The sequence below is a fragment of the Pikeienuella piscinae genome, from assembly GCF_011044155.1.
Lineage (GTDB): Bacteria > Pseudomonadota > Alphaproteobacteria > Rhodobacterales > Rhodobacteraceae > Pikeienuella > Pikeienuella piscinae.
Map to the genome: position 1 here is coordinate 1743501 of NZ_CP049056.1, position 113626 is coordinate 1857126.

At 65.4% G+C, this 113626-nt stretch carries 102 protein-coding genes, 3 tRNA genes and 2 pseudogenes (2 of these 107 only partly in view); 54 read left to right on the top strand and 53 right to left on the bottom strand.

Annotation, left to right across the window (positions count from 1 at the left end; genetic code table 11):
- Positions 1 to 300: the start of a 2-hydroxychromene-2-carboxylate isomerase gene (locus G5B40_RS08435; RefSeq protein WP_165097456.1), read on the bottom strand. It extends 306 nt beyond the left edge of the window; the window shows 300 of its 606 coding nt (coding positions 1-300); the start codon lies at positions 298 to 300; its stop codon lies beyond the left edge, outside the window.
- A 114-nt stretch (positions 301 to 414) separates the two neighbouring features.
- Here G5B40_RS08435 and G5B40_RS08440 point away from each other — a divergent pair, with 114 nt between their 5' ends.
- Both G5B40_RS08440 and G5B40_RS08445 read left to right on the top strand, forming a co-directional pair.
- Positions 415 to 1431 carry a ribose-phosphate pyrophosphokinase gene (locus G5B40_RS08440; protein WP_165097459.1) on the top strand — a complete coding sequence of 339 codons (1017 nt, stop codon included), beginning with the start codon at positions 415 to 417 and terminating at the stop codon, positions 1429 to 1431.
- Positions 1432 to 1559: 128 nt separating this feature from the next.
- A complete protein-coding gene (locus tag G5B40_RS08445; protein WP_165097461.1) occupies positions 1560 to 1757 on the top strand; it encodes a CsbD family protein in 198 nt (65 codons plus the stop codon).
- A gap of 112 nt (positions 1758 to 1869) precedes the next feature.
- Here the strand turns inward: G5B40_RS08445 and G5B40_RS08450 are convergent, their stop codons facing one another.
- The 3 genes from G5B40_RS08450 to G5B40_RS08460 all read right to left on the bottom strand — a co-directional run bounded on the left by G5B40_RS08450 (position 1870) and on the right by G5B40_RS08460 (position 3974).
- Positions 1870 to 2337 carry an SRPBCC family protein gene (locus G5B40_RS08450; protein ID WP_165097463.1) on the bottom strand — a complete coding sequence of 156 codons (468 nt, stop codon included), beginning with the start codon at positions 2335 to 2337 and terminating at the stop codon, positions 1870 to 1872.
- The gene (locus G5B40_RS08455) at positions 2330 to 2947 is read right to left on the bottom strand and encodes a TetR/AcrR family transcriptional regulator (RefSeq protein ID WP_165097465.1); all 618 of its coding nucleotides are present in this window, start codon (positions 2945 to 2947) and stop codon (positions 2330 to 2332) included. Before G5B40_RS08455 ends, G5B40_RS08450 begins: the two co-directional genes overlap by 8 nt.
- An 88-nt stretch (positions 2948 to 3035) precedes the next feature.
- A complete protein-coding gene (locus G5B40_RS08460) occupies positions 3036 to 3974 on the bottom strand; it encodes a serine/threonine dehydratase (RefSeq protein ID WP_165097467.1) in 939 nt (312 codons plus the stop codon).
- 153 nt (positions 3975 to 4127) lie between these two features.
- On the opposite strand from G5B40_RS08460, the gene rpmE reads away from it, so the two are divergent.
- The 3 genes from rpmE (at position 4128) to G5B40_RS08475 (ending at position 6582) form a co-directional block, all read left to right on the top strand.
- A complete protein-coding gene (gene rpmE, locus G5B40_RS08465) occupies positions 4128 to 4349 on the top strand; it encodes a 50S ribosomal protein L31 (RefSeq protein WP_165097469.1) in 222 nt (73 codons plus the stop codon).
- A 71-nt stretch (positions 4350 to 4420) separates the two neighbouring features.
- Positions 4421 to 5227 carry a division plane positioning ATPase MipZ gene (locus G5B40_RS08470; protein ID WP_165097471.1) on the top strand — a complete coding sequence of 269 codons (807 nt, stop codon included), beginning with the start codon at positions 4421 to 4423 and terminating at the stop codon, positions 5225 to 5227.
- A 29-nt stretch (positions 5228 to 5256) separates the two neighbouring features.
- The gene (locus G5B40_RS08475) at positions 5257 to 6582 is read left to right on the top strand and encodes a UDP-glucose dehydrogenase family protein (protein WP_165097473.1); all 1326 of its coding nucleotides are present in this window, start codon (positions 5257 to 5259) and stop codon (positions 6580 to 6582) included.
- A gap of 87 nt (positions 6583 to 6669) precedes the next feature.
- Here the strand turns inward: G5B40_RS08475 and G5B40_RS08480 are convergent, their stop codons facing one another.
- Entirely contained in the window at positions 6670 to 8052 is a 1383-nt protein-coding gene (locus G5B40_RS08480) for a D-alanyl-D-alanine carboxypeptidase family protein (protein WP_165097475.1), read from the bottom strand.
- 280 nt (positions 8053 to 8332) lie between these two features.
- Between G5B40_RS08480 and G5B40_RS08485 the strand changes: the two genes are divergently transcribed.
- The 4 genes from G5B40_RS08485 to G5B40_RS08500 all read left to right on the top strand — a co-directional run bounded on the left by G5B40_RS08485 (position 8333) and on the right by G5B40_RS08500 (position 12998).
- The gene (locus tag G5B40_RS08485) at positions 8333 to 8770 is read left to right on the top strand and encodes a phasin family protein (protein ID WP_165097477.1); all 438 of its coding nucleotides are present in this window, start codon (positions 8333 to 8335) and stop codon (positions 8768 to 8770) included.
- Between the two features lie 245 nt (positions 8771 to 9015).
- On the top strand, positions 9016 to 9297 hold the full coding sequence (clpS, locus tag G5B40_RS08490) for an ATP-dependent Clp protease adapter ClpS (RefSeq protein ID WP_343040888.1): 282 nt from the start codon (positions 9016 to 9018) through the stop codon (positions 9295 to 9297).
- Positions 9298 to 9458: 161 nt separating this feature from the next.
- A complete protein-coding gene (gene clpA / locus G5B40_RS08495; protein ID WP_165097481.1) occupies positions 9459 to 11783 on the top strand; it encodes an ATP-dependent Clp protease ATP-binding subunit ClpA in 2325 nt (774 codons plus the stop codon).
- Between the two features lie 60 nt (positions 11784 to 11843).
- Positions 11844 to 12998, top strand: coding sequence for a DUF3095 domain-containing protein (locus G5B40_RS08500; RefSeq protein WP_165097483.1), 1155 nt, complete (start codon positions 11844 to 11846; stop codon positions 12996 to 12998).
- Between the two features lie 7 nt (positions 12999 to 13005).
- Here G5B40_RS08500 and G5B40_RS08505 read toward each other — a convergent pair whose 3' ends face one another.
- The 7 genes from G5B40_RS08505 to efp form a co-directional block, all read right to left on the bottom strand.
- A complete protein-coding gene (locus tag G5B40_RS08505) occupies positions 13006 to 14811 on the bottom strand; it encodes a peptidoglycan -binding protein (protein ID WP_165097485.1) in 1806 nt (601 codons plus the stop codon).
- 3 nt (positions 14812 to 14814) lie between these two features.
- Positions 14815 to 15942, bottom strand: coding sequence for a biopolymer transporter ExbB (locus tag G5B40_RS08510; protein WP_165097487.1), 1128 nt, complete (start codon positions 15940 to 15942; stop codon positions 14815 to 14817).
- A 79-nt stretch (positions 15943 to 16021) separates the two neighbouring features.
- On the bottom strand, positions 16022 to 16654 hold the full coding sequence (locus G5B40_RS08515; RefSeq protein ID WP_165097489.1) for a GNAT family N-acetyltransferase: 633 nt from the start codon (positions 16652 to 16654) through the stop codon (positions 16022 to 16024).
- Between the two features lies 1 nt (position 16655).
- On the bottom strand, positions 16656 to 17012 hold the full coding sequence (locus G5B40_RS08520) for an RSP_7527 family protein (protein ID WP_165097492.1): 357 nt from the start codon (positions 17010 to 17012) through the stop codon (positions 16656 to 16658).
- Positions 17013 to 17178: 166 nt separating this feature from the next.
- Positions 17179 to 17940 (bottom strand): inositol monophosphatase family protein, encoded by a 762-nt coding sequence (locus tag G5B40_RS08525; RefSeq protein ID WP_165103420.1) that lies wholly within the window; start codon positions 17938 to 17940, stop codon positions 17179 to 17181.
- A gap of 26 nt (positions 17941 to 17966) precedes the next feature.
- Positions 17967 to 18272 (bottom strand): cupin domain-containing protein, encoded by a 306-nt coding sequence (locus G5B40_RS08530; RefSeq protein WP_165097495.1) that lies wholly within the window; start codon positions 18270 to 18272, stop codon positions 17967 to 17969.
- Positions 18256 to 18816, bottom strand: a complete 561-nt coding sequence (gene efp / locus G5B40_RS08535; protein ID WP_165097498.1) for an elongation factor P — start codon at positions 18814 to 18816, stop codon at positions 18256 to 18258. The genes G5B40_RS08530 and efp overlap by 17 nt, the downstream gene beginning before the upstream one ends.
- 158 nt (positions 18817 to 18974) lie before the next feature.
- Here efp and G5B40_RS08540 point away from each other — a divergent pair, with 158 nt between their 5' ends.
- Together G5B40_RS08540 and G5B40_RS08545 are read left to right on the top strand one after the other, a co-directional pair.
- Positions 18975 to 20450 (top strand): carboxypeptidase M32, encoded by a 1476-nt coding sequence (locus G5B40_RS08540; RefSeq protein ID WP_165097500.1) that lies wholly within the window; start codon positions 18975 to 18977, stop codon positions 20448 to 20450.
- Positions 20440 to 20646: a SlyX family protein gene (locus tag G5B40_RS08545; protein ID WP_165097502.1), complete on the top strand. Its 207-nt coding sequence runs from the start codon at positions 20440 to 20442 to the stop codon at positions 20644 to 20646. The genes G5B40_RS08540 and G5B40_RS08545 overlap by 11 nt, the downstream gene beginning before the upstream one ends.
- Here G5B40_RS08545 and G5B40_RS08550 read toward each other — a convergent pair.
- Complete coding sequence (locus tag G5B40_RS08550) at positions 20640 to 21515, bottom strand: LysR family transcriptional regulator (protein WP_165097505.1); 876 nt, start codon at positions 21513 to 21515, stop codon at positions 20640 to 20642. The two genes, G5B40_RS08545 and G5B40_RS08550, sit on opposite strands and share 7 nt — an antisense overlap.
- 133 nt (positions 21516 to 21648) lie before the next feature.
- Between G5B40_RS08550 and G5B40_RS08555 the strand changes: the two genes are divergently transcribed.
- From G5B40_RS08555 to G5B40_RS08580, 6 genes are all read left to right on the top strand, one after another.
- Entirely contained in the window at positions 21649 to 22119 is a 471-nt protein-coding gene (locus G5B40_RS08555; protein ID WP_165097508.1) for a c-type cytochrome, read from the top strand.
- 7 nt (positions 22120 to 22126) lie between these two features.
- Positions 22127 to 23029, top strand: coding sequence for a c-type cytochrome (locus G5B40_RS08560; RefSeq protein WP_165097511.1), 903 nt, complete (start codon positions 22127 to 22129; stop codon positions 23027 to 23029).
- Between the two features lie 66 nt (positions 23030 to 23095).
- Positions 23096 to 23989, top strand: a complete 894-nt coding sequence (locus G5B40_RS08565) for a DMT family transporter (protein ID WP_165097514.1) — start codon at positions 23096 to 23098, stop codon at positions 23987 to 23989.
- Between the two features lie 74 nt (positions 23990 to 24063).
- Complete coding sequence (locus tag G5B40_RS20985) at positions 24064 to 24348, top strand: YggT family protein (protein ID WP_165097516.1); 285 nt, start codon at positions 24064 to 24066, stop codon at positions 24346 to 24348.
- On the top strand, positions 24345 to 24674 hold the full coding sequence (locus G5B40_RS20990; RefSeq protein ID WP_165097518.1) for a DUF167 family protein: 330 nt from the start codon (positions 24345 to 24347) through the stop codon (positions 24672 to 24674). Before G5B40_RS20985 ends, G5B40_RS20990 begins: the two co-directional genes overlap by 4 nt.
- A gap of 73 nt (positions 24675 to 24747) precedes the next feature.
- Positions 24748 to 25281 carry a peroxiredoxin-like family protein gene (locus G5B40_RS08580; protein WP_165097520.1) on the top strand — a complete coding sequence of 178 codons (534 nt, stop codon included), beginning with the start codon at positions 24748 to 24750 and terminating at the stop codon, positions 25279 to 25281.
- A 9-nt stretch (positions 25282 to 25290) separates the two neighbouring features.
- On the opposite strand, the gene G5B40_RS08585 is transcribed toward G5B40_RS08580, so the two are convergent.
- The 3 genes from G5B40_RS08585 to G5B40_RS08595 all read right to left on the bottom strand — a co-directional run bounded on the left by G5B40_RS08585 (position 25291) and on the right by G5B40_RS08595 (position 27371).
- Positions 25291 to 25905 (bottom strand): hypothetical protein, encoded by a 615-nt coding sequence (locus G5B40_RS08585; protein ID WP_165097522.1) that lies wholly within the window; start codon positions 25903 to 25905, stop codon positions 25291 to 25293.
- Positions 25906 to 25977: 72 nt separating this feature from the next.
- Positions 25978 to 26133: a hypothetical protein gene (locus G5B40_RS08590; protein WP_165097525.1), complete on the bottom strand. Its 156-nt coding sequence runs from the start codon at positions 26131 to 26133 to the stop codon at positions 25978 to 25980.
- Entirely contained in the window at positions 26133 to 27371 is a 1239-nt protein-coding gene (locus G5B40_RS08595) for an argininosuccinate synthase (protein WP_165097527.1), read from the bottom strand. Before G5B40_RS08595 ends, G5B40_RS08590 begins: the two co-directional genes overlap by 1 nt.
- Before the next feature lie 183 nt (positions 27372 to 27554).
- Between G5B40_RS08595 and G5B40_RS08600 the strand changes: the two genes are divergently transcribed.
- From G5B40_RS08600 to G5B40_RS08610, 3 genes are all read left to right on the top strand, one after another.
- Complete coding sequence (locus G5B40_RS08600) at positions 27555 to 28283, top strand: SDR family NAD(P)-dependent oxidoreductase (protein WP_165097529.1); 729 nt, start codon at positions 27555 to 27557, stop codon at positions 28281 to 28283.
- Positions 28284 to 28348: 65 nt separating this feature from the next.
- Positions 28349 to 29485, top strand: coding sequence for an amidohydrolase/deacetylase family metallohydrolase (locus G5B40_RS08605; protein WP_165097531.1), 1137 nt, complete (start codon positions 28349 to 28351; stop codon positions 29483 to 29485).
- Positions 29482 to 29832: an MmcQ/YjbR family DNA-binding protein gene (locus G5B40_RS08610; protein WP_165097533.1), complete on the top strand. Its 351-nt coding sequence runs from the start codon at positions 29482 to 29484 to the stop codon at positions 29830 to 29832. The genes G5B40_RS08605 and G5B40_RS08610 overlap by 4 nt, the downstream gene beginning before the upstream one ends.
- A gap of 200 nt (positions 29833 to 30032) precedes the next feature.
- Here G5B40_RS08610 and G5B40_RS08615 read toward each other — a convergent pair whose 3' ends face one another.
- Entirely contained in the window at positions 30033 to 31088 is a 1056-nt protein-coding gene (locus G5B40_RS08615; RefSeq protein WP_165097535.1) for an NAD(P)H-dependent flavin oxidoreductase, read from the bottom strand.
- A complete protein-coding gene (locus tag G5B40_RS08620; protein ID WP_165097538.1) occupies positions 31088 to 31486 on the bottom strand; it encodes a hypothetical protein in 399 nt (132 codons plus the stop codon). The genes G5B40_RS08615 and G5B40_RS08620 overlap by 1 nt, the downstream gene beginning before the upstream one ends.
- Before the next feature lie 142 nt (positions 31487 to 31628).
- On the opposite strand from G5B40_RS08620, the gene G5B40_RS08625 reads away from it, so the two are divergent.
- The 4 genes from G5B40_RS08625 (at position 31629) to G5B40_RS08640 (ending at position 34820) form a co-directional block, all read left to right on the top strand.
- Complete coding sequence (locus tag G5B40_RS08625) at positions 31629 to 33236, top strand: AMP-binding protein (RefSeq protein WP_165097540.1); 1608 nt, start codon at positions 31629 to 31631, stop codon at positions 33234 to 33236.
- A 16-nt stretch (positions 33237 to 33252) separates the two neighbouring features.
- Positions 33253 to 34158: an aminotransferase class IV gene (locus tag G5B40_RS08630; RefSeq protein WP_165097542.1), complete on the top strand. Its 906-nt coding sequence runs from the start codon at positions 33253 to 33255 to the stop codon at positions 34156 to 34158.
- An 86-nt stretch (positions 34159 to 34244) separates the two neighbouring features.
- On the top strand, positions 34245 to 34652 hold the full coding sequence (locus G5B40_RS08635; protein ID WP_165097544.1) for an STAS domain-containing protein: 408 nt from the start codon (positions 34245 to 34247) through the stop codon (positions 34650 to 34652).
- An 82-nt stretch (positions 34653 to 34734) separates the two neighbouring features.
- Positions 34735 to 34820: transfer RNA gene (locus G5B40_RS08640), tRNA-Tyr, on the top strand.
- 341 nt (positions 34821 to 35161) lie between these two features.
- On the opposite strand, the gene G5B40_RS08645 is transcribed toward G5B40_RS08640, so the two are convergent.
- The gene (locus tag G5B40_RS08645; protein ID WP_165097547.1) at positions 35162 to 35815 is read right to left on the bottom strand and encodes a Crp/Fnr family transcriptional regulator; all 654 of its coding nucleotides are present in this window, start codon (positions 35813 to 35815) and stop codon (positions 35162 to 35164) included.
- Between the two features lie 149 nt (positions 35816 to 35964).
- Here G5B40_RS08645 and G5B40_RS08650 point away from each other — a divergent pair, with 149 nt between their 5' ends.
- From G5B40_RS08650 to G5B40_RS08665, 3 genes are all read left to right on the top strand, one after another.
- Positions 35965 to 36105, top strand: coding sequence for a hypothetical protein (locus tag G5B40_RS08650; protein WP_165097549.1), 141 nt, complete (start codon positions 35965 to 35967; stop codon positions 36103 to 36105).
- A 250-nt stretch (positions 36106 to 36355) separates the two neighbouring features.
- Entirely contained in the window at positions 36356 to 38131 is a 1776-nt protein-coding gene (locus G5B40_RS08655) for an adenylate/guanylate cyclase domain-containing protein (RefSeq protein WP_165097552.1), read from the top strand.
- A 263-nt stretch (positions 38132 to 38394) separates the two neighbouring features.
- Entirely contained in the window at positions 38395 to 39660 is a 1266-nt protein-coding gene (locus tag G5B40_RS08665) for a phosphatase PAP2 family protein (protein WP_165097554.1), read from the top strand.
- Between the two features lie 45 nt (positions 39661 to 39705).
- Here the strand turns inward: G5B40_RS08665 and G5B40_RS08670 are convergent, their stop codons facing one another.
- The 4 genes from G5B40_RS08670 to G5B40_RS08685 all read right to left on the bottom strand — a co-directional run bounded on the left by G5B40_RS08670 (position 39706) and on the right by G5B40_RS08685 (position 46867).
- Entirely contained in the window at positions 39706 to 42372 is a 2667-nt protein-coding gene (locus G5B40_RS08670) for a hypothetical protein (RefSeq protein ID WP_165097556.1), read from the bottom strand.
- 640 nt (positions 42373 to 43012) lie between these two features.
- Positions 43013 to 44191 (bottom strand): mandelate racemase/muconate lactonizing enzyme family protein, encoded by a 1179-nt coding sequence (locus tag G5B40_RS08675; RefSeq protein ID WP_165097558.1) that lies wholly within the window; start codon positions 44189 to 44191, stop codon positions 43013 to 43015.
- Between the two features lie 27 nt (positions 44192 to 44218).
- Positions 44219 to 45718, bottom strand: coding sequence for a M81 family metallopeptidase (locus tag G5B40_RS08680; protein ID WP_165097560.1), 1500 nt, complete (start codon positions 45716 to 45718; stop codon positions 44219 to 44221).
- A gap of 42 nt (positions 45719 to 45760) precedes the next feature.
- Positions 45761 to 46867, bottom strand: a complete 1107-nt coding sequence (locus tag G5B40_RS08685; protein WP_246209768.1) for a succinylglutamate desuccinylase/aspartoacylase family protein — start codon at positions 46865 to 46867, stop codon at positions 45761 to 45763.
- A 16-nt stretch (positions 46868 to 46883) separates the two neighbouring features.
- On the opposite strand from G5B40_RS08685, the gene G5B40_RS08690 reads away from it, so the two are divergent.
- Positions 46884 to 48062 carry a mandelate racemase/muconate lactonizing enzyme family protein gene (locus G5B40_RS08690; RefSeq protein ID WP_165097562.1) on the top strand — a complete coding sequence of 393 codons (1179 nt, stop codon included), beginning with the start codon at positions 46884 to 46886 and terminating at the stop codon, positions 48060 to 48062.
- 27 nt (positions 48063 to 48089) lie between these two features.
- Here G5B40_RS08690 and G5B40_RS08695 read toward each other — a convergent pair whose 3' ends face one another.
- Together G5B40_RS08695 and G5B40_RS08700 are read right to left on the bottom strand one after the other, a co-directional pair.
- Positions 48090 to 48830, bottom strand: coding sequence for a GntR family transcriptional regulator (locus tag G5B40_RS08695; RefSeq protein ID WP_246209769.1), 741 nt, complete (start codon positions 48828 to 48830; stop codon positions 48090 to 48092).
- 136 nt (positions 48831 to 48966) lie between these two features.
- The gene (locus tag G5B40_RS08700; protein WP_165097564.1) at positions 48967 to 49905 is read right to left on the bottom strand and encodes a 2-hydroxyacid dehydrogenase; all 939 of its coding nucleotides are present in this window, start codon (positions 49903 to 49905) and stop codon (positions 48967 to 48969) included.
- A gap of 166 nt (positions 49906 to 50071) precedes the next feature.
- On the opposite strand from G5B40_RS08700, the gene G5B40_RS08705 reads away from it, so the two are divergent.
- The 5 genes from G5B40_RS08705 to G5B40_RS08725 are packed head-to-tail and all read left to right on the top strand — an operon-like array spanning position 50072 to position 55460.
- Positions 50072 to 51649 carry an ABC transporter substrate-binding protein gene (locus tag G5B40_RS08705; RefSeq protein WP_165103426.1) on the top strand — a complete coding sequence of 526 codons (1578 nt, stop codon included), beginning with the start codon at positions 50072 to 50074 and terminating at the stop codon, positions 51647 to 51649.
- Positions 51650 to 51671: 22 nt separating this feature from the next.
- A complete protein-coding gene (locus G5B40_RS08710) occupies positions 51672 to 52616 on the top strand; it encodes an ABC transporter permease (RefSeq protein ID WP_165097566.1) in 945 nt (314 codons plus the stop codon).
- Positions 52609 to 53487 carry an ABC transporter permease gene (locus tag G5B40_RS08715; RefSeq protein WP_165097568.1) on the top strand — a complete coding sequence of 293 codons (879 nt, stop codon included), beginning with the start codon at positions 52609 to 52611 and terminating at the stop codon, positions 53485 to 53487. Before G5B40_RS08710 ends, G5B40_RS08715 begins: the two co-directional genes overlap by 8 nt.
- A 9-nt stretch (positions 53488 to 53496) precedes the next feature.
- On the top strand, positions 53497 to 54486 hold the full coding sequence (locus G5B40_RS08720; RefSeq protein ID WP_165097570.1) for an ABC transporter ATP-binding protein: 990 nt from the start codon (positions 53497 to 53499) through the stop codon (positions 54484 to 54486).
- Complete coding sequence (locus G5B40_RS08725; RefSeq protein WP_165097572.1) at positions 54483 to 55460, top strand: ABC transporter ATP-binding protein; 978 nt, start codon at positions 54483 to 54485, stop codon at positions 55458 to 55460. Before G5B40_RS08720 ends, G5B40_RS08725 begins: the two co-directional genes overlap by 4 nt.
- A gap of 421 nt (positions 55461 to 55881) precedes the next feature.
- Here G5B40_RS08725 and G5B40_RS08730 read toward each other — a convergent pair.
- The 3 genes from G5B40_RS08730 to G5B40_RS08740 form a co-directional block, all read right to left on the bottom strand.
- Positions 55882 to 55968, bottom strand: a tRNA-Leu gene (locus G5B40_RS08730).
- Between the two features lie 19 nt (positions 55969 to 55987).
- Positions 55988 to 56602, bottom strand: coding sequence for a hypothetical protein (locus G5B40_RS08735; RefSeq protein ID WP_165097587.1), 615 nt, complete (start codon positions 56600 to 56602; stop codon positions 55988 to 55990).
- Positions 56599 to 57279 (bottom strand): RraA family protein, encoded by a 681-nt coding sequence (locus tag G5B40_RS08740; RefSeq protein WP_165097589.1) that lies wholly within the window; start codon positions 57277 to 57279, stop codon positions 56599 to 56601. The genes G5B40_RS08735 and G5B40_RS08740 overlap by 4 nt, the downstream gene beginning before the upstream one ends.
- A gap of 141 nt (positions 57280 to 57420) precedes the next feature.
- Between G5B40_RS08740 and G5B40_RS08745 the strand changes: the two genes are divergently transcribed.
- The gene (locus G5B40_RS08745) at positions 57421 to 58407 is read left to right on the top strand and encodes a complex I NDUFA9 subunit family protein (RefSeq protein ID WP_165097591.1); all 987 of its coding nucleotides are present in this window, start codon (positions 57421 to 57423) and stop codon (positions 58405 to 58407) included.
- Between the two features lie 38 nt (positions 58408 to 58445).
- On the opposite strand, the gene G5B40_RS08750 is transcribed toward G5B40_RS08745, so the two are convergent.
- The gene (locus tag G5B40_RS08750) at positions 58446 to 59705 is read right to left on the bottom strand and encodes an alpha/beta hydrolase family protein (RefSeq protein WP_246209835.1); all 1260 of its coding nucleotides are present in this window, start codon (positions 59703 to 59705) and stop codon (positions 58446 to 58448) included.
- Between the two features lie 135 nt (positions 59706 to 59840).
- Positions 59841 to 60644 (bottom strand): undecaprenyl-diphosphate phosphatase, encoded by an 804-nt coding sequence (locus G5B40_RS08755; RefSeq protein ID WP_165097595.1) that lies wholly within the window; start codon positions 60642 to 60644, stop codon positions 59841 to 59843.
- Between the two features lie 290 nt (positions 60645 to 60934).
- Here G5B40_RS08755 and G5B40_RS08760 point away from each other — a divergent pair, with 290 nt between their 5' ends.
- The 4 genes from G5B40_RS08760 (at position 60935) to gltB (ending at position 67856) form a co-directional block, all read left to right on the top strand.
- Positions 60935 to 62368: an NAD(P)-dependent oxidoreductase gene (locus G5B40_RS08760; protein WP_165097598.1), complete on the top strand. Its 1434-nt coding sequence runs from the start codon at positions 60935 to 60937 to the stop codon at positions 62366 to 62368.
- 91 nt (positions 62369 to 62459) lie between these two features.
- Positions 62460 to 62888, top strand: a complete 429-nt coding sequence (locus G5B40_RS08765) for a GFA family protein (protein ID WP_165097601.1) — start codon at positions 62460 to 62462, stop codon at positions 62886 to 62888.
- A gap of 4 nt (positions 62889 to 62892) precedes the next feature.
- The gene (locus G5B40_RS08770) at positions 62893 to 63327 is read left to right on the top strand and encodes a GFA family protein (RefSeq protein WP_165097604.1); all 435 of its coding nucleotides are present in this window, start codon (positions 62893 to 62895) and stop codon (positions 63325 to 63327) included.
- Entirely contained in the window at positions 63324 to 67856 is a 4533-nt protein-coding gene (gene gltB, locus G5B40_RS08775) for a glutamate synthase large subunit (protein WP_165097606.1), read from the top strand. Before G5B40_RS08770 ends, gltB begins: the two co-directional genes overlap by 4 nt.
- 23 nt (positions 67857 to 67879) lie before the next feature.
- On the opposite strand, the gene G5B40_RS08780 is transcribed toward gltB, so the two are convergent.
- Complete coding sequence (locus G5B40_RS08780) at positions 67880 to 68527, bottom strand: class I SAM-dependent DNA methyltransferase (RefSeq protein WP_165097609.1); 648 nt, start codon at positions 68525 to 68527, stop codon at positions 67880 to 67882.
- Between the two features lie 180 nt (positions 68528 to 68707).
- Here G5B40_RS08780 and mtgA point away from each other — a divergent pair, with 180 nt between their 5' ends.
- The 3 genes from mtgA to queG all read left to right on the top strand — a co-directional run bounded on the left by mtgA (position 68708) and on the right by queG (position 71258).
- The gene (gene mtgA / locus G5B40_RS08785) at positions 68708 to 69397 is read left to right on the top strand and encodes a monofunctional biosynthetic peptidoglycan transglycosylase (RefSeq protein WP_165097611.1); all 690 of its coding nucleotides are present in this window, start codon (positions 68708 to 68710) and stop codon (positions 69395 to 69397) included.
- An 80-nt stretch (positions 69398 to 69477) separates the two neighbouring features.
- Entirely contained in the window at positions 69478 to 70146 is a 669-nt protein-coding gene (fzlA, locus tag G5B40_RS08790; protein WP_165097613.1) for an FtsZ-binding protein FzlA, read from the top strand.
- Positions 70146 to 71258, top strand: a complete 1113-nt coding sequence (gene queG / locus G5B40_RS08795) for a tRNA epoxyqueuosine(34) reductase QueG (protein ID WP_425500089.1) — start codon at positions 70146 to 70148, stop codon at positions 71256 to 71258. Before fzlA ends, queG begins: the two co-directional genes overlap by 1 nt.
- Before the next feature lie 187 nt (positions 71259 to 71445).
- Here queG and G5B40_RS08800 read toward each other — a convergent pair whose 3' ends face one another.
- The 4 genes from G5B40_RS08800 to soxR all read right to left on the bottom strand — a co-directional run bounded on the left by G5B40_RS08800 (position 71446) and on the right by soxR (position 75025).
- Positions 71446 to 72084, bottom strand: coding sequence for a response regulator transcription factor (locus G5B40_RS08800; RefSeq protein WP_165097619.1), 639 nt, complete (start codon positions 72082 to 72084; stop codon positions 71446 to 71448).
- A gap of 51 nt (positions 72085 to 72135) precedes the next feature.
- A complete protein-coding gene (locus G5B40_RS08805) occupies positions 72136 to 72708 on the bottom strand; it encodes a DUF2244 domain-containing protein (RefSeq protein ID WP_165097622.1) in 573 nt (190 codons plus the stop codon).
- A gap of 17 nt (positions 72709 to 72725) precedes the next feature.
- Positions 72726 to 74378, bottom strand: coding sequence for a cytochrome c oxidase subunit I (gene ctaD / locus G5B40_RS08810; protein WP_165097624.1), 1653 nt, complete (start codon positions 74376 to 74378; stop codon positions 72726 to 72728).
- A 164-nt stretch (positions 74379 to 74542) separates the two neighbouring features.
- Positions 74543 to 75025, bottom strand: coding sequence for a redox-sensitive transcriptional activator SoxR (soxR, locus tag G5B40_RS08815; protein ID WP_165097627.1), 483 nt, complete (start codon positions 75023 to 75025; stop codon positions 74543 to 74545).
- Between the two features lie 80 nt (positions 75026 to 75105).
- Between soxR and G5B40_RS08820 the strand changes: the two genes are divergently transcribed.
- On the top strand, positions 75106 to 75504 hold the full coding sequence (locus G5B40_RS08820; RefSeq protein ID WP_165097629.1) for a VOC family protein: 399 nt from the start codon (positions 75106 to 75108) through the stop codon (positions 75502 to 75504).
- Here G5B40_RS08820 and lipB read toward each other — a convergent pair.
- The gene (gene lipB, locus G5B40_RS08825; protein ID WP_165097631.1) at positions 75495 to 76169 is read right to left on the bottom strand and encodes a lipoyl(octanoyl) transferase LipB; all 675 of its coding nucleotides are present in this window, start codon (positions 76167 to 76169) and stop codon (positions 75495 to 75497) included. The genes G5B40_RS08820 and lipB overlap by 10 nt on opposite strands.
- A 105-nt stretch (positions 76170 to 76274) precedes the next feature.
- Between lipB and G5B40_RS08830 the strand changes: the two genes are divergently transcribed.
- A tRNA-Leu gene (locus tag G5B40_RS08830) sits at positions 76275 to 76361 on the top strand.
- Between the two features lie 343 nt (positions 76362 to 76704).
- Here the strand turns inward: G5B40_RS08830 and G5B40_RS08835 are convergent.
- The 7 genes and pseudogenes from G5B40_RS08835 to G5B40_RS08865 form a co-directional block, all read right to left on the bottom strand.
- Positions 76705 to 77985, bottom strand: a complete 1281-nt coding sequence (locus G5B40_RS08835) for a BatD family protein (RefSeq protein ID WP_165097634.1) — start codon at positions 77983 to 77985, stop codon at positions 76705 to 76707.
- A 492-nt stretch (positions 77986 to 78477) separates the two neighbouring features.
- Positions 78478 to 79578, bottom strand: coding sequence for a VWA domain-containing protein (locus G5B40_RS08840; protein ID WP_165097636.1), 1101 nt, complete (start codon positions 79576 to 79578; stop codon positions 78478 to 78480).
- On the bottom strand, positions 79575 to 80048 hold the full coding sequence (locus G5B40_RS08845; RefSeq protein ID WP_165097638.1) for a DUF4381 domain-containing protein: 474 nt from the start codon (positions 80046 to 80048) through the stop codon (positions 79575 to 79577). Before G5B40_RS08845 ends, G5B40_RS08840 begins: the two co-directional genes overlap by 4 nt.
- On the bottom strand, positions 80045 to 81031 hold the full coding sequence (locus G5B40_RS08850; protein ID WP_246209770.1) for a DUF58 domain-containing protein: 987 nt from the start codon (positions 81029 to 81031) through the stop codon (positions 80045 to 80047). The genes G5B40_RS08845 and G5B40_RS08850 overlap by 4 nt, the downstream gene beginning before the upstream one ends.
- Before the next feature lie 10 nt (positions 81032 to 81041).
- Positions 81042 to 82031 (bottom strand): annotated as a pseudogene (locus G5B40_RS08855) (AAA family ATPase).
- Positions 82028 to 83002, bottom strand: a complete 975-nt coding sequence (locus G5B40_RS08860; protein ID WP_165097640.1) for an HAD family hydrolase — start codon at positions 83000 to 83002, stop codon at positions 82028 to 82030. Before G5B40_RS08860 ends, G5B40_RS08855 begins: the two are co-directional and overlap by 4 nt.
- Positions 83003 to 83086: 84 nt before the next feature.
- Complete coding sequence (locus G5B40_RS08865; RefSeq protein WP_165097642.1) at positions 83087 to 84640, bottom strand: arylsulfatase; 1554 nt, start codon at positions 84638 to 84640, stop codon at positions 83087 to 83089.
- A gap of 480 nt (positions 84641 to 85120) precedes the next feature.
- Between G5B40_RS08865 and G5B40_RS08870 the strand changes: the two are divergent.
- The 6 genes and pseudogenes from G5B40_RS08870 (at position 85121) to G5B40_RS08895 (ending at position 91280) form a co-directional block, all read left to right on the top strand.
- A pseudogene (locus G5B40_RS08870) lies at positions 85121 to 86517 on the top strand (ABC transporter substrate-binding protein).
- Between the two features lie 59 nt (positions 86518 to 86576).
- The gene (locus tag G5B40_RS08875) at positions 86577 to 87626 is read left to right on the top strand and encodes an ABC transporter permease (RefSeq protein ID WP_165097644.1); all 1050 of its coding nucleotides are present in this window, start codon (positions 86577 to 86579) and stop codon (positions 87624 to 87626) included.
- Positions 87623 to 88564 (top strand): nickel transporter permease, encoded by a 942-nt coding sequence (gene nikC, locus G5B40_RS08880; protein ID WP_165097646.1) that lies wholly within the window; start codon positions 87623 to 87625, stop codon positions 88562 to 88564. The genes G5B40_RS08875 and nikC overlap by 4 nt, the downstream gene beginning before the upstream one ends.
- Positions 88561 to 89397 (top strand): ABC transporter ATP-binding protein, encoded by an 837-nt coding sequence (locus G5B40_RS08885; RefSeq protein ID WP_165097648.1) that lies wholly within the window; start codon positions 88561 to 88563, stop codon positions 89395 to 89397. Before nikC ends, G5B40_RS08885 begins: the two co-directional genes overlap by 4 nt.
- 7 nt (positions 89398 to 89404) lie before the next feature.
- The gene (locus tag G5B40_RS08890) at positions 89405 to 90181 is read left to right on the top strand and encodes an ABC transporter ATP-binding protein (protein ID WP_211907434.1); all 777 of its coding nucleotides are present in this window, start codon (positions 89405 to 89407) and stop codon (positions 90179 to 90181) included.
- A gap of 148 nt (positions 90182 to 90329) precedes the next feature.
- The gene (locus tag G5B40_RS08895; RefSeq protein WP_165097653.1) at positions 90330 to 91280 is read left to right on the top strand and encodes a DMT family transporter; all 951 of its coding nucleotides are present in this window, start codon (positions 90330 to 90332) and stop codon (positions 91278 to 91280) included.
- A 6-nt stretch (positions 91281 to 91286) separates the two neighbouring features.
- Here G5B40_RS08895 and G5B40_RS08900 read toward each other — a convergent pair whose 3' ends face one another.
- Positions 91287 to 91700, bottom strand: coding sequence for a tellurite resistance TerB family protein (locus G5B40_RS08900; RefSeq protein WP_165097655.1), 414 nt, complete (start codon positions 91698 to 91700; stop codon positions 91287 to 91289).
- Positions 91701 to 91811: 111 nt separating this feature from the next.
- Here G5B40_RS08900 and G5B40_RS08905 point away from each other — a divergent pair, with 111 nt between their 5' ends.
- A complete protein-coding gene (locus tag G5B40_RS08905) occupies positions 91812 to 93425 on the top strand; it encodes a lysine--tRNA ligase (RefSeq protein ID WP_165097657.1) in 1614 nt (537 codons plus the stop codon).
- On the opposite strand, the gene G5B40_RS08910 is transcribed toward G5B40_RS08905, so the two are convergent.
- Positions 93389 to 94171 (bottom strand): hypothetical protein, encoded by a 783-nt coding sequence (locus G5B40_RS08910; protein WP_165097659.1) that lies wholly within the window; start codon positions 94169 to 94171, stop codon positions 93389 to 93391. The genes G5B40_RS08905 and G5B40_RS08910 overlap by 37 nt on opposite strands.
- A gap of 137 nt (positions 94172 to 94308) precedes the next feature.
- On the opposite strand from G5B40_RS08910, the gene G5B40_RS08915 reads away from it, so the two are divergent.
- Entirely contained in the window at positions 94309 to 94758 is a 450-nt protein-coding gene (locus G5B40_RS08915) for a DUF4864 domain-containing protein (RefSeq protein ID WP_246209771.1), read from the top strand.
- A gap of 7 nt (positions 94759 to 94765) precedes the next feature.
- Here the strand turns inward: G5B40_RS08915 and uvrB are convergent, their stop codons facing one another.
- Positions 94766 to 96934: an excinuclease ABC subunit UvrB gene (gene uvrB / locus G5B40_RS08920; RefSeq protein ID WP_165097661.1), complete on the bottom strand. Its 2169-nt coding sequence runs from the start codon at positions 96932 to 96934 to the stop codon at positions 94766 to 94768.
- A 356-nt stretch (positions 96935 to 97290) separates the two neighbouring features.
- Here uvrB and G5B40_RS21370 point away from each other — a divergent pair, with 356 nt between their 5' ends.
- The 3 genes from G5B40_RS21370 to G5B40_RS08935 all read left to right on the top strand — a co-directional run bounded on the left by G5B40_RS21370 (position 97291) and on the right by G5B40_RS08935 (position 103584).
- Entirely contained in the window at positions 97291 to 100020 is a 2730-nt protein-coding gene (locus G5B40_RS21370; protein WP_165097663.1) for a right-handed parallel beta-helix repeat-containing protein, read from the top strand.
- Between the two features lie 307 nt (positions 100021 to 100327).
- A complete protein-coding gene (locus G5B40_RS08930) occupies positions 100328 to 101479 on the top strand; it encodes a glycosyltransferase (protein ID WP_165097665.1) in 1152 nt (383 codons plus the stop codon).
- A complete protein-coding gene (locus tag G5B40_RS08935; protein WP_165097668.1) occupies positions 101476 to 103584 on the top strand; it encodes a hypothetical protein in 2109 nt (702 codons plus the stop codon). Before G5B40_RS08930 ends, G5B40_RS08935 begins: the two co-directional genes overlap by 4 nt.
- Positions 103585 to 103586: 2 nt before the next feature.
- Here G5B40_RS08935 and G5B40_RS08940 read toward each other — a convergent pair whose 3' ends face one another.
- The 7 genes from G5B40_RS08940 to G5B40_RS08970 form a co-directional block, all read right to left on the bottom strand.
- On the bottom strand, positions 103587 to 104579 hold the full coding sequence (locus G5B40_RS08940; protein ID WP_179961611.1) for a C45 family autoproteolytic acyltransferase/hydrolase: 993 nt from the start codon (positions 104577 to 104579) through the stop codon (positions 103587 to 103589).
- Between the two features lie 3 nt (positions 104580 to 104582).
- Positions 104583 to 106034, bottom strand: a complete 1452-nt coding sequence (locus G5B40_RS08945) for a biotin carboxylase (RefSeq protein ID WP_165097670.1) — start codon at positions 106032 to 106034, stop codon at positions 104583 to 104585.
- A gap of 23 nt (positions 106035 to 106057) precedes the next feature.
- On the bottom strand, positions 106058 to 108811 hold the full coding sequence (locus G5B40_RS08950) for an aminotransferase class I/II-fold pyridoxal phosphate-dependent enzyme (protein WP_165097673.1): 2754 nt from the start codon (positions 108809 to 108811) through the stop codon (positions 106058 to 106060).
- A gap of 46 nt (positions 108812 to 108857) precedes the next feature.
- Entirely contained in the window at positions 108858 to 109820 is a 963-nt protein-coding gene (locus tag G5B40_RS08955; protein ID WP_165097676.1) for a carbon-nitrogen hydrolase family protein, read from the bottom strand.
- 79 nt (positions 109821 to 109899) lie between these two features.
- Complete coding sequence (locus G5B40_RS08960; protein WP_165097679.1) at positions 109900 to 110319, bottom strand: universal stress protein; 420 nt, start codon at positions 110317 to 110319, stop codon at positions 109900 to 109902.
- A 13-nt stretch (positions 110320 to 110332) separates the two neighbouring features.
- Positions 110333 to 113095: a TRAP transporter permease gene (locus tag G5B40_RS08965; RefSeq protein WP_165097682.1), complete on the bottom strand. Its 2763-nt coding sequence runs from the start codon at positions 113093 to 113095 to the stop codon at positions 110333 to 110335.
- Positions 113096 to 113209: 114 nt separating this feature from the next.
- A protein-coding gene (locus tag G5B40_RS08970; RefSeq protein WP_165097687.1) for a TAXI family TRAP transporter solute-binding subunit crosses the window boundary here: on the bottom strand, positions 113210 to 113626 show its end. 543 nt of this gene lie beyond the right edge of the window; 417 of the gene's 960 nt are visible here — the last part of the coding sequence; its start codon lies beyond the right edge, outside the window — the gene reads right to left on this strand; its stop codon occupies positions 113210 to 113212.

Sequence of the window (113626 nt, forward strand, 5' to 3'; positions counted from 1 at the left end):
CTCAGCCGCCAGAATCGCGGCGCAAGCCGGCGTCCCGTCAGTTGGCCAGTGCGCAGGATGGAGGGTGAGCGACAGCCCCGCGCGCTTCGCGATTCGCGGCAGTTCCTGCAACCGGTATTCCTGCCGCGCGGGAGGGCGCTGCGCCACCGGAAGCCCGCCGGCCGCCGCGATCGCTCGTCCGAAATCGATCGGTTTGTAGGCGATCGTCGCGCCGTGCTTCGCCGCGATCCGCTCCAATCCGTCGCCGGCGAGATAGGCGAAGGGCGACAGCGGGGTGAAATAATAGTCGATATGCGCCATCGCGCCGTCCCTCTTGATTGTCGTCGGAGTCGCCGCACCTTGCCGCGCATGGCGGACTTTGCAAGCCCGCGTCGGACTGCTAGAGGAACGGCGCGCGCATCAGGGGAGCCGCCGATGAAGCCTGAAATTTCCATCCGCATGATCGCCGGCAACTCCAATCGCAAATTCGCAGAAGCGATGGCGCGAAGGATTTCCGTCTACAGGGGCGAGCCGGTGCGGCTCGCGGATGTCCGGGTCGAACAATTCAACGATGGCGAGATCTTTGTCGAGATCTACGACAATGTCCGGAACGAGGAGGTTTTCGTCATCCAGTCGACGTCGAAACCGGCGAACGACAATCTCATGGAGATCCTGATCCTCACCGATGCGCTCCGCCGCGCCTCGGCCAAGCGCATCACCGCCGTCATGCCCTATTTCGGCTATGCGCGGCAGGACCGTAAGACCGCCGCCCGGACGCCGATCAGCGCGAAGCTGGTCGCCAATCTGCTCACTGAGGCCGGCGTCGACCGGGTCCTGACGATGGACCTTCACGCCGGACAGATTCAGGGGTTCTTCGACACGCCGGTGGATAATCTTTACGCCGCGCCGGTATTCGCGCTGGATGTGAAACATCATTTCAAGGATCTCGACGACGTCATCGTCGTATCCCCCGATGTCGGCGGCGTCGCGCGGGCGCGGGAGTTGGCGAAGCGCATCGGAGTCGGCCTCGCCATCGTCGACAAGCGCCGCGGCGCGCCGGGCGAGGTCGAATCGATGACCGTGATCGGCGACGTCTCCGGGCGGCGCTGCATCATCGTCGACGATATCTGCGACACCGCCGGGACGCTCTGCAAGGCGGGCGACCTTCTGTTGGGCCAGGGCGCGACCGAAGTTCACTCCTACATCACCCACGGCGTGCTTTCCGGCCCTGCGGTGGAGCGGATCACCTCGTCCTCGATGAAGTCGCTCGTCATCACCGACTCGATCCAGGCGACGCCGGATGTGAAGGCGGCGAAGAATATCCGTGTGGTCTCCGTCGCTCCGCTGTTCGCGCAGGCGATGCTGAACGTCGCCGCCGGCAACTCCGTCTCCTCGCTCTTTGACGAGGCGATGCTCGGCCCGATCTACGAAGCGTTCTACAGATTCGACTGAAGGGCCTCCGGCGCGCCGAATTGTTAAGATCGGCGGAACGATCACAGTGATCGAACGTTTCTCCTTCAACCACGCACCGTGTGGCTCATCCCTGCGTGGTCAGTCATACGCAAAAAAGGAGAATCGCGATGAATTCCGATCAGATTGAAGGCAAGTGGGAACAGCTCAAGGGCGGCGTCCAGAAGCAGTGGGGCGAACTCACGAGTGACGATATCGACGTCATTCAAGGCAATCGCAAGCAGCTCGTCGGCAAAATCCAGGAGCGCTACGGCAAGGCGCAAGCCGACGCCGAACGCGAAGTCGATAACTGGCTCGCCAATCAGTAACGTGATTCGAGCGACAGGGGCCGGCCCGCCGGGTCGGCCCCTGCCTTTGACTCGCGCGCCTGGCGCACGACGCCAAGCCACTCGATTCGCCGTTCGCCGCCGGTCGCCGCGATCATAAACTCTGGGCAAGCGTCTCCAGTTGCGACGCGGCGATCCCCCAACCCTCGTGAAACCCCATCTCCTCGTGGCGTTCACGGTCGGCGTCGGACCAGTGCCGAGCGCGGGCGATGTAGCGCGTGCCGCCCGCCTCGTCCATCAGATCGATCGAACCGACCATGAACGGCGCTTCGGACGGTCTCCAGCCGGGTGCGAAAGCGTCGGTGAAGACCAGCCTCTCCTCCGGAACAATTTCGAGATAGACGCCACTCGCCGGCATTTCATTTCCGACCGGTCCCCGCATCACCACAACGCTGCCGCCGCCAACCCGCAAGTCGATTTCAGCGTGCGCGACGACGACGGGCGGCGGGCAGAACCAGCGCTTCAGAAGTTCGGGCTCCGTCCAGCAGCGCCAGATCGCGGCGCGGGGGGCGTCGAGCACCCGGTCGAGCGTGAGCACGCGGCTGTCGCTCTCTTCAGTCATCGGATTTCTCCTTCGTGTCGGTCGAAAACAGCAGTTCCACGTAGCGGCGCAGATGATCGACGCTCTCGACGGCGATCGCCGGCCCGCCCTTCGCCTTGGCGAGGATGAAAGCGCCCTGAATGACGCATTGCGTGTGCAGAGCGAGGCTTCTCGCGCAGAAACCCGTCACCCCGCGCGCCTTCATCGCGGCTTCGATATCGGATTCGAGCGTCCTGGCATGGCCCCAGATCGAACGCTCGCATGCGGCGCGGATCGCGGGGCTGCATACATGGACCTCCTGCGCCATCACGCCGACGAGACAGGTGAACTCCGGCGTCCTTCCCTTCAGCAGTTCGCGACGGAAATCGAGATAACCGAAGACACGGTCCAGCGGATCGGGAAGAGCGTGATAGGGCGCGGCGGCGAAAAGCTCGCCCGTCGTCTCCGACCAATGTCCGGCTGCGGCGACCGCCAGCGCCTCCTTGGACGGGAAGTGATGGAAGAACGCGCCTTTGGTCACTCCCGCGGCCGCACAGAGCTCATCGACGCTGGTCGCGGCGTAGCCTTTGCTCCGAATGACGCGCAGCGCCGCATTCAGAATCTTCTCCCGCGCCGTTCCACGCTTCACCATACGATTCGCCCGCTTTTCGGATTTTACATACCAACCAGTTGGTTTTTTATGAACCCAGAAACCGGAGCCGACAAGGCCAGGCGGCGGCTCAGTCCGGGAGCGTTCCCAGATCGAAATTCGCGCCGCAGACCAGAACGCCGATATGCGCCCCCGGCTCCGGCGTCACAACGCCCGAAATCAGCGCCGCCAGGGCGCATGCCCCGCCCGGCTCCGCCGCCACCGAACAGACCCGCCAGAGCATCGCCTGCGCAGCGCGGATCGCGTCATCCTCGACCAGCACGAGGTCTTCGACATGCACATCAATCAACTCGTGCGTCAATGTCCCGAGCGCCGGCGCGCCAAGACTGTCCTTGGCGAATGAGGTCGGAACCGCCTCCACCGGCGCGCCGACGCGTCTCGCTTCGTGCGCGCAGGCGGCGCCGACCGGCTCGACGCCGATCACCATAGGCCCCGCCGCCATCGCGACCCCGACGCCGGAGATCAGCCCGCCGCCGCCGATCGCCACCAGCACCGCATCCATATCGGGCGCCTGCTCCATCCATTCCAGCCCGACGGTTCCCTGCCCCGCAACCGTCAGCGGCGCGTCGTATGGGTGCACGGCGCGCGCGCCCGTCTCATCCAAGTGGGCGCGATAGGCGTTCATCGTTTCGGCGATGGTGTCCCCGACGACGCGGAGATCAGGCCCATAGGAACGAATTCTGTCGAGCTTCCGCCTCGGAGCATATTCCGGAACGAAGATCGTCGCCTCCAGACCGAGCGCGCCGGCCGCATAGGCGACCGCGGCGCCGTGATTGCCGCCGGACACCGCGACCGCCGGGCGTCGGTCGTCAGGCGGCGTCAACAGGGTCGCGAAGGCGCCGCGCGCCTTGAAACTGCCAGTATGCTGCATGCATTCGAGCTTGAGCGAAATCCGGCCACGCCATTCGATACCGAAATCCGCCGGGTCCACCTCCATAACCGGCGTGCGCCGGACATGCGGGCGGATCGCGGCTTCGGCTTCGAGAATATCGGCGAGTGTGACGCTCATCTGGGGCTCCTTTTCCGCCGGATCATCACGGCCCGCGCCGCGAACGCAAGTGCGCTCCGCGGGTCTTGCCCCGCCCTCGCGGGTTCTCTATACGGCGCAGTTCGATACGAGGCGCGGGTCGGAAATCCGCGCCGGAAATCAGGACCTGAACCGATGAAAAAAGACATTCACCCGGATTACCACTTCATCGACGTCAAGCTGTTGAGCGGCGACGTCGTGAAGATGCGCTCCACCTATGGCGAAGAGAACGCGACTCTCACGCTGGACATCGACCCCTCTGCGCATCCGGCCTGGACCGGCGGCAACCAGCGGCTGATGGACACTGGCGGACGTGTGACCCGGTTTAAGAAGAAATTCGAGGGCTTCGGCTTCTGAGAAAGCCGACGCGGCCGAGCGACGCAGGCTGCTTTTCCCCGAACTAGCCTGTTCTCTTATCCGGAGGGGCCATGGCCCGCGCTCATGTCATCGTACTCGGCAATGAGAAGGGCGGCTCTGGCAAATCAACGACGGCGATGCACCTCTTCGCCGCGCTCGTCCGTCAGGGCAAGCGCGTCGGGGCGATGGATCTCGACCTTCGTCAGCAGAGCTTCTTTCGCTATCTCGATAATCGCGCCGCCTACGCCGCCAAGACAGGCGAGAACCTCGGCGCGCCGGAGCGACGGAACTTCGCCGCTTCTCGCGCCGTCGACCGGCGCGACGCGCGGGTCGAGGACGACGAGAGCTTCGGCCGCGCGCTTGAGGAATTGCAGGCGCTCACGGATTTCATCCTGATCGACTGCCCCGGCGCGCACAGCTATTTCGCTCAGCTGGCGCACGCCAGCGCCGACACGCTGATCACGCCGATGAACGACAGCCTGATCGATTTCGATCTTCTCGCCCATGTCGACCCCGGCACCGAAAAGGTGCTTGGCCCTTCGGTATATTCGGAAATGGTCTGGCGCGCCCGCCAGCTTCGCGCCAAGGCCGGTCTGAAGTCGATCGACTGGATCGTCACCCGTAACCGGATGTCCAATCTTCAGGCCCATAACAAGCGAAAGGTCGGCCGGTTTCTGGAGGAGCTCTCGACCCGGATCGGATTCCGGATCGCGCCGGGGTTCTCCGAACGGGTGATCTTCCGCGAATTGTTTCTCGACGGCCTCACGCTCATGGATGTGAAGGGCGGCGCAATGTCGCTTTCCCATGTTGCGGCGCGTCAGGAAGTGAGAGACCTTCTGAAAACGCTCGCCTTGCCGGGGGTTACCGCTGCAATATGAGGGCCGGCTGCGGCTAGAGGAGGCCAGAGATGCGCGTTGCGATGATCGGAACCGGTTATGTCGGCCTCGTATCCGGCGTCTGCTTCTCGGATTTCGGCCATGAGGTCGTCTGCGTGGATCAGCAGACCGAGAAGATCGACACCCTGAACCGCGGCGAGACGCCGATCTATGAGCCCGGGCTCAAGGCGCTGATGGCGAAGAACGTGGACTCCGGCCGGCTGCGCTTCACGACCGACCTGGAGAACGCGGTCGCGGCCGCCGACGCGGTTTTCATCGCGGTCGGGACGCCGGCGCGACGCGGCGACGGTCACGCCGATCTCAGCTACGTCTACGCGGCGGCGGAAGAAGTGGCGGCGGCGATCGATGGGTTCACCGTCGTGATCACCAAATCGACAGTCCCGGTCGGCGCCAATCGGGAGGTCGCGCGGCGCATCAGGGCGGCGCGGCCGGACGCGCCGGTCGCCATCGTCTCCAACCCTGAATTCCTGCGCGAAGGCGCGGCGATCGAGGATTTCATGCGCCCCGACCGCGTCGTCGTCGGTCTGGAGAGCGACAGGGACGAGCGGGCGCGCACAGTAATGAGCGAGCTTTATCGCCCGCTCAATCTTCGCGAAACGCCGATGGTCTTCACCACGCTGGAGAGCGCCGAGATCACCAAATACGCCGCCAACGCCTTCCTCGCCGCCAAGATCACCTTCATCAACGAGATCGCCGATCTCTGCGAGAAAACCGGCGGCGACGTTCAGGCGGTGGCCAAGGGCATGGGGCTCGACAACCGGATCGGCGGCAAGTTTCTCCACGCCGGGCCGGGCTATGGCGGCTCCTGCTTCCCGAAGGACACGCTGGCGCTTTTCCATACGGCGCAGGAACTGGATTCGCCGCTTCGCATCGTCGAAACGGTGATCGCGGTCAACAACGCGCGCAAGCGCAGGATGGCGGAAAAGGTGATCGCGGCCTGCGACGGCGATGTCGCGGGCAGGCGCATCGCGATTCTCGGCGTTACGTTCAAGCCCGACACCGACGACATGCGCGACGCGCCGGCTCTGGTCATCGCTCCGACGCTGATCGAGGCCGGCGCCCATGTCGTCATCGCCGACCCGGAGGGACGAAAGGAAGGCGAGGCGCTGCTGCCCGGCGCCGCCTGGGCGGTGGACGCCTACGACGCCGCGACCGGCGCGGACGCCGTCGTCATCATCACCGAGTGGAACGAGTTCAGAGGACTCGACCTCCCGCGGCTCCACGCGCTCATGGCCGGAGACGTGATGGTCGACCTGCGGAACATCTACCGGCCCGCCGCCGCGGCCGCCGCGGGCTTCGCCTACAGTTCGGTCGGCCGGCCCGCGGCCGCCCCCTGATCCGACAACGCCGCGGCGCGCGCGCCGTAACGCCTCATCCTCCTGTCGAAGCGGGCGGCGCTCCGGCGCTCCGTGACGCCAGGCGCCTTACCTTGCGGCGTCGGCGACCGGCAGGCAGTCACGCCCGTGCTCGCGCAGCGCGACGCAGGCCGCCAGCGCAGTGGGCCGATCAAACCCGGTCAGACGCGCGCGATAGGCCGGCCGCCCGGAAAGCGTCATCGTGTCGACCTCCCGCCCGGCCCGGTTGAGGCCGCCGATATCGCTCAACGCCGCGGAGGTGAGTTCAGCGATCGCCGTCTCCTCCCGAGAGAAGACGCCGATCTGCACCGCCCAGTCGACCTCCTGCGCTTCGAGCGCGGCGGACTTGCCGTTGGTCGGGCGCGGAATTGGCGCGGCGACCTTCTGCGCCGTTCCGGGTTTGAACAGCGGCGACGGGCTTCGACGAGGGGAGTAGCTGGAGTAGATCTCCGGGCTTTCGGACGCCTGCGCCGCCGGAATGATCGCGTCGCCGGCCTGCGCGATCAGCGCGCGCAACTCGTCGACAACCTCGCCCGGCCGCGGAACCGGCGTCGGGCTTCGCGTCACCGCGGCCATCCGCACCGACGACCTCGCGCCGTGGCGCGCCGCCATCTCCGCGGTGGAGACCACGATCGCCTGTCGCGGCGCCTTGCGGAAGCCGAGATCGAGCAGTTCGGCGATTCGCGCATTCCGGGATTTCGAGCTGCGCCCGCCGAAGACCACGGCGATGATCCGCTCCCCGTTCCTCTCCGCCGAGGACACCAGATTGAAGCCGGCGGCGTTCGTGAAGCCGGTCTTTATGCCGTCCGCCCCGCGATAGCTCCTCAGCAGGCGCCGGTTGGTGTTGTAGACCGTCTTGCCCATCGTGCGGGTCGATATACGGCTGAAGAGATTGTAATATTGCGGGAAATCGTAAAACAGCGCACGGCCCATGAGCGCCATGTCGCGGGCGGTGGAGTACTGCCCCTTGGCCGTCAGACCGGAAGCGTTGCGAAAGCTCGTGTTCATCATGCCCAGCGACTTCGCCTTCGCGGTCATCATGCGCGCGAACTCCGCCTCGCTGCCGCCGAGAACCTCGCCGAGCGCGACCGCCGCGTCATTGGCCGACTTGACCGACGCAGCGCGAATCAGATCCCGGATCGTGACCCGCTGGCCGACCCGCATGCCGATCTTCGAAGCCGGTTGCGCCGCCGCCCTGCGCGAAATCTTGACGCGCTGGTCAAGGCTCAGACGGCCTGATGTCACCGCTTCGAATGTAAGGTAGAGCGTCATCATCTTCGTCAACGACGCCGGTTGAAGTCTTCGGTCCGCGTCATGCTCGTGAAGAATCGCGCCGGAGCGCGCGTCCATCACCAGTGCGGCGTAGGGGGCCGCGGAAGCGGCGCCCGCCGCCGCGCATAGAACCCCCAGCACGATCGCCAACCGGGCGATCCCCGTGCGCAGCATACCCATATTACCCTCGCGCCTGTAGTCTTTTGATTCGCGCCCGGCGAGCTCTTTCGCGGCCCATCCGAACACATGCTCTGACGGGATGCTAACATCGTCGGACAGCCGATGGAAACAAAAAGTCTTTTCCGAAAACCTAACCGCGAAGAAAAGCGGCGGTGCAAAGTTTTTTTGCTGCGCTGCAAGAAAATTATTGACGCAGTGCAACATGCTCGCCATATAGCCTTCCGTAACCAGAACCCAGCCCGGCCGACCCGACCAGGCGCATTCCGAAGGAGACGCGATTATGGCCACCGCCAAAGACGCCGCCGCGAAAGTCGAGACCCTCGCCGCCGATGCGCAGAAAGCTGCGACCGACCAGTTCGAGAAGATCAGCAAATCCCTCGAGGACGTCGCCGCCTTCGGCCAGGACAACATGGACGCGCTGATGAAATCCTCCAGCGTCGCCGTCAAGGCCGCTGAAGAGCTGAACGCCGAGATCATGAGCTTCTCGAAGAAGTCCGTCGAGGAAGCCGTCGCCTCCGCCAAGGAGATGTCCTCGATCAAGACCGTGCCCGAGTTCGTTGAGAAGCAGGCCGCGTTCGCCAAGACCTCGCTGGACGGCTACATGAAGCAGGCCGCGAAGATCAACGAGATGTTCATGGCCGCCGCCAAGGACATGGCCGAGCCGATGAACGCGCGCGCCGCCGCCGCCGCCGACATGGTGAAGTCCTATCGCCTCTGAACGCGCTCCAGCGCGACCAGACGCCGAAGTTCGAAGAGGGGGCCACGGCCCCCTTTTCTTGTCGGGGGTGGTCATTATATCATGGCGTCAATCGCCATGAATGACACGCCGGAACCTCGATGACCGAAGTCCGTAAAATCGACAGGGCCGTTCTCGTCCGCGCCGCGGATGACGACGAGCGCCGGAAATCCGGCCCCGACGATGACGGGGGCGGCGATACGCGCAAGGGCGGCGCCGACACCGCGATCATCGCCAGGCCCAAATCGAAAACGCAGCGTCCCTCGCTCTACAAGGTCATGCTGCTCAACGACGACTACACGCCGATGGAGTTCGTCGTTCATGTCCTGGAGCGCATTTTCGGGCTGACCAACACCCAGGCGGTCGAACTGATGCTGACCGTCCATCGCCGCGGCCTCGCGGTGGTCGGCGTATTCTCCTTCGAAGTGGCGGAGACCAAGGTGACGCAGGTCATGGACTATGCGCGCCGGAACGAGCATCCGCTGCAATGCACGATGGAAAAGGAATAGGCGTACGCCCGTTCCCCGCGAACCTCGGCCGGCCCGTTCACTGTAAAATTACACTTTGCGGCGCCCTTCGTCTTGATCGGGTGCTGACAAGCCCGACATAAAGTGTTGTCATCCGAATGCGGCCGCATGTTGCGACCGCGCTATCGACGAACGGAGCTCACATGCCGTCCTTCACCAAGTCGCTGGAAGAGGCCATCCACCGCGCGCTTGCGCTCGCCAACGCCCGTCGGCATGAACTGGCGACGCTGGAGCATCTCCTGCTCAGCCTTGTGGACGAACCGGAGGCCTCGGGCGTGATGCGCGCCTGCGGCGTCGATGTCGAGGCGCTGCGCGCCGCCCTCACTCGGTTCATCGATGAGGAGTTGGAGACGCTGGTCAGCGAGATCGAGGGATCGGAAGCTGCGCCGACCACGGGTTTTCAACGCGTGATCCAGCGCGCCGCGATCCATGTCCAGTCCTCAGGGCGCTCGGAAGTCACAGGCGCCAACGTGCTGGTCGCGATCTTCGCCGAGCGCGAGAGCCACGCCGCCTTCTTCCTGCAGGAACAGGACATGACCCGCTATGACGCGGTCAACTATATCAGCCACGGTGTCGCCAAGGACCCCGCCTATGGCGAGCCGCGGCAGGTGAGGGGCGCCGAGGACGCCGATGAGGCGGAGACCGAGACGCCCGCCGGCGGCAAGGCGGAGGAGACCGCGCTCTCGAAGTACTGCGTCGATCTCAACGCCAAGTCGCGCCAGGGCAAGGTCGACCCGCTGATCGGCCGCGGCGACGAGGTCGAGCGCTGCATCCAGGTGCTCTGCCGGCGGCGGAAGAACAACCCGCTGCTGGTCGGCGATCCCGGCGTCGGCAAGACCGCCATTGCGGAAGGTCTGGCGAAGAAGATTGTCGAGGGCGAGACGCCAGACGTGCTCGCCGGGGCGACGATCTTTAGCCTCGACATGGGCGCGCTTCTGGCCGGTACGCGCTATCGCGGCGATTTCGAGGAACGGCTGAAGGCCGTGGTGAAGGAGCTGGAGGATCACCCTGACGCGATTCTCTTCATCGACGAGATCCACACCGTGATCGGCGCCGGCGCCACCTCCGGCGGCGCGATGGACGCATCCAACCTCCTGAAGCCCGCGCTTCAGTCGGGGACGCTCCGCTGCATGGGCTCGACCACCTACAAGGAATATCGCCAGCATTTCGAGAAGGACCGCGCGCTTTCCCGCCGGTTCCAGAAGATCGACGTGAACGAGCCGAGCCTCGACGACGCGGTGAAGATAATCCGCGGCCTGAAACCCTATTTCGAGGATCACCACGAGATCCGCTACACCGGCGAGGCCGTGAAGCTGGCGGTCGATCTGGCGCATCGCTACATCAACGACAGGAAGCTCCCCGACAGCGCGATCGACATCATCGACGAGGCCGGCGCGGCTCAGCATCTGCTGGCCGACTCGAAGCGCAAGAAGACCATCGGCGTGAAGGAGATCGAATCGGTCGTGGCGAAGATCGCCCGCATCCCGCCGAAGAGCGTCTCCAAGGACGACGCCGAGCTTCTCAAGGATCTGGAGGGCAAGCTGAAGCGCGTCGTCTTCGGCCAGGATCGGGCGATCGACGCGCTGGCGAGCGCGATCAAGCTCAGCCGCGCCGGACTCCGCGAACCGGAAAAGCCGATCGGCTCCTATCTCTTCGCCGGGCCCACCGGTGTCGGCAAGACCGAGGTCGCGAAACAACTCGCGGATATTCTCGGGGTGGAGCTCCTGCGCTTCGACATGTCCGAATACATGGAGAAACACTCCGTCAGCCGCCTGATCGGCGCGCCCCCGGGCTATGTGGGCTTCGATCAGGGCGGGCTTCTGACCGACGGCGTCGATCAGCACCCGCATGTGGTCCTCCTTCTTGACGAGATCGAGAAGGCGCACCCCGACGTGTTCAACATCCTCCTGCAGGTGATGGATCACGGCAAACTGACGGACCACAACGGAAAATCGGTCGATTTCCGCAATGTCGTGCTGATCATGACCTCCAACGCCGGCGCCGCGGAGCAGGCCGCGACCGCAATCGGCTTCGGCCGCGACCGGCGCGAGGGCGAGGATATCGCCGCCATCGAGAAGGCCTTCAGCCCCGAGTTCCGCAACCGGCTCGACGCGGTGGTCAGCTTCGGCGCCCTCCCGCGCGAGGTGATCCTGCAGGTGGTGGAGAAGTTCGTTCTGCAGCTCGAAGCCCAGCTGATGGATCGCGCCGTCGCCATCGAGCTCTCCCCCGAGGCCGCCGGATGGCTGGCCGACAAGGGATATGACGACCGGATGGGCGCGCGCCCGCTCGCCCGGGTCATTCAGGAGCACATCAAGAAACCGTTGGCCGAGGAACTTCTCTTCGGCAAACTCGCCAAGGGCGGGCTGGTGAAGGTGGAGGTTCGCGATGGCGAACTTGCGCTCGATATCACGCCGCCGGAGGCGAAACGGCTTTCGGGCGACCGGCCGCCGCTCCTGACGGCGGAATAGCGACCTTGGCGGGGCGGGTGAACGCGCGCCCCGCGACGAACGCCTGAGAAACCCGCCCAGATGGATCCAGAAGCCAGCGCCGCCTTTTTCGACGCCCTGCCGCTGCGCGAACGATTCGACGATCTTGCGCGCCCCGGAGCGTATTCGCCGATGCCAGACGACTGGCTGGTCGGGGCCGCGGATATCGAGGGCTCGACCGCGCTGATCCGGAGCGGCGCGTACAAGACTGTGAACACCATCGGCGCGGCGGTGATCTCGGCGCAGATCAACGCGCATGCCGGGCTCGCCTTTCCTTATGTTTTCGGCGGCGACGGCGCGGTCTTCGCCGTTCCGCCACGCGAGGCCGAGACGGCGCGCGCCGCGCTCGGCGCCACGCGCCGCTGGGCGCTGGCGGAGTTCGGCGTCACGCTTCGCGCCGCGGCGGCGACGGTGGCGGAGATCAGGGCCGAAGGCCGCGAAGTGGCCGTCGCGCGCTATCGCGCCTCGCGCGGCGCGGACTACGCGATGTTTTCCGGCGGCGGCGTCTCCTGGCTGGAGGCGGAGATGAAGGCCGGCCGCTTCGAGGCGCCGATAGCGCCCGAGGGCGCGCGCCCCGATCTCACCGGGCTTTCCTGCCGCTGGACGCCGATGGAGGCCCGGTTCGGCAAGATCCTCTCGCTGGTCGTTCTGCCGTCGCCGGATGCGGACCCGAGCGAAGTCGCGGCCACGCTCGGCGAGCTGATCGCGATCGAAGAGGAACTGGAGCGGACCGGGAACCCCATCCCCCAGACAGGCCCGTCCTACCGCTGGCCGCCAGAGGGGCTGGAGCTGGAGGCGAAAGCGAGCCGGGGCGACAAACCGCTCTGGAAACGAAAGGCGCAACTCTGGTTCGAAACACTGCTCGCCCTTTTCTTCTTTCGCACCGGCATGAAGGCGGGTGAATTCGACCCCGGACATTACTGCCGCGTCACCGCCGCGAACGTCGATTTCCGGAAATTCGACGACGGGTTGAAGATGACGATCGACTGCGATCCGGAAACGCGCAAGCGGATCGGGGCGCTGCTGGATCGGGCGGCGGAAAGGGGCCTTCTCCGCTACGGGCTTTTCGAACAGGACGCCGCGATCATGACCTGCATCGTTCCCTCCATCACCGAGGACGACCATGTCCATTTCGTCGATGGCGCAGCGGGCGGCTACACGGCGGCCGCGACGATGATAAAGGCCGGCGGCGCCTGAGCCCGGCTCACCCGCCGCGCGGCGGTCTCTCGGTGAATTTCAACTCGATCCGGCGGTTCCTCGCCCGCGCCTCCGGCGTGTCGCGCGTATCCAGGGGCTGAAACTGGCCATAGCCGAGCGCCGCGAGCCGTTCAGCCGGCACATCCTCGAATTCGGTGAGGAAGCGCACGACCGAAAGCGCCCGCGCCTGGCTCAATTCCCAGTTGTCGCGGAAGCGCCCGCCGCTGATCGGCACATCATCAGTATGGCCTTCGACAACCAGCAACCAGTCGATACCGTCTGGAATCCGGTCGATCACCTCGCGCAGCGCGCCGCCGAGATTGGAAAGCTCGGCCCGGCCTTCGAACCCGAGTTCAGCCGAACCGGTGTCGAACAGAACCTCCGACTGGAAGATGAAGCGATCGCCGACAATGCGGATGTCACGCCGGTCGCCGAGCGCCTTGCGCATCTCGCCGAAGAACTCGGAACGATAGCTCTCCAGGCTTTCGTTCTCCGCCTTGAGTCGTTCGGCCTCGCGGGCCTTGAGCTGCACCTCGCGGGCGAGCGCCGCGTTGAGCCGCGCGCCAAGATTGGCGATTTCGGCCTCGGATTCGCGATCCTTCGCCTCGGACGCGCCAAGCTGCGCCGATAGCTGCCCCAGTTGCGCGCGCAGTTCCGCCGCCTGCTCATTGAGCAGCGCGAGCGCCTTCGCCTGTTCGGAAACCTCCGTTTCGCGCTCCGCAAGGCGTGAGCGCGCGAGCGCCAGCAGCGCCTTTTCGCGCTCCTTCGCCTTCTCTTGCTCGCTCAACTCGGCGTTGAGGTCGTCGCGGGCCGCCTCCAGCTCCCGCTTCGCGGCTTCCGCGGCCGCCAGCAGCGTCAGCGTTTCCTCCGCTTGACGGCGTTTTTCCTCCAACGCCAGCGTCATCGACGTCAGTTCCGCATCCGCGTCGCGCAATTTCCGGCGCAGCGCCTCGGCGGCCGCGAGAGAGGCGAGACGCAGCCGCTCCTCCTCGTTCAGCTCGGCCGTCAGTTCACCGACCCGCGCCAGCGCCGCGTCCCGCGCCTCGGCGTTGGCGGCGGCGTCGTTCGCGGCCGCTTCGCGCGCCGCCTCCAGCTCCGCTATTCGCTCCCGCCCCTCATCGCGCTCGCCCTCAAGCGCGGCGATGAGCGCCAGATTGGCCGCATCCTCGGCTTTCAGCTTCGAGATCGCGGCCTCGCCCTCGGCCTTCTCATCCTTCAACGAAGCGACGAGCGCCTCCAGCGCCTCGCGCTCCGCCGCCGCGCGGCGCGCCGCCTCGGCTTCGGCGTCGATCTCCTCGCGCGCCTTGGCCAGCGCCAGATTCAGCGCCTCCTTCGCGTCGATCTCGGCGTCGCGCGCCGTCTCGAGCGCAGCGACGTTATCCTCCAGCTTCGCGCGCTCCGCCAGCAGCGAGGCGACCTGCGTCTCGAAGCTCGCCACGCGGTTCTGCAGCGCCGCCTTCTCTTCGTTCAATCCGGCGACCACGCCCCCGAGCCGGTCGATCTCTCCCTCGCGGTCGATCAGCGTGGCGCGCGCGACGTTCAGTTCACGGTCGAGATCCTCGCCCCGCGTCACTTCCATCGCCAGCACGTTCGAGAGCGAGGAGAGCTGGGCGTTCAGCTCGCCGATCCTGTCTTCCTGAATCTCGATCAGCGTCTCCTGGCCGGTGAGCTGCATGCGAAGCACGAACTGGACGATCATGAAGATCGACAGCACGAACATCAGCACCAGCAGAAGCGCCGTCATCGCGTCGACGAAACCTGGCCATATCGCGGCGCTGGTCCTCGCCCGGTCGGAAAGCCGGCCGACCGCCATCGCTCAGTCCCGCCCGGCCCGTTCGGCGAGCATGGTCAGCGCGCGTGAGAGCCCGCCGATCTCAGCACGCAATTCGCCGACCGCATCCTGACGGCCGGCGGCCAGCTCCTCGGTCAGCCGCAGCAATTGCCGGTCGATATTACGGATGCGCGCCTGCGTCTCATCGTCAAGGCCGCCGGCGGGGGCCGCCTCCTGCGGCGTCTCCAGTCGTTCGGCGATCCGGGCCAGCAGCGCGGTCTGCCGCGCGCCCTCCTCCGGGTCGGCCTGCGGGGCGTCCTTGGCCTCATCCGCCATCTCCAGTCGCGCGACCATCTCCGCGACGAGGCCGGCGAGTTCGGATATCTGGCTGGAGTTCTGTTCGACCAGCATCGCGGCGGCGCCAATCTGGTCGCCATCGGCGGCGTCGGTGGCGAGCGATATCCGGGTGATCGTCGCCAGCCAGTCTTCCAGCTCGCGAAAGAACTGGTTCTGCGCGCGGGAGGCGAACAATTCGATCAACCCGACCACGAGCGAGCCCGCGAGGCCGAGCAGGGAGGAGGCGAAGGCCGTGCCCATGCCGCTCAGCTGGCTCTCCAGCCCGCTCATCAACTTGTCGAAATCGATCCCGCCGCCCGCGGTCGGCTTCAGCGAGCGGATCGTGTTCACCACTTCCGGCACGGTCAGCGAAAGCCCCCAGAACGTGCCGAGCAGGCCGAGAAAGATCAGCAGGTTGATGATATAGCGCGTGATGTCGCGGCTCTCGTCGATCCGCGTCGCCACGGTGTCGAGGATCGAGCGGGTCGAAGTCGCGGTCAGCGCGCTGCGCGCCCGCTGGTCGCGCAGGAGCGTGGAGAGCGAGCGCAAGAGCCGCGGCGGTTCGACGAATTCATGCCCTGGCCGGTCGATCGCGAACCCCTCGATCCAGCTCACCGCCCGGATGAGCGAGATCACCTGCCAGAACGTGGCGACCAGACCGATGAGGAACACCCCTCCGATCAGCCCGTTCAACCCGACATTGGCGAGGAATACCGTCTCGATCGGCTTGTAGAGGAAATAGGCTGCGACGCCGACCGCCGCCAGCGCGGCGAGCATCGCGAGGATCTGCCGGACCGGTTGCTCGAATTCCGTCTTGGTCCGGTTAATGGCGACCATGCCCGGCCCTCCGCCGCTTTCTCTCGCGCGTCTCATGTCGCGGCGCATCATGGGGCGGCGCGGGGCGAGCCGCAAGACCTCAGGCGGCGCGCTTTCCCGAAGCGAACGCAGGGCTCTGCGGGGCGGCGGGGGGAAGTGGGTTCAACTCGAAAACCGCGTGCAGCCAACCGGCGCGCATGACCTCCGCTTCCTCGAAGAGGCTCGGAAGGCTCGGCCATGGCGCCGCGACGACCCCAGCGAACTCGCCTGAATGGGCTTGAAGACTTGCGCCGAATTTGATCGCGAGCGCCCGCATCGCCGGATTATCCGCCAGACACCGCAGCGTAAGGCGGCCGGCGTAACGGTTCCGGGCGAGAGCGAGCGAAGCCGCCAGAAGACGCGCGCCGGTCCCGCGCCGCCGCTCGGCCGCATCCACCGACAGCCCGAGCTCCGCCTCGGCCGCTCCGCCGCGCGGCGGCAGCGCAAGTTCCGCCACCCCGACCAATCGGTCGCCACGCGCTGCGCCGAGCACGACAAGGCGCGCCCAGTCGATCCGGCGGCAATGCTCCCGGATCCCGGAATCGCCGACCCCACCGAAAAAGCGCAATCGGCGATCAGGCGCGCCGAGCGCCATGAAATGCGCCTCGATCGCCGGAAGATCGAAAGCCGACAGCCGCCGGACGATCAACGGCTCCGGCGCCTCCGGTTCGAGCCGCGGGTAACCGCCCGCCATGTCAGGCGGCGCGTTCCGATCGATCGTACCGGCCGATCAGGCGTTCGAGCCGCGCCTCCTCGGCGAGGACGATATCGACGAGCCGTCGGCGCTGGGCCGGGTCGATTTCCGGGTTATCCCGCAGAATCTCGGCCGACGACCGGAGCGCCGTGAGCGATGTCCGGACATGATGCGGCGCCGCGCGCCGCGTGAAAAGCCGCGCCGGCGCGCGCCAGAGACCGGCGAAACCGGCCGCCACCGCCTCGGCGCGCAAACGTCTCGCGCGCGACATGGCCGCATCGATTTCTTCGAAAGTGATGTCCGGAACAAGGAACTCGGGCGTCTTCCCGAAACCCTCGGATCTGGATGCGTGCGACATTGGAGACCTCCTGACTAAGGCGCGTCTCCTCCCCCTGACAACATTCGCCCCGTGGCTGTTCTCTTGCAGCGCACCTTAGCTCTAATTGGATGATACCGAGGATTTCGCAAGGCAATGCTGCAATGCAAAATACGCAAGGCTCGCCGCCGCCTTCCGTGCTAACGTGTCAGGCCTCGGCGAGAATTTCGCCCAGCCGTTCGAACACCTCGGCGTTCGCGGCGATGATGCGACCGTCATTGACCGGGTCGCCCGGCCCGTCGAGAGCGCCGATCAACCCGCCCGCCTCGCGCACCAGCAGCGATCCGGCGGCGACATCCCAGGGCTGGATGCCGCGCTCCCAGAACCCGTCGAGCCGCCCCGCGGCGACATAGGCGAGGTCGAGCGAGGCGGCGCCCCAGCGCCGGACTCCGGCGCAGCGCGGCAGAAGCAGGGAGAACTCGCGCAGCGATTTCGGCAGGTGCTTGGAATCGGCGAAGGGAACGCCGGTGCCGAAAATCATCTCGATCATGTCACGCCGGCCCGAAACGCGGAGGCGCCGGTCGTTCATCCACGCCCCTTGCCCCTTTTCGGCGGTGAACATCTCATCCTTGACCGGGTCGAACACCACGGCGGAAATGATCTCTCCCTTGCGCTCCAGCGCGATGGAGACCGCCCAGTGCGGCAGGCCGTGAAGAAAATTCGTCGTCCCGTCGAGGGGATCCACGAGCCAGCGATGCATCCCGTCTTCGGCCTCGGCCGCGGCGCTCTCTTCACCCAGCCAGCCATAGGCGGGGCGCGCCTCCATCAGCACGTCGCGAATGACCTGTTCGGCCTTGATGTCGGCGCGGGAGACGAAATCTCCCGCTCCCTTCATCGAGACCTGAAGGTTCTCCACCTCTCCGAAATCGCGGTTGAGGCCGCGCGCGGCGCGCCGCGCGGCTTTGATCATCACGTTGAGATTGGCCGAGCCGGTGGTCACGTCCGCGCCTCTTTCAGTTCCGTCTCCACGAAGACGAGCGGTCCCGGCCCGGCGTTTATCACATCATGCGCGACGCCCGCTTCGCGGAAATAGGAAACGCCGGCGACCATCTCGACAGCGGTCTCGCGGCCTTCCCCGTCGACGATGGTCACCGCCGAACCGATGATGGGCGTGACGATGTAATCGTATTCATGGACATGCCAGCCGGTCGCGGCGCCGGGGTTGAACGACCACCGCGTCACCCGCACCCGGTCGTTGTCGATCATCTGCTCCGGGGTCGCCGGTTCACGCGCGCTCGACATATTCGGCTGTCTCCGTATTGACGACAATCTTTTCGCCCTGACCGACAAAGGGCGGGACGAGGACGCGGACGCCGTTCTCCAGCACCGCCGGCTTGAAGCTGTTCGCGGCGGTCTGGCCCTTCACCACCGGCTCGGTCTCGCTGATCTCGCAGGTGACCTTCTCGGGGAGTGTGCAGGAAAGCGCCTCCTCCTCGTAAAACTCCACCGTCACGGTCATCCCGTCCTGAAGGAAGGGCCGCCGGTCGCCGAGGATATCGGCGGGAATCTCGGTCTGTTCGAAGGTTTCCGAGTCCATGAAGACCAGCATCCCGTCGCTCTCGTAGAGAAACTGCTGATCCTTCTGATCGAGCCGGACCCGCTCGACCTTGTCGGCCGAGCGGAAGCGCTCGTTGAGCTTGGAGCCGTTCCGGATGTTCTTCAGCTCGACCTGCGCGAAGGCGCCGCCCTTGCCGGGCTTCACATGCGCCGTCTTCACGGCGATCCAGAGACCATCATTGTGCTCGATGATGTTGCCGGGACGGATTTCGTTGCCGTTGATCTTCATGCGGTGCCTCGCTGGGGCGTCGGTCGGGGTCTCGGCGCGTATATCGGGACGGATGGGAGGTGGCAAGGCGGCGCGCCGCGGTGGCGAAGCCATGCTTTGTCTTTGCCCGGAATTGGGCGTATCCCACCGCGCATCGTTTCGACCGACGGAGCTTCCATATGTCCTTCGCCTCCCTCCTCTCCCATCTTCGCCAGACCGCCGCGCTGGAGCAGACGGCGGGGCTGCTCTCCTGGGATCAGGAGGCGATGATGCCGGTGAAAGGCGCCGCGCAACGGGCGGAACTGGCCGGGGCGATGGCGGCGGTGATCCACGCGCGCAACGCCGATCCGCGCATCCCTGAGTGGATCGCGGCGATCGACCGCCGCGCGCTATCGGAATTCGACGCGGCGAATCTCCGCGAGGCGGAGCGGGCCTATCGCCTGGCGACCCGCATTCCGGCGCGGCTGGCGGAAGAAAGCGCGAAAGCGGCGTCGGAAGGGCATCGCGTCTGGGCCGCCGCGCGGGCGGCGAAGGACTTTCAGGCCTTCGCCCCTGCCCTGAAGCAGATCCTGGCGCTGAAGCGGGAGGAGGCCGCCTGTCTCGCGGAAGGGGACGGGCCGGACGCGCTCTACGACGCGCTGCTCGATCAGTTCGAACCCGGCGCAAAGACCGCCGATATCGGCCCAATGCTGGAGGGGATGCGCCCGCGCCTCACCGCGCTCCGCGCCGCGATCGCCGAGAAACCCGCCCCGAAAGCGCCCGAAGGCGCCTTCGCGTCGGCGCGGCAACTCAGCCTTGCGAAGACGGTGGCGCGGCGCATCGGCTACGATTTGGAGGCCGGACGGATCGACCTCGTGGTTCACCCCTTCTGTTCCGGGACCGGCGGCGATGTCCGTATCACCACGCGCGTGGACGAGGCGGACCCTTTCAACTGCCTCTACTCGACCATTCACGAGACCGGCCACGCGCTCTATGCGCAGGGCGCGGCCGATCCGTTCCTGCCGGCGGCCGACTATTGCTCGATGGCGGTGCATGAAAGCCAGTCCCGGTTCTGGGAGAACTGGGTCGGGCGTTCACGCCCGTTCGCAGAGTGGCTGCATCCCGTGATGGTGGAGGCGTTCGGCGAAACCGGACTCGACGGGCCGGACGCGCTCTACGCCGCCGCCAACCGCGTCGAGACCGGCTTCATCCGCACCGAGGCGGACGAGGCGCATTACAATCTCCATGTCCTGCTGCGGTTCGAACTGGAGCGCGATCTCATCTCCGGGGCGCTGGAGGTGGATGCGCTGGAGGCGGAATGGAACGCGCGCTTCCGGCGCGATTTCGGGCTGACGCCGCCCGACGCCGCGCTTGGCGCGCTGCAGGACGTGCACTGGTCGGCCGGGCTCTTCGGCTATTTCCCGACCTATGCGCTCGGCAACGTCTACGCCGCCTGTCTCGACGCCGCGATGCGAACGGCGCTTCCGGGGCGCGACGAGATGCTGCGCACGGCTGAGACCGGGCCGATCCTCGCCTGGCTGCGCGAGAAGATCCACGTCAGGGGACGGGCGTTGGCCGCCCCGGCGCTGATCGAGGAGGCGACGGGCGCGCCGCCCTCCGCGGCGCCCCTTCTCGATCATCTCGAAGCGAAATTCGGGGCGCTCTATGACCTCTGAGCGCTTCGAGTCGCTGGAGATCGCGCTCGCTCACGCCGAGGCGGAGATCGCCGACCTTTCCGAGACCTGCTCCCGGCAATGGGCGGAGATCGACGCGCTGAAACATCAGATCGCGAAACTGACCCGCTCGCTGGAGGCGATGGCGGCGGAGCCGGAGGACGCCCCCGATCCCGATCAGCGCCCACCGCACTACTGAGCTCGAAGAACCGGGTCGGCGCGCAGCGCCGCCGCGAAAAAACGCCGGCAGGCCAGGATGCGCGGGGTCTCCGCCAGGTCCCGATGCGCGGCGACCCAGACGCCCGTCTCGAACGTCTCGCTGAACGCGGCGGCCCGCGTGAGCCCCGTGGCGAGACAGTCGGGGATACACGCGAGGCCGATCCCATCGCGCGCCAGCGCCGCGAGCGTGACGAAACTGTCCGCGCGAAACGCGATGCGCGATTTGGGCAGCAACTGCTGCCATTCATGAACCGGAGACCGCGAAAGCAGTTCGGACACGCCCAGCCAGACGTGATCGGCCGGATCGCCCGAGGGATGCGCCGAGAGATACGCCGCCGAGCCCCAGACCCGCATCCGCATGGCGCCCACCCGCTCGCCGACTAGATTCTCGGGCAGCGCCTGCGCCGGGCGCACGGTCATCTCGGCGTCGAGCCGGCCGAGATCGAGCCGCGCGTTGGTCGCCGCCAGCGTCACGCTCATCTTGGGATAGGCGGCCCGGAACGCCGCGAGATGCGGCGGCAGGAGCGAAACGACGAGCGAATCGGTCGAAGTCAGCCTGAGCGAGCCGGAAAGCCGGCCGTCCGCGCCGGCCGCCGCCCGCTCGAACCCGTCGATGGCGGCTTCGACCGCGCGAAGCCTCTCAATCATCGCGGCGGCGGAGGGCGCGACGCTGGCGCCCCGCGCGCTCCGCTCGAACAGGGTGAAGCCGCGACGGCGCTCGAACGCGTTGATCCGGCGCAGAACAGTAGCGTGGTTGAGGCCCAGCGCCTTCGCGGCGGCGTTCACCGAACCCGCATCCGCGACCGCAAGCGCGACGCGTAGATCATCCCAGCTTCCGTTGTGCGGCAATGCACATCTCCATAACGAAATTTGCAGGGTTCTACCATCATTTCGCACAAGTTACACTGTTGGGGATGGTCTGAAAGACCAGAGCCAGCAGGCGGTCGGCGACAGCGTCCACCGCCACAGCAGAGGAACGCCAATGATCGGAGATTTCGTGAAATTCAGCCTGGCCGCGGTGGTCGCGCTTGGCGCTGGCGCAGCCATGGCCCAGGACGTCTCGAAGGCGGTGTCGGCGCGGCAATCGCTGATGAAGCTCAACGCCCACTATATCGGCCAGCTCGGCGCGATGGCGAAAGGCGAGGTCGAGTACGATTCCGAGCAGGCGAAAGCGGCGGCGGAGTCGCTGGCCGCGGTCGCGGCGCTGGATCAGGGCGCGATGTGGCCCGCCGGCTCGGACAGCGATACGCTGGGCGAGGAGGCGACCGAAGCGCTCCCGGTGATCTGGACAAGCTATCCGGCGATCACCGAAAACATCGACGCGCTCGCTGACGCGACCGCGAATCTGGCTGCGGTCGCGGGCGACGGGCTGGAAGCGCTGCGCGGAGGGATCGGACCGGTCGGAAAGGCCTGCGGCGCCTGCCACAAGGAATACCGCGTCCCGAAAAACTGAGGGACGAATGAAGCGGACGCGCGCTTTCATCATCGGGCTCGGCGCGATCGGCGCGGCGGGCCTGACCGGCATCTGGCTGCTCACGGCGCCGCAAAGGATCGATCCGGCCGCGTTCGACGGGCTCTCCGGCGACCCCGCGCGCGGCGAGCGGATCTTCCATATCGGCGGCTGCGCCTCCTGCCACACGCCGCCAGGAGCGGAAGGAGAGGTCGCGCTCGGCGGCGGACGGGCCTTCGTCACCGCGTTTGGAACCTTCCACGCGCCGAACATCTCGCCAGGGCCCGAAGGGATCGGCGGCTGGAGCGAAGAGGACCTCGCCAACGCGATGATCGAGGGCGTCTCGCCACAGGGTGAACACTACTATCCCGCGTTCCCCTACACCTCCTACGCGCGGATGGCGCTGACCGATGTCGTCGATCTTCACGCCCATCTCATGACCCTGCCGGTTTCGGACAAGACGAGCGTCGCGCATGAGGTGTCGTTTCCCTTCTCCGTCCGGCGCGGGGTCGGACTCTGGAAGCGGCTCTACCTTTCGCCCCATCCGGTGATCGAAACCGGCGATCCTCAGATCGAGCGCGGGCGCTACCTGGTCGAGGGGCCGGGCCATTGCAGCGAATGCCACACCCCGCGCGACGCGTTCGGCGGGCTGAAGCGCGGGCGCTGGATGGCGGGCGGGCCGAACCCGGACGGCAAGGGAAGCATACCGAACATCACGCCGGGCAAAGGCGGGCTGGACTGGAGCGCGGCCGATATCGCCGAATATCTGAAATCCGGCTTCACACCCGATTACGACGTCGCCGGCGGGCAGATGGCGGACGTGGTGCAGAACACCGCCTTCCTGACGGATGAGGATCGCGCCGCCATCGCCGCATATCTGAAAGCGCTGCCGCCCCTCTCCACGCAACCCTGATCTGCAGAATGCGGCTTTGCCTTGCGCGTCCGCCCCTGATCTAAGACCGGGGGGAGGATGACTACGATGCAGAGGAAAGACAGGATCGACGCCTTTGGCGGCGCCGTGCTGGTCAGCTTTTCGGCGTCCCTGGGGCTCAATCAGGCGTTGGTGAAACTGGTGAACGCCGGCTACGCGCCGTTTTTTCAGGCCGGGCTTCGTTCGGCCATCGCATTCCTCCCGGTGCTCATCTTCGCGCTGCTGCTTCGCAAACGGCTTTCGATCAGCGACGGCAGCCTTCCGGCGGGGGTCGCCTGCGGCCTGGTTTTCTGCGTCGAGTTCATGCTGCTGTTTGTCGCGCTCGATTACACCTCGGTCTCGCGCGCCTCGGTCTTTTTCTACACCATGCCGGTCTGGGTGACGCTTGGCGCGCATTTCCTGCTGCCGGGCGAGCGCATGACCGCGGCGAAGGCGGCCGGCCTCGCGTTCGCCGTCGGCGGGGTGGTCCTGGCGCTCTCCGGCAACGCGGCGCCGGCCTCGGAGCGGGCGCTGATCGGCGACGTGATGTGCCTCCTCTCGGCTGTCGCCTGGGCGACGATCGCGCTGATGACGCGGACGACGCGGATGTCGCGCTCTTCGCCGGAGATGCAGCTCCTCTATCAACTCGCGGTCTCCATCCCCATCCTGATCGGCGCCGCATGGCTGACCGGCGACATGCTGCGCGCGCCGACCGCGGCGCTGACCGGGATCCTGTTCTTCCAGGCGCTCGCCATCGTCGCCTGCGGCTTTCTCGCCTGGTTCTGGGTGCTGACGATCTATCCGGCCTCGGATGTCGCCAGCTTCGGATTTCTTGCGCCGGTTTTCGGCGTCTTTTTCGGCTGGGTGATCTTCGACGAACCGCTCTCGCCCCGACTGATCGGCGCGTTGGCGCTGGTCGCGCTCGGCATCGTCCTGGTGAACTACCGGCGAAAGGCGCGCTAAGGGCGCGAAAAGCGAAACCCTTGCGGCGACGCCCCTCCGCCGTTACCTGAGAAGCGCTGAAATCGGAGGCGAGCATGAGTTCATTTCTTGCGATCTTCAACATGGCGATCGGGATCGCATGGTGGATCATCATCGTGCAGGCGGTGATGAGCTGGCTGATCTCGTTCAACGTGCTGAACATCCGTCAGCCGCTCGTCTACCAGATCTGGTCCGGGCTGAACCGGCTGACCGAGCCGGTCTACCGGCCGATCCGAAACCTGCTGCCGTCGATGGGCGGGATCGACATCACCCCGGTCATCGTTCTTCTCGCGCTTTCGGCGCTGCAGATCGTCGTCAACAACAATCTCTCGCCCTATTGAGCGGCGCGGAACCCTGGCGCGCGGCGCCGGGCGGGGTCTCGCTCAAAGTCCGGCTGACGCCGAAAGGCGGCGCCGACCGGATCGACGGGATCGGCGCCGATGCGGAGGGCCGGCCGGTCCTCCTTGTCCGCGTCGCCGCGCCGCCGGTCGAGGGCGCGGCGAACGCGGCGCTCATCAAGCTGATCGCCAAGGCCGCCGGCGCGCCGAAATCCCGGCTTTCGCTGACGGCCGGGGCCGGCGCCCGGATCAAGCGGCTGCACATCTCCGGCGACGCGCAGGCGATCGCGGACGCCCTGCGCGCCGCCGTACCGGCCCGGCGCGCGTGATGAGCGTCCGCGCGGTCGCCTACGACTTCACGCCCCGCGCAGATCGGCTGCGCGCGCGAGACAGGAGCATTCCATGCTGATCCCCCGCAAACCTACCCCCGACCTCTCCCTCGACCTCCACGGCGGCGGGACGTTCACGCTCTCGAAGGAAACTTCGCAACGCGGAACGCTGCTGTGCTTCTATCGGGGGCTTCACTGCCCGATCTGCGCGACCTATCTCGGGGAGCTGGCGAAGCTCGTCCCGGAATTCGAAGCCCGCGGGGTCGGCGTCGTCGCGATCTCCTGCGACACCGCGGAGAGAGCGCGGGGTATGGCCGACAAGCTCGCCTCGCCGTTGCGCGTCGCCTACGGGCTGCCGCTCGCGGAAGCGAAGGACTGGGGTCTCTACCTCTCGACCTCGCGCGGCAAGACCTCGACCGGGCTGGACGAGCCCGCCCTCTTCGCCGAGCCGGGGCTCTTCATGACCGGGCCGAACCGCGCGCTCTATTTCGGTTCGGTGCAGACCATGCCGTTCGTCCGCCCGCATTTTCCCGAGCTGCTCAAGATGCTCGATCACGCGATCGCGAAGAACTACCCCGCGCGCGGGGAATATGTCGGCCCGGTCTGAAGCCGCGCCTCAGTCCGCCGCGAAACAGTAGAACAGCCCGTCGCCGCCAGTCCCGCGCAGATCCTCAAGGCCGCACCCGCGCGAGGCGTGCGCCGAGTTCCACGAGGTCGGGTTGGCGCCGCCGCCGGTCCGGTCATGATGCCCGACCATGGCCGAACCCTCGCCGCTGCTGGTCCAGTCGGCGCAGGCGCCGCCCTCCAGCCGCCCGTCGAGATTCGACCCGGTGAGGATGTCATGCCGGTTCGGCTCGTCGCCGCGCCCGTTCACCACCTCACCGCGCTCGGTGAGCGAGGCTTCTTTCGACAGGCGGTTCTGGTCGCTGTGGAGGTCTTCGACGCTTTTCGCGACGATTTCCCCCTTCGCGTTCGCCCAGGGCCCGGCGCCGATCCGGTCGCGCGCGTCCTCGGCGCTGGTCGAAAGATAGGCGCGCCATGTCTTGCCGGTGACGCCGGCGGCCTCGGCCAGCTCGGCGCAATAGGCGTCGGCCCCTTCGAGACCGCCGAGATCGGCGCCGTTCCCAGGGTTCACGCTGGTGATGAAGAAGCTCATCCCGGCGTCCTGAGCGACGGCGGGGGCCGCGAAGACGGCGACAAGAGCCGCGGCGAGCGCATGTCTGTGGGCCATGGGGGTCTCCTCACGATTCTACGAAGGGGCGAAACGCGCGGATCATAACGCGCCCACCGGGCATCATCCCCATCATCTTGCCGTGAGGCCGGCCCCACGCGCATTTCGCAGCATGGACCACGGCGTGCGTCCCGGCGGCTTCGACCGGGAAAATTCGACGAAGATATCGGGGCGGTCAGGGTCGCCCGCGCCATCAAGCGCGCCGACGATCCCGGCCGCATCAGCCATCAGCCATCCTTCAGCCGCTTGTTCCGCATCGCCAGCAGCCGGAGCCTGAGCGCGTTGATCTTGATGAAGCCGGCGGCGTCCTTCTGGTCATAGGCGCCGGCGTCCTCCTCGAAGGTCACATGCGCTTCGGAATAGAGCGAGCGGTCCGACCAGCGGCCGACGCAGGCGACCGAGCTCTTGTAGAGCTTCAGCCGCACCGTCCCGCTCACATGCTCCTGGCTGCGGTCGATGGCGGCCTGAAGCATCTCGCGCTCCGGGCTGAACCAGTAGCCGAAATAGATCAGCTCGGCGTATTTCGGCATCAGCTCATCCTTCAGATGCGCCGCGCCGCGGTCGAGGGTGATCGACTCGATCCCGCGATGGCCCTCGAGCATGATCGTGCCGCCCGGCGTCTCGTAGATACCCCGCGACTTCATGCCCACATAGCGCCCCTCGACGAGGTCGAGCCGGCCGACGCCGTGCCTGCCGCCCAACTCGTTGAGCGCGGTCAGCATCTGAGCGGGAGAGAGCGGTTTTCCGTTCAGCGAAACCGGGTCGCCCTTCTCGTAGCCGATCTCGATGAATTCGGGCGTGTCGGGCGCGGCTTCGGGGTCGACAGTGCGCTGATAGACGTAATCTGGCGCGGCCTCGGCCGGGTCCTCCAGAACCTTGCCCTCGGACGAGGTGTGAAGAAGATTGGCGTCGACGGAAAACGGCGCCTCGCCGCGCTTGTCCTTCGGAACCGGCACCTGATGCGCCTCGGCCCATTCGATGAGTTTCGTGCGGCTGGTGAGGTCCCATTCCCGCCAGGGCGCGATCACCTTGATGTCCGGCTCCAGCGCATAGGCGGCAAGCTCGAACCGCACCTGATCGTTGCCCTTGCCGGTCGCGCCATGCGCGATGGCGTCGGCCCCGGTCTTGCGGGCCAGCTCCACCAGATGCTTGGAGATCAACGGCCGCGCGATGGAAGTGCCGAGCAGGTAAAGCCCCTCATAAACCGCATTGGCGCGGAACATCGGAAAGACGAAATCGCGCACGAACTCCTCGCGCACATCGACGATGTTGATGTTCTCCGGCGCGATGCCCAGAAGCTCCGCCTTGGCCCGCGCCGGCTCCAGTTCCTCGCCCTGGCCGAGATCGGCGGTGAAGGTCACCACCTCGCAGCCATATTCGGTCTGCAGCCATTTCAGGATGATCGAGGTGTCGAGCCCGCCGGAATAGGCGAGGACGACTTTCTTCGGGGCGGTGGCGGCTGGCATGGCGATCCTCTGGATTCGGGCCTCTGGGTTCAGGCCGCTGGCTTCGCCCTTCCGGGCGCGGGACGCCGCGCATTTATCCCGCTCGCGGGCGCGTTGCAATCGGCGGGCGGCGGCGGCGGCCGGATCGTTGACCGGCCCCGGGCGCGCCGCTACGCATGTTGCGGCTTCCATACGAGGATCGGCATGAGCGTATCATTCGACTTTTCCGGCGCTGCGGCGCTCGTCACCGGCGGCTCGGACGGGATCGGCCTCGCCATTGCGCGGGCGTTCCGGGCGGCGGGCGCCACGGTGACGATCACCGGGACGCGGGCGGCGGCGGCGGATTACGAACAGGACCTTTCCGGCTTCGCCTATCAGCAGCTGGTCGCGACCGATCCGGCCTCGGTCGATGCGGTCGCCACGGCGATGGGGCCGCTCGACGTGCTGGTGAACAACGCCGGGACCGCGATCCGGGCGCCCGAGGCGTTGACGCCCGAAGGTTTCGCGCGGAATGTCGAGATCAACCTGAACGCCGTCTACCGGCTGTCGCACGGGCTGCGGCCGAAACTGGCGGAGCGCAAGGGCGCGATCGTCAACATCGCCTCGATGACCAGCTATATCGCCTCGCCCCGCGTGCCGGGCTACGGCGCGAGCAAGACCGCCATCGTCTCGCTCACGAAAACGCTCGCCACGCTCTACGCCGAGGACGGAATTCGCGTGAACGCCATCGCGCCCGGCTGGATCGAGACCAAGCTGACGGTTCCGGTCCGAGGCGCCGAAGCGCTGAACCGGCCGATCATCGAGCGCACGCCGATGGGCCGCTGGGGCCGGCCGGAGGAAATGGCTGAGCCGGTGCTGTTCCTCGCTTCGCCGGCGGCGGGGTTCGTCACCGGCGTGACGATGCCGGTGGACGGCGGCTACAGCGCGAACTGAACCCGCCGGGAATCCCTTGCGGATCGCATCGCGCCCCGATGGCGCGGAAACGACAGGAGAGGCGCATGACCGACTATGATCTCGTCCTGAAGGGCGGCCATGTGATCGACCCCGGCGAGGGGCTGGACGGGATCATGGATGTCGGCTTTTCCGGCGGCCGCGTCGCGGCGGTCGGCGCCAATCTTTCTGGCGCGCGGGATGTCCGCGACGTGGCGGGGCGCATCGTCGCCCCCGGCCTGATCGACATGCACACGCATGTCTACTGGGGTGGCACCTCGCTCGGCATCGACGCGGTGGAATTCTGCCGCAGGAGCGCGGTGACCACGGCGATCGACACCGGCTCCGCCGGGCCGGGCAATTTCGCCGGGTTCCGAAAGCATGTCATCGAGCCGTCGCCGGTCCGCATCCTCGCCTATCTCCATGTCGGCCACGCCGGGATCTTCGGTTTCTCGAAGCGCGTGATGGTGGGAGAGAGCGAGGACATCCGCCTGATGGACCCGATCACTGCGGTCGAGGTCGCGAACGCCAATCGCGATCTCATCGTCGGCATCAAGATCCGGCTTGGCCGGCACGCTTCCGGCATCCACGGCATGACCCCTTTCACCTACGCGCTTCAGGTGGCGGAGGAGACCGGCCTGCCGTTGATGGTCCATATCGATGAGCCGCCGCCGAGCTATGTCGAGGTGGTCGAGCGGCTCCGCCCCGGCGATGTGCTCACGCATTGCTTCCGGCCCTTCCCGAACACGCCGCTGGCGGCCGACGGAACCGTGCGTCCCGAGGTGATCGCGGCGCGCGAGCGGGGGGTCTTCTTCGATATCGGGCATGGCAAGGGTTCCTTCGCCTTCGCCACCGCGCGCGTGATGCTGGAGGCGGGCTTCCCCCCCGACACGATCTCATCGGACATTCACGAGCTTTGCATCAATGGCCCGGCCTTCGACCAGGTGACGACGCTTTCCAAGTTCCTCTGCCTCGGGATGCCTTTGTGCGACGTGATCCGAGCGACGACGACGAATGCGGCGAAGGCGCTCGGCCGGCCGGAACTGGGCGCGCTCCGTCCCGGCGCGGTTGGCGACGCGGCGATCCTCTCGCTCGACCGGGGCGCCTTCGACTATGTCGATACGCGCGGCGAGCGCCTGACCGGCGAGATGAAGCTCAACGTCAGCGGCGTCGTCCTGAATGGCGCCTGGTGGTCGCCAACGTGACACGCGGCGAACTCGACGCCATCTGCGCCGCGCTGCCCGGCGCGCATAACGTGATCCAGTGGGGCGGCGCCTCGGTCTGGAAGGTCGGCGGCGAGAAGGGCAAGGTCTTCGCCATCCATTCCGACTGGGGCGGCGAAGGGGTCGTCCTGAAACCCACGGAGATGACCCGCGAGATCTGGCGGGACGCGCCCGGCGTGGGCCTCGCGCCCTATCTCGGCCGCGCCGGCTGGATCAGGATCGAGGCGGGGGCGATGGCGCCGGACGATCTTCGCGCGCTGATCGAGGCGAGCCACGCGATCAACGCCGCGAAACTGACGAAGGCGAAACGCCGCGAGATCGGACTCTGAGGCGAATTCCACTTCGCCAGGATGGCGTTCATCGTCTGCGGCCGCGACCGAAAGCGAAGCACGCCGCCGCGGAACAGACGCCGTTTTCGCCGCGCCAAACGCGCCCTATCGCACACGCATTTTCTGATTATCTATATAGTTCAATATCTTGATCCCCTTATCGCACGCGATAAGGTCCAAAAACCGCCTTGCCGGCGCGATCACCGTTTGAGCAGCGCGAGCGCCTCCTCCGCGATCCGGGTCACGATGGCCGCCGTCCCCTCATCCCGATTGAGACTGACCGCCTGACCCGACCAGAGCGACATGAAATCGCCGGAGCCGGCTTGCGAACTGGCGGATCTGAGCGGTCGGGTCAGCGGGTTCATCAGCGGAAAATCGGCCGGAAGCATGTCCTCCGTCTCGCGAACATAGCGGTTGCGAATACTCCGCGCCGGGCGCCCCGAGAAGGCCGATGTGACGGTAGTGTCGGACCCGTCGGAGGCGAGCAGCGCCGCCTTGTGCGGCGCCCCGACCAGAGATTCGGGGCTGGTGAGAAAGACGGTGCCAAGCTGCGCGCCCGCCGCGCCGAGCATCATCGCCGCCGCCACGCCGCGCCCGTCCCCGATACCGCCGGCGGCGATCACCGGAACCGAGACCCGGTCGACGATGGCCGGAACCAGCGCCATCGTTCCCATCTCACCCGGCCCCGTGGACGGATCGAAGACGCCGCGATGGCCTCCCGCCTCCCATCCCTGCGCGATGATCGCGTCGACCCCGCCCGCCTCCAGCGCCTCGGCCTCGTTCGGCGACGTGGCCGAGCAAATGATGAAGATCCCCGCATCCTTCAGCGGCTGAAGCAACGCCCGCTCCGGCAGGCCGAAATGGAATGAGACCGCGACCGGCGCGGCTTCGAGCGTGGCCTCCAGACGGGCCTCGTCGAAAGGCGGCGACGCCGTCGGCTCGGTCGGCGCGCCAAGGCCGAACTCCTCATAATACGGCGCGAGTCGCGCCCGCGCGGCCTCTTCGCGCGCCGCGTCGCGCTTCGGCGGCTGGTGGCAGAAGAAGTTGAGCTGAAGCCCGCCATTGGTCGCCCCCCGCGCCTCCGCCCAGGCGGCGTGGAGATCCTCCGCCGACATCAGCGCCGCGCCGATCGAGCCAAGCGCCCCGGCGTTCGCCGCGGCCGCCGCCATCGCAGGGCTCGACGCGCCGGCCATCGGCGCCTGAATGATCGGATGGGTCAGGCCAAGACGCTCGGTCAGCCGGTTATCGGGCCACATCAGCTTTCCACCGCCCTGGCGCAGCTCAGCGGCTCGTGATCGACGATCCGCTCCACCGTCTGCTCGTCGCCCTCATCCTCGCCGATCACGACGATATCGTCGCCCCGCTTCACGTGATGAAAACAATGCAACTCCGGCCCGAATGCGAAGCAGTATTTCCCTTCGGCGTAGGCCCAGCGCCCCTCGGCGCACAGCCCGTTGGGGAACCGGAACACCACGTCGCCCGTGTCGTCGACATAATATTCCCGCCCGTAGAGCTCGCCATCCTTGTAGTAGTAGAGGGTCTTGCCGGCGGTCAGCGCCCGCCACGCATCGGGCGAGATCGGTTTGTCGGCGGCCCCAGCCGCCGCCGCGCCAGCGAACGCCGCCAGCGCCATGCTGAAAATGAGTCCGCGCATAACGCTCCTCCATTGCGATCGCCGCAGGAAACCACGCAGCGCGCCGCAGCGCCAGCCCGAAGCGGAGTTCGGCGAACGCCGCCGACGCTGGACAGCGGGTCCGGACGGGTGCTTATCTCTGCCAAACTTCTGGAGGCGCGACGTGATCGGGATCGACGGCGGAACCATCGGCGAGGCATTTGACAAGGCGGTCGCGCGTTGGCCCGACGCGCCATTTCTGATCGAGCCCGCGGCCTCGGGCGGACCGCCGCGCATCGTCAGCTACAAGGCGGCGGCGGAGGCGGTGCGCGGCTACGCCGATACGCTCTCCGCCGCCGGTTACGGCCATGGCCACCGCATCGCCATGCTGATCGGCAACCGGGCGGAATTCTTCCTGATGAAGCTGGCGATGAACCGGCTCGGGATCTCCAACGTCCCGGTAAACCCGGACTACCGCGCCGGGGAGCTCGCCTATCTCCTGGACGATTCGCGCGCGGACCTCGCGCTGGTGGAGCGCGAGCGGCTGGATCTGATGGAGGCGGGAATCGCCGAGGCCGGGCGGAACCCGCCCCTCGCGCTTCTCGAGGAGATCGCAGCCGGCGTCCCGCGCGCCGCCGCGCCGCCGCCCGCCGAAGGGGCGCCGACGCCCGCGACCGAGGCGAGCCTGATCTACACTTCCGGCACAACGGGGCGGCCGAAAGGCTGCATCCTCAGCCATGAGGCCGAACTGATGTATGGCGAAAGCTACCTCATGATACCGGAACCGTTCGCGCTTCGCGAAGCCGCCGACAGGGCGCTGAACCCCCTGCCCCTTTTTCACGTGAACGCCGGCGTCATCACATTCTTCGGCATGATGCTTTCGGGCAACGCGCAGATCATTCCGACGCGCTTCTCCGCCTCCACTTGGTGGCGCGACATCCGCGATACAGGCGCGACGATCTTCCACTATCTCGGCGTGGTGATCTCCGTCCTGATGGCCGGCCGCGAGGCCGGGAAAACCGATACCGGCGCGCTTCGCTGGGCCCTCGGCGCCGGGGTCGAACCGGCGCTGCACGGGGCGTTCGAATCGCGCTTCGGCGTGCCCCTCGTCGAATGCTGGGGCATGACCGAAATGTGCCGCGTGCTCTTCGTCGCGGAGGAGCCGCGAATGATCGATACGCGCGCCATCGGCCGGCCCCGCGACGGCCTCGAAGTGCGCGTGGCGGACCGCGAAGGACGCGACGTTCCGCCCGGAACCCCGGGCGAGATGCTGTTGCGCCATTCTGCGGAGAAGCCGCGAAAGGGCTTCTTCTCCGGCTATCTCAACAAGCCCGAAGCGACGGCGGAAGCATGGCGCGATGGCTGGTTCCACACTGGCGACACCGTCACGCAGGACAAGAGCGGCATGATCTTTTTCGTCGATCGGGCGAAGAACATCATTCGCCGCGCCGGCGAGAACATCGCCGCAGCCGAGGTTGAGAACTGCCTCTTCGAGGACAAGCGCGTCGCCGCTGTCGCCTGCATCGCGGCGCCCGACAAGATGCGCGAGGAGGAAGTGCTGGCCTGCATCGTGCTTGCGGAGGGCGTCGAGCCGAATGAGGAAACAGCGCGCGCGCTCTTCGATCACGCATTCCAGCGCCTCGCCTATTTCAAGCCGCCAGGCTGGATCCGGTTCCTGGACGCGCTGCCGGTGACAGGCACCCAGAAAGTGGTGAAGCACCAGATCTTCGCATCGGGCGAAGACCCCCGCGCCGACGCGTTCGATTTTCGCGACCTGAAGCGGCGGGCGTAGTCAAGGGAGGACGACGATGACCGACTGGACAGAAGGCGCCGCATGGGTCGGGGGCGAGATCGTTCCCCTCGTGGACGCGAAAATCCACGTGACGGACTGGGGCCTCACCCGCTCCGACATCACCTATGACGTCGCGCCAGTGCGTGAAGGCGGCTTCTTCCGGCTCGACGATTATCTCGACCGGTTCGAGGCCTCGATGGCCGCGCTCCGTCTCGATCCGGGCGTGACGCGGGCGGAGATGAAATCGGCGCTTCACGCCATCGTCGCTCGCTCGGGCTTGCGGGAGTCCTACGTCTCGATGACCTGCGCGCGCGGTCGTCCGCTCGTCGCGGGCAGTCGCGACCCGCGCGACTGCGCCAATCATTTCTACGCCTGGGCGGTCCCCTTCATCCATGTCGTGAAGCCGGAAGTGATCGCGCGCGGCGCAAGGCTCTGGGTCGCGAAAAATGTCCGGCGGATTCCCGAAGACAGCGTGAATCCACGCGCCAAGAACTATCACTGGGGCGATTTCACCGCCGGGATATTCGAAGCGAATGACGCCGGCTACGACAATGTAGTACTGCTCGACCATGCCGGCAACGTGACCGAGGGACCTGGGTTCAACGTCTTCGCGGTGAAGAATGGGCGGGTGATCACCTCGGATCACGGCGTTCTGCACGGCATCACACGGCGCACGGTTCTGGAGATGTGCGCCGAGGTCGGCCTCAACGTGGAGACACGGCCGCTGCCGGTCGATGAGCTTCTGGAGGCGGACGAGGTGTTCCTCTCCTCCACAGGCGGCGGCGTCATGCCGGTGGTGGAGGTCGCCGGGCGCATATTCGGCAATGGCGCGCACGGGCCCGAGGCCAGCCGACTCGCCGCGCTCTATCGCGAATGGATCCGCCGGCCGGAATGGCGGGAGGAAGTCGCCTACGCCGCCTGAAACGACGTTCAGTCGTCCCTGCGGCTCCGATCGCCCTTTTCTCAACGGAAAGCTCTGTTATTGCTGTTGCGAAGGAGGAGGCGACGATGGTTTTCGGGTTCCTGAAAAAGGGCGGCGGCGGCGATACCGTAACGCGCTATGCCGATGTCGTGGTCGTGAGTCTCGGGAAGTCGGCCTATTACGCCGACGCCCGCGATGAGTTGATCAAGACCGTCGGCGCCGCGATCGAGGAAAGCCCGACAGGACGCGTGGTGATCGAGATGAGCGGGGTCAAGCAATTCACCTCCGGTCCGCTTGGAGCGCTCGTTGTTTCGGCCCGGAAAGCTGCGGAGAAAGGCGGTCGGCTCGTGCTCGCAGCCGCGGTCAGCGGCTTCGTCGGCAAGGTGCTCTCGACCGCGACTGAAACCAGCGCCAATCCGACATATCCGAACGTCCGCGCCGCGCTTTCCGCGCTCTCGACCGAGGCCGCTTCGGCCTTCGACAAGCAAGCGTGAGCAAACGGATTGCGGTTGACGCGCGCCGCCCCGCGAAATAGACCCTGCGGGCCGCCGAAAGGCGTCAGCGGATGCTGATCGTGGAGGGGTGGCAGAGCGGTCAAATGCAACGGACTGTAAATCCGTCGGGGAGACCCTACGCTGGTTCGAATCCAGCCCCCTCCACCATCCCGCGCCCTGGGAACTGAAGACCCGCTAACACTTTGAATAAAATGTGGTTCCATCAAGTCGGCGAGCCTTTGTCCGACGACATCTCAGTGGCCTTGCCAAAGCCAGCCTGAGCGCCGCGCCCTCGCCGGCGAAGTTTCCATTTTGAAACATTCCAAAAACTCGCCTGTAGCTCCTAGGCCGGTTCGATAAATGCGCCCAGGCGCGCTTCACTTGGCTCCTGTGTGCTAGGGAAAGATCGGCGGCTGCGAGGAGGCGGAGCGTTCAATTATGCGACCCCAACAGCTGATTGCCGCCGCGGCGGCGCCCCGGAAACATGAGCAAGTCCGCGATCAGAGACCTCAATGCTCAGCGCCGGCGATCGCACTTTCGAGCGCGCGGAGCGAAGGAATCCGGACGGCGCGTCCGTCACGGTGGATCAGGCCTTCACGAGCGAGCGCCGATAGCTCCTTCGTCACCGCCTCACGATGAGTGCCGATGAACGCGGCGAGTTCGGCGTGCGGAGAAAGCCGTTCGATCACCGCGCAATCGCCATTCGCAGCCGCGCGGCGGACCAGTTCGCGCGCCAGCCGCTGGCGGACCGGGAGCGCGGTATGTTCGAATACGCGCTCCGTCAGATCGGCGACCATCCCCGCCAAATGCCGGCAGAGCGCGAGAGCGATCCCCGGCCTCTCCACGATCACCCGTTCCAGAACGTCGGCGCCGAGCACGCCGACTTCGACCGAACCGCGCGCATGGACCCAAGCGTTTCGCGGCGCTCCGGTCAGCGCGGCGAGTTCGCCGAATACGTCGCCAGGACCGATCGTCCGGTACGCGACGAACCGCCCTTCGAGCGAGACCAGCGTCGCCATCGCGGCGCCGTCGAGAACGACGAACGTCTCACGCGAACGATCGCCGTGGACGATGATCTCCGCCCCGTCGCGATAGACGACGCGCCGCGCCGAGGTCAGTAAAACCGCCCGGTCGCAGGCAGTCAGCTCGTCCAGAAAACCCATCGCCCCTCCTCTACCGGATGCGGCGCCTCTCTGAGGCAGCATAGCAGCGGAACAAAGCGAATGGCGCCCGCATTGTGGCGCGCGCCACGGCGCAACCCGGCGGCGGCGCATAGGCTGGCCCCGCCGTCAAGAAATTAAGAGAGGTCAAGATGCGTCGCCTGACCCAGCCCACCCGCCGCCGCCCCGCACGCCTTCGGACGCCGTCACACACGGAAAGCGGCAAGGACATGACGCTGTTGCAGTTCGCCGCATTCTTCTGCGCAGCGCTGGCGGTGTTGACGCTGATCTGATCTCGGCGCTCCGACCAGTCTCATCTGACGCCACGTCGGCGGTATCCAGGACCGGCATGGTTCGAGGCCTCCCGCACACGAAATTTCGACCCTCATCGCAAGCTGCAGCGGCGCCGGCGCCCGATCAGGGCGGTCCGACGCGGATGTATTTTAATTGCGGCATTTTTGCGACGATTTGGCTACAATAGAAACGCACATATGCTGATCGCGTTCGTGAATTTTAGAATGCAAAATTTTTGCTGGAGTCTTCATGGCTGCAGAAACGCTTGTAGTATCGACTCCAAAACGTCGCCTTGCGGCGGTCGCATTCGCCGATGTTGCGGGCTTCTCGCGGCTGATGGGCCTCGATGACGTCGGCACCATAGAAAAATGGCGGGCGCTCCGCCGTGAAGTGATGGAGCCTTTGATATTGGAGTCGGAGGGGCGCCTCGTCGAGATGGCGGGGGATGCGCTGCTGGTAGAGTTTCCCAGCGCCGTTCACGCGCTGCGCTGGGCCTGCGACATCCAGCAGGCCAATGAGCGACCGGGCGCGGAGGAGACGGCGCTCCGGCTGCGCGTCGGTGTGAATATCGATGACGTGATCGACGACGGCGACACCTTGCAGGGCGACGGCGTGAACATCGCCGCGCGCATTCATCAGGCGGCGGAACCGGGCCAAGTGGTCGTGACCGGGGCGGTCATGGAACTCGTCGGCAGCCGGCTGCCGGTCAGTTTTCACGATCTCGGATCGCCGCCGCTGAAGAACATCGATCGGCCGGTTCGCGTGTTCTCGGTGCGATGGGAGCAACAGGACGCAGGCGTCGCGCTGCATCATCCATATCTCGAATGGTCGACAAGGCCATCGATCGCGGTTCTGCCATTGCGGACGATCGGCGGTGAAGCGGAGAGCGACTATCTGGCCGACGGGGTCGTGGAGGACATCATCGCGGGCCTGTCGCGAAGCCGCGCGCTCCATGTGATCGCGCGCGCGTCGATGTGGCGCTTCGCCGGGGAGCAGATGGATGTCCGGTCGGTCGCGGCGCAGCTTGGCGTCGGCTACGTACTTTCCGGCAGCGTGCGCCGGAGCGGGACCCGGCTCCGGATCGTGGCGGAGCTGATCCATGTCGCGAACAGCCGGGCGATCTGGACCGAGCGCTTCGACGGCGACGAGTCGGAGATTTTCGAGCTTCAGGACCGCATTTTGGCCTCCGTCCTCTCATCAATCGAAAACGCGGTAAGCGAGATTGAATACGGCGCCGTCCGTTCGCGGCGCACTTCCAGCCTCGACGCTTATCAATGTGTCCTCAAGGCGTCGTCGCTTCTCTACGACTTTACGCCGGCGACTTTCTCCCTGACCGGGCAGGCGCTCGACCGCGCGATGGAGCTCGACCCGCGCTACGCGCGCGCCTTCGCCACCAGCGCCTGGCGCCTGAATTTCCTGGTCGCCGAACAGCTCTCGGCCGACCCGGAAGGGGACGCGGCGAAGGCGATCGAACATGCGGAGAAGGCCATCTATCTCGACCCGACCGACCCGTTCTCCCTCGCCGTCGCCGGCCATGTCATCAGCTTTATCGGCCGCCGCCCGGAGGAGGCGCTGGAGCTGTTCGACTCGGCCCTGAATATCGACTCCAGTTCGGCCATCGCCTGGGCGCTGAGCGGCGACACGCTCGCCTATCTCGGCCGACCGGACGAGGCGATGAAGCGCTTTCGCAATGTCTGGAAACTGAACCCTTTCGACCGGCTGAACTTCTTCTGGTGGGGCGGCGCCGGGATCGCCGAATTCGTCGGCGGCCGGTATCACGAGTCCATCGGCTGGCTGAAACGCGCGCTGCGCGCCAATCCACGCTTCGTTGCGACGCTGCGGATGCTGGCGGCGGCCCAGGCCCTCGCCGGAGAGCAAAATGAGGCGCAGGCCACATCTGCAAAGCTGCTGGCGGTGTATCCTGACTTCAGCGTGGCGCGGTTCGTGGAGCTCTATCCGCTTACCCGCAAGGACGATCTGGAGCGGCTTGAACGCGGCCTGCTGTCGGCAGGCCTGCCGCGCTAGGCGCGCCGCGATTTGAATTCGAAGACCAAGTGATGGGACCGACAAGGAGGTTAATAGTAGCGATGGGACAGGGACAAGGGCGCGGCTTCGGCCAAGGTCAGGGACATGGACATGGTCAGGGCCAAGGTCAGGGCCACGGGCATGGACAGGGACAAGGACAGGGACAGGGACAGGGACAGGGACAGGGACAGGGACAGGGACAGGGACAGGGACAAGGACAGGGACAGGCCGCGTATTTCAACGGCGCCGGCATGATTTCCGCGATGAACCCCGAAGCCGGCTTTCCGACACCGGACGGACAGCCGCGCAGTTATTGGGCGACGCCGTGGGAGCTGCGCCGCCGACCCTGGGCGCTCGATTTCGCGGCGAACGATGCGGGCGCCGTCAGTTTTCCGCTGGAATTCAAGATCAATCCCTATCGGGACAATGGCGATGCGCTCGAATGGCGGACCGAGGATTGGGACCCCGCGCTCCGCTATTGGGACTACCCGTTCGACCCCGGCCTCACTGAATGGCTGAAGACGGTCGACGCGACCGCACCAGCAATTCGGGCTGCGCGCGAGTTCGCCGGATGCCATCACGCGTGGCATCCTTGGTGCATCAACTTTCATTGTCAGAATTGGATTCGGGAGAGCGATCTCACCTGGTGGCCATATGAGTTGCAAACCATATCTGGACAGCAGGCAAAGAAGCCGGTCAGGGACACGAGCAAAAATGACGAAGCGTGGACCTTCATCAAGACGGAACTGGAGCGGATGCGGTTCCAGATGGAGGATGAGCGGCTCATCTATCTCGACGAGGCGGACGCGCAGGCCGACGGAATTCACGACTACCTGATCCATTTCATCGGCGCTGACGGTTCCGACCATCCGTGGACGATCGAACTCATCCGCACCGGCCTTTCGATCGGCAATCTCGTCTATCTCGCCTACAAGAGCTATTTCAATCGGGTGCGCCCCTCGTTCCTGATGCCCGGCCTCGCGCCGCCATTCGGGCCGCCTGAGCATCCGGCGTTTCCGAGCGGCCATTCCTTCCTCGGGCATTTCATCGCGCTGCTCCTGCTGGAGATTCCCGGCATTCATCAGCGGCTGGGTGTGTTCGACAGCCTCGACGGTGCGCCCGGACGACGGCCAGAATGGGAGGATGTGCTAGTGAGCGCGACGCTCTCACTGCCGCCACCACCGAAGGAGGATGAGCAGCCGAAGAAGGAGTGCTCAGAGAAGAAGAAAGAGCAGCCGGTGAAGGGAGTGGCGCCACCGAAAGGGACGCGGCGGACTCCGCGGAACGGGAACTCGCCGCTCCTGCGGATTGCGGAGCGCCTGGCGGTGAACCGTGAGCGGATCGGGGTACATTACCGGTCCGACACCACCGGCGGACGCCATCTTGCGGCGGGGGTGTGGGACGCATTGATGCCGGTCGACGTGCAGGGCGGGAATCCCAATAGGAAGCCTATCCCCTGCCCTACACTGCTGACGACGCTGGACCGGGCGAAGGCGGAATGGCCCACCCTCTGGCAGGCCGTTCCGTGAATCCTGACCCGGCGCCCGGCTTCGGCCAGGCGCCGGAGGCGTTCATTACGTCAGCCACCAGATACCGAGATTGTTGTCGCTGGCGATGAGGCTGGCGAGATCGCGCGGGCGCGACGGCGGATAGCCGCCATGCGCGATGGCGCAAGGCAGGCCCGCCGCCGGATCGGTGTTAGCGCGATCCTTGGGCGCGCTGATCTCCTTCACCACGAGGAGCCGGTCTGTCTGAGGGTTCCATTTGCCGGTATTCTTATCCATCTGCAGATCCAGCCAGGCCTTGAATCTTGCTTCGTCATTCTCGGCGAATGCCATCCAACTGAACCACGAGAGATTGTCGCCGCGCGCCCATGCGGCGGGCTTGCGGTCGCCTCGCGCGACGCCTAACCAGAAGCGGACGCTGACCTCCTGCGACGGCGGGTTGACGCCCCGGTTCTCTACCTTGCTTGACCAGAGCCGATCGCCCTTGGAGAACCAGCGAGGCGTTTCATCCCAGTCCAGCGACACCGGGACATAGCCCCCCTTGTCGTGGCGCACGACGCCGCCATCTGCGGCCTCCTCGAGCGGGCGCCGGTCGGGGATGTAGATATCGACCGCCTGCGGCAGACCTGGCTTGTCGGCAATCTCGTCTTCGGGGTTGTGCATCCCCTGTGCCTCGAACGCCCAGCGGATCGCCTTGTGGGCCTGCCCACCGATCCACTCCGAACGCTCAGCGCGGGGCGCGCCGGGCGGGGAGATTTCGAGAGGAAGCGGCGTCCGAAGGCCGATATCGGCCTCGATCATCGCGATCTCCAGCTCCTCGGCGCGGACATGGAGGGGCGTCAGCATCTCGACCGCGCGCATCACGAAATAGATCACGGCGCGGGACGCTTCCCGGCGGGTCAGATGGTCCGGCGCGCCGGTCTCGGCGTCCACGGTGTCGCCGCCGAGTATCCGGTAAAGGCGAAAGAGGGTCGAGGACAGGATCTGTTCGGAGACGTAGCCTTTGTAACCCCTGAGCTGGTCCTCCGGCGCGTCGATCACCGCCCGGTGGAATGTTCCGCCCCAGCTCCAGCCATTCCGAACGCAGCGGTCGTGCCGTCGGGTGAGTTCGACCCAGGGGAATGTGAGGCCCCAGAGCCTGGGATCTTTCTTCGCGCCGGAAGTGGTCCGCGACGCGGCCAGCGCCGAATCGGGGTCGGCCCAGACCGCCGCCAGACCGTCGCCGACGCTGTGAACGAAATTCGGCTCCGGCTGACCGGTGCAGCCCGCGATCAGGACATGGCCCATCTCGTGCCAGAGCCAGCGCTCCGCATTTGCGATGCCGAGATGTTCCGGCCAATAGAGATCGGCATGTGCGGCGGGGCCGGCGCTGGGGTTCATCGTCTTGTGCGTCAGGCTGGCGAGGGCGAGATGAACGTCGATCCGCGGCTTCCCGGTTTCTTGCGGCGACACGAGCACCTCGGCGTTGACGGTGCGCCCGTCGCGCCCCGGCCCGCGGCTGGCGCCGGACCTGTAGTGGACGTGGATCTGTTGTTCGGTAGCGGAGAAATAGGCGCCGCGATCGATGCCGAAGCTATCCATCTGCTCATAGATCTCCGCGAACCCGTAATAGGCCGCGAGGGCCGAGGTTTCGTCAGAGCGGATCTTGAGCAAACTCGGATCGGCGGGCGCCTGTTTCGTCGTCCTGCCGAGTTCGGCGTCAGCGCGCGCGAAGGCCGGGCAAGCGCGGACGGAGAAGTCATCCGTCTCCAGCGGCATCGGCGACCTCAGGTGGAAAGCGTCGCGAAAATCGTCGAGTCGCTCCTCCGGTCGGGTCGGGCGGCGCGACGCGCGGTTCGCCGACGGGTCTGGAGGCCATGACGACGACGGGTCCTGGTCGAAAATGCGCGCGGTGCATGCCGTGTCGGAGGCCGCGTGGGAGGCGAGCGGGAATTTGGAGAGAAGCTCGACGCCGTTAGTGGTGACCGAGAAAACCGCGCCATAAGGCGTCTTGATTTGCCCGTTCCTGAGCTTGTCCAAACCGGTGTCGCCGCATTCGAGATAGGGACCGCGATCATCGACACCGAGCCGCAGCCGCCAATATTTCGGCGTCTCTGAAAGATTGATGCTCGCCAAATTCGCCATACGCATCCGTGTCGCAGGTTCGAATGCGGTGGCGAGCAGCTCAATGCTCAGCTGAATCGACACACCGTCGGCATCATCATCCCACGGGAACCACTGGGCGCCCGCTGGCGGGGAATATGCGGTTGCCGACGCGATGCGCGCGGCGCCGCAATCATCGACGTGCACAACCACACGGGAGCCGACGCCGGAATTCAGAAAATAGGTCGGTGAGTCGATGTCCCACAGCACCTGACCGGCGACGAGGACGTAAGTCTGGCCCCCGGCGCGATCGAGGCGGCGAGAGAGAAAGTGATCGAGCCCTGAATATCGCTCCACCTCCGTCGGCCTGATCGGAAGCCAGACGAGATTCTGTTCGCCTGGAACCAGCAGTTTTCTATATGGTTTCTTGTCGTCTGCCGCGCGGTCCGCAATCAGAGCGTTCAACTGATCGAGATAGGCCTTCGCAGCATTCTGCAGCTTCGTCTCGAGCTCGTCGCCCGGGTCCGCGTCGAAGTCGACATAGTATGGCGCGGTTGGGTGAGAGACGAGCGTCGCGGTCCGCCCCCCGCCGGTCGGGTGTTCGAACGTCTCGTAATAGATCGCGTCCCAGAGCGGATTCCAATCTGCCGCCATGATTCAAATCTCCTATGGTTTCGTCAGCCTGAATGCGGGCGAGCATACACCAAACGGCGCCAGGCCGCCGGAAAGAACGCGCTCCGCGGGCCGACGTCTTGTCGAATGCAAAGAGCAGAGAGACGCCCCCGGGAACGCCGAAGGCTTGCCGCGTCGCCCTCCTCCGCCCGCCGCGCGACCCGTCGGCAGCCACGTGCAGTCAGCGCTCATCACGCGTGCGCTTCAGTGATCTTCGCCACATTCTGGGTTTCTTTTGCGCTACTGGGCCGCAACACGACTGCGGCTTCGTCTGCCGGACTCGGCCCGGCGGCGCACCGGTCGCGCCTTGTCTTTGCTCAACTGATGTATCCGCGGTTCGCGACGCGCGGCCTGTGGGCCGCTTTGCCGGGCCGCGACAGGCTCCGAACCGTCGTTCGATCAGCGCGCATGCTCCAGAACGTGATCCGGCGCTTCAGCGAAGGTTGATGTTCGGCATGACTATGTGCGCGCAATACAAAGCCGCTCAGATAGATATGTCCGATGGCGGGGCTTCGGCGCGCGTTTGAGACTGTGCCCGGATGAGCATCGCCCGCATTCTCGCCCCCGCCAGGGACAGGTGGACCAGCCGCCGCTCAGCCTGCATTTCAATCCGGAAACGGGGTCATTCGATCTTCGGGGTTCGATACAGCACCTCGCCGCCGACCCTGATCTCCGTGTCGACGAGATAGGGCTTGAGCGCCGGCAGATCGACATCGACGCCGAGTCCCGGCTGGTCCGGCGCGCGGATTTCTCCATTGTCGTCACGCGGCAGTGGATTCGCCGCCACCGCGGCGGCGACCGCGCGGGGCGCCGCAGGATATTCACATATCCGATCGTCCGCCATGCCGGCGAAGGCCTGGAGTGAGGCGCTCAGCGCCAGATGCGTGGTGAAGGTGTGATTGACATAGGCGACGCCGCGCTCCGCCGCGAGATCGGCCACTACTTTCGACGGGCCGATGCCCCCGATGCGGCCGCTGTCGATCTGGATATAGCCGACCTTTCCGAAATCCATCAGGTGACGCGCCATCGCCACGTTATGCGCCGCTTCACCGCCGGCGATGCGCACCCTGGCGGAGCGCCCGGACAGCGCCGCGTAGGCCTCATAGGCGCTGCCGTGGAACGGCTCCTCGAACCAGGTGACCCCGGCTGCATCAAGGGCGGGAAGGCGCGCGGCCGCCGCCTCGACATCCTCATTGAAGATCTGGCCAACATCGACCATCAGACGAGCATCGGCGCCAAGACCTTCGCGCGCGGCGACAAACTGGTCCGCGTCGTCCTGGCTCGAGCCGGCGCCGATCGGCCCCCAACCGAGTTTCGCCGCTCCGAAACCGTCCGCCCTCGCCTGGCGCGCCCGACCGAGGGTCTCCTGCGGCGTATCGCCAAACAGCAGCGACGCGTAAGGGATCTTGGGTTCGGAACGCTTGTAGCCGAGCAGTTTCCAGACGGGCTCATTACGGCGCCGTCCGAGCAGGTCCCAGAGGGCCATCTCGACGCCAGAGAACGTGTGCGGCGCCTGCAGGAGGTCCATACTGTCATGGGCGACCAGCGCGCCAATCCGAGCGATGTCATCCGGCCCCTCGAGCTTCTGGCCGATAACGGATGAGGCGACGGGGCGGCAGGCGCCATGCGACATCGGACAGATGAAGGCGGCGATGGACGGCAGCGGCGCCGCCTCGCATTCCCCCCATCCGCACAGCCCGCCGGCGGCGACGCGCACGATCAGCGCGTCCTGGCTGCCGTCAGCATCGGTAGTCACTTCGGGCATGGCGAAGTAGAAGAAATCGACGGCTTCGATCTTCATGTTCTCACGGCCTTTCCATCGGAATGCTCAGCGATTGGCGGACGAGCGGTAGATGACCGCTTCCGGCTGGAACCCGGCATCCGGATCGAGCGGATAGATGGGCCGCGAACAGATCCTGTGACCGAGCGTGGGGAGATCCGCCGAGGTGGCGCCTGGCGCATTAATATTGAAGTTCTTCTCCACCCAAGCGTCGTACATGTGGAACTCGGTATGGGGCGACTTCACGACGATGAGGTCGTAATCGACCGGATTGCAACCGCATGAATAATACATGGCGCGGTCAAAAAGGCTGACGGTTCGGCTCATCACGACCACTGTGAACTCGCCGAAGACAAGGACCGCCGTCAGGCCGGCGTCGAGCGGCGTGCGCATCGTCTCGAGGCGCGATCGTCCGTCGGACAGCAACGCCACCCTCGCCTCCACGGCCATCGGCGTGTAGCGCGCCGGGTCGATCGCGCCCCCAAGCGTGACCCGGACGGTCGCCCCGACACCCGCCGCATGGGCTGCAGCCGCCGCGCCCGGGTCCACGATCTGCGCGAGAACCCGCCCAGGATAGTCGGCGTCTCGGAGGGCCGAAAGAATAACGTTCGAATCGCCCGACGCACCCGACGATGTGGCGTCACCGGCGTCGGTGAAGACGACCGGCCCCTTCATCGTTCGCGCCTGCGCGATCGCGCGGTCGAGCGCTATGAGCTTGCCCTGCATACGAAAGCGCTGAGGCCAGAATTCGGTCGCGAGGCGGATCGCCTCGTCGCGCGCCGTCTGCGGGTCATCATCGGTGGAGACCAAAACCTGTGTGCACAATTCCGGCACGTCGGTGAACGGATTGCCAATCATGACAGCCGCGGAAAGCGCCGCGCCGTTTCGCTCTATCCGCTGGCATTCGCGGATGAGATCGCCATAGCAACCCGTCGCCGTGATCAATTCGTCGCCGCGCACGAGGGCCGGGATCACGACGCGGGCCGTCACCGGTCTGACCGCCCCCTTCAGTAGTCGGAGCAGGAGCCGCGCAGCCCGCGCGCCGGTGTCGGCGAAGTCGACATGTGGATAGGTGTGATAGACCGCCAGCGCATCGATCTTGCGCAGCATCCGGTCAGTCATGATCCCGTGCAGATCGAGCGATACGACGATGGGGACGTCAGGCCCCGCCATGTCGCGGATTTCGGCGAGAAGCGCGCCCTCCGGGTCCAGTTCCCCGTCCGCGCCCATCGCGCCATGCATGGATGCGTATATGGCGTCGACGTCGCCGATCCTTTCACGCACCACGTCGAGAATCTCGCTCGACAGGCGCCGCCAGCCATCCGCCGACAGCAATCCGGCGCTTCCAGCTCTGGCGGCGATCGCGGGCGCCGCCTCGACGTCGGGATCTCGCTCGAACACGTCGAGCGCCCCGCCGATCTCCGTGTTCAATCCCCTGTGTTTGAAAAGCTCATCGCCTCTTTCGATATGAAAGTCCTCATATTCGGAAGGGAGAGGATTGAACGACGAGATTTCCTGCTTGCAGTCGAGGATCAGTATCTTGGGCATTGCGGATCGCTCCGGCTGTCACGATGGCGGGGGCAGGCCTTCTTATGTGGCGACATGGTCGGACATGACGACGGCGATGGTATCTCCGCGCGCCACCCGTCCCGGACCGGCCGACATCCACAGAACGCCGCTGCGTTTGTATCTTACCTCGACAGGCGGTTTGTCGACATCCTCCACAAAGTGCAGGTAGCCCGCCGGCTGACCGGCATGAACATCCTCGCCGGCGACATTGCGCGGCTCGAACGTGCCGACTGCGGGGGCGAAGGAATAGCAGTCGCGATCGGCGACCGTCATGTGCCTTGTGGCCAACGACCCATCGGCCTGACGGGTATCCGGCACGCCCTCGATCACGCCGAAATGCTTGAGAATATTCTTCACGCCGCGCCGCGCGAGGCGCGTGCCCTCGACGCTGACCCGCCCCCAGCCGCCCAACTCCGTACCAAGCGACAGTATTCCGCGCCGCTCGACGCTCGACGTCAACGTCGCTCCTTCGTCGACGCCGGAGAACACCACGTTGAACGGGGCCCCGAAGGCCGCCGCCGCCTCCATCGTGCGCTTCATGGCCGCCCGATCTTCCAGATGATGCATGTTGGTCGAGTATATGGAATCACCCGAATGCCCTGCCGTATGCAAGTCGACCGAGACGTCGACCATCGGCAGGATCACGCTGTCGATGTAGTGCGCCAGCATTTCGCTGAAGACGCCGCGGGGATCGCCCGGAAAACAGCGATTCAGATCTCGATTGTCGACTGGCGACAGCCTCGTGTCGTTGTGCACGGCGGGAACGTTGACCGCGGGCATCATGATGACGCACCCCTCCACCGCGCCGGGGTCCAGCGTGCGCGCCAACGTCGAAATGGCGATCGGACCTTCATACTCGTCGCCGTGAACGCCGCCTGTGAAGAGGATGGTCGGGCCGGAGCCGTTCCGGACGACGACGATGGGAATCTCGACCACGCCCCAGGCCGATGTATTGCGCGAAAGCGGTGCGCGCAGATACCCCGACTGGCGACCTGTCTTCGCGAAATCGATCTCACAGGTAATGCGGCTTTTCGCGCTCGTGGAGCCCATACCGCCCCCTTCCGTATAGCTTGAATTGTATAATTGTATACTATATCGACTGCTGTCAACAACGTTGACGAGTTTCACCGCCGGAGGAGATCGGATGCACGCGCCATCTCAGCAAACCATCGAACCCGCCCGGATTACGCGCGTCGCGGTCGCGCCGCTGATCGGCGAAAGCCCTCCTGGCGGCTGGTCGAACGAGATCAAGCCGGACGACTCGGTCCACGCCCTCGTGGCGGTAAGCACAGATACGGGGGTCACCGGCTTCGGCAGCGCCTTCACCGACGGCCGGCTGGTCGAGGCGGCCGCCAGGGTGCTCGAGCCGCTGTTGCTCGGCGAGAACGCGCTGGAGCCGATGAAAGTCAGCGAGAAACTCCATCAGAACACGTTCTGGATGGGGCGTGGCGGATCGCTGACGCATGCGATCAGCGGGATCGACATCGCGCTCTGGGACATTCTGGGCAAGGCCACGGGGCTTTCCGTTGGCCAGCTCGCCGGCGGCCGTCACCGCAGGCGCGTGACGCCATACTGCTCACTTCTCATGGATGCGCCCGAGGTGATGGCGGACGAGATCATACGCTTTCGCGAGCAGGGATTCAGAGCGTTCAAAATTGGCTGGGGTCCGTTCGGCAGACGGGACGACCCGGCGCTCGACGAGGCCATCATCGGCGCAGCCCGGCGCGCCCTGCCTGACGGCGGCAAGCTGATGGTCGACGCCGGGGCCAGCGACGCCTATTGGCCGAACGGGCTGAAATGGGCGCTGCGCACCGCCGACATGCTCGCCGCGCATGATGTCGCCTGGTTCGAGGAGCCCCTGCCCCCTGACGCGATCGACGATTTCGTCGAGCTGCGCCGCCAGAGCAGAACCCCGATCGCCGGTGGCGAAGTGCTGACTCGCCGCCAGTCCTATTTCCCCTTTTTCACGCGAGGCGCCTTTGACATCGTTCAGCCGGACGTGACGAAGGTCGGCGGCTTCAGCGAGCAACGCCGCATCGCTTGGATGGCGCAGGATTTCGGCGTTCGCTATGTCGGCCATGGCTGGAACACGGCGCTCGGGCTCGCCGCGGATCTGCAACTGGCCACAGCGCTGCCGAATGTCGACCTGGTCGAATATATCGGCGGCAGCGCCTATGTGGACAATATCATGACCGACCCGTTCAGCCTCGATTCCGACGGCATGCTGACCATTCCTGACAAACCCGGCCTCGGTGTCGCGCTGGACCCGGACAAGGTCGCTCGCTACGCGCCCGATGCCGCGCAGCTCTTCGCCGATAGCTGAACCCAAGCCATCCGCGCGGCGGCACGTTCAATCGGGACTTCGCGTTTCGAGCTGTCGCAGCCGTTCGACGAAACCCTCGTAGTCGATCGCCTGGGTGTAGTCGAGAATATGCACTTTCATCGCTTTTTCGGTGGCGTTCATGTCGCCCTCGGTCAGCGACTCGAGGAGGCTGTCGTGCTCAGAGACGATGCTCGCGAGTTCCTTCTGAAAGGTCGACAGACCGAATATGATCGTCAACTGGCGCGACAGCGGCTCCCATAGCTGAAGCAGAATCTCGTTGCCGGATATGTCGCACAGCACGCGATGAAACTCCGCGTCCAGCCGGGCCACCTCGTAGGCGTCCTTTCGCCGGGCGGCCGCGTGCAGATCCGCGACCACTTTCTCCAGCGGCCGGAGTAGGTCCGGATCGTCCCTCATCTTCTCCAGCACTTCGCGCGCCGCTAAAGTCTCCAGCGCGAGCCGGACCTTGAGGATTTTCTCCAGCCGCTCGACGCCGACATCCATGAGCCGCATGCCGCGATAGCGCGTGTTGACGACGATCCCCTGGCTTTCCAGAATTCTCAACGCCTCACGGACGGGAACGCGGCTGACATTCAGCGACCGCGCGATTTCAGCTTCCACGATCCTGTCGCCCGGCAGGAATACGCCCGTGGCGGTCGCTTCGACGATCGCGTCGACCACCTGGTCCACCAGGGTACGCGTCTCCAGAGGACGAAGTTTCTTCATGTCGCCCTTGTTCCTGCGCGCGCCGCGAATGGATGTGGCCATATTATCCTCATCGGGCCGGGCGCCCGGCGACGGATACGCAAGGACAACTGGCGTCTGCCCTCGAGGATACGTTCAGCCCACGAGCGACCGGGAAGTTCAAGACAGTTCCCTCATTTAATCCCAAATCATCTTCCTGTCAGCACTCGCCGATCGGCGTCAGGAGCGGCTTTCCGTCGAAGAACGCTCTCAGATTGGCCTTCACCAGATCGCACGCCGCCTCCCAGGTCTCGACCGTTCCTCCACCGCGATGTGGCGTCAGCACGACGTTCTCCAGCGCCTTCAGCCGTTCCGGAACCTCCGGCTCATGTTCGAAGACGTCGAGCCCGGCGCCGGCGATCGCACCGGTTTCCAGCGCCTCGATCAGCGCCTGTTCGTCGATCACGGCGCCGCGGGATATGTTGACGACAATGCCGTCCGGACCCAGCGCTTCAAGCGCGGCGCGATCGACGAGATGATGGGTCGCGTCCCCGCCGGGACACGCCACGACCAGGTAATCGCAAGCCGCGGCGAGAGATAGCAGAGAGGGATGGTGAACGGCGTCGACGCCGGGAACCTTCCGGCGGTTATGATAGGCGATGCTCATGTCGAAAGCGCGCGCCCGCGCGGCGATGGCCTGGCCGATGCGTCCCAGGCCGAGGACGCCCATGCGCCGCCCGTGGAAGCGACGCGCCAACGGGTATCCGCCCGACGACCACCGCCCATCACGCACGAAGCGGTCGCCGCGCACGATCTCGCGGCCGACGGCGAGCAGAAGGCCCAGCGCAAGGTCGGCCACGCAGCCATCCGTCACATCCGGCGTGTTGGTGACAGGTATGTTCCGTCTGCCGGCGGCGGCCACGTCGACCTTTTCATAACCCGCACCGGCGTTGGCGATCAGTCTCAGGGCGGGAAGCGCGTCGATGAGCGCGGCGTCGACCGGACCGGCGGCGACGAGCGCCTCCACCCGCGCGGCGACCGCGGGATCGAGCGCTGCGGCGCCGCCCCCTGGCAGGCGATGCAGGACGAAATCCTGCGCGAAGCGCTGCAGGTACCAGTCTGGGCCATCGCCGACGAACAGAATTTCCGGCTTGGACATTGTCTTCTCCTTGTTCCCTGAGCCTGGGACACACCTTCAACAGGCGTCGGCACTCCATCCTTGACTCTGAAAATATCGTATACGATTATACGATATAGTCCAAGTGGAATGATGGAACGGTCACATTCGGCGCCCCGCCGGTTGACAGATTTGGGAGGAGACTCGGATGGCCTGGACAAGACGTGATTTTCTCAAGACCAGCGCGATGGTCGGTGTATCGGCGTCGGGCGCGGCGGCGCCTTTCGGCGTCGCGGCGCAGGCGAGCGAAACGCCGAAAGCCGGAGGCGCGGCTGTCGTCGCCATGAACGCGGCCACTGAAACCATCGACCCGCATTTTTCACGATCGCAGGCTGCGCGCAACGTGCTCATGCATATGTATGAAACGCTCGTGACGATCGGCGAAAACGGCGCGCCCAAACTGCAGCTCGCTGAAAACCTCGAAGTTTCTAAAGACTATCAGACCTATACGTTCAGCCTGCGCAAGGGAGTGCCGTTTCACAACGGCAAGGAGATGACCTCGGAAGACGTGAAGCGCTCACTGGAGCGCTATGCGCGCGTCAGCCCCGAAAAGATCAGGCTCGAACCGGTGGACCGTATCACCACCCCCGACGCCAGCACGGTCGTGGTCCAGCTCAAGCGACCGGTTCCCAGCTGGATCGAGTTGATCAAGTCGCCGGCCTCGCCTCTCACAATCATTCCGTCCGAAGAGTGCGACAAGGGCGCCAACGATATCGCCTCGATCGCCACCGGTCCGTTCGAGTTCGTAGAATGGGACGGCGTGACCCAACTCGGCATGCGCAAGTTCGCCGATTACAAACCGAACGATGCTTTCGACGGCCGCGACGGCTATGGCGGAAAACGCACCGCATGGCTCGACGAGGTCACCTTCAAGGTGGTGACCGAGGCGAGCAGCCGCGTCAGCGGCGTGCAGGTCGGTGAGTTCACGCTGGCCGACGACATTCCGATTCCGGCCGCGAAACGTCTGGAGCGCGACGGCGCGTTCAAGACCTATGACAGGCTTCCCATCTCGATCAATCTCGTGCCGATGAACGTGGCGCGCGCGCCGACGGACAAGAGACTGGTCCGCTCCGCGATTCAGCATGTGTTGAACACCGAGGAGATCATGGGCATCGCCACCGACGGCTTGTTCCAGCTCAACCCGTCCTTCGTTTATCCTGACAGTCCTTTCTACCCGGAAAAGGCGGACGAACTCGTCTACAATCGGGCGGATCCGGAGCACGCCAAGGCGCTGCTCGAGGAGGCGGGATACGCCGGCGAAGAAGTGGTGCTGTTGACCAGCTCGGATATCGCGTCACTGAAGGAAGCCGCCGTGGTCATGGCGGAGCAGATCAAGTCCATCGGCATTCCGGTCGACATGAAAGTACTCGATTGGCCGGGCGCCAACGCGATGCGTGCGGACCCGACCGCCTACAACATGTTCAGCACCGCCTACGCGATTCAGCCGATGCTTGGCCCCTTCCAGTATCAGCGCCTCGTGTCGGGACCGGACAACTGGTTCTATTATGACGACGATCCGAAGATGGAAGACGCTTGGGACCGCCTGCTGAGCGCCGGAAACGATCCGGACCGGGCGGCCGCGTGGTGGGATATCGAGCATCACCTGAACCACGAGGCTTATCTGCTGAAGCTCGGCGACCGTGGAATCAAGCAGGCCTCGGCAAGCAGTTTGCAGAACTTCGCGCCTTTCGACGCGATGCGCATGTGGGACGTCTGGCTGTCATGACGCCCTGCGCCCAGAGCGATTGATGATCGATATCGTGGTTCGCCGGTTGGTCGGCATGGTGCCGGTGCTGATCGGCGTTAGCCTGATCACCTTCGCGCTGATCCAGATCATTCCCGGCGACGCGGCGGTCGTGATCGCCGGGCCTGACGCCTCCACCGATCAGGTGGAGGCGATCCGGGAGGTGCTGGGGCTTGATCGGCCGCTGCACGTTCAGCTTGGCATCTGGTACTGGAATCTTCTCCAGGGAGACCTCGGCGATTCGTTCCTGCTCGGCCGCAGTGTGACGCAGGCGATCATGGAGCGGCTTCCCGTAACAATGCTCCTGACCACTTATTCCATCCTGCTGACGATGCCCCTTGGCGTCGCCGCCGGGCTGATCGCCGCGTACCGGCAGAACACCTGGGTGGACACCGCCGTCATGTCGGTTGCGCTGGTAGGGGTTTCGGTTCCCAGTTTCTGGTTGAGCGTGATGGGCATTCTGCTTTTTTCCGTCACGCTCGGCTGGCTGCCGACCAGCGGTTACGTTCCGCCCGAGGAGGGGCTCATCGCCTGCCTGCGCTCGCTCACCCTGCCGGCCATATCGCTGGCCGTCTTCCAGATTGGTCTTCTTGCGCGCATGACCCGGGCGACGACGCTCGAGGTTCTCCGCCAGGATTTCATTCGCACCGCGCGCGCCAAAGGCGTCTCCGAATGGCGGGCCGTCGCCAGGCACGCCTTGTCGAATGTCATGATTCCGATCGTCACCGTGGTCGGCCTGCTTGTGAACGTGGCGCTTGCGGGCGCCGTGGTGATTGAACAGATCTTCGTGCTCCCGGGCCTCGGCCAACTGGTCGTACAGGGCATCCTGCGTCGGGACTTCCCCGTCATCCAGGGATCCATACTCGCGGTCGCCGTATTGCTGGTGGCGATCAACCTGATTGTCGATCTCCTTTACGCCTATCTCGATCCAAGGCTCCGCAATGACTGACGCGAACGCGGAACCGGTTTCCGGTCGGCCCACTGCGCCATGGCGCAAAACACTACGCCGGCTGTTCGGCCACAGGGGATTCGTGATCGGCGCGGTTATCCTCGTCATCATGCTCGTCATCGCCGTCGCGGGGGTGCTGGGCGTGACCGGCGATCCGCTGGCGATCAGCTACAAGTCGCGCCTCGTCCCGCCGTCGCAGGAGTTCCTCTTCGGCACGGACCATTACGGGCGAAGCATATTCACCCGGGTCATGGCCGGCGCCCATCTATCCCTCGTCATCGGCGCCAGCGTCGTCGCGATCACCGCCGTCTTGGGCACATTGATCGGGGCCGCCGCGGGTTACTTCCAGCGGCTCGACGGGATCATCATGCGCAGTATGGACGCCCTGATGGCGTTTCCGCCATTGATGCTCGCGATCGCCATCGCGGCGGCCCTGGGAATGGGGCTCGTCAACCTCGTCGTCGCGCTCGGCGTCACGTACACGCCGCGCACCGCGCGCATCGCACGGGCTGCGGTTCTCGGCGTCAGAAGGGCTGAATACGTCGAATCCGCCCGCCTTTCAGGCGCCAGCGACAGCCGCATTATCCTGCGGCACATCCTGCCCAACAGCATGGCGCCGCTCGTCGTCGATCTGACGTTCGTCTTCGCCTATGCGATCCTGGCGGAAGCCGCGCTCAGTTTTCTCGGTGTCGGGCCGCCTCCTCCGACGCCCACATGGGGCAACATCATCGCCGAAGGGCGAGACTACATGGTCGAGGCGCCGTGGATCAGCATCTTTCCCGGCTTGATCATCGCCTTCACAGTGCTCGGGCTGAACATGCTCGGCGACGGTTTGCGGGACGTTCTCGATCCGCGTCTGAACGCGTCATAGGACGAAAGCATGACGAACGAACCCCTGCTATGCATCAGCGGCCTGCGGACGGAGTTCGGTCCGCCCGGCAGGTCTTTCGCTGCGGTCGACGGCGTCGATCTGTCGGTTGCGCGCGGCGAGCGCGTGGCGGTCGTTGGCGAGTCCGGGTCCGGCAAGACCGTCACTGCGCTCTCAGTCCTTGGGCTCATCGCCGAAACCGGACGCATTTCGGCGGGCGAGATCCTGTTCGAGGACAGAAACCTGCTGAAGTTGCCAAAGCACGCAATGAGAAAGATTCGCGGCGGCGAGATTTCGATGATCTTCCAGGAGCCGATGACTTCGCTCAATCCGGTCTTCACGGTGGGCGACCAGGTCATCGAGGCCCTCACCATTCATCAGGGCCTGCGCGGCCGCGCCGCGCGGGCGCGCGCGGCCGAGCTTCTCGCGTTGGTGAGGGTTCCGTCCCCCGAAAAGCGCATCGACAACTATCCGCACGAGCTCTCGGGCGGCATGCGCCAGCGCGTGATGATCGCGATCGCGCTGTCGTCGCAGCCCAAATTGCTGATCGCCGACGAGCCGACGACGGCGCTCGACGTCACGGTTCAGGCGCAGATCCTGAAGCTGCTGAAGCAATTGCAGGAAGAGCTCGGAATGGCGGTCCTGCTCATCACGCATGATCTCGGCGTGGTCGCCCAGTTCGCCGAGCGCGTCATCGTCATGTATGCGGGAAAGATCGTGGAGACGGCGCCGGTCCTCGACATATTCCGACAACCGCAGCACCCCTACACTGAAGGTTTGCTCGGCAGCATTCCGCCGCTGCACGAGGATGTCGATGAATTGCGAGCGATCGAGGGCGTGGTGCCGCCGCCCTTCGCGATGCCGGCAGGGTGCCGTTTTCACCCGCGCTGCGCCCATGCGCGCGCCGCCTGCACGGAGCGGACCCCGCCGCTCATGCCCTTCGGCGACGATCACAAGGCGGCGTGCATCAGGCATACGGGGTACGGGGTCGCCAGCGGATGAGAACAAGCGAGCCTCTCGTGGTCGTGTCCGGCCTGACCAAGCATTTCCGCGTCCATGGCGGTCTATTGCGGCGCAAACCGCAGGTCGTGCACGCAGTGGACGATGTGAATTTCGAGATCAACGCCGGCGAGACGCTGGGGCTGGTGGGCGAATCGGGCTGCGGCAAGTCGACAGTCGGCCGGCTGGTGGTGCGCCTGATCGAGCCGAGCGCGGGCAGCGTCCGTCTCAACGGCCAGGAGTTATGCGATCTGGACGGCCGCGCGCTCAGGGCCCGTCGCCGGCAATGCCAGTTCATTTTCCAGGATCCCTATGGATCGCTCAACCCGCGCATGCGCGTGGCGGACATCATCGCCGAGCCGATGGCGATCGAGGCCAGCCTCTCAGCTGCGGAACGCGCGGAACGCGTGACCGAACTGCTCCACCTTGTCGGTCTGCCGGAGCATGCGGCGCAGAAGTATCCGCACGAATTCTCCGGCGGTCAGCGCCAGCGGATCTGCATCGCGCGGGCCCTGTCTCTCAATCCTCGCTTCATCGTCTGCGATGAGCCGGTTTCCGCTCTCGACGTTTCGGTCCAGGCGCAAGTCGTCAACCTGATGCGGAAGTTGCAGCGGGATCTGGGGCTGAGCTATCTCTTCATCTCGCACGACCTGTCAGTCGTGCGCCACATCGCCGATCGCGTCGCGGTGATGTATCTGGGAAAGCTGGTGGAAATCGCGACAAAGCGGCAGCTTTACGCCAATCCAAGCCATCCGTATACGCGCGCGCTTCTCGCCGCCGTTCCTGAGCCCGATCCGCAGAGCCGAACGCAGCCGGTGGAACTCGCCGGAGACATTCCCAGCCCCATCGATCCGCCGAAAGGCTGCCGGTTCCATACGCGCTGCCCACTCGCCTTCGACCGCTGCCGCGTCGAGGAGCCGGTTTTGAGAGAGACCACTGACGGACACGCCGCCGCCTGCCATCTCTCCTCCCCGTGAGCCCGATCGCGACGGTGTGACGCCTGAACTCGCGGGACGTATATTCGCCGTCAGGTCACGGAGATGATCTGGAAAGCGCGGACGTTCAGGCCTTCCGCCGGGTCAAGGCGGGAGCGGGCGCGTACGCCGGACGCTGAAGAAGCGACGCCGGCTGCTCAACCATCGCACCCAGCAAACCCGCATCGCGGATGAGACGAACGCTCCCGTTCGGAGATTGCGTTCAGAACGCCCTGATCCCGCGATGACGAACGGATCGCGACCATGTCGATCACGCGCCCGTCTCTTCAGCCAAACCGAATGGATACCAGCAGCCCCGCCCCTCTCGTTCAGACGAGAAACCGGCTGAGCGGGCACCAGCACACGCATCAAATGGGACACTAAGCTATTGAAACTACGTATATGCTTCGTGCGCCTGAAAAAATGGTGCCCAGGAGAAGACTCGAACTTCCACGTCCTTGCGGACACCAGCACCTGAAGCTGGCGCGTCTACCAATTCCGCCACCTGGGCTCCGGGGCGAGACGGCCATTTACGCCGGGCGAGGTGGGCTGTCAACATGCGCCGCGACGCCGAAATAATCCCGACTCGGAATGAACCTCGCAAGCCTGGCGGCCTCAGCCCAGCGGGCTTCCTCCTCCCGCGCGCCGATCATCACCACGGCGCCGCCAGGAAGCGCGAGCGGGGCGAGCGCGGCGCGGATCGCGGAACGCGCCGCGCCCCAGCCCGCTTCCGGCGCCGGAGCCGGAGCGGCGCCGGCGAAGGGCGCGCCGGCGACGCATTCAAGCTCCCGCAGAAAGGGTTCTGCGTCCTCTTCGGGCGGCGAAAGCGCGAGGAGCGAGCACTTGCGGACCGCGCGCAGCCGGTCCTGCACTTCCGAAGGCATCTCCAACTGGCGGCGCAGCCTGAGCTGCAGCCCGTCGACGGTGAAAAGAAAGCCGACGATATCGCGGCCCGTGCCCATAAGGATCGAGGCGTAGGCCGGATATGCGAGGCCCAGCGCCGCCGCCCGGCGCACGCGGATGCGCACGATTTCGATCGGGACACGGGCGCCGGCAAGTTCCCTCCGCGCGCGTTTCCAAGCGTAGCGCCGCCAGCCATGATCAAGGGCGGGGCCGCTGTTGTGGCCGATGCCGGGCGGCGTCATCGCCCTTCCCCACCCGATGGCGCGATGATCGGGGCCGGCACGCCGGAAAGATCGGAAAGCCGCTCGCCCGCCTTCATCCGCTTAACGATGTCCGCTTCGGAGGCGAGCTTCGCCTCCGCCTTCGCCAGCAGCGCGTCCGCGCGCGCCAGCGGCACCACAACGACGCCATCATCGTCCCCGAGCAGAAGATCGCCGGGGCGGATGACGCAGCCCGAACAGGCGATCTCGCCGTCGATCTCGCCGCCAAAGCCCTTGTGCGGGCCGGAGGGAACGATGGCGTGGGAAAAGACCGGCAGGCCGAACTCGCGAAGCTCCGCCGCATCGCGCACAGCGCCGTCGACAACCACCCCGGCGCAGCCGACATGGATCGCGCGTTGCGCCAGAAGCCCGCCAAAGACCGCCTGATCGTCGTAGCCTCCGGCGTCAATCGCCAGCGCGTCTCCCACTTCAAGAACATCCATCGCGGCGTGGATCGGCCCATTGTCGGCGACCATGGTCTTCACCGTCCGGGCCTGCGCACAGAGGGTCATACCCGGGCGAACCGGCGCCATCGCCCCCCTCATCGCGCCGGCGCGGTCCATGACGTCCGAAGCGACGGCTGGCGGAATCTTCGCCCAGCGGGCGAGCGCCGCCGGCGGGATGCGCCTGAACGGGGCGTCAAAGAGGCGAATGGTCATGTCGTGCTCCGGTTCGAAGGCGGCGCCGACCAGAATGCGGCGCAGCCGCTGGCGCGTCAACGCGGGCCTGCTTCGGGCCTTGAGCCGCGCGGCCGCCTCGCCCTAAAAGGGGGGTGCGAGAACGCCAGCCGGGAGAGCGAAATGAACGCCCCAATCGTGACGATTTTCGGAGGCTCGGGCTTCGTCGGTCGCTACGTCGCGCGACGCATGGCGAAGCGCGGCTGGCGGGTGCGCGTCGCAGTGCGCCGGCCGAACGAGGCGCTTTTCGTCCGACCATATGGCGATGTCGGCCAGGTCGAGCCGGTTCAGGCGAATATTCGCGACGACGCCTCGACGCGGCGAGCGATGCAGGGCGCGACGGCGGTGATCAACTGCGTCGGCATCCTGCAGGAGAACAGCCGCCAAAGCTTCGCGGGGGTGCAGGTCGAAGGCGCGGCGCGCATCGCCCGGCTGGCGGCGGAATGCGGCGCCGAGCGGCTCGTCCACATCTCCGCCATCGGCGCCGACACCGGTTCGGACAGCGCCTACGCGCGTACGAAGGCGGAGGGCGAGGCGGCGGTGAAGGCGGCCTTTCCCACCGTCACGATCCTTCGCCCATCGGTCATCTTCGGCCCCGAGGACGAGTTCTTCAATCGGTTCGCGGGCATGGCGCGTCTCTCGCCCATCCTGCCGCTTGTCGGCGCGGAGACAAAATTCCAGCCGGTCTATGTCGACAATGTCGCCGAAGCCGCCTGCCGCGCCGCAGCCGGCGAAGCTGCGCCGGGGGTTTTCGAACTCGGCGGGCCGCACGTATACAGCTTCACCGAACTGATGGAGATGATGCTGGCCGAGACCCGGCGGCGTCGGCTTCTGCTGCCGGTCCCGTTCTTCGTGGCGCGGATCATCGCGGGCCTGCTCGACCTGGGACAGACGCTCAGCTTCGGGCTTATTGACAACCGGGTGCTGACCCGCGACCAGGTCCGGCTGCTCCGCCACGACAATGTCGTCGCCGAGGGCGCATCCGGGCTGGCGGAACTGGGCGTCGCGCCGATCAGCGTCGGGAGCGTGATCGGCGAATATCTCTATTCCTATCGGCCGAAGGGCCAGTACGACGCGATCACCGAATCGGCGGCGCGGCTGAAAGGCTGAGCCGACACGATTTGCGATTTCGTCGCCCGCCGAAACCATCACTGGCCCTTGTTGAGCACCTCATAGCGCAACCCTTTTGCGGTGCGCTCCTGAAACCCGCGCCAGTAGGTGTGCTCGGGTTTCGGCGTTCCGTCCTCGTTCAGCGCCCAAACCCCGTCATCGGCGTCCGGGATGAGCTCCAGGTAGCTCGCGGCCTCCTTGTCATCCTTGACGTGGCTGTCGAGCCAAGCGGTGACGAAATGCTGGGCGATGTTGTTCATTCTGACCGTGTCCCAAACCGCATCGGCGTAGTGATCGAAAGGCGCAAAGCCGAGATCGGGGTCGATCTCGCGGCCCTCCTCCGGGGCCGGATAGGGCGCGGCGGCGTTGTGATTGGCGTTCACGAAGGTCAGCAGCGCGCGGTCGACATTCGTCGCGCCCTCCCAGATCGTCCGTACGCCAGGATCGTAGCCGGCGACGTCATCCACAGAACCGGCGATGAAAAGCATCGGGATGCGGACACCCTTCAGCGTCTCCGCGTCCCAGAAACCCCGGGTCACGCCCCACGGCGCGAAGGCGATGGCGGTCTTGAAGCGCGGATCAGGGAGCGCGTCATGCGTCGGCGAGCCAGAAAGATGTATGCCCAGCGTCCCGTGCGGCCCCCCCCACGGATAATCGACCGAGGCCTGCGTGACGCCGCCGCCGGCCGCGATGACCGCGCCGTACCCCCCCATCGAATAGCCGATCAGCGCGGAATTTTCGGAATCGACGATCCCGTTCAGGAAGCTTTCGCCATCGCCGCCGAGCCGGGCCATCTCGCTCAGCACGAAAATCTGGTCGAGCGGACGGTTCACCAAGGTCGAGCCGAAGGCGGTCTTGTCGTCATAGGTTGAGTCGCGATGATCGATCGAAGCGACGACATAGCCCTTGGAGGCGATATTCTCCGCCAGATGCGACAGGAGATAGCGATTGCCGGGGTAGCCGTGCGAGACGATCACCAGCGGCCATTTCCCCTCTCCCGGCGCGACGTCCCGCATCGCGCGGCCATGCAGCGTCACGATGGTCTTTCCGTCGCGGATCATCGCGGGGAACGCGGTTTCGCCGGTGACGCCCTCGGCGGCAGGATACCAGACCTCTACCGTCAGCGCCCGGTCATAGCGCGGCAGCGGGTCCGGCTTCGGAGCCTTGGGGTCGATCGCGACGATGTCGATCTGGTCGTTGTTCACCAGTTCGATCGTGCGGACGCCGACCGGCGCCGCGCCATAAGCCGCGAGATCGGGCGCGTCGGGACGCTGAACGTCGATACGATTCTCAGCCATAGCGCCGGAATCGCCAAATAGGAGCGCGGCGCCGGCGAACACGAGGCGCGCGCGAAAGGATCTCGAAATCATGGAGGCGTTCCTTTCGGTTGATCGGGGGATCGATCCTACGCCTCTTCCGCCCGGTTTCGCTGATCACCAATTCGCGATCAGCAAGAGCGCAACGCCGAGCAGAATCCTGTAAACAACGAAAACGGTCATCGACCAGCGTTCCAGCATCCGCATGAAGACCGCGATAGCGGCGAGCGCCGCGAAGAACGAGAGCAGCATCGCGATCAGAGAATCTCCAGTCAGCGCGGAATCGCCTGCCTCCGCTATCTCGATTCCGATGAGCATACCGGCGGCGACGATGACCGGGATCGACATCAGCATCGAGAGGCGCGCGGCGTCGACGCGGATATAGCCGAGCGCCCGCGCCGCTGTAATCGTGACGCCGGAGCGGCTCATCCCCGGAATGAGCGCAAACGTCTGCGCCACACCCATCGCCAGCGCATCCGAAAGCCGCCATTCCCCGGCCTGTTTCTTCTCCCGCCCGAAACGATCGCCGAGCCAGAGCAGGACGCCGCCGAGAATGGTCGCCCAGGCGATCACCTGGAGAGAGCGGAGCGCCCCGGTCAGGTCGAACAAAGACAGCGCGCCGCCGGCGACCACGGCCGGAATGGTGGCGATGACGAGGTGCAGCGCGAGCCTCGCCTCCTGGCTGTTCACGTTTCCGCGTAGCAGCCCGAGCCCGCCCCGGACCGCCGCCGCGACATCGCCGCGGAAATAGAGCATGACCGCAGCGAGCGTGCCGACATGGACCGCAACGTCGAGAGCCAGCCCCTGATCCGGAGCGCCGCTCAATAGCGGATAGAGCGCCAGATGCCCGGAAGAGGATATCGGCAGGAACTCGGTGATCCCCTGGATCAGCGCGAGAATGACCAGATGAAGAAGCGGCATGTGGGGATCCGGCGGCTGGGCGCGAATGATTCGCGAATGCTCGGGACGTTAAGCGCATCGGCGCGCGGGGTGGTAGGTTGGATATTATGTCAATCATCATGACCTAACTTTCTTTGTTTTTTGCATCCATATCGTCGCTCCATGCAATAAATCACAAAATAGGTCAGTATGATTGTCTTTTCATGCGCCGACGCCTGCGATAAAGCACACGCAATCGAGCACTCGCCGGATTTTTCGGCGATGCGCATCGCCGGCGAGCGAGAAGCAAGCGTAGACAAAGAGGGGGGCCGATGGCGCAGCGAATGCTCAAATTCGTCGATCTCGGGCGCGAGATGCCACAGAAGCGCGACGCCCTGGCGCGACGCAGCGATTTCGACGAGGTTTATCGCCAGTACGCGGCTGAAAAGGCGGCGGCGCAGGCGTCGCGTTGCTCGCAGTGCGGCGTTCCCTTCTGCCAGACCCATTGTCCGCTCCATAACAACATCCCTGACTGGCTGAAGCTGACCGCCGAAGGACGGCTGCGGGAGGCTTATGAGCTAAGCCAGGAGACCAACACCTTCCCCGAGATCTGCGGCCGGATTTGCCCGCAGGACCGGCTCTGCGAGGGGAACTGCGTGATCGAGCAGGCCGGGCATGGCACCGTGACCATCGGCGCCATCGAAAAATATCTGACCGACACCGCATTCGAGGAAGGGTGGGTCGACGCCATCCGGCCCGTGACGGAGCGTCCCGAAAGCGTCGGGATCATCGGCGCCGGGCCGGGCGGGCTGGCCGCCGCCGACCGGCTGCGCCGGCAGGGTTTCCAGGTTACAGTCTATGACCGCTACGACCGCGCCGGCGGGCTCATGACCTATGGCATACCCAGCTTCAAGCTGGAAAAGGACGTGGTGATGAAGCGCAACGCGCAGCTGGAGGATGGCGGCGTCGAGTTCGCGCTCAACACCGATGTCGGCGTCAACATGAGCTTCGACGACATCCGCGAACGCCATGACGCGGTGATCGTCGCTACCGGCGTCTACAAGAGCCGCGATATCGGCGGGCCGGGCGCCGGGCTCGGCGGCATTCATCAGGCGATCGACTATCTCACCGCCTCGAACCGCGTCGGCTTCGGCGATGTCGTGCCGGAGTTCGAATCCGGGGAGTTGAACGCCGCCGGCAAGGACGTGGTCGTGATCGGTGGCGGCGACACCGCGATGGACTGTGTCAGGACCGCCGTCAGGCAAGGCGCGACCTCGGTGAAATGCCTCTACCGGCGCGACAGGGCCAACATGCCCGGCTCCCAGCGCGAGGTCGCCAACGCTGAGGAGGAGGGCGTCGAGTTCGTCTGGCGCACCGCGCCGAAGGGCTTTGTCGGCGCCGACGCCGTGACCGGCGTCAGGCTGATCCATATGCGCCTCGGCGCGCCAGACCAAACCGGTCGCCAGACTCCGGAGGAGATCGCAGGCTCTGAGGAGACGCTGAAGGCCGATCTCGTCGTCAAGGCGCTCGGCTTCGAGGCGGAGCCTTTGCCACGGCTCTGGGGCGCAGCCGGGCTTGAGGTGACGCGGTGGGGCACGGTGAAGGCGGATTTCCGCACCCACGCGACCGCCCTGCCCGGCGTCTACGCGGTCGGCGACATCGTCCGTGGCGCGTCACTCGTCGTCTGGGCGATCCGCGACGGACGCGAAGCCGCCGACGCCATCGCCGAAGCGCTAAGAGACGCGGCGGCGGTCGCCGCCGAGTGAGCGGCGACGCCATGTCGACGCCGGACGTCAGGGGCATGTCGCCATGTGGCGCGCGCGTGAGGCTCCACGCGGCCAGAACAGGATCGAGATAATGCCCATGTCCGGAACATGCCTCTGCGGCGCCGTCAGCTACGAGATCGCCGCCGCGAAATCCCAGGTCGGCGCCTGCCACTGCAGGATGTGCCAGGCCTGGAGCGGCGGGGTCTTTATCGGCCTTCGGGTCGCAAGCGACGAGGTTACGCTGAAAGGCGAGGAGAATCTGACCGTCTACCGCTCCTCGGACTGGGCCGAGCGCGGCTTCTGCGCGACATGCGGCTCCTCGCTCTTCTACCGGATCACCGCGCCCGGGCCCATGCAGGACGAATATCATTTCGGCGCCGGAACGCTTGACGATTGGGGCGACCTGAAGATGAACGAGGAATTCTTCATCGACCGGAAGCCCGCAGCCTACGCTTTTGCGGGCGATCGCAAGACCATGACCTCGGACGAGGTTTTCGCGCTCTTCGCGTCCAAGGGGTGAAGCGATGAGAAACGAAGCCCCTGAAACCATGACCGGACATTGTCTCTGCGGCGCTGTTCGCCTGTCGGTGGCGCATCCCGTCAGGGAGGCTTCGGCATGTCATTGCGCGATGTGCCGGCGCTGGAGCGGCGCGGCGATATGGGGTTTCGAAGCCCCGGCCGAGGCGGTGACGGTCCAAGGACCGGTGGAGACATACCGCTCGTCCTCCTTCGCAGAGCGCGCGTGGTGCCGGCGCTGCGGAACCCATCTCTGGATCCGCGACGATGGCGAGGGTTTCGATCTGACGCCCGGCCTCTTCGACGACGCCGCGGACTTCGTGCTGACGCGCGAGGTCTACGCTGACCGGGCCTTCGACTGCGTCTCGCTGGCCGGGGGCCACGCCCGCGTGAAGCGGGCCGACTATGAACGCGATCATCCTTTCGTAGAGGACAAGCCATGACCCTTCCCGACCACTGGGCCGCCAGCCATGACGCCGCGCGCCGCGCGCTCGAAGCGAAAGGCATGTTCCGAGCCGAGGACGAGCATGCCTCCTGCGGCGTCGGTCTCGTCGTCGCGATCGACGGCCAGCCACGCCGCGAAGTGGTCGAAAACGGCATCGCGGCGCTGAAATCGGTCTGGCATCGCGGCGCGGTCGACGCCGACGGCAAGACCGGCGACGGCGCCGGGATCCATGTCCAGATTCCGAAGAGCTTCTTCACCGACCAAATCAGACGCACCGGGCACGAGCCGGAAGCGGGCGAGTCGATCGCCGTCGGCATGATCTTCCTGCCGCGCGCCGATTTCGCGGCGCAGGAAACCTGCCGCGCGATCATGGAGACCGAGGTTCTCAGGCTCGGCTACTACATCTATGGCTGGCGTCAGGTGCCGGTCGATATCTCCTGTCTCGGCGAAAAGGCTAACGCCACACGCCCCGAGATCGAGCAGATCATCGTCGCCAACCGCAAGGGCGTCGACGAGGAGGTGTTCGAGCGCGAGCTCTACGTCATCCGTCGGCGCGCGGAGAAAGCCGCCGCCGCCGCTCAGGTCGCGGGCTTCTATGTCTGCTCCCTCTCCTGCCGCTCGGTGATCTACAAGGGCATGATGCTGGCGGCGGATGTCTCCGTCTTCTATCCGGACCTGAAGGATATCCGCTTCGAAAGCGCCTTCGCGATCTATCACCAGCGTTATTCGACCAACACCTTCCCGCAATGGTGGTTGGCGCAACCCTTCCGGATGCTCGCCCATAACGGCGAGATCAACACGCTGAAGGGTAACCGGAACTGGATGCGAAGCCACGAGATCCGCATGGCGTCCGCCGCGTTTGGCGACATGGCGGAGGAGATCAAGCCGATCATCGCCGCCGGCTCCTCCGACAGCGCCGCGCTAGACAGCGTGTTCGAGGCGATGGTCCGCGCCGGACGCAACGCGCCGATGGCGAAAACCATGCTGGTGCCGGAGGCCTGGTCGAAGGCCGCCACCGGCATGCCTGAAGAATGGCGGGCGATGTACGCCTATTCCAACTCGGTGATGGAGCCCTGGGACGGGCCGGCTGCGCTTTCCGCCACCGACGGGCGCTGGGTGATGGCCGGAGCCGACAGAAACGGGCTGCGCCCGATCCGGTATGTCGTCACCGGCGAAGGGCTGCTGATCGCCGGATCGGAGACCGGAATGGCGCCCTTCAACGAGGCCACGGTGCGTGAGAAGGGCGCGCTCGGCCCCGGCCAGATGATCGCCGTCGACATGACGAAGGGCCGGCTTCTGCGCGATACGGAGTTGAAGGACGAACTCGCCGCGGCGGAGCCTTTCGCCGAGTGGAGCGACAAGATCACCGACATGGAGGAGACGCTCGCGGGCCAACCGGAGCCACGCATCTTCGACGCGCGTGACCTTCGCCGCCGGCAAATCGCCGCCGGCTATTCGATCGAGGAGCTTGAATCGATTCTTCATCCGATGGCGGAGGACGCAAAGGAGGCCATCGGTTCGATGGGCGACGACACGCCGGTCGCGGTGCTGTCGGATCGCTACCGGCCGCTCTCGCATTTCTTCCGACAGAATTTCAGCCAGGTGACCAATCCGCCGATCGACAGCCTGCGCGAGCATCGGGTGATGAGCCTCAAGACGCGGTTCGGGAACCTGAAGAACGTTCTGGACCAGTCATCGGCGCAGACCGAGATCGTGACGCTGGAGAGCCCGGTCGTCTCAACCGGCCAGTTCACAGCGATGAAGGCCGCCTTCGGCGACCAGGCGGCCGAGATCGACTGCCTCTTTCCAGCGGACGGCGCCGAGGACGCGCTCAGGCAGGAGCTCGAGCGCATCCGCTACGAGGCCGAGCAAGCGGTCCGCGCGGGCGCCGCGCATCTCATACTCACCGATGAGCGGCTCGACGCCGACAATGTCGGCATGCCGATGATTCTCGCCACATCGGCCGTGCACAGCTGGCTGGTTCGGCAGGGGCTGCGCACATTCACGTCGATCAACGTACGCTCAGCGGAATGCCTCGACCCGCATTATTTCGCGGTGCTGATCGGCGCCGGAGCGACGACGGTGAACGCCTATCTCGCACAGGAATCCCTCGCCGCGCGGGTCGACAAGGGCCTTCTGGAGATGTCGGTGGAGGAAGCGGTGGCGCGGTTCCGCGAGGCGGTGGACCAGGGCCTTCTGAAGATCATGTCGAAGATGGGGATCTCAGTCGTCTCTTCCTATCGCGGCGGGCTGAACTTTGAGGCGGTCGGGCTTTCGCGGGCCATGGTCGCGGAATATTTCCCAGGCATGCCTTCGCGCATCTCTGGCATCGGCGTCTCCGGCATCCAGAAGAAGACCGTGGCGATTCACGCCCTCGCCTACCGCTCGGCGGCCGAAGCGCTGCCGATCGGCGGCATCTATAAGTTCAGGCGCAAGGGCGAGACCCACGCTTGGGGCGCCAACGTACTGCACCTCCTGCAGGCGGCGGTCGACACCGGCTCCTATGAGCGGTTCAAGACCTATTCCGAGGCGATGCTCGCGCAGCCGCCGATCCATCTTCGCGATCTCATAGATTTCAAGCCGCTGGGAGAGCCCGCGCCGATCCATGAAGTCGAGAGCATCACCTCGATCCGCAAACGTTTCGTGACCCCCGGCATGTCGCTTGGCGCGCTCAGCCCGGAAGCGCACAAGACGCTCAACATCGCGATGAACAGGATCGGCGCCAAATCGGATTCCGGCGAAGGGGGCGAAGACCCGAAGCACTTTCAGCCGGAACCGAACGGCGACAACCCTTCGGCGAAGATCAAGCAGGTCGCATCCGGGCGTTTTGGCGTTACGGCGGAATATCTCAACAACTGCACCGAGTTGGAGATCAAGGTCGCGCAAGGCGCCAAGCCCGGCGAAGGTGGGCAGTTGCCCGGCTTCAAGGTGACGGAGATGATCGCCAGGCTCCGGCTTTCGACGCCGGGCGTCACGCTGATCAGCCCGCCACCGCATCACGACATCTATTCGATCGAGGATCTGGCGCAGCTCATCTACGACCTGAAGCAGATCAACCCGGAAGCCAAGGTATGCGTGAAGCTCGTCGCCGCTACAGGCGTCGGCACCATCGCCGCCGGCGTCGCCAAGGCGAAGGCCGACGTGATCCTGATCGCCGGCCATAACGGCGGCACCGGGGCCAGCCCGCAGACCTCGATCAAGTATGCCGGGCTGCCGTGGGAGATGGGCTTGACCGAGGCGCATCAGGTGCTCAGCCTCAACAAGCTCCGCGACCGGGTGACGCTGCGCACGGATGGCGGCCTCAGGACCGGGCGCGACATCGTCATCGCGGCGATGATGGGGGCGGAGGAATACGGCATCGGCACCGCATCTCTTGTCGCCATGGGCTGCATCATGGTCCGGCAGTGCCAGTCCAACACCTGTCCGGTCGGCGTGTGCGTGCAGGATGAACGTCTGCGCGAGAAATTCACCGGCACGGCGGACAAGGTGGTCAACCTCTTCACCTTCATCGCCACCGAGATCCGTGAGATCATGGCGGAAATCGGCGCCCGCTCGATGGACGAGATCATCGGCCGCGCCGACCTTCTCGCGCAGGTCAGCCGCGGCGCGGCGCATCTCGACGATCTCGATCTCAACCCGATGCTGGTCCGCGTCGATGAAGTCGCGTCGCTGACATACCCGATGGGCAAGAAGCGCAATGAGGTGCCGGATACGCTCGACGCGCAAATCGTCGCCGACGCGCAGCCGTTTTTCCGCGACGGCGAGAAGATGCAGTTGAACTACACCGTGAAGAACACGCACCGCACCATCGGGACGCGGGTTTCATCCCATATCGTCCGGCGTTTCGGGATGCGGAACGAACTGCAGGCGAACCACCTGACGGTGCGGCTTAACGGCTCCGCCGGGCAGAGCCTCGGCGCATTCGCCGCGCCCGGCCTGAAGCTGGAGGTGCATGGCGACGCCAACGATTATGTCGGCAAAGGGCTTTCGGGCGGGATGATCACGGTCCGCCCCCCGCTCGGCAGTCCCTTGGTTCCGCAGGACAATACGATTATCGGCAACACCGTGCTCTACGGCGCGACGGCGGGCAGGCTTCTCGCCAACGGACGAGCCGGCGAGCGGTTCGCCGTCCGAAATTCCGGCGCCACGGCGGTGATCGAAGGGTGTGGCTCCAACGGTTGCGAATACATGACCGGCGGCGTCGCAGTGATCCTCGGCCGCGTAGGCGACAATTTCGGCGCCGGAATGACCGGCGGCATGGCCTATATCTGGGATGCGACCGGCAGTTTCGAAACCCGCGCGAACCCGGATAGCATCGTCTGGAGACGGATCGCTTCGGCGCATTGGGAGAGCGAGCTGAAATCCCTCGTCGCGGAACATGTGCGGGAGACAGCGAGCCCGCTCGCCGAGGAGATCCTTCGCGACTGGGACGTGGCGCTCGGCCGGTTCTGGCAGGTCTGCCCGAAGGAGATGCTGAACCGCCTCGCCGCGCCGCTTTCGGACGAGGCGGAGGCCGGGGTCGCCTGAGGCGGCCGGCGCGCCGCGGTCCGTCAGCGGCGGGTGAAGATCACGGCGCGGAAACGGTCCGTGCGGTGCTCGTGCTTCGCGCTTTCGGCGTAGATGCGCCCTTCCTCGATGCGCAGCGCGCCGATATCGCCTGCGTTTTCGAACGCTTGGAGGAGCGCGCCAAAGCCGGCTTCAAAGACTTCCGCATTGACGCCAAGAACGAAGAGCGCGCCGGGGCGTGCGATGCGAACAAGTTCGTTCAACGCTTCCGGTCCGACATGACCATGCGTGAAGGTCCCGGCGCTGATGAAGCCGCCATAAGCCGAGTCCTCGAAAGGCAGAACGCCGGTCAGATCGGCCTCGATCAGATTGCGGTAAACCGCTTTCGCGCGCGCCGCCGCGAGCATCTCGGCCGATATGTCGACGCCATCTAATTCGAAACTTGGCAGCGCAGCGCGGAGGGCTACGCCGACCAGCCCGGTGCCGCAGCCGATATCGAGCGCCGGCGTCGCCCCGCCTGCGCCGGGCTGGGCCGCAAAAAGCGCCGCGAGTCGCTCGGGATAGACGTAGCCATGCGCGCCCGCGAAACTCTCGTCATAGGTTTCCGCCCAGTCGCGATAGAGCCGCCGCGAGTCTTCCGGCGTTCTGAGCGCGTAAGCGTCGTCGAGACCTGTCTCTTCCTTCTTTTCCATCGCCGAGGGATAGCCCCGCCCGTCGTGACGGCGCAAGAAACGGTCAGAGTGAATTGTCGTCGCTGCGCTTCTCGGTTACGTCTTCGCCATGCGCGCAAGCAATCCCGACCCGGCGAGACGCGCGACGCCGGTTCAGGGGAACTGTCGTCGGCGGGAGACCTGCGCGCGGGCGTTCACCGGATGAAGCGCGCGCGGCGGCTCTTCCGCGCGCTCGCGCGGCGCGTCATGCGCCTTCTCGTGACCGCGGCGCTGGTCGCCTCGCTCTGGGTCGTCGCCTATCGCTGGATCGACCCGCCGGTGACCTATCTGATTGCTTCCGAATGGTTGCGGCTGGGCGATGTCAGTCGGGACTGGCGCGATCTGGACGAGATTTCCCCCGATATGGCGCGCGCCGCGATGGGCGGCGAGGATGCGAAATTCTGCGCGCATTACGGCTTCGATTTCAAATCGATCAGAATGGCGCTGGCGGACGAACGCCGCCGCCGCGGCGCCTCCACAATCTCCCAGCAGGTCGCGAAGAACGCTTTCCTCTGGCCCGGCGCGAACTGGCTCCGCAAGGGACTGGAGGCCGGATTCACCGTGCTCATCGAGCTTTCCTGGCCAAAAGCGCGGATCATGGAGGTCTATCTGAACATCGCCGAGATGGGGCCAGGCGTCTTTGGAGCGGAGGCGGCGGCGCAGCACTGGTTCGGAAAGCCCGCAAGCAAGCTTTCGCTTCGGGAGGCGGCCCGCATCGCCGCGATCCTGCCGAATCCTCGCGAGCGGAACGCGGCCCGCCCCTCCGCCTATGTCGGCCACCGCGCCGGCGCCATCGCCGACGGCGCCGACACCTTGCGCGCCGAAGGGCGGGCCGACTGCGTCTCTCCATAGGATACGGCGCGCCGCGCCGGTTGCTTTCCCGGCCCACAGGATGCAATCAGGCGGAAATCACCGGATCGAGCACAACCGACATGCGCCGCCTCTTCCACCTGCCGCTTTCGCCCTTCTGCCGCAAGGTTCGCCTCACGCTCGGCGAGAAACGCATCGAGGCCGAACTCGTCGAGGAGCGGCCCTGGGACCGGCGGATCGATTTCCTTCGTCTCAACCCGGCCGCCGCGGTGCCGGTCTTCGTCACGATGGAGGGATCGGTTCTTTCGGATTCAAACGCCATTTGCGAATATCTGGAGGAGACCGGCCCGGAACCGAGGCTGCTCCCGTCCGACCCGATCGACCGGGCGGAGGCGCGCCGGCTCGTCGCGTGGTTCGACGACAAGTTTCACCGCGAAGTGACGGTGAACCTCGTCTACGAACGGGTGAACAAGCGCCTGAAAAAGGCCGGCTACCCGGATAGCGCCTTCGTGAAGGCGGGCGCGAAGAACGTCAAACACCATCTCGAATATATCGGCTGGCTGATCGAGGGCCGGAAATGGCTGGCGGGCGACGAGCTTTCGCTCGCCGATTTCGCCGCCGCCGCGCATCTTTCCTGCATCGACTATTGCGGCGATTGCCCGTGGGAGATTTCTCCGGCGGCGAAGGATTGGTACGCGCGGGTGAAGTCGCGCCCGGCCTTCCGGCCGCTGCTGGCGGACCATATCCCCGGTTTTCCACCGAAGCCGCATTACGCCGATCTCGACTTCTGATCGTGAACGACCTCCGCGCCGCGCTGAAGGAGAAAGCGCGCGAAGAAGGCTTCGCCGCGATCGGCGTGACACGCCCCGACGCGATGGCGGCGGAGACGGCGCCGGCGCTCGCCCGCTATCTTGAACACGGCCGCCACGGCGAGATGGACTGGATGGCTGAACGGACAGCGTGGCGGGGCGATCCGGCGGCGCTCTGGCCCGCCGCGCGCTCGGTCATCATGCTGGCGGAGTCCTACGGGCGGGACCATGATCCGCTCTCGGTTCTGCGCAAGTCCGACCGAGGCGCGGTTTCGGTTTATGCGCGCGGGCGGGACTATCATGACATCGTCAAGAAGCGACTGAAACGCCTCGGCCGCTGGCTGGTGGCGGAGACCGGGGCGGAAATCAAGGTCTTCGTCGACACCGCGCCGGTGATGGAGAAGCCGCTGGCCGAAGCCGCCGGGCTTGGCTGGCGCGGCAAGCACACCAATCTCGTCGGCCGCGAACTCGGCTCCTGGTTCTTTCTCGGCGCGATCTTCACCACCGCCGAGATCCCGCCCGAAGAGCGGCACGCGGACCGCTGCGGCGCCTGCCGGCGCTGTCTCGACATCTGTCCGACCGCCGCCTTTCCGGCGCCCTACGAGCTCGACGCCAGGCGCTGCATCTCCTATCTCACAATCGAGCTGAAAGGGCCGATCCCGCGGGAGATGCGCCCTCTGATCGGCAACCGGATCTATGGATGCGATGACTGCCTTGCAGTCTGCCCCTGGAACAAGTTCGCGCAATGCGCGAGCGATATCCGCTATCAGGGAGATCCGGCGCTGGCGGCGCCGCCGCTCGAAACGCTGGCGGCGTTGGACGACGCAGCCTTCCGGACGCTCTTTTCAGGCTCCCCGGTGAAGCGGATCGGCAGGGCGCGGTTTATCCGAAATGTTCTCGTCGCCATCGGCAATTCGGGCGACGCGGCGCTTGCGCCGGCGGCCGAAGCCCGGCTCGACGACGAGGCGCCGCTGGTCCGTGGCGCCGCGGCGTGGGCGCTGTCGCGGATACTCCCACGCGCGGCGCTCGCCCGGCTGCGGCGAAGAGACGATGATCCGACGGTCGAAGAGGAATGGCGGGCGGCCCTCGGCTGAAGGGTGCGCCGCGCTGACCGTCACACCCCACCAACCCACCCTCCCGCGGCGCGCGCCGACCATGGCGCCTATCGGACGCCGGCGCGGGGGCTCCACCGCCAACCACCCGGCCGCATGCCGAGAGCGAAAGGCTTCCGATCGCCGCGAGCGGCGCGACGGCACGGCGCGGAACGGTTGACGCGGCGGCCTACTCGGAAAGGAATATCGCCACGGCCTGCGCCCGGTTTCGCACGTCCAGCTTCTCGTAGAGATTGCGCAGATGGAACTTCACGGTGTTGACGCTGACGCCGAGATCCTCGGCCAGCCGGTTATTGGTCGCGCCGTCGGCGAGCGCGGCCAGCAATTCCCGCTCACGTTTCGTCAACGCGGCCATTGGCGGCTGACGACGGGCGGCGGCGGGAAAATCGCGCCCGCCATTGGCGGCGGCCGCGATCGCCTGCAGGAGACGCTCCGGTTGCTCCGACTTGTGCACCAAGCCTGCGGCGCCCTCCCGAATCGCGGCGCGCAGCGCCATGTCCGACAGATCGCCGGTGTAGATCACAACTTTCGGCGGGTTCGCCATCGCCGAAATTCGCTGCAACAGGCTTTTCCCGCCGCCACCCCGCGCCATCACCCAGCCGGAGACGGCGACGTCCACCGGCGCCGCCACCCCGCGCGCGGCGTAATCGGCCAGGAATGCTTCGCCATCCGCGGCCGACATCACGAGATCGAACCTGCCGTCCTCACGCAGTATCTGGTCCAGGCCGCGCCGCACGAGCGGATTCTTGTCGATCACCGCTACGGTGATCGGCTGCGCGCGGCGATGGGAGAGCGAAATCGGGCTCATGAGCGACGTTATGGCAGGCGCGCCTGGTCCTGCCAAGCGAACCGGCGCGAGTCAGACCGCCCGATGCAGCCCTGCGATCCGGGCCCGCAATTCGGTCGCCAGCTCCATTCTCTCCTCGGGGGTCAGGAATGCGCCGAGCTCGATTCGCCTTCCCGCCCCGCGCAACGTCAGGTAGTGTTCGACGTTCCTGGTCTCCGTCAGATCGATGTCCACCCAGTATGGATTCGCCGCCCAGCGTCTGACCCGTCCCCAGGGTTCGCGGCGCTCCACGGCGATGGCGTCGGGCCAGAGCCTTAGCTCCTCCGTCACTCGTCCGCTCCGGTAGCTGAGCTTCATGAAGCCCCAGAGCGCCAATAGCGCTATCCCGGCATAGGGCGCCAACGCCAGCGCGGCGGGCGTGGCGGAGAGGGCGAGCAGCGGCAGCGCGAACGCCGCCGCCGAAAGCGCCATCAGCCAACGAAAGCCCCGCCGGCTGAGCGAACGGTGCGGCCAGAGCGTCACCGCCCATACCGGCGGATCGACACGTTCAAACGGATCCTTCGTCGGTCCGCCGCCCCAATTGAACGCAGACGCGGCCGGCGGTTCCCCGCCGGCCGCGTCGGACAGTATCGGTTCATCCGCCATCGGGCGCGATGCTCCCGTCAGTGGTGCGCCTTGTCCCACATCTCGCGCGTCGGCAGGGTCTCGAACGTGTGCGCCGGCGGCGGGTTGGACAGGGTCCATTCCAGCGTCTCGGCGTGGTCGCCCCAATAGGCGCGCTCGGTGACCTTCTCGCCCTTGGTGAGCGTGTGCCAGACGACCCAGAGGAAAAAGAGCAGCGAGATCCCCGTAATGAACGCGCCGTAGGAGGATATATGGTTCCAGAGCCCGAACTGCTCGGGATAGTCGATGTAGCGCCGCGGCATTCCCTGCCGGCCCAGGAAGTGCTGCGGGAAAAAGGTGATGTTCGCGCCGATGAACATCATCCAGAAATGCAGCTTGCCCGCCCATTCGGGATATTGCCGCCCCGACATCTTGCCGATCCAGTAGTAGATCCCGGCGAAGATGCCGAAAATAGCTCCGAGGCTCATCACGTAGTGGAAATGCGCCACCACGTAATAGGTATCGTGATAGGCCCGGTCGACCCCGGCGTTGGCGAGGATGACGCCGGTGACGCCGCCGATGGTGAAGAGGAAGAGGAAGCCCATCGCGAAGAGCATCGGCGTCTTGAACTCGATCGAGCCGCCCCACATCGTCGCGATCCATGAGAAGACCTTGATGCCCGTCGGCACAGCGATCGTCATCGACGCGAGCATGAAATAGGCCTGCGTGTGCGCGCTCATGCCGACGGTGTACATGTGATGCGCCCAGACGACGAAACCGAGCCCGCTGATCGCGATCAGCGCCCAGACCATGCCGAGATATCCGAAGATCGGCTTCTTGGCGAAGGTCGCGATGACATGGGAGATGATGCCGAAGGCCGGCAGGATCACGATATACACCTCTGGATGGCCGAAGAACCAGAGGATGTGCTGATAGAGCACCGGATCGCCGCCGCCGGCGGCGTCGAAGAACGTGGTGCCGAAGTTGCGGTCGGTCAGCAGCATTGTGATCGCGCCGGCGAGAACCGGGAGCGCGAAGAGGATCATCAGCGCGGTGACCAGGATCGACCAGGCGAAGAGCGGCACCTTGAACAGCGTCATGCCAGGGGCGCGCATGTTGAGGAAAGTGGTGATCATGTTGATCGCGCCGAGGATCGACGAGGCGCCCGAAAGGTGGACGGCGAAGATGATCAGGTCCATCGAGAAGCCCTGCTCATGCGTCGAGAGCGGCGCGTAGAGCACCCAGCCGACGCCGGCGCCAAGTCCGCCATCGCCGCCCGGCACGACCATCGACAGCACCGCGAGAGACGCCCCCGCAAGGAACAGCCAGAATGACAGGTTATTCAGCCGCGGAAACGCCATGTCAGGCGCACCGATCATCAGCGGCATGAAATAGTTGCCGAAGCCTCCGAAAAGCAGCGGAATCACCACGAAGAACATCATCAGGATGCCGTGACCGGTGACCAGCACGTTCCACAGATGCCCGTCCGGCGTGCATTCCGCAGCGGCCAGCCCCTCGAGACACATGTACTGGACGCCAGGATCCATCAACTCGAGGCGCATGAACATCGTGAACCCGACCGAGACGACGCCGAGAAACGAAGCCGCGAATAAATACAGAATCCCGATATCCTTGTGATTCGTCGACATGAACCACCGTGTGAAAAAACCCGGATGGTGGTCGTGCGAATCATGCGCCGCGGCGTCAGCCATTTCGTCTCTCCCAGACAGGTGCTTGGGTCGTCAGCTCTTGACGTATTGCTTGACCGATGTATCGGGAATGGCGGCGGCCCTCAACCTGATTGATCGCCGCAGCATGCGGCGAAGCGGCGCTTCCGCGGCCTCCGACAGTTTCAACGCCGCCGGGCGGGCCATTCTCAGACATCGGGCGCGGCCGCGCCCACGGGTATCGGCCTGTCGCCCATCAGATAGCGCGGGCCCTCTCCCCCGCGCCGCGCCCGGTCGCCGGGATTGTAGAGCGCGCATTTCTTCAGCGAGAGGCAACCGCAGCCGATGCAGCTGTCGAGATTGTCGCGCAGCTTCGTCAGGGTCTCGATCCGCGCGTCAAGATCGGCGCGGAACATTTCCGCGATCCGCGTCCAGTCGTCTTCGTCCGGCGCGCGTTCATCCGGAAGCGTCGCCAGTAGATCGCGTATGCGGCTGATGGTGAATCCGAATTTCTGCGCGATCAGCACGAAGGAAAGCCGCCGGATGTCGGACCGACGAAATCGCCGCTGACCGCCCGGCCCGCGCGACGGGCTGACCAGTCCCTGCGTCTCGTAATAACGGATCGCCGAGACTGCGAGTCCGGTGCGCGACGCGAGCCGCCCGATCGGCATGACGGCGTCAGAGATCGTCATCTTCGGCTTCCTATATCTTGACCTAAAGTTAACTTTAGTAGTTATCGATGAGTCAGTCAACGCGAATCAGGAGACTGACGATGGCCGAAACCACGCTTGAGCACGCCAATGTGACTGTGTCGGATCCGGACGAAACCGCGCGCCGGCTGAGCCGGCTCTTCGGCTGGCGCGTCCGCTGGACGGGAGCTTCGAAGGATGGCGGCTATACCGTCCATGTCGGCGGCGAGCGCAGCTATCTCGCCCTCTATCGCGGCAAGGGCGCGCAATCGCGCGAGGCGGTGAGCGCGACGGGTGAAAGCCAGCGCACGCGCGGCGGCCTGAACCATATCGCCGTCACAGTCGACGATCTCGACTCGATCCGCGAACTGGCGGCGACGGAGGGATTCAGTCCCGGATCGGTTCAGGATTATGAGCCCGGACGGCGCTTCTATTTTCACGACGGCGACGGGATCGAGTTCGAGGTGGTCTCCTACGCCTGATCCGCCCCCCGCGCGTCTTCGCCGAAGACCGACGCGAAAGCGCGCCTGAGCGCCAGATCGACGGCGGCCATGTCGACCGGAACACCAAGATCGACGAGGCTGGTGACGCCATGCTCGCGCACGCCGCAGGGCACGATGGCGTCGTAATGCGAAAGATCCGGCTCGACATTCAGCGCGACGCCGTGAAAGGCGACCCAGCGCCGGAGCCGCACCCCGATCGCCGCGATCTTCGCCTCCGCCGGCGCGCCACTCGGCCCCAGCGGGCGTTCCGGTCTGACCACCCAGACGCCGACGCGGCCGGCCCGCCGCTCGCCCTTCACGCCGAATTCGCCGATGGCGCGGATCACCCATTCCTCAAGATCATGGACATAGGCGCGAACGTCCCGCCCACGAGCGCCGACATCGAGCATGGCGTAGGCGACGCGCTGACCCGGTCCATGATAGGTGAACTCGCCGCCGCGACCGGTCCGGTGCACCGGAAATCGGTCGGGAACGAGAAGATCCGCCTCTCGCGCGCTGGTTCCCGCCGTGATCAACGGCGGATGCTCAAGGAGCCAAACGCATTCCGGGGCCTCGCCGGCATGAATCGCCGCCACCCTCGCCTCCTGCCAGGCGAGAGCCACCCGGTAGCCCACCGGTCCGTTGCTGATCCGCCATTCGACCATGGCGCGAAGTAAGGCGCGCAGGCGGCGTCCGGCAAGTCGAAAGACGCATTTCGCCCCTTCACATGACAGGAAGCCGGTGCTATCTCCCGCGCGCTGTCATGAATTGCGGTCGTGGCGGAATTGGTAGACGCGCAGCGTTGAGGTCGCTGTGGGGTAACTCCCGTGGAAGTTCGAGTCTTCTCGACCGCACCATGATCGATCTGAAGAGCGAAACTCTCGACATCTTTCAAGCGCCAATGTCCCGGGGCGCCAGCAGCTTGTCCGGCGTGCTCGGGCGGGTGCGCGTCCCAACGCATCGCTCTCACGCGCCAGATCCAAGGAATGGAACAGGGGGGCGCTCGCTCTGCTTTTGACTGGCGCCGCGCACGACGCTCGTCGTCAGGCGGCGAGCGCGTTCACTTCGCACAGCCCGTCGACACCGCCCCGGAACGCTTCAACCCCGGGAGATATTCCACCATCACGGGCGTGTCCGGCGGCGGCGGCCAATACCGTCGAGCCGATCGATCGTACGAATCGTGGAACGCGTTCCGGAACGCTACTCCCGAACCGCGGGAACGCCACGCGCCCGCCGATTTAGTGGCGGAAGCGCCGACAGAGCGCGGGACGCTCCATCGGGATCCCTTCGCAAGACCGCGAGCGCCTCTTCCAGGCCGATCCAGCTTTTCTCTTCATCGTGGGGAGCGGTCGGCCCGAAATGGGCCGCGCCGATTCCGGCGAGCGCGCGCTCGACAGCCGGAGCGCGCCACGGATCGACGTCCGACTTGCGCGCGGCCCACTCGCCAAGGGCCGCGTAGGTTGCGCTCAGGTCACGCTGGCGCACTGCGCGCAGAAGCGCTTCATCCGCCCAGCCTTCGCTGGCGAGACTCATGCGGCGGCGTTCGGAGACGAGCACGCGCAACCGCGGCCCGCCCCAGCGGAACGCAAGCCCGAACGCTACGATCGTGATGAGTGCGATAACGAACGGCCGGTAGCTCCGGCCAGCGATTCCGGCGCTCCCGGGCGGTGCTTCGACACTGACGCCAAAGCCATCGATCTTCGCTGTCTCGACCTTCTTGGTTTTCAAGCTGAACCAGCGAAGCTCGACATCCGGCATGCGCCCGGACCCGCCGCTTTCCGCCATCAGCGTCACGGTTTCCTTACGCTCGCCCGAAAGGGCGCCGCGTTCGTCCGCCTCGGTGACGACCGGCTCCTCCGGATAGACCGCGACGCCCGGCAGGTCGGTCGGTGGGATGAGACGCGGCAGAACCATCGGCGAGACGCCCTCGATATGCGCGGTCACCTCGAGTCTGACGCTGGCGCCCGGCGCCATGTCCTCCGGCTCGCCCTCCAGTTTCTGCTCCAGAGTCAACGCCTCGGCGGCGATAAACGGGTCCAGCCCCTCCGCCCCTTCGAGCACGGTCCCCGCGAATGTGATCGCCTCGGTCCGCATCACCTCGGTGATCGGGCCGCCGCCAGAGTCGGCGTAGGTGACCTTCAACTCCTGCGGCGGAATGGTGAACGACCCGGGAACCAGCGGCGCGATCAGATAGCGCCGGCTCACCCCGGACCAGGTTTCGCCATCGATCGGCTTGCTGATCGCGGTGGTCGATTTCTCCGGCAGCCGGACGCGAATATTCGGCGTCTCGAGCGAAGGAAACTCGACCGGCTTCGGAAGCCATGTGGGAACGAGCACGGTGAAACGCAGCGTCAGGAACTGGCCGGGCGCCGCTTCCGTCTCCTCGAACTCCACATCCAGTTTCGGCTTCGCCGCGCCCTGCCCGACGGCGACCGGCGCGAAAAGCGTGAATATCAGGAGCACGGCGATCCACTGTCTCATTTGCGTTCCACCGCCTCGGTCGCGAATCTCTGACGCAGGAAGTCCGCGGTCCTCGTGTCCACCGTATTCATCCACTGCTCGGCGGTCAGAAGCTTACCGTCCTCGCTCGACCCCGCGTCCATATCGGTTTCGGCTCCGCGATTCGCCTCGTTGTCGAGGACGACGTCGTCGGCGCCGATCCCCCGCTCCTCGCCAGTGTCGGACTGCGCGCGCGCCGTTTCGACATAAGCGACGATCTCCTGCGCCGTAGCGAGATTTTCGGCCGCGCCCGGATAGTCGGGGTCGCGTTTCATCGCAGTCTCAAAGGCGCGTGCGCCATCGCGGTAGCGCCGGGCCTTGATATGGGCCAGCCCCTCCGCAAACGCGGCGGCGGCAGTTTCGACCCGGCCGTAGACCTCAGCGGATTTCTCGTATTGGCCATCGCGATAGAGCGCCCTCGCGCACCATTCCTGATTGGCGAACAGTTCCGCCGCGCGCTCATAATCCTTCCGCTCATAGGCGAGACGGCCCTGCTGATCCGGCGTCAGGAACCAGCCGGTGACGGCGTCGGCGACGCCGCCGGCCCGCGCGGCGTCCGGCGGCGCGACCGCCGCGCCAATGAAAAACGCGAGCGCCCAGCGCATGGTTCAGCCACGCCGGAACCAGAGGAGACCGAACGCCAGCGCCGGCCAGGCGAGCATCCAGCCCCGGTCGTCCCAGGGCTGCGTCCCCTCCGCCGCCAGCGCTTTCCGATAGGCGGAGTTGAGCCGCCGGTCGAGCGCGCGAATAGACGCCCTCGAGCGCGGCCTGATCGGCGGCGTAGAAATATTCACCGCCGGTGCGCTTGGCGATATCTTCGAGCGCCGAAATATCCACGCGATCTTCGCCCGAAGCGTCCGGGTCGCCAACGCCGATGGTGTAGATCTCCACCCCCTCGCCGCGCGCGATCTCGGCGGCGTTGACGACGTTCATTCGGCTGGCGGTGTCTGCGCTGTCGGAAAGAAGGATCAGTAGGCGCTGCTCGATATCGCTGCTCTCGAAAGTGCGGATGGCGAGGCCGATCGCGTCGCCAAGCGCGGTGTGTGGCCCGGCCATGCCGACCTCGGTCTGCGCCAGAAGGTCAGTGATCGTCCGCAAGTCCTCGGTCAGCGGCGCCTGCACATATGCCTTGGAGCCGAAGACGATGAGCGCCACGCGGTCCCCTTCCCGCGTGGCGACGAATTCGGTGATGACATCGCGCACCGCCGCCAGCCGCTGGCGTTTTTCTCCGTCCGGCATCTTGAAATCCTTCGCGTCCATCGAGCCGGAGATGTCGATGGAAAGGATCACGTCGCGCGCGGCGCGGGTGACTTCGACCGGCTCGCCGATCCGCTCCGGCCGCGCGGCGGCGAGGACGATCAGCGCCCAGACGAGGATCGCCGCGATCATCAGGAGCCGGGAGCGGCGTATGACGATCAATCCCGAGCCGGGCTCGGCGCCTGCCGTCTCCATGATGCGCCGGAGGAATGGGAAGCACAGCGCCGGCACACGCTCGCGATGGGGCGGCGCAAAACGCCAGACGAGCAGAGGAAGCGGCAGCAGGAGAAGCGCCCAGGGAAAAGCAAGGGCGATCATGCGCGGCCCGCCGCCCTGTGCGTTCTGATCCAGCGCCGGGCCAGCGCGGCGAGGCCGGGCGTCGGCGAAACCGGCCGATAGGGCGCCTCGACGATGGCGCCCCCCGCCCCGCCAGCAAAGCCGCCCGCCTTCGCATGCGCATCGAGAAACCTCAGCCACCGCTCGCCGGTGAGGGAAGCGACATCCGTGCGCGGATAGGCTTTGAGCGCGGTGCGCCGCAGGATCTCGGCGATCAGGGCGGGATCGTCCCCGGCGCGGTCAAGCTCGGCCAGCGCCGCGCGGCGATAGGCGTTGGCGCGATAGCAGGCGACGGCGCGCCAGACGGCCCAGGCCGCGAGCGCGAGCAGGATCAGCGCAAGCGCCGCCCAGCCCCAGGTCTGCGGCGCCCATGAAACCGGCGTCGGCTCCGGCGCCTCCACCAGTTTGTCGAGCAGTTCAAGGAGGGACTGCGGGGCCTCTTTGTCTCTCACCGCCGCCCCTCCGCCAGCCCCATCAGCCGGCGAATTTGCGGCACGCTTTCCTCCGCCCTCGTCAGCGGCAGCACCGGCACGCCGAAGCGCCGGCGCCAGTCGAGGATCTCTCCGATCCGACCCTCCGCCATGTCCGCCAGCCACCGGTGGATCTCCACCTCGCCAGTGTCGATCTCGGCCTGCAATTCACCATCCGAGACGACGACGCGCAGGTCCTGCGGCAGCGCCCGCGCGTATGGGTCGGAGACGAGACCAAGCACAAGATCGTTATGCCGCGGAAGCCCGGAGACAAGCCGGTGGGTCGTCTCGTCGATCCCGTCGAAATCGCTGAAGATAAGCACGAGGTGATCACGCTTCGCGATCCGCGCGACCGATTGCAGAACCCGGTTGAGCGGCATCGGCTCAACCGCCGGCGTCTCGGCCGAAAGTAACTTATTCGCATCCGCAAGCGCGGTCAGAAACCCGGTCAGCGCCATGCGGCTCCGGCGCGGCCTGATCGCGGCGATGTTCCGGTCGCCGAAGACGATGCCGCCGACACGGTCGCCATGATCGAAGATGCGAAAAGCGGCGAGCGCGGCGGCCTCCGCGGCGGTCACCGATTTCATGTTGAGAACGGAGCCGAAGAACATCGACATGCGTTGATCGACGACGATCAGCGCCGGACGGTCGCGCTCCTCGGTGAAGACCCGGATATGAGGCTTGCCGGTTCGCGCGGTCACTTTCCAGTCGATCGCCCGCACGTCGTCGGAGGGCAGATAGTCGCGCAATTCCTCGAAATTGAGGCCGCGCCCGCGCAACTTGGAGGCGTGACGCCCGTTCAGGACGCTCCGCGCGGGTTGCCTCGGCAAAAAGCTGATCCGGCGCGCGCGGCCCTCCAGCGACCTCAGATGCCCCAACGTGACGCCGACGCGCGGATCGCTCTCCCCCACGGGCGTGGGCGCTTCCCCGATCCCGGCTCTGGCGAGCGCGGCCCTGTCTCTCACCACCCGGTCCTCAGCTCAGCGCCACCTGCCGGACAAGCTCCGCCACGACCTTGTCCGGGGTGACGCCTTCGCCCTGCGCCTCGAATGTCAGGCCAAGCGGGTGACGCATCACGTCAGGGACGATGGCGCGCACGTCCTCCGGGTCGACATAGTCGCGCCCCGCGAGCCAGGCGTGGGTTCGCCCGCATTTATCGAGCGCGAGCGAGGCGCGCGGGCTGGCGGCGAGTTCGATCCAGCGTATCAGGTCGTCGCCGAAGTCGCCGGGGTTACGGGTCGCGTCCACGAGATCCGCCATGTAGCGCTCCATGGCGTCGGCGACGTAGATCGCCCCGATCTCGCGCCGCGCCTCGAAGATCGCCGCCTGGGGGATCGGCGCTGGTTTTTCATTCGCCACGCCGCCGGTCGCCTGGTCGAGGGCGGCGATTTCCTCGCCCCGAACCAGCCGAATCACGTCAACCTCATCCTCCACCGGCGGATAGTCGATCAACACATGCATCAGGAGCCGGTCCATTTGCGCTTCGGGCAGCGGATAGGTGCCTTCCTGCTCCACCGGGTTCTAGGTCGCCATCACCATGAAGAGCGGCTCCATCGGATGGGTCTTGCCCGCAACGGTGACCTGCCGTTCCTCCATCGCCTCAAGCAGCGCGGACTGAACCTTGGCCGGGGCGCGGTTGATCTCGTCCGCCAGCACGATATTGGCGAAGATGGAGCCGGGCTCGAACCGGAATTCCGAGTTTTCACCTGCCTGGTAATAGACCTCGGTTCCCGTCACGTCCGAAGGTAGAAGATCCGGCGTGAACTGGATGCGGCTGAATTCCGCCTCCATGTTCTGCGCCAGCGCCTTGATCGAGCGGGTCTTGGCGAGGCCGGGCATCCCCTCGATCAGGAGGTTGCCATTGGCGAGAAGCCCGATCACCAGCCGGTCGATCACGTCGCGCTGGCCGATGATGGCCTCGCCCATGCGCGCGCGCAGGGTCTCGATCTCGTCGCGGGCGCTCATTCCGCGCTCGACCAGACGCGGCGCCAGTCCTTCGCCATGTCGACGAGCAGCCAGCCGCGTTGCTCGGCCTCGTCCAGTCCTTTCGAGAGAACGCCGACATGACCCTTGCGGTCATAGGCGAATTCGCGGTCGGCGTCGGTGTGGTGGACAAGCATTCCGAAGCGCGGGCCATCGCCCGCCATGGTGTATTCCAGCATCTGGAAATCGCCGTCCGAATTGCCGGCGGCGAAAATCGGGCGCTTGCCGATATGCGTGTCGATGCCGACGGGCTTGCCTTCCTTGTCGTCGACGAAGGCGATCTGGCCGTCCATCATGACAGCGGGGTTTCCGTCAACGACCTTGTAGCTCAGCTTGCCGGCCGAGCCGACGACCTGTTGAGGGGGAATGCCGTATGCCTTTTCCGCGAAGGCGCGGATGAAACGGATGCCGCCGCCCGAAACGATATATGTCGAGAAGCCCTCGTCGCGCAGATAGGTCAGAAGCTCAAGCATCGGCTGGTAGGTCATGTCGGTATAGGCGCGGCCGGTCGTCGGATGCCTGGTGTTGGCGAGCCAGTCGCGCACATCGGCCTTGAAGTCTTCGACCGAGGAGCCGCTGTGAGAGACGTCGAGGATTTCGAGCAGCCCCTTCTCGCCGCCCGCCATCGCGCCCTTCATGTCGCCGGCGGCGGCGGCCTTCAGCGTGTCGGAGGTCAGGATCGAGGGATCGGCCTTCGCCTTTTCCTTCAGCCGGTCGAGCGCGTAGAGCGCCTGGAAGTAGACTGGCTGCTCGGCCCAGAGCGTGCCGTCATTGTCGAAGACCGCAATCCTGTCATCAGCGATGACGTAATCGTCGCCGCCCTGCGTGGTGACGGCTTCGACGAATTCGATGATCCGACTTTTCGCATCGCCATCCGTCCAGGAGGGAAGCGGGTCCGCAAGCGCCGGAACGGCGAGCGTGGCGATAGCCATAGACGCGAGCAGAGCGCGCATGATCGTCTCCATACACTGTCATTCGCAGAGTGACCGCCCCGACGAAAGCGACGGGGCGGTCGGAGAGGCGGTACAGACCGCTGGCTACTGGGCCATGCCGCTGAGCGTATTTTCAAGCTGCTCCTGGATCTGATCCACCGAGAAGCTCGCCGCCTTCTGCGAGGGCGGATACTCCTCGAAAGTCGAGAAGAACCTCGCCACCTCGACCTGAGCCGGCGTCAGCAGGAAGGCGCGGTCGAGCAGCCAGTCGTAATAGGTGTTCGACGTCCGGTCGGCCCGCTCATAAGGATCGGAGCGCAGATCGAAGATCTTGGGAATGCGCAGCGGCGTGAACGGCTCGGCCCAGATGTTCAGAGTGCCCTTCGCGCGCTGCTCCTGGAACACGAACTTCCAGTTCTCGTAACGAAGGCCCACAATGGCGCCGTCATCGTTGAAGTAGAAGAACTCCTTGCGGGCGGTCTCGTCGCTTTCACCGGTCAGGTAGGGAAGCTGGTTGTAGCCGTCGAGATGGACCTTGTAGTCCTTGCCGTCGATTGTGGCCCCCTCGAGCAGTTTATCCTTGATCTCCGCGTCGCCAGCGGCGGCGACCAGTGTCGGGAACCAGTCGAGGCCGGAGAACATGCCGGTCTTGACCGTGCCGGGCTCGATATGGCCGGGCCAGCGGATCATCGCGGGCACGCGGAAGGCGCCCTCCCAGTTGGTGTTCTTCTCGCTTCGGAATGGCGTGGTGCCAGCATCCGGCCAGGAGTTCTGGTGCGGGCCGTTATCGGTCGAATAGATGACGATGGTGTTGTCGGCGATACCCATCTCGTCCACGGCGTCGAGGATCTGGCCGACGATCGCGTCATGCTCCACCATGCCGTCCGCATATTCGGTCCGCGCGGTCAGGCCCGGCTCGCTGCGGTTCTCATCCTTCACATGGGTGCGGAAGTGCATACGCGTGGTGTTCATCCACGTGAAGAACGGCTTGCCCTGCTCCACCTGCCGCTTCATGAAGTCGATGGCGGCGGCGGAGGTTTCCTCGTCCACCGTCTCCATCCGCTTCTTGGTCAGCGGTCCGGTGTCTTCGATGTCGCCGTCGGCGGAGGATTTGATAACGCCACGCGGACCGAAATTCTCGCGGAACTCGGCACCCTGCGGATAGTTGAAATTCTCCGGCTCTTCCTCGGCGTTGAGGTGGTAAAGATTGCCGAAGAACTCGTCGAAGCCGTGATTGGTCGGCAGGAATTCGTCCTTGTCGCCGAGGTGGTTCTTGCCGAACTGGCCCGTGGCGTAGCCGAGATCCTTGAGCGCGGAGGCGATGGTCACGTCGTCGTCGCGCAGGCCCACATCGGCGCCCGGCAGGCCGACCTTGGAGAGGCCCGTGCGCAGAGTCGACTGACCGGTGATGAAGGTCGACCGGCCGGCGGTGCAGCTTTGCTCGGCGTAGTAATCGGTGAACTTGACCCCGTCACTGGCGATGCGGTCGATGTTCGGCGTCTCATAGCCCATCAGCCCGAAGCTGTAGGCCGAGATGTTGGTCTGGCCAATATCGTCGCCCCAGATCACGAGGATGTTCGGCTTCTCCGCCTCCTGCGCGAAGGCGGCGCCGGCGGACACCACCACCAACGCTGCGACATATCGTTTCAGAAAACTCATTGAGTCACGCTCCTAAAATTGAACACGATTCCGGGAGTGTATCGCAACGTCTGCGTCAGAACTATGACGCGATCCGCGTGACAAATTGCGCGATCGTCCCGAATGCGCCGCACTGGCCCTGATGGCGCGGATTCATCTGGGGCCGGCGCGTGCAAGATTTTGTGGACTCGCCCGACCGAATGGGTGACGAATTGCGGAGATCAACGAGAGGCGACCTGAGCCGCCTCCATGGCGGCGCGTTGATTCGCGCCCGAACCGACAGAGGAGAATCAAACCATGAGGCAACTTTTCGCGCGCATTCTCGCGGGGCTGACCGCAGCGCTCGCCGCGCTCGCGCTCGGCGCCCCCGCCCAGGCCGAAACACCGAAAGACACCTTCGTCATGGCGAAGGACTTCGCCGACATCATCACGCTCGACCCGGCCGAGGTGTTCGAGTTTTCCGGCGGAGAGATCATCGCCAATCTCTATGACAGGCTGATGATGTTCGAGCCCGAGGATCTGACCACGCTGGTCGGCGGCGTCGCCGAGAGCTGGGAGGTTGGCGAGGACGGCAAGACCATCACCTTCACCATAAGACCGGACCAGGTCTTCGCTTCCGGCAACCCGGTGACGGCCGACGACGTCGTCTTTTCGCTTCGCCGCGTCGTAAAGCTAAGCAAGACGCCATCCTTCATTTTCACCCAGTTCGGCTGGACGCCCGAGAACGTGGATGATCTCGTCACCGTCGAAGGCGACAAGGCGAAGATCACCATCACCGAGGAATTCTCGCCGGCGCTGGTCCTGAACGCGCTTTCCGCCGGCGTCGCGTCGATCGTGGACAAGAAGGAGGTCATGGCGCACGAGGTCGATGGCGACATGGGCTATGACTGGCTGAAGACGCATAGCGCCGGCTCCGGGCCTTTCGTCCTCAACGCATGGAAGGCGAACGAGTTGATCTCCATGACGGCGAACCCCGACTACCGTCACGGCGCGCCGGCGATGAAGCGGGTGATCGTCCGTCATGTGCCCGAACCATCCGCGCAGCGCCTGCTGGTCGAGAACGGCGATGTCGACATCGCCCGCAACCTGACGCCGGACCAGATCGAAGGCATCGCGAGCGAAGAAGGAATGACAGTGCAGGCCGACCCCAAGGCGGCGCTGATCTACCTGGCGGCGAACGCGGATCATCCGATCCTCGGCAACCCAAAAGTCGGGGAGGCGCTGCGCTATCTCGTCGATTATCAGGGCATGGCGGCGAGTTTTCTGAAAGGGCAGTTCCAGGTGCACCAAGCCGCTTGGCCGGAGGGCCTCTGGGGGCTTACAACGAGACGCCATTCTATCTCGACGTCGAGAAGGCCAAGGCCCTGCTCGCCGAGGCGGGCTATCCGGACGGATTCGAAATCCGGCTCGACACGCTGACCGACAGCCCCTACCCGGAGATCGCGCAGTCCGTACAAGCGACGCTAGCCGACGCGGGCATCAAGGCGGAAATCACCACCGCCGAGGGCAAGACGCTCTGGCCGATGTACCGGGCGAGGAAGCATGAGCTGATCCTCGCGCAGTGGTCGCCCGACTATGTCGACCCGCATTCGAATCTCGACGCCTTCGCCCACAATCCCGACAACCGGCTCGAAGCGAAGCTCACCGGCGTCCTCGCCTGGCGGAACGCCTGGGCGGACGAGGCGATGAACGCGCTGGTCGTCCAGGCGCGGAATGAGGCGGATCCGGACACCCGTGAGGAACTCTATCACGAGATCCAGAAGAAACTGCAGATGCAGTCGCCTTATGTGATCATGTTCCAGCAGACCGAGCAGGCCGTGATACGGGACAATGTGAAGGGCTACGTCTCCGGCGCGACCTTCGATCTGGTCTTCTACCGGAACATCACCAAGGAGTGACGGACGCTCAGGAAACAGCCGCCCCGGCGACGGGGCGGGCGACGCCGGGCGCCCCGCGGATGACCGCGGGGCGCACCAGGAGCCGGGGGCGAGCGAGAGGCGCGGCGCGGGCGCTCGCCAACGGGTTGGCGACGCTCATTCTCACCTTCATTGGGCTGACCGCGGTCACGTTCACCATCGGCCGGGTGATGCCGACCGATCCGGTGCTGGCGGTGGTCGGCGACCGCGCGTCGCAAGCCGCCTATGAGCGGGTCTATCTCGAGATGGGCCTCGATAAGCTGATCTACGAGCAGTATTTCCGCTATCTCGGCGAGCTTGCGAACGGCGATCTGGGCCGCTCCATCATGACGTCGCGGCCAGTGCTGGAGGATGTGCTGAGGTTCTTCCCCGCGACGCTCGAGCTGGCCACCATCGCCACGCTACTCGGGGTTTTCATCGGCGTGCCGATGGGAGTCTGGGCGGCGGTGAACCAGGGCCGGCCGATCGATCACGCGGTGCGGGTCTTCGGTCTGATCGGCTATTCGGTGCCGGTCTTCTGGCTCGGCATGGTCGGGCTGCTGATCTTTTACGGCAATCTCGGCTGGGTCGGCGGACCGGGCCGGCTCGACGTCTTCTACGACGGCATCGTCGAAAGCGTCACCGGGGTGATCCTGATCGACAGCGCGATGGCGGGGGAATGGGAAATTTTCCGCAACGCGTTCTCGCATCTGGTCCTGCCAGCTTCGGTGCTCGGCGCCTTCGCGCTGGCCTATGTGGCGCGGATGACGCGCAGCTTCATGCTCGACCAGCTCAACCAGGAATATGTGCTGACCGCGCGGGTGAAAGGCGCGCGCGAACACACGGTGATATGGCGGCACGCCTTTCGCAATGTCCTCGTCCAGCTCATCACCATCATCGGGCTGACCTACGCGTCGCTCCTCGAAGGTTCGGTGCTGACCGAGACGGTGTTTTCCTGGCCCGGGATCGGGCAATACATCACCACCTCGCTCTTCAACGCGGACATGAACGCCGTTCTCGGCGGCACGATCGCGGTCGGGACCTGTTTCGTGGCCATCAACATGTTCTCCGACATCCTCTACAAACTCGTCGATCCGCGGGCGCGGGCATGAGCGCGCCGGTGGACCTCGACCCCGGCCCGGCGGCGCGGAGGGGCCTTCGCGCATGGCTCCTCTCGCCGACGCCGCAATCGGCCTGGCAGGCGCGTTGCCAGCGGACCTATATCGGCTGGCTCGCCTTCCGGACCAACCCGATCGCGATGGCGGGGCTGATCATCATCGTGGGGCTCGTGCTGGTCGCGATATTCGCGCCCTGGATCACCGCCAGCGACGGGCTGTCGCCGGAGCTATCCAACCGTCTTCAGCCGGCCAGCGCGGAGCACTGGTTCGGCACCGATCAACTCGGGCGCGATATCTTCGACCGGATCATCTGGGGCTCACGCATCACGCTTTACATCGTCGGGCTGGTCGCCGTCATCGTCGTGCCGATCGGCCTGGCGATCGGCGTGATCGCCGGCTATCTGGGCGGCTGGGTGGACAATGTGCTGATGCGCATCACCGATATCTTCCTCGCCTTTCCGCGACTCATCCTTGCGCTGGCGCTGGTGGCTGCGCTCGGCGCCAGCCTGGAAAATGCGGTGCTGGCGATCGCGCTCACCACCTGGTCGCCCTATGCGCGGATCGCGCGGGCCGAGGTGCTGACCATCCGAAAGGCGGATTTCATCATGGCGGCGCAGGCGCAGGGCGCCTCGACCTTCCGCATTCTCCTGCGCCATATCACGCCGCTTTGTCTCGCCTCGGTGATCGTCCGGCTGACGCTCGACATGGCGGGGATCATCCTGACCGCAGCCGGGCTCGGCTTTCTCGGGCTCGGCGCGCAGCCGCCGACCCCAGAATGGGGCGCGATGATCTCCAACGGACGCCAGCTCCTGCTGGATCAATGGTGGGTGCCGACGGTGCCGGGCATCGCCATTCTGATCGTCAGTCTCGGGTTCTGCCTGCTCGGCGACGGCCTTCGCGACGTACTCGACCCGAAGAGCGCGGATCAATGAGCACGTTGCTGACAGTCGAGGACCTCCGCGTCACCTTCGCCACGCCCCGCGGCCCGGTCGAGGCGGTGCGCGGCGTCTCGTTCGAACTCGGGCGCGAGCGGCTGGGAATCGTCGGCGAATCCGGCTCCGGCAAGTCGCAGACCGGGCGCGCGCTGATACGGCTCTCGGCGCGGAGCGGGCGGATTCGCGCCCGGCGCATGGAGTTTGACGGAATTGATCTGCTGGCGGCCTCCGAACGCCAGATGCGCGCAATCCGCGGCGCCCGCATCTCGATGATCATGCAGGACCCGCGCTATTCGCTGAACCCGGTGATGACGGTGGGCGACCAGATCGCCGAGGCGTTCCTGATCCATTCCGACGCTACGCGGCGCGAAGCCCGCGCAAAGACGCTGGAGATGCTGGAAACGGTGCAGATCAGGGAGCCGGAGAAGGTCTTCGACCTCTATCCGCACGAGGTTTCGGGCGGCATGGGCCAACGGGTGATGATCGCCATGATGCTGATCCCGAGTCCGGACATCATCATCGCCGACGAGCCGACCTCGGCGCTCGACGTCACCGTGCAGATGCAGGTGCTGGCGCTTCTCGACGACATGGTGCGCGAGCGCGGCATGGGTCTCATCCTGATCAGCCATGATCTCAACCTCGTGGCGTCTTTCTGCGACCGGGTGCTGGTGATGTATGGGGGGCGGGTGATGGAGGTGCTGGAGGCGGGGCGACTCAAGGAGGCGCGCCATCCCTATACGAGGGGTCTTCTGAACTGCGCGCCGGAGCTTGACCGGCCCGAGGATATGCTGCCGATGCTGACCCGCGACCCGGCCTGGCTCGATGAATGAGAAGCCGATGATCCGGGTCGATAATCTCGACGTGATCTTCGGCCACGGCCGCGCCGAGGTGCGCGCCGTTCGCGGCGTCTCGCTCGATGTGGCCCGGGGCGCGGCCTTCGGGCTGGTCGGGGAAAGCGGATCGGGTAAATCGACAGTGCTCCGCGCCATCGCCCGGCTGCTGCCGGGCTGGACCGGGTCGATCGAGATCGACGGCGCGGTGCTCGGTCATCGGCGCGACCGCGCCGCCGCGCGGCGCATGCAGATGGTGTTTCAGGACCCTTTCGGTTCCCTCCATCCGCGCCATACCATAAACGCCATTCTCAGTGAACCGCTGGAGATTCACGGGCTTGATCGGCATGAACCCCGCATTCTCAAGGCGCTTGAGGAGGTCGGTCTCGGAGTCGAACTGCGCTTTCGCTATCCGCACCAGATTTCGGGCGGGCAGCGCCAGCGCGTCGCAATCGCCCGCGCGATGATTCTGGAGCCGGAAATCCTGCTGCTCGACGAGCCGACATCGGCGCTCGATGTCTCGGTGCAGGCGGAAATTCTCAACCTCCTGAAGCGGCTCCAGCGTGAGCGCGGCCTGACCTACCTGATGGTCAGCCACAACCTCGCGGTGGTCGCCCATCTCTGTGACCGGATCGCGGTAATGAACCGGGGCCGAATCGTCGAGACGCTCACCGTCGAGCAGCTCCGCCGGCACGACGTCGCCGAGGACTACACGAGGCAGCTGCTCTCCGCGAGCGCCGGGTTCGACCGCGCGGCGGCGCGGTCACTCGTGACATACGAGTAGGCCGAACCCAGTTCACCACTCCGCACGAGCGCCGCCGTCCCGGACCCGCGCCCGAACACACCCGGGGGTCTTCGGGCTAGCTCGCTCGGCCTCCGGATATTCCCGACCTCGCTTGACCTTAGATGCGCCGCGGCGGATAGGGGGCGCGATGCCGTCACACGAATCCGACCGCCCCGGTCCCGATCCACTGCCGCCTTCGGACCTTGCGGCGCCCGCCGTGAAATCGGCCGCGACCGACAACGCCGCCGGCGCCTCATGGCTGATGCTTTCGGTCCTCACCTCGACGGTGATGGCGCTGGCTGTGAAATGGGCGGCGGAGGAGATCGAGACCGGCGTGATCGTCACCCTCCGCGCGGTCGGCGGTCTGGCGATCTGTCTCGTCGCGCTGATGTTTTTTCCCCGGCTCCGCACGCAATTGCGTTTCTCGGCGCCCGGACTTCACATCTGGCGCGGCGCGCTGATCGGGGTCTCCACCCAGTTCGGCTTCTACACCATGACCCAGATTCCGCTGGCGACGGCGACCGTGCTGTTCTTCACCGCGCCGATCTTCGTCGCGTTGATGTCGATTCCGCTTCAGGGCGAGCGGATCGGCCCGCGGCGCGGCGCGGCGATCGCCGCCGGCTTTCTCGGCGTGCTGATCGTGCTGCGCCCCGGCGCCGACGGCTTCCATTTCGCGATGCTGACCGGACTCTTCTCATCTGTCCTCTTCGCGCTCGCGCTGCTTTCGTCGCGCGGGCTGGCGAACCGCGATGGCGCCTTCGCCGCCTATATCTCCTCCGCGGTGATGACCATCATCGTCGCTGCGCCGGTCGCCGCACCGGTCTGGAGTCTCCCTTGGAGCGCCGCCGGCTGGATCGCGCTCAGCCTGGTCACCGTGACGGCGATGGCGCGCAATATCGGCGACATCCAAGCCTACCGATTGGCCGACGCCGGGGTTCTCGCGCCGCTCACCTATCTAAGGCTGATCCTGATCGCCATCGCCAGCTATTTCATCTTCGACGAGACGCCGGATCGCTACGCGCTGATCGGCGGCGCGGTGATCATCGCCGCCGCGCTCTACATTGCGCGGCGCGAGCGGCTGGTGAAACGCCGCGCCTGAACCGGCTCAGAACGACTGATGGCGCGCGCGCGCGCCACGTTCGATCGCCGCGGAGGCGAGCCGCCCGACGGCGAGATCATGCCGGAGAATCTCCAGCATCCGCATCTCCGTCAGCTTCACCTTGCCGTCGGCGGCGGCGATATCGCAGGCCAGCGCGTAGGCGGTCTCGTGAAACCTGTCGGGCAGCGCTTCCGCCACAAGCCCCACAAGCGCGTCGATCCCGTCCTCTTCGGCGAAGAGATCGCGCACGATGTCGTTGACGCTGCGCACCCGGTCCTTGTCGTAATCCTTGAACGCCGGCAGCGCGTCGATGATCCGATCGATGGTCAGAAGTTCCTCGGTCGACTGCACTTCGTCGGCGGCCGAGGTTGCGATCATCACTGCGACAAGCGCATCCTGAGGACTGAGTACGGTCGACATTGGCGGGCTCCGGGCTGAGACACTGGACCAGCAACTTATTGACCGCTCTTCGGCGCCGCAATAGGAGAGGCGCGCCGACCTTACAGGTCCGTCCGACAGGGAGCCGTCACGATGACCGACCAGCGCGCATCAGCCGAAACCTCACGGGCCTGGCCCTTCGAGGAAGCGCGCCGGCTGGTCAAACGCTATGAAAAGGCCCCGCCGGCCAAGGGCCATGTGCTGTTCGAAACCGGCTACGGCCCCTCCGGTCTGCCGCATATCGGGACCTTCGGCGAGGTCGCGCGCACCACGATGATCCGCAACGCCTTTGAAACGCTGTCGGATATCCCCACGCGGCTCATCTGTTTTTCGGACGACATGGACGGCATGCGAAAAGTGCCGGACAACGTGCCGAACCAGGAAATGCTGCGCGAATACCTTCAGCGTCCGCTCACATCGGTCCCTGACCCGTTCGGCGAATACGAGAGCTTCGGCCACCACAATAACGCGATGCTGCGGCGCTTTCTCGACGCGTTCGGCTTCGACTACGAGTTCGCCTCGGCCACCGAATATTACAAGTCCGGCAAGCTCGACGCCGTCCTTCTTCGTTGCGCCGAGCGCTATGACGAGATCATGAAGATCATGCTGGCGAGCCTCCGTGAAGAGCGGCGCAAGACCTATTCGTGCTTCCTGCCGATCCATCCCGAAACCGGCCGCGTACTCTACGTTCCGATCCGTCATGTCGACGCAAGAGAGGGAACCGTCGTCTTCGACGACGAGGACGGGCGCGAGTGGACCGTCCCGGTCACCGGCGGCAACGTGAAGCTCCAGTGGAAGCCGGATTTCGGCGCCCGCTGGGCCGCGCTCGACGTCGATTTCGAGATGTACGGCAAGGATCATCAGTCAAACACGCCACTCTATGACGGCATCTGCCGCGTGCTCGGCGGGCGGGCGCCGGAGCATTACGTCTATGAACTTTTCCTTGACGGCGACGGACAGAAGATCTCGAAATCGAAGGGCAATGGCATCTCGATCGACGAGTGGCTGAAATACGCCTCGACCGAGAGCCTGGCCTATTTCATGTTTCTCAAGCCGCGCGCGGCGAAGCGGCTGCATTTCGATGTGATCCCGCGGATGGTGGACGAATACCACCAGCAACTTGCCGCCTATGAGCGTCAGGACGCGGCCCAGCGCCTCGCCAACCCGGTCTGGCACATCCACAAGGGAAACCCGCCCGCCTCCACGCTGCTGGTCTCCTTCTCGATGCTACTCAATCTCGCGTCGGTCTCCGGGGCCGAGAACCGCGACGCGCTCTGGGGCTTCATCAAGCGCTACGCGCCCGAAGCCAGTCCCGAAAGCAACCCGGCGCTTGACGAAGCCGCGGGCCACGCAGTTCGCTACTATCAGGATTTCGTGAAACCGACACGGGTATTCCGCGCCCCGGACGCTCGGGAGGCTGCTGCGCTCACCGCCCTCAAGAATCGGCTGGAGGCATGGGACGGCCCGGCCGACCCGACCGATCTGCAGGATCTCGTCTACGCGATCGGCAACGAGGCTGGGTTCGACCCGCTTCGCGGCTGGTTCGGCGCGCTTTACGAGGTCCTGCTTGGCGCGAAACAGGGCCCGCGCTTCGGCGGCTTCATCGCGCTCTACGGGGTCGCGGAGTCGGCGGCGTTGATCGAAAAGGCGCTGGCCGGGGATCTGGCGGCTCAGAACGTCGACCAAAGCGTCAGCGAAACTTCATAACCCGGCGTGGTCCCGCGCGTGATTACGTCATGCGCGAAGCCGACCAGCAACGTCTTCTCGCCGAAGAGCCGTCGGCCGACGGAAAGCTGCAACTTACCCAGGTCGAAATCCGTCCCGCCGAAATCGGCGTTCCGCCGCCCCTTCTCACCGAAGAACTGCGCCAACGCGACCCAATTCTCGCTCGGTCGCACCCCGAATGTGAGATCGAGCCGAAACTCGTCCGCCCGCGGCCCGAGAAATCTGGAAAAGCCGAAAGCGCCCTCGGTCCAGCCTGATCCGAACGGCGTCTCCACCCCGCGCCCGTAGCGCGCGAGAATCTTGATCTCGTCCGAATCGTCGACCCCCGGCGCGGTTGCGGCGCCGACCCCGGAGAGCGGGGTCGAGGCGCCGATCTCGGCCGAGACCACGTCGCCCGTCGCGCCTGTCCAGAGCAGAACACGCGCGAATCCGCCGATCCGCCCGTCCTGCGCGCCGTAGCCGACCTCATCCAATCGGCCGCCCTGGTCGGCGTCGAAACCGAGCGTGAGCCGCTCCGTGACCCCGTATTCCGCGTAGAGGCCGAGCGAGGCCCGAGCGTAGTCCACATCCGCCGATGTATTCGGTTCGGTCGAGTAATAGCGCACGGTCTGCGACGCGAAACCCTCGCCCTCCGCGCGCGTCCACGCGCCCGCAGCGGAGTCGCCGCCGCCGAGAATCGCCAGCGTAAGGCCAAACACCACTGCGCCGAATAATGCTCGCCGCGCCATCGCGCCATCCGGCACATGGATGGTTAAGAAATCGTGAACGCGGTCCGCGCGCATGATGCTTGCGCGCGCAATGTGCGCCTTTTCACTTGTCTTTGCCGGTTCGCGGCGCATCCTTTCTTCGGGAAAAGGAGGACGCCATGCTTCGCGCCATGTTCCGCACCGCCGTGATCGTCGCCACGCTTTTCGCCGCCGCCGGGTTCTCGTCCGGCGCGCTTGTCGGCCCCGCTTCCGCACAATCGGCCGACGAGGCCGCCGGCATCCAGCTAACGATCCGCAGCCAGATCGAGGCGATGCAGGTCGATGACTGGGACCGCGCTTTCGAATATGCCTCGCCGACGATCCAGGGGGTTTTCCGCAACCCGGAGAATTTCAGCCGGATGGTCACCAACGGTTATCCGATGGTCTGGCGGCCGAAGACCTATCGCGCCGGCGCGCTGACCGAAACGCCTCGCGGCCTGATGCAAACGATGATCTTTGAGGATCGGCAGGGCCGGCTCTTCATCGCCGACTATCTGATGCAGGAGATCGACGGCGAATGGCGGATCAACGGCGTCTCGATCCGGCCCGCGCCGACCGAAAGCGCCTGACCCGGCCTCACATGCCCGGCCGGCTCTTGCCTTTATAGGCCCGTGTGCCCGCTCGCCCGGAGGTGGAGCGCCCCCGCGCCGGTTTCGACGCCGCCTCCACAGCCGATTGCCGCGCCAGCGGATCGTCGGAGACGGCGAGCTCGACCGCCTCCAGTCGCCTGACTTCGTCGCGAAGCCGCGCCGCCTCTTCGAACTCCAGGTTCTCCGCCGCCTTCAACATGTCCTTGCGCAGCGCGTCGAGGTGCGTCTGCAAATTACCGCCGATCAGCGGTTTGCCGCCCTTCAGCTTCGGCGTCACATGGTCGCGTTCGTAGACGCTGCCGAGAATGTCGTCGATGTTCTTTCTGATCGAGGCCGGAGTGATGCCGTGCTCGGTATTGTAGGCGATCTGCTTCTCGCGGCGCCGATTGGTCTCTCCGATCGCCCGCTCCATCGAACCGGTGACGCGATCAGCGTACATGATCACCTTACCGTCGACATTGCGCGCCGCCCGGCCGATGGTCTGCACCAGCGATGTCTCGGAGCGCAGGAACCCCTCCTTGTCGGCGTCCAGTATCGCCACCAGCGCGCATTCGGGAATATCCAGCCCCTCGCGCAGCAAGTTGATCCCGACCAGCACGTCGAACGCCCCGAGCCGCAGGTCGCGCAGGATCTCGATCCGCTCCAGCGTGTCGATGTCGGAATGCATGTAACGGACGCGCACGCCCTGCTCATGCATGTATTCGGTCAGATCCTCCGCCATCCGCTTGGTGAGCACGGTGACCAGCGCGCGATAGCCCGCCAGCGCGACCCGCTTCACCTCGTCCAGAAGATCGTCAACCTGGGTTCCGACCGGCCGCACCTCGACCGGCGGGTCGATCAACCCCGTCGGGCGGATGATCTGCTCGGCGAAGACGCCGCCGGCGCGCTCCAGCTCCCACGGGCCCGGCGTCGCGGAGACGAAGACCGATTGCGGGCGCATCGCATCCCATTCCTCGAATTTGAGTGGTCGATTGTCCATGCAACTCGGCAATCGGAAGCCATGTTCAGCCAATGTAGACTTCCGCCGGTAGTCGCCCTTGTACATGGCGCCGAGCTGCGGCACCGAGACATGGCTTTCGTCGGCGAAGACAATGGCGTTGTCGGGGATATACTCGAACAGGGTCGGCGGCGGCTCGCCGGGCTTGCGCCCGGTCAGATAGCGCGAATAGTTCTCGATCCCGGCGCAGGAGCCCGTCGCCTCCATCATCTCGAGATCGAAATTGGTGCGCTGTTCGAGGCGCTGCGCCTCGAGGAGCCGGCCCTCCGCGTTGAGCTGGCCAAGTCGGACGGCCAGTTCCGCCTTGATCTGCTTGATCGCCTGGTTGAGCGTCGGGCGCGGCGTCACGTAATGCGAATTGGCGTAGATGCGGACATGCTCCAGCGCGCCTGTCCGCTCGCCGGTCAGCGGATCGAACTCGCTGATCGCCTCCAACTCGTCGCCGAAGAAAGCGAAACGGAGCGCCCGGTCCTCCATATGCGCCGGCCAGAGGTCGAGCGTGTCGCCTTTCACCCGGAATGATCCGCGCTGGAAGGCCGCGTCGTTCCGCTTGTATTGCTGCGCCACCAGTTCGCGGATCACGTCGCGCTGGACATAGCTTTCCCCCGCCTTCAGATCCTGCGTCATCGCGCCGTAAGTTTCGACAGCGCCGATACCGTAGATGCAGGAGACCGAAGCGACGATGATCACGTCGTCACGTTCCAGAAGCGCGCGCGTCGCGGAGTGGCGCATACGATCGATCTGCTCGTTGATCTGCGCCTCTTTCTCGATATAGGTGTCGGACCGGGGCACATAGGCCTCCGGCTGATAATAGTCGTAGTAGGATACGAAATACTCGACTGCATTATTTGGAAAGAACGATTTGAACTCCCCATATAACTGCGCCGCGAGCGTCTTGTTCGGCGCCAGAATGATCGCCGGGCGCTGAGTCGCCTCGATCACCTTCGCCATCGTGTAAGTCTTGCCGGTGCCCGTGGCGCCCAGAAGCACCTGATCCTGCTCGCCGCTGATTACGCCCTCAGCCAGTTCGGCGATCGCCGCAGGCTGGTCGCCAGCGGGCTCGAACTCGGTCTTCATGATGATCCGAACGCCGCCCTCCAGCTTGGCGCGCTGGGGACGCTGCGGTTGAGGAACGGTGACGAGGGTATCGACGGTCATGTCCGGGCCTTTCCTGAGAAAGATACCTAGGCCGACTGACAGGAAGCGGCAACAGTCCGGTTGCCGCCCGCCTCCTGTCGATCGTTCGGAAGAACGGCGGCCCTCTCCCGCGTGCGCACATGCGAAAGACGCGCCGGTTCGCCGCTTGCCCCTGCAATCGCCCTCCCGCGAGGCGGCCAGACCAGAGAGCGGAGCACAGAACGGAGAGAATCACATCAGGTCAACACGTCGCCATCACCACAAAATGTCAGAGATTAACTTCATATAAAAGATAAATAAAAATCCCTACAATAGCAAATCTATAGTTTATCTGTAGTTAAAAATCACTTGCTATTAAATTTTTCTTTACGGTTTGATTGCACGAGCATATCCATATCACTAATATCAACACACTCCATAGCAGAACGCATGGTCGCGCCGGTGACCGGCGCACAACATCCGTAACTACGACCAACCGCTTTCCAAGGCGTGAGGTCCGGAGTGGGAGTGGCCCGGAGCGACAACCTGTCGGGGCTTCGAGCAGCGTTGCGGCTCGAATTCCGTTCCGCGCATCCGCCGATTGTAGCGTAACCGAGGTGTGCGAAATGAGTGGTGTATTTGGCGTGCTCGGCGATAAGGCCGAGCCTGTTCTTGTAGCCAACCAGAATGAACTCGCCGCGGCGCTGGCCGCCGCGACCGGCGGCGAGACCATCGCGCTCGCGAGCGGCGAGTATGACGGAATCTCGATGAAAAACCGAGACTTCGCGGAAACGGTGCACATCGTCTCAGCGGACGCGAACGCGCCGGCGACGATCACCGGCGTGATCAACCTGCGTGCGGTCTCGAATGTCTCGATCGAGGGCGTGGACCTTATCGGCGCGGACCCGCTTCCGATCTACTCCAACCGCATCTGGATCCAGAACTGCGAGAATGTGTCCGTCTCCGAAATGACTCTTTCGGGCGCCATTCCTACGACAGGCATGGACCCGGACGATCCCGCGGCGACAGGCAAGGAAATGATGATCGGGGTCGCGCATGAATACGGCGTGTCGATCAGCGGCTCGTCCGGCGTCAAACTCGACAATCTGGACATCACCGGGTTCAACAAGGGCGTCAAGCTCTTTGGCGGGTCGGACAACGAGATCACGAATTCGGAGTTTCACGACCTTCGCAGCGACGGAATCGCTTTTGGAAGCACAAGCGATATCCTGATCGAGGGCAATCATTTCCACGACTTCTCCCCCTGGTCGCGGGCGGCGGCGCCCGGCGCCGCCGCCACAGGCGACCATCCGGATTTCATTCAATTCATGGGCGATGCCGGAGAGGGCGGGATCACCGGGGTGACCATTCGCGGCAACATCATGCAACAGGGCGACGGCGGCGCCGTTCAGGCGATATTTGGCCATGCGGTGCGCCCCGGGCTGGAAAACGAGCCATTCTCGGATTTCGAGGTTTCGGGGAACTTCATCCAGATCAGCCATGTTCACGGTATTGCGCTGGGCGACGTCGTCGGCGCGCAGATTTTCGGCAATGTCCTGATCCCCGCGGGACACGACTACCATGGTGACGCAAATGGCTGGCGACCGTACATTTCGCTGTCATCGCGCGCATTCGACGACGCCCCGGCCGATATCGACATATTCGACAATGTCATGACGTTGGGCTGGAATCCGGAATTCGACCCGACGGGTTGGGGCGCCGACGCCAATGGCGAGAGCGGCATAACCTATGCTGAGAATACCGTGCTTGAGCAGAGCAAGGCGGTCCCGGATCACTGGTCCGCGCTCGAATTCCCGGACCCGGCCAACTTTCCGGACACCGCTTCCTGGATCGACGCGGCGCTCGGCGTTCTCGGCGCCCCGCCGCCTGCGGAGGCGGTCGATGACATCGACACGCCGATCGGCGCTCACATTGTCGGAACGGTAGGCGATGACGTGCTCAATGGCGGTGATGGAGACGACACGCTGGACGGCGGCGGCGGGAATGACCTCCTTACGGGCGGCGCAGGCGCCGACCGGTTCGTGATCGCCAATAGCCTGGCTGACGATCGAACCGGTCTGCTAGATCTCGATTTCCTCGCCGGCGACTCCATCGTATTCGCAGGCGCCACCGATCAATCACCGTCCGACGAAACGGTCATCGGCAGCCTTGACGACCTCTTCGCCTACGCGCTCTCAGGCGACGTGCGCCTGGGTCTCGCCGAGGACGCGGACATGCGCCTGGCGATCGGTCATGCGGGCGGCGAGCAGATCGTCGACATCACGTTCGGCGGCGACGAACGCGACAGCGTCCATCTTTCCGCCGATCTGGCGGAGGACGCCGCCAATGTCGCTGCGGGCGACACGGCGATGATCGACGTCCTGGCGAATGACGACGCCGGCGGCGGCGCATTCCTTTCGGGACACGCCGAATCCATGTTCGGCTCACAGGTGGAGATCGTCGATGGCCAAATTCGCTATACGGCGGCCAACCTTCCGGACGGAATCAATTTCGCGGTCGACACAATCACCTATGCGGTCGCGGACAGCGACGGCGGACTCGGCTTCGCGCAGCTGAAAATCGCCCTCAGCGACATCGGGCCGGTCACCCACCAGGGCGGCGCCGGCGATGACATGATCGCCGCGCCGCACGGCGACGACGTGATCGAGGGCGGGGGCGGCGACGACACGCTCTATTCCCGCCGTGGCGACGATTGGCTGAACGGTGGCGCCGGCGACGACGTGCTCACCGGCTGCGAGGGGTCCGACACGCTGATCGGCGGCGATGGCGCGGACAAGTTCGTCTTCACTGGCGATCGCATCGATGGGAGAGACCTGATCGTCGATCTGGATTTTTCGGAAGGCGACCGGCTGGTCTTCGGCCATTTCGATGACGACACGTTCGGCGCGGGAATGGGGTTTCGGAACGCCGATGGGAGCAGCGCCGGCGTGCTCAGTGTTGAAAACCTGCTCGCCCTCGATGATTCGGCCGAGTTTTCGCTGTCACGCCTGGGCGATGCGCACCTGCTGGTGCGGATGGAGACGACCGGCGGCGCGAGCGGCGAAATCGAGATCATTCTCGACGGCGCCGCCGCCACGGATTTCGAAGCCCTCTGGCCAGCCGCCTGACGCCGCATCGCGTTCCTGCCTGAATGAGAAAAGCCGCCGTTCGGCGATGAGCGGCGGCTTCGCCAGTTCTCGACATTTGGCGCAGCCGCCGGGACGCGCGCACCGATAGCTGCCCAGGGGCCGAGAGCCCCGCAAGACGCCGCCATGTCGGATCGGCCCCCGGCACACCACCTGAAACACGGGGCGCGGCGGCGCCTTTCTTCATCTTCGGGCCGGACGATTCACCTCTGGCCGCGCTTCGCCCCCATGACATCAGGCGTCGCATGGGGAATACTCCGCCCGCACCCCGCGACGGGACAGGAGAACCATGCGAATATTGCATATTTCAGCGGACTATCCGGATCCTCTATTCCCAGCCAAGACCCGCGCAATCGCCAATCTCCTCAAGCTTACCGAGGGACATGAACACCGGGTCGTTTCGTTGAATCGGATCGGGTGGCGGAACGGGATCGCGGCGCTGGACTTCGCTGACGCCGCCGGCGCCGCGCACCGCGCCGTCGCCTACGGCGCCCCGCCAAAAGGCGTGTTGATGAAACACTATCTCGACCGGCTTACGGACTGGATCGCAGCCGATTGCGAAGCGGCGGGATTCACGCCTGATCTCGTCCACGCGCACAAGCTCTCGGTCGAGGGGCCGGTCGGCTGGGCGCTCGCGCGGCGCTGGGGCAAACCGTTCGCCGTCTCCATCCAGGGAGACAGCGACCTGAGAATCATCGGCGTCAAACGCGCGCTCAGACCGCTCTACGCCCGCATCTGGCGCGAGGCCGTGGTCGTCTTTCCGTTCGCGCCCTGGGCGGCGGCGCGGCTCGAACAGCGGCTCGGCGCGCGCGACGGTCCGGTGCGGACACTCCCATGCCCCGGTCTGGCGGAAGCGCGCCTCGCGCCGCAGACCGGGCCCCCGGTAATCGTCAGCGCGTTCCATTTCGCGTCCGCCGACCGCAAGAACGCCGCAGCGCTTATCCGCGCGATCGGAAAGGCCGGCGCGGAGATCCCCGATATCAGCCTCGACATCGCCGGAGGCGGCGATCCGGCGGCCTTCGCGCGGCTCGCGGCGCTGGCGCAGGAAGCGGCGCCGGGGCGCGTGCGCTTCCTCGGCGCGGTGCCGAACACGGACATGCAACGGCGTTTCAACGCCGCCTGCGGGTTTGCGCTGGTCTCGCGGCGCGAAAGTTTTGGAATGGTTTTCTCCGAAGCGCTCCTCGCGGGGGCGCCTTGTCTGATTCCACGGGGCTGGGGTGTCGACGGCTATTTCGACGAGGGGAGCGTGGTGATCTCCGCCGATCCCAACGATGAAACAGAGATCGCTGACGGACTTGTCCGTCTGGTGCGCGAGCAGGTGGAATTGAAGGCGCGACTCGCCGCGCTCGGGGAAGAAGGCGGGCTTGACTTCCTGCGCGGCCCAGCCATCCGCGACCGCTATCTGGCGGCGATCGAAGCAGCGGCAGGAGCGACGCAATGAGAATCGGGCCGATCCGGGCGACGCTTGCGCTCTCGCTCTCGCTATTTTTCACGACGCCGATCGGCGCCGCCGCGCAGCCCGCGCCCCCGGCGCCAGGATATTCCGGGGTCGGGCTTTTCCAGATGCCGACGCTGCATGCGGCGGAGCGCCAAGCCGCGCGACGCGCCGCATCCGGCGACTTCGCCGGCGCCGCGGCGGCGCTCGATCAACTCGCTCAGCGGTTCCAGGGCGCGGCCCGCCTTCAGGCTGACCGGGCGGTCCTCGCCGCCGCCATGGGCCAAGACAACGTCGCGTTCGATGCGCTTGCCCGCGCCGTCGCGCTCGGCCTTTCCGATCTCGACGCGCTTTTGGCGCGCCCGCCGCTCGACCGGCTGGCGGCGGAGCCGCGCATCGCAGCGCTCTTGGCCGCCGCCCCCGCCCCAGTTCCCGCCGCCGCGCCACCGCCGCCCGCTCGCGTCGACACCGGAGAAGCGCTCGTCTCCACCGCCAACACCTACTGGAGCGCGGCGGATGAACGCCTCGTCGCGCGGTTCGAAATGCTGGACGCCATGCGCCGCTTCCAGATCAGAGACGGAAAGCTCGAGGGGCCTTTCAAGACGCTGCAAAGCTGGGTCGCGCGTGGCCAGGCGGCCGGGAATGTAGGCGATCTCTATGACAATCGCGATGGCGGGCATTCTCCCCTTTCCCGCCGCAAGCCAACGCAGATCAGCAATGTCGTCTACAGCGCCGAAGCCAAGGCGGCCGGCGTGCACTACGGCCTCAACACCCAGATCCTCTTCAACCGGATCACCATCGGCAATTCCTCGACCGCCATTCAGGGAAGTAACTGGCGCTCTCAACCGCGTCTCGCGCTCACCAGTCCGGACGGGGTGGCGCAACTCTGGCGGCTCTACGCCGCCAATCACATCTACGTTTTTCCCGAACATCGCGATCATGACCCGGTCACGCCGCCGACGGGCGCGACCGGCCCGGACGCCAAGCCGGGCCACGGCGACCTTTTCCCCGCCAACACGCCCTACATGCTGATCTCACAGGGTTCCTCGGGCAGCGACAGACCTGTGCTTGAGGCGCTGCGCGCGATCCTCGCGGCGTTCCGCCCCGACGTGAAGACGTTTCTGGAGGAACGCGACCTGATCGCGCCAACGCTCCAGCAGATATTCAGGCGCGGGCAGAAGGGAATCCTGGACGACGCGGCCTACCTCTCGCCCGCAGCGCATCCGGTCGTCTCCGACCCGGACCGCATCGAAATCGGTCGGATGATCTCGCTAGCCAACACGCTGAGAGTCGAGGATGTCCCACCGGTCGTCGTGATCCAGGTAGAGGAGGAGGATACCGGCGCCGGAATCGCCATTCTTCTCGGCGCCGACAGCGCGGCGGACGAGCGGCTCTTCGATTCGCCATCGGCGATCGCCCGGCTCTGGCGCGGCGCGGGATATACGCGCCGCTATGTCATCGGCACGACTGGAACGATCGACCCGAACGGCCGCGCACTGAAATTTCACTGGCGGCTGACGCAGAACGATCTCGAGCGCGTCACGATCCGGCCACTTGACGAGGCGGGAACCCGCGCCGAAATCACCGTTCGCTGGGGCGGGCCGACGCCGGAAACACTCCGCCCGGACATCACGAGTCCGCGCGTGGACATCGCGGTGATCGCCGACAATGGCGCCGAGCTTTCCGCGCCGGCCTTTTTCTCCGTGCTCTACCCGTCCCATGAGACGCGGGTTTACGAAGGCGAGGGCGACGATGCGCGCCTCGTCTCCATCGATCATGGCGCCGACCGGGGGAAGCGGCGCTATGTCGACCCGATGATCTGGCCGCGACGCGACTGGTCGGATGTGCTGGACTACGACGTCGAAGGGCGTCTCCTCGGCTGGACGCGCAGTCGGGGCAAATCGGAAACGCGCTTCACGCGTGACGGGCTTCTGGTGCGGGAGGTGGACGCGGAGGGCCGCCCGCTCCGCGCCGAGGCGATCGAATACGGGGTCGAAGCGGCGCGCCCCGGCGTCCCCGCGCTTGTCGAGATTCCGACCGGCAAGGAATTTCTCTATGAATACGATGGCCCCGGCGACCTGACCGGCGAAGCGGTTCCCGCCCCCGGCTGAACTCAGACCGGCGCGGCGGGGAGCCGCGCCGGGGTGTCGACGACGCGCGCGCCTTCCTCGAACCCGTCGAACCCCTGGCGCCAGCTTGCACCCGGCCAGTTCAAGGCCATCTCGCCGGCGCGCGGGCGATAGGCCGCTGTGTAAAGCGTCCCGAACCCTTCGGTGAAGGCGGTAGAATAGAGCGGCGGCTTGAGAAACGCGCCGACGAATTTGCGCTCCGTCTCAGGGTGCAGCGTCAGCCGCTGCAAGAGGAACCGCTCGCGCTCGACCGTCGCGGTGAAGCGCGCGTGGGAGGACCATTCGACCCGCTCCTGATGATTGGTCGCGACGGGAGAGCGGGAGATCACCGTCTCCCGGTCCGGGGCCAGATAGGCGGTGACGAAGCGGCGTCCGGCGTCGAGCGCCGTGACGTTGTAGCTCATATGGCTCGGCAGACGCTTCAGCGCCGCCGCCGCTTCCTCCGTCGTCTCGCAGGTCTCAAGAACATAGCGCAGGATGAGCGGCACGCCGAAGCCGCCGCCGACCTCGCGGCGCCCGCCGAATGTCAGCGAGACCGCAAGACCGGAATCATTCATCCCGTCGATGAGTCCAAAAAGGCCGTCCGACATGCCGATGACGCCTCGGCCGCGCCAGTTCGTCTTCAGGAGCACAGCGTCGAAGGCGTGCGGGTCGTAGTCGTAGTTCCGCACCAGGAGCGGCTCGTCACCCTGCCAAACCGCCTGGCTGCATCCGGCGAGATAGGCGGGCGGACGTAGAAAGCTGAGAAAGCGCGCCTCTGCGTCGCCGCCCCCGGCGGCCTCCGCGAGCGTGTCGTAAAGATCGAGGATCTCCGGCATGTGGCGTTGGATTTCGCGGCGCCCCTCGGCGTAGGTCGGGCGCGCCGCCAGCCCATCGCGCACCCACCAGCGCCTGTAGGCGGGCCAGAACTCGGCGAAGAGCGCGGCCCATTTCGGTCCCGGCCCAGCCTCCTCCACAGCGCGGAAGATCAGGCGCATGATCTACATGATCTTGAACGCATGATCGTCGAGTGCGGCGACGGAAGGCAGCGGGCGCGCCGCAAAGGCCGACTTGATGCCGTGGATCCACTTCTTCGAACGATCGGTCAGCTCGAAATTCTTCGTCATCGACCGGCCGCGCGTGACCAGAATGCCCAGGTCCGCGCCCTCGTAGCGGAAATCGCCCGGCCGGAGGATGCGAAGAAAGAACGCCTCGTCCTCGCTTTCGACCGCGCGGCGGTGATAGTCGAACCGGTCGAAGATGACGCGGCCGTCATTGAGCATCCGATAGATGCCCGACTCCGGCGCGCCCGTGATGACGTCGACACTGTCCTCGGTGTGCTTGATCACCATCTGCGACCATGAATCGATCATGTCCGGATCGGCCCAGCGGGCGTTCAACTCTTCGACATCGAGCTTGAACGGCTTGCCGCTGAATTCGAGCAGATGAAACAGAAACAGCGGCGCGTCCGCATGCGCGAAGGCGGCGTGGTTGGTCATGGAAGAGGCGCCGGTGATGCGCGGATTGAGCTCGCCGAGCCAGATGTCGCCGGTTTTCTTGTCAATGAGGAAATCGAGCTCGAAATAGCCGCGATATCCCTCCTTGCGCAGCTGTTCTCCGAATTTGAACGTGAGCTCGCGCGCCTTCTGCCGGGTTTTCGGCGGAAAGGCGGTGGCGAAAATCTCGTTGCCGCACCAGCCGCCGCGATAGGGGGTCAGATCCTTGAAGCCGACCAGTTCGGTCATCAGCGGGCCGACGATGGTGCCCTCCTTGGTCGCGCAGGCCTCGATCGCCGATCCGCGGCAGTCGATCCGTTTCATGATCTTGATCTCGCCCTCGCCGATGATCTCGTGCTCGTGGCGGCGGAAGTCAGCCTCGGATTTGATGAAGAAAGTGGTGTGGCCGGAATCCCCGAACGCCGATTGCAGAACGAGGTCATGTCCGATACCGGCCTTTTCGCAGGTTTTCTGCAGATCGGCGTAGCTCTTCACCTCCGCCAGCACGTTCGGCACCGAGGGCACGCCCGCCTTGTCGCCAACGCGGACGGTCTCGATCTTGTTGTCCATCGCGGTGCGGAGCTTCGCCTTCGGGAACCAGAGCTCGCCCCCCAGCTCCTTGACCAGCGCTTCGGTCTTTTCGTCGAACATCAGGAAGGCGAATTTCGGCTTTCCGCCGCGGCGTTTCACCAGATCGATCACCTCCTTGTGCTGGAGGAGGTAATTGTTGATGTCCTCGATCGACTGGAATTCGTCGTGCGGCGTCTCGGTTGGCACCATCACGTTCGGATGCCGCCCGTCGAAACAGTCCATGTAGCAGATATACTTGAAGTTCTTCACCCACTCATCCAGCCCGAGCAGATTGAAGTTCGTCGCGGAGACGAAGTAGATCGGGTCGGAATTCGTATGAAAGTGACGCCGGATCTCCGAGATGTTCTGTAGCGTCTTTTTCGCCATTGTGACGTCTCCCTGTTGATTATTCAGACGTGCTTTTCCGCCGCCGATTCCAGCGCCGCGTCGTTGAAAACCCGGAGCCCCAGATCCGGGCGGTAGCCGTGGATTTCGCTTACGTCGAGCGCGCGCATGAAGGCCAGAATCTCGCGACTGATCACTTGCCCGGGCACCAGGATCGGGAATCCCGGCGGATAAGGAATGATAAAGCCGGCGGAAACCAGCTCTCGCCCTTCCTCGAGCGCATCCCTGAGCGAGCCGTCCAGGTCCAGGTAATCACAGTTGTCCTCATCATAGGCGAGGAAGAACGCGCGCCTTATGTCGCCTTCAGGCGTATCGCCGGCGGAGCGGAAGGCGTCGTGGAACCGGCTGAAATCCGGCAGTGGCGGCACCTGTTCGACAAGGCTCCTGACGCGCCGCTCGAAACCCAGTTTCTCCATCTTCGACGCGTCGTCGAGCAACTCGTCCAGATCCCGCGCGATCTCCACCAGCACCTCGATCAGATAGGCGACCGAGGAGCGCGTCGTGCCGATATTGGTCATGAAAAGCACGGTGTTGCGTGAGGTCTTGTTGATCTGGATCCCGTGCTTCTCCATCAGGATCCGGGTCTTGAACGTGTCGCCGTCATAGCCGGTGCCGCCGACGGCGAGCGTCACCCGCGTGGGATCCAGCACGAACTCGTCGCGCGTCCAGATATCCCATTGGTCCGACCAGCCCAGTTCGGCGTCGTAGTAACTCGTGACGCCGCTTTCGCGATACTCCTCCGGAATCATGTCGCCAGCGGTAAGAATGCGGAAATACTTCTTCAACAGCGGATGCGTCGCCACCGCACGCCGGACCCCCATCGCCGCCTCGACCTGATGCTGGACGAATTCGAAACCTTCAAGCTCCACCTGCCGCCGTCCGACATCCAGCGATGCGATGATCTGGTAATTCGGCGAGGTCGAGGTGTGGGTCATGTAGGCTTCGTGGAAGCTCTGCTCGACCTCTCCCTTGAAGTCCTGATCGTTGACATGGATCATCGAGCCCTGACGAAGTGAAGTCAGCGTCTTGTGCGTCGATTGCGTCGCGTAGACCCGCACTCTCGCGTCCGGCGGCGGGAGCAGCCGAGTCTTCAGCAGCGTCTCGTCATCGGCCCCCTCCAGCTTCTTCTGCTGTATCTCGTAGGCTTTCGCGTGCTCGGGCGAACGCAACCTCTCGCGGAGCACGTTCGCCGCGTTCATGCCCGTCCGCTGACGATAGGTCGGGCCGTAACGGGCGAAAGCGAACCAGGCCTCGTCCCATAGAAAGACCAGGTTCTTCTTGATCGCGAGGCATTCCTCCATCACCCGTTCGACATTGTAGACAATGCCGTCGAAGGTACAGTTGGTCAGCAGCACCATCCGCACCCGGTCCAGCTTGCCGGCCGCCTTCAGCGCCAGCAGCTTTCCCTTGATCTCGTGCAGCGGCACCGCCCCATACATCGAGTACCGGTCGAGTGGATAACTCTCCATGTAAACGACATTCGCGCCGGCGAGCACCATGCCGTAATGGTGCGACTTGTGGCAGTCGCGATCGACGAGCACGATATCGCCAGGGCTGACCAGAGCCTGCACGACGATCTTGTTGCAGGTCGAGGTTCCGTTGGTGGCGAAGAACGTTTGCCGGGAGCCGAAGGCGCGGGAAGCGAACTCCTGCGCCTCCTTGATCGGGCCGCGCGGTTCCAGCAGGCTGTCGAGCCCGCCGGAAGTCGCTGACGTCTCGGCGAGGAAGATGTTCGCGCCATAGAACTCCCCCATATCCTGGATCCAGTGCGACCGCGTGATCGACTTTCCGCGGCTGATCGGCATTGCGTGAAAGACGCCGGTCGGCTGTTTCGAATATTCCTTCAGCGCGGTGAAAAAAGGCGTCTTGTAGCGCCGGTTGACGCCGCGAAGGATGTTGAGATGCAGCTCCAGAAAATCTTCCTGATTGTAGAAGACCCGCCGGCAACCGCCCAGATCGAGCCCGGCGATATCTTCTGCGGAGCGATCGGTGACGAGATAAGTGTCGAGTTCAGGACGGACCTTGGCGATGAGACGACAGGTCTCAGGCCCGTAATCGCCCGGCTCCAGCGCATCGACATCCTCTTCCTCGCCGAAGCGCGAGAGATAGTTGTTGAGAATTTTCAGCTTGTTCAGGGATTTCAGGGCCAGGCCGGGCCGGACCACCACCGCCTGAACGTTGTGATTGAAGAGAATGCCGATCAGCGCATCCTCAAGGCTTGGCACGACAACCGCTTCATAAGCGAAATTATCCTCCGGCCGGCGCATCGCGAGCAGGCTGGAGCGGAGCCATTTCTCCTGCGCATCGCTCACGTGATCGACGATGATCACCTCGAAATACGGCCGCCCGAGCGCGCGGTCGCTAGGCGAGAGAGAGGCGTCGTCATCGAGAACGTCGGCGTCCGCGTCCCCTGTCGTCAACGGAACCGCGCGGCGCCGGTAGGCCCCGGTCGCGAGCGCCCGCGCGACGCGCCGCGCCGCGAATGCGAACTCTGGTATCGTGCGCGCGCCGAGCATCCGCTTCATATGGCTGAAGGCGGTATAGCCCGGGAACGCCCAGTATCGCTCGATCGGGTCGAGCGCGACGAGCAGCGCTTCGGCCTCCGCCACCAGCTTCGCCCCGCGTTTTCCGGTATGACCATGCCGGGTGAGCGACTCCGCCGCCTCCCGAAGCGCGCTCCAGCGGTCGGCGCGGAGCTGGGTCGCGCTGTAATAGTCGCCGATCGACGGTAGCTTGGCTTCGGGCGCGGACTGGTTCATCGGGCTCTCCCTGGGCGGCCCTGCGACCGCCCTCTCTCGGTCGACTTCAGCCGGGACCGCCTTTCAGCAGCGCCAGCGGTGCGGCGTAATTCGTGGCGGGCGCTTCGGCTTCGAGCGCGGCGCGGGGGTCGGGCGCCGCGAGGCCGGCGCGCGAACCCTTTACCGGCGTCTCCAACGGGCCAAGCGTGTGAAGATAGGCGTCGGCGCCCGAGGCGCGGTCGTAGACCAAGAAATCGGCGGATCTGTCGCGGAAGCTCTTGAGCACCTGGCCGAGGCCCTTCATCCCCGTCTCGCGCTGGCGACGCACGATATCGAGATCTATCTCGATCGGGAACATGTCCTCCTGACCCGCCGACTGATGCAACACGGTCGCCGTCGGATCGACCACCAAACTCCGCCCCACGCCTCCGGCCCCGAGGCCGTTCACGTCGAAGACGTAACATTGGAACTGCGCAGCCGTCGCGCGGGCGATGGCGATCTCAGCCTCGCGGTCGGTGGTGCCGGTAAGGACCGGGTGCAACAGCACCTCCACCCCCTGCGCAGTCAGCTGCCGCGTGGTTTCCGGAAACCAGATATCGTAGCAGATCGAGAGCCCGAAGCGTCCGACCTCCGGCACGTCGAAAACACAGAATTCGGTTCCCGCCTCGACACCCGATTCATAAGGTCGAAAAGGGAACATCTTGGCGTATTTCGCGACGATCTCGCCTTGCGGATTGATCACGACGGAAGTGTTCCGAATCCGGCCGTCTTCAAGCCTCTCGAACATCGAGCCGGGGATGACCCATATGCCATGCCGGCGGGCGTCCTCCTGAAACTGTTCAATCACCTGGTTCGGGAAAGGCTGCGCGAACCGGTCGAGCGGGCCATATGGGGCGAGTTCGCTGAAAAGCGCCATCTGCACCCAAGGGAAGCGGGCCATCAGGACATCGAGACGCTGGCGCATCGCCTCCACGTTGGAATGCAGCGCGGCGACATGCATCTGGACGCCAGCGATTGCGAAAGGGGTCATACTCGGTTCGGCTCCTGGTTTTCTCGTTCATGGCCGCATATCAGCATATTGTCGGTCGTCGCCAGCCACCCCCCCCATTTCAGCGGGCGACGAGGACCGGAATCGCGGCGTGACGCACCACCTTTCCGGCCTGCGAGCCGATCAGAATCGAGCGCAACTCATCTGGCGGGTGTGACGCCATGACGATCAGGTCGGCGCCGACGCGGCCCGCCGCGCCAAGGATCGCTTCCGCGACATGGCCGTAACCGACATGAGGTGTCGTCCGGTCAAGGTTCTTTCCTTCGATGAAGGCGCGAAGCGCGGCGTCAACCTCGTTGAGCGCGTTTTCCTTGAAATCGGACGGAAAGAACGAAGAGACGATGGATTCCCCGAAATCCGGCAGCACCGCGAGGATATGTAAGGCGCCGGTCTTTCCACGCAGTTCATCCGCCAGCGGCAGCGCCTTTCGCCAGGACTCTTCGTGTCCAAGATCAACCGGCAGCAGGACCGTCTCGAACATGATCAGCTCCCTTTCACGCCGGCGCCGCAGCCGGTATCGCCCGGCGGCGCTGCAAGATGACGACAAGGGCCAGGAGAAGAAAAGCCGGAACGAACATCAGGTATTTCGTCGGCTGATCGGCCGGCGCAAGAACGCGCTTGATCTCTTGATCCCAGTCGAAACCGGCCTTCTGCGCCGCGCTGTCGAAAGCGACATTGTCAATCACAACCTTTTCGCCATCGACGATGTATTCGAGCCCGACGGCCGCCAGCCGTTCCGCCCCTGTCGCGCCCTCCACGACCGGAAGAAGCGCGGTGAAGCTCACCGGGTCGCCGAGCGCGTTCACGCCGTCGACCTGCAACCGCAGGTCCGAGCCGACCGGCGCGCTCATCGCCGCCTGTTCGATTTCAGCCGGAGCGACTTCGTCGAAGGGCGGCGCCACCATGTCCATCCAGTAGCCGGGGCGGAACAGGGTGAAAGCGATCAGCAGCAGAATGGCGGATTCGTAGATGCGGTTCTTCGCCAGGAACCAGCCCTGCGTCGCGGCGGCGAAGAGCAACATCGCCATCGTCGCGATGATGAAGACGAGAATCCCCTGCGCCCAGGTGACGTCAATCAGAAGAAGCTCGGTGTTGAAGATAAAGAGAAACGGCAGCGCCGCGGTCCTGAGGCTGTAGAAGAACGCGATGACGCCGGTGCGGATCGGGTCGCCGCCCGAGACCGCCGCGGCGGCGAAACTGGCGAGCCCGACCGGCGGCGTCACATCCGCCATGATGCCGAAATAGAAGACGAACAGATGCACCGCGATCAGCGGTACGATCAGCCCGTTCTGCTGGCCCAGCGTCACGATCACCGGCGCCAGCAGCGCCGATACGACGATGTAGTTCGCGGTCGTCGGCAGCCCCATGCCGAGAATCAGCGAAAGCACGGCGGTGAGCAGCAGGATCGCCATGATGTTGCCGCCGGAAAGCACCTCGACCACATCGGCGAGCGCCGAGCCGACGCCGGTCTGGCTCACCGCGCCGACGATGATGCCCGCGGTCGCCGTGGCGATGCCGATGCCGATCATGTTCCGCGCGCCGGAAATAAGCCCATCGGTCAGATCCGCGAACCCGGCGACGACATCGTTGGCGAACCGGCTCTCGCCGCGGAAAATCGCCATCAGGGGACGCTGCGTCAACAGGATGAAGATCATGTAGGCCACCGCCCAGAAGGCCGAGAGGCCGGGCGACAGCCGGTCGATCATCAGCGCCCAGACGAGCACGACGACGGGAAGAAGGTAGTGCAGCCCCGAGCGGACCGTCGGCCCGGGCAGCGGCAGCGTGGTGACCGGCGCGTTCGGGTCGTCCAGCTTCAGCGGCTCTTCCCGCGACGCAACGTAAAGCAGCCCGACATAGGCCGCCGTCAGCAGCACGAAGACGATATAGCCCGCCGAGGCGCCGAAGGTCGGCCTTATCCAGCCCATGCCATAGTAGACTCCGAATGAAAGCGCGCAGATCACCGCGATGGTGAAGGCGATTCCGATCAGCCGCTGCACGATGGGCTTCGGCGTGTATGCCCGCGGCAACCCTTTCATACCGGCCTTCATCGCCTCCAGATGGACGATATAGACCAGCGCGATATAGGAGATGATCGCCGGAACGAAAGCGTGCTTGACCACGTCGAAATAGGGAATCCCGACATATTCGACCATGAGGAACGCCGCGGCGCCCATCACCGGCGGCATGATCTGGCCGTTGACGGAGGAGGCGACCTCGACCGCTCCGGCCTTCTCGGAGGAGAAGCCGACCTTCTTCATCAGCGGGATGGTGAAGGTGCCGGTGGTGACGACATTGGCGATCGAGGAGCCGGAAATCAGCCCGGTCATCGCCGAGGAGACGACGGCGGCCTTGGCCGGACCGCCGCGCATGTGCCCCATCAGCGAGAAGGCGACCTGGATGAAGTAATTGCCCGCCCCGGCCCGGTCGAGGAGCGAGCCGAAGAGCACGAAGAGAAAAACGAAACTGGTCGAGACGCCGAGCGCGATGCCGAAGACGCCCTCGGTCGTGATCCACTGGTGGTTCACCACTTCGGAAAGCGAGTTCCCCTTATGGGCGATGATCGAGGGCATGTGCGGCCCGAGAAATGTGTAGGCGAGGAACACGCTCGCGACGATCATCAGCGCCGGGCCGAGCGCCCGGCGCGTCGCCTCCAGCAGGATCATCAGGCCGATGACGGCGACCACGTAATCCTGGGTGATCGGCGCGCCGACGCGCCCGGAAATCTCGCGGTAAAAGACGAAGATGTAGAGCGACGCCAATGCGCCGACGATGGCCAGCGCCCATTCCCATGATGGAATACGATTCTTGGGCGAGCCGAGCAGGATGAAGCCGATCATCACCGCTCCGACGATGGGAATCCACCAGGTCGCGGTCTGATCCTTCGCGCCGAACATGAAGAGAAAGGTCAGAAGCGCCGGCACACCGAGTCCGAGGATAAGCTGGGTCGGCGTGCGCGCCGCCGGATAAGCGGCGAAAGCGAGAAAGAGCGCGAAGGCGAGATGGAACGAGCGCGCCTCGGTGTCGTTGAAGACGCCGAAGCCGACCATGAAGGGGATCGGGGACGCGATCCAGAGCTGAAAGAGCGACCAGGCCAGCGCGACGGAGAGGAGCAGCTTGCCGGCGAAGCCAGGCGGCGTCCGGCCGCCGGTGTCCGAGGAGGCGACAAGCTCGTCGAGTTCCGCCTGACTGAGTCCGCCTCTGCCGGAGGCGGCGTTCTCCACCGCGGCCGCCTCGAACTGTTTGTCGTCGTCGCTCATATTCGACCCCCTGCCGGATCAACTGAGCCCCATTTTTCCGGGGCTTCTGGTTGGCGGCGGCCCCGAAAGCCCGCCGCCCGAATCGTCGACGCCGTATTCAGACGTCCAACCGGATTACATCCAGCCGCGCTCCTTGTAGTATTTCTCGGCGCCCGGATGCAGCGGCGCGGAGAGACCATCCTTGATCATCTCCTCTTCCTTCAGATTGGCGAAGGCCGGGTGGAGCCCCTTGAAACGGTCGAAATTGTCGAAGACCGCCTTCACGACGGTGTAAACGACGTCATCCGGCACGTCGGAAGAGGTGACGAAGGTAGCCTTTACGCCGAACGTGGTCACATCCGATTCGTTGCCCGAATACATGCCGCCAGGAATAGTCGCGGAGGCGTAATAGGGGTTGTCCGCGATCAGCTTGTCGATCGCCGCCCCTGTCACGGGGATGATCCGCGCGTCGACGGTCGAGGTCGCCTCCTGGATCGAGCCGTTCGGATGGCCGACGGTGTAGATGATCGCGTCCACCTTGTTGTCGCCGAG

Bases quoted from the DNA above. Each gene is read 5' to 3' on its own strand.
- G5B40_RS08440 (WP_165097459.1), top strand. From the start codon at position 415: ATGAAGCCTGAAATTTCCATCCGCATGATCGCCGGCAACTCCAATCGC.
- G5B40_RS08750 (WP_246209835.1), bottom strand. From the start codon at position 59,705: ATGGCTGAGAATCGTATCGACGTTCAGCGTCCCGACGCGCCCGATCTC.
- G5B40_RS08530 (WP_165097495.1), bottom strand. From the start codon at position 18,272: ATGTCGAGCGCGCGTGAACCGGCGACCCCGGAGCAGATGATCGACAAC.
- G5B40_RS08485 (WP_165097477.1), top strand. From the start codon at position 8,333: ATGGCCACCGCCAAAGACGCCGCCGCGAAAGTCGAGACCCTCGCCGCC.
- G5B40_RS08500 (WP_165097483.1), top strand. From the start codon at position 11,844: ATGGATCCAGAAGCCAGCGCCGCCTTTTTCGACGCCCTGCCGCTGCGC.
- G5B40_RS08630 (WP_165097542.1), top strand. From the start codon at position 33,253: ATGACCGACTGGACAGAAGGCGCCGCATGGGTCGGGGGCGAGATCGTT.
- G5B40_RS08445 (WP_165097461.1), top strand. From the start codon at position 1,560: ATGAATTCCGATCAGATTGAAGGCAAGTGGGAACAGCTCAAGGGCGGC.
- G5B40_RS08620 (WP_165097538.1), bottom strand. From the start codon at position 31,486: ATGCGCGGACTCATTTTCAGCATGGCGCTGGCGGCGTTCGCTGGCGCG.
- G5B40_RS08475 (WP_165097473.1), top strand. From the start codon at position 5,257: ATGCGCGTTGCGATGATCGGAACCGGTTATGTCGGCCTCGTATCCGGC.
- G5B40_RS08525 (WP_165103420.1), bottom strand. From the start codon at position 17,940: ATGATCAAAGCCGCGCGGCGCGCCGCGCGCGGCCTCAACCGCGATTTC.
- G5B40_RS08510 (WP_165097487.1), bottom strand. From the start codon at position 15,942: ATGGTCGCCATTAACCGGACCAAGACGGAATTCGAGCAACCGGTCCGG.
- G5B40_RS08745 (WP_165097591.1), top strand. From the start codon at position 57,421: ATGAACGCCCCAATCGTGACGATTTTCGGAGGCTCGGGCTTCGTCGGT.
- soxR (WP_165097627.1), bottom strand. From the start codon at position 75,025: ATGACGATCTCTGACGCCGTCATGCCGATCGGGCGGCTCGCGTCGCGC.
- G5B40_RS08930 (WP_165097665.1), top strand. From the start codon at position 100,328: ATGCGAATATTGCATATTTCAGCGGACTATCCGGATCCTCTATTCCCA.
- ctaD (WP_165097624.1), bottom strand. From the start codon at position 74,378: ATGGCTGACGCCGCGGCGCATGATTCGCACGACCACCATCCGGGTTTT.
- G5B40_RS08915 (WP_246209771.1), top strand. From the start codon at position 94,309: ATGCTTCGCGCCATGTTCCGCACCGCCGTGATCGTCGCCACGCTTTTC.
- G5B40_RS08840 (WP_165097636.1), bottom strand. From the start codon at position 79,578: ATGATCGCCCTTGCTTTTCCCTGGGCGCTTCTCCTGCTGCCGCTTCCT.
- G5B40_RS08450 (WP_165097463.1), bottom strand. From the start codon at position 2,337: ATGACTGAAGAGAGCGACAGCCGCGTGCTCACGCTCGACCGGGTGCTC.
- G5B40_RS08690 (WP_165097562.1), top strand. From the start codon at position 46,884: ATGCACGCGCCATCTCAGCAAACCATCGAACCCGCCCGGATTACGCGC.
- G5B40_RS08600 (WP_165097529.1), top strand. From the start codon at position 27,555: ATGAGCGTATCATTCGACTTTTCCGGCGCTGCGGCGCTCGTCACCGGC.
- G5B40_RS08760 (WP_165097598.1), top strand. From the start codon at position 60,935: ATGGCGCAGCGAATGCTCAAATTCGTCGATCTCGGGCGCGAGATGCCA.
- G5B40_RS08580 (WP_165097520.1), top strand. From the start codon at position 24,748: ATGCTGATCCCCCGCAAACCTACCCCCGACCTCTCCCTCGACCTCCAC.
- G5B40_RS08650 (WP_165097549.1), top strand. From the start codon at position 35,965: ATGCGTCGCCTGACCCAGCCCACCCGCCGCCGCCCCGCACGCCTTCGG.
- G5B40_RS08590 (WP_165097525.1), bottom strand. From the start codon at position 26,133: ATGGCTGATGCGGCCGGGATCGTCGGCGCGCTTGATGGCGCGGGCGAC.
- G5B40_RS08595 (WP_165097527.1), bottom strand. From the start codon at position 27,371: ATGCCAGCCGCCACCGCCCCGAAGAAAGTCGTCCTCGCCTATTCCGGC.
- G5B40_RS08635 (WP_165097544.1), top strand. From the start codon at position 34,245: ATGGTTTTCGGGTTCCTGAAAAAGGGCGGCGGCGGCGATACCGTAACG.
- G5B40_RS08965 (WP_165097682.1), bottom strand. From the start codon at position 113,095: ATGAGCGACGACGACAAACAGTTCGAGGCGGCCGCGGTGGAGAACGCC.
- G5B40_RS08735 (WP_165097587.1), bottom strand. From the start codon at position 56,602: ATGACGCCGCCCGGCATCGGCCACAACAGCGGCCCCGCCCTTGATCAT.
- G5B40_RS08960 (WP_165097679.1), bottom strand. From the start codon at position 110,319: ATGTTCGAGACGGTCCTGCTGCCGGTTGATCTTGGACACGAAGAGTCC.
- G5B40_RS08470 (WP_165097471.1), top strand. From the start codon at position 4,421: ATGGCCCGCGCTCATGTCATCGTACTCGGCAATGAGAAGGGCGGCTCT.
- G5B40_RS08935 (WP_165097668.1), top strand. From the start codon at position 101,476: ATGAGAATCGGGCCGATCCGGGCGACGCTTGCGCTCTCGCTCTCGCTA.
- G5B40_RS08455 (WP_165097465.1), bottom strand. From the start codon at position 2,947: ATGGTGAAGCGTGGAACGGCGCGGGAGAAGATTCTGAATGCGGCGCTG.
- G5B40_RS08865 (WP_165097642.1), bottom strand. From the start codon at position 84,640: ATGAGTTTTCTGAAACGATATGTCGCAGCGTTGGTGGTGGTGTCCGCC.
- G5B40_RS08805 (WP_165097622.1), bottom strand. From the start codon at position 72,708: ATGGCGGATGAACCGATACTGTCCGACGCGGCCGGCGGGGAACCGCCG.
- G5B40_RS08695 (WP_246209769.1), bottom strand. From the start codon at position 48,830: ATGGCCACATCCATTCGCGGCGCGCGCAGGAACAAGGGCGACATGAAG.
- G5B40_RS08700 (WP_165097564.1), bottom strand. From the start codon at position 49,905: ATGTCCAAGCCGGAAATTCTGTTCGTCGGCGATGGCCCAGACTGGTAC.
- G5B40_RS08740 (WP_165097589.1), bottom strand. From the start codon at position 57,279: ATGACCATTCGCCTCTTTGACGCCCCGTTCAGGCGCATCCCGCCGGCG.
- G5B40_RS08665 (WP_165097554.1), top strand. From the start codon at position 38,395: ATGAACCCCGAAGCCGGCTTTCCGACACCGGACGGACAGCCGCGCAGT.
- G5B40_RS08725 (WP_165097572.1), top strand. From the start codon at position 54,483: ATGAGAACAAGCGAGCCTCTCGTGGTCGTGTCCGGCCTGACCAAGCAT.
- G5B40_RS08565 (WP_165097514.1), top strand. From the start codon at position 23,096: ATGCAGAGGAAAGACAGGATCGACGCCTTTGGCGGCGCCGTGCTGGTC.
- G5B40_RS08460 (WP_165097467.1), bottom strand. From the start codon at position 3,974: ATGAGCGTCACACTCGCCGATATTCTCGAAGCCGAAGCCGCGATCCGC.
- G5B40_RS08515 (WP_165097489.1), bottom strand. From the start codon at position 16,654: ATGGCGGGCGGTTACCCGCGGCTCGAACCGGAGGCGCCGGAGCCGTTG.
- fzlA (WP_165097613.1), top strand. From the start codon at position 69,478: ATGCGCCGCCTCTTCCACCTGCCGCTTTCGCCCTTCTGCCGCAAGGTT.
- G5B40_RS08940 (WP_179961611.1), bottom strand. From the start codon at position 104,579: ATGCGCCTGATCTTCCGCGCTGTGGAGGAGGCTGGGCCGGGACCGAAA.
- G5B40_RS08540 (WP_165097500.1), top strand. From the start codon at position 18,975: ATGTCCTTCGCCTCCCTCCTCTCCCATCTTCGCCAGACCGCCGCGCTG.
- efp (WP_165097498.1), bottom strand. From the start codon at position 18,816: ATGAAGATCAACGGCAACGAAATCCGTCCCGGCAACATCATCGAGCAC.
- G5B40_RS08645 (WP_165097547.1), bottom strand. From the start codon at position 35,815: ATGGGTTTTCTGGACGAGCTGACTGCCTGCGACCGGGCGGTTTTACTG.
- G5B40_RS08765 (WP_165097601.1), top strand. From the start codon at position 62,460: ATGCCCATGTCCGGAACATGCCTCTGCGGCGCCGTCAGCTACGAGATC.
- rpmE (WP_165097469.1), top strand. From the start codon at position 4,128: ATGAAAAAAGACATTCACCCGGATTACCACTTCATCGACGTCAAGCTG.
- G5B40_RS08505 (WP_165097485.1), bottom strand. From the start codon at position 14,811: ATGGCGGTCGGCCGGCTTTCCGACCGGGCGAGGACCAGCGCCGCGATA.
- G5B40_RS08560 (WP_165097511.1), top strand. From the start codon at position 22,127: ATGAAGCGGACGCGCGCTTTCATCATCGGGCTCGGCGCGATCGGCGCG.
- G5B40_RS08835 (WP_165097634.1), bottom strand. From the start codon at position 77,985: ATGAGACAGTGGATCGCCGTGCTCCTGATATTCACGCTTTTCGCGCCG.
- G5B40_RS08715 (WP_165097568.1), top strand. From the start codon at position 52,609: ATGACTGACGCGAACGCGGAACCGGTTTCCGGTCGGCCCACTGCGCCA.
- G5B40_RS08800 (WP_165097619.1), bottom strand. From the start codon at position 72,084: ATGAGCCCGATTTCGCTCTCCCATCGCCGCGCGCAGCCGATCACCGTA.
- G5B40_RS08605 (WP_165097531.1), top strand. From the start codon at position 28,349: ATGACCGACTATGATCTCGTCCTGAAGGGCGGCCATGTGATCGACCCC.
- G5B40_RS08720 (WP_165097570.1), top strand. From the start codon at position 53,497: ATGACGAACGAACCCCTGCTATGCATCAGCGGCCTGCGGACGGAGTTC.
- uvrB (WP_165097661.1), bottom strand. From the start codon at position 96,934: ATGACCGTCGATACCCTCGTCACCGTTCCTCAACCGCAGCGTCCCCAG.
- G5B40_RS08780 (WP_165097609.1), bottom strand. From the start codon at position 68,527: ATGGAAAAGAAGGAAGAGACAGGTCTCGACGACGCTTACGCGCTCAGA.
- G5B40_RS08705 (WP_165103426.1), top strand. From the start codon at position 50,072: ATGGCCTGGACAAGACGTGATTTTCTCAAGACCAGCGCGATGGTCGGT.
- mtgA (WP_165097611.1), top strand. From the start codon at position 68,708: ATGAAGCGCGCGCGGCGGCTCTTCCGCGCGCTCGCGCGGCGCGTCATG.
- G5B40_RS08910 (WP_165097659.1), bottom strand. From the start codon at position 94,171: ATGGCGCGGCGAGCATTATTCGGCGCAGTGGTGTTTGGCCTTACGCTG.
- G5B40_RS08675 (WP_165097558.1), bottom strand. From the start codon at position 44,191: ATGAAGATCGAAGCCGTCGATTTCTTCTACTTCGCCATGCCCGAAGTG.
- G5B40_RS08710 (WP_165097566.1), top strand. From the start codon at position 51,672: ATGATCGATATCGTGGTTCGCCGGTTGGTCGGCATGGTGCCGGTGCTG.
- G5B40_RS08680 (WP_165097560.1), bottom strand. From the start codon at position 45,718: ATGCCCAAGATACTGATCCTCGACTGCAAGCAGGAAATCTCGTCGTTC.
- G5B40_RS08555 (WP_165097508.1), top strand. From the start codon at position 21,649: ATGATCGGAGATTTCGTGAAATTCAGCCTGGCCGCGGTGGTCGCGCTT.
- gltB (WP_165097606.1), top strand. From the start codon at position 63,324: ATGACCCTTCCCGACCACTGGGCCGCCAGCCATGACGCCGCGCGCCGC.
- G5B40_RS08860 (WP_165097640.1), bottom strand. From the start codon at position 83,002: ATGCGCGCTCTGCTCGCGTCTATGGCTATCGCCACGCTCGCCGTTCCG.
- G5B40_RS08585 (WP_165097522.1), bottom strand. From the start codon at position 25,905: ATGGCCCACAGACATGCGCTCGCCGCGGCTCTTGTCGCCGTCTTCGCG.
- G5B40_RS08885 (WP_165097648.1), top strand. From the start codon at position 88,561: ATGAGCACGTTGCTGACAGTCGAGGACCTCCGCGTCACCTTCGCCACG.
- G5B40_RS08875 (WP_165097644.1), top strand. From the start codon at position 86,577: ATGACCGCGGGGCGCACCAGGAGCCGGGGGCGAGCGAGAGGCGCGGCG.
- G5B40_RS08900 (WP_165097655.1), bottom strand. From the start codon at position 91,700: ATGTCGACCGTACTCAGTCCTCAGGATGCGCTTGTCGCAGTGATGATC.
- nikC (WP_165097646.1), top strand. From the start codon at position 87,623: ATGAGCGCGCCGGTGGACCTCGACCCCGGCCCGGCGGCGCGGAGGGGC.
- clpA (WP_165097481.1), top strand. From the start codon at position 9,459: ATGCCGTCCTTCACCAAGTCGCTGGAAGAGGCCATCCACCGCGCGCTT.
- G5B40_RS08950 (WP_165097673.1), bottom strand. From the start codon at position 108,811: ATGAACCAGTCCGCGCCCGAAGCCAAGCTACCGTCGATCGGCGACTAT.
- G5B40_RS08520 (WP_165097492.1), bottom strand. From the start codon at position 17,012: ATGTCGCACGCATCCAGATCCGAGGGTTTCGGGAAGACGCCCGAGTTC.
- G5B40_RS20985 (WP_165097516.1), top strand. From the start codon at position 24,064: ATGAGTTCATTTCTTGCGATCTTCAACATGGCGATCGGGATCGCATGG.
- G5B40_RS08480 (WP_165097475.1), bottom strand. From the start codon at position 8,052: ATGGGTATGCTGCGCACGGGGATCGCCCGGTTGGCGATCGTGCTGGGG.
- G5B40_RS08670 (WP_165097556.1), bottom strand. From the start codon at position 42,372: ATGGCGGCAGATTGGAATCCGCTCTGGGACGCGATCTATTACGAGACG.
- lipB (WP_165097631.1), bottom strand. From the start codon at position 76,169: ATGGTCGAATGGCGGATCAGCAACGGACCGGTGGGCTACCGGGTGGCT.
- G5B40_RS08655 (WP_165097552.1), top strand. From the start codon at position 36,356: ATGGCTGCAGAAACGCTTGTAGTATCGACTCCAAAACGTCGCCTTGCG.
- G5B40_RS08955 (WP_165097676.1), bottom strand. From the start codon at position 109,820: ATGACCCCTTTCGCAATCGCTGGCGTCCAGATGCATGTCGCCGCGCTG.
- G5B40_RS08890 (WP_211907434.1), top strand. From the start codon at position 89,405: ATGATCCGGGTCGATAATCTCGACGTGATCTTCGGCCACGGCCGCGCC.
- G5B40_RS08895 (WP_165097653.1), top strand. From the start codon at position 90,330: ATGCCGTCACACGAATCCGACCGCCCCGGTCCCGATCCACTGCCGCCT.
- G5B40_RS08905 (WP_165097657.1), top strand. From the start codon at position 91,812: ATGACCGACCAGCGCGCATCAGCCGAAACCTCACGGGCCTGGCCCTTC.
- G5B40_RS08755 (WP_165097595.1), bottom strand. From the start codon at position 60,644: ATGCCGCTTCTTCATCTGGTCATTCTCGCGCTGATCCAGGGGATCACC.
- G5B40_RS08615 (WP_165097535.1), bottom strand. From the start codon at position 31,088: ATGTGGCCCGATAACCGGCTGACCGAGCGTCTTGGCCTGACCCATCCG.
- G5B40_RS08770 (WP_165097604.1), top strand. From the start codon at position 62,893: ATGAGAAACGAAGCCCCTGAAACCATGACCGGACATTGTCTCTGCGGC.
- G5B40_RS08945 (WP_165097670.1), bottom strand. From the start codon at position 106,034: ATGGCGAAAAAGACGCTACAGAACATCTCGGAGATCCGGCGTCACTTT.
- G5B40_RS08820 (WP_165097629.1), top strand. From the start codon at position 75,106: ATGGCCGAAACCACGCTTGAGCACGCCAATGTGACTGTGTCGGATCCG.
- G5B40_RS08545 (WP_165097502.1), top strand. From the start codon at position 20,440: ATGACCTCTGAGCGCTTCGAGTCGCTGGAGATCGCGCTCGCTCACGCC.